General features: G+C 71.3%; 101 protein-coding genes (2 of these 101 cut by a window edge). 55 read left to right on the top strand and 46 right to left on the bottom strand.

Features of this window, described 5'->3' with window-relative positions:
- From ACQPZW_RS10420 to ACQPZW_RS10445, 6 genes are all read left to right on the top strand, one after another.
- Positions 1-82, top strand: partial view of a glycosyltransferase gene (locus ACQPZW_RS10420; RefSeq protein WP_433794624.1) — the final stretch only. Its footprint begins 1,166 nt before the window's first position; only the last 82 of its 1,248 coding nucleotides appear in the window; the start codon falls outside the window, past its left edge; it ends in the stop codon at positions 80-82.
- Entirely contained in the window at positions 79-2,169 is a 2,091-nt protein-coding gene (locus ACQPZW_RS10425; RefSeq protein ID WP_433794625.1) for a galactose oxidase-like domain-containing protein, read from the top strand. The genes ACQPZW_RS10420 and ACQPZW_RS10425 overlap by 4 nt, the downstream gene beginning before the upstream one ends.
- The gene (locus tag ACQPZW_RS10430) at positions 2,166-2,687 is read left to right on the top strand and encodes a hypothetical protein (protein WP_433794626.1); all 522 of its coding nucleotides are present in this window, start codon (positions 2,166-2,168) and stop codon (positions 2,685-2,687) included. The genes ACQPZW_RS10425 and ACQPZW_RS10430 overlap by 4 nt, the downstream gene beginning before the upstream one ends.
- A gap of 77 nt (positions 2,688-2,764) precedes the next feature.
- Entirely contained in the window at positions 2,765-3,334 is a 570-nt protein-coding gene (locus ACQPZW_RS10435) for a GNAT family N-acetyltransferase (protein WP_433794627.1), read from the top strand.
- 54 nt (positions 3,335-3,388) lie between these two features.
- Positions 3,389-3,865: a DUF4265 domain-containing protein gene (locus ACQPZW_RS10440; protein ID WP_433794628.1), complete on the top strand. Its 477-nt coding sequence runs from the start codon at positions 3,389-3,391 to the stop codon at positions 3,863-3,865.
- Positions 3,866-3,958: 93 nt separating this feature from the next.
- Positions 3,959-4,315 carry a hypothetical protein gene (locus ACQPZW_RS10445; protein WP_433794629.1) on the top strand — a complete coding sequence of 119 codons (357 nt, stop codon included), beginning with the start codon at positions 3,959-3,961 and terminating at the stop codon, positions 4,313-4,315.
- Positions 4,316-4,577: 262 nt separating this feature from the next.
- On the opposite strand, the gene ACQPZW_RS10450 is transcribed toward ACQPZW_RS10445, so the two are convergent.
- The gene (locus ACQPZW_RS10450) at positions 4,578-5,384 is read right to left on the bottom strand and encodes an alpha/beta fold hydrolase (RefSeq protein ID WP_433794630.1); all 807 of its coding nucleotides are present in this window, start codon (positions 5,382-5,384) and stop codon (positions 4,578-4,580) included.
- A 56-nt stretch (positions 5,385-5,440) separates the two neighbouring features.
- On the opposite strand from ACQPZW_RS10450, the gene ACQPZW_RS10455 reads away from it, so the two are divergent.
- Entirely contained in the window at positions 5,441-6,079 is a 639-nt protein-coding gene (locus ACQPZW_RS10455; RefSeq protein WP_433794631.1) for a TetR/AcrR family transcriptional regulator, read from the top strand.
- Between the two features lie 161 nt (positions 6,080-6,240).
- Complete coding sequence (locus ACQPZW_RS10460) at positions 6,241-6,474, top strand: hypothetical protein (RefSeq protein WP_433794632.1); 234 nt, start codon at positions 6,241-6,243, stop codon at positions 6,472-6,474.
- Positions 6,475-6,492: 18 nt separating this feature from the next.
- On the opposite strand, the gene ACQPZW_RS10465 is transcribed toward ACQPZW_RS10460, so the two are convergent.
- Positions 6,493-7,962 carry an NAD(P)/FAD-dependent oxidoreductase gene (locus ACQPZW_RS10465; protein WP_433797501.1) on the bottom strand — a complete coding sequence of 490 codons (1,470 nt, stop codon included), beginning with the start codon at positions 7,960-7,962 and terminating at the stop codon, positions 6,493-6,495.
- A gap of 90 nt (positions 7,963-8,052) precedes the next feature.
- On the opposite strand from ACQPZW_RS10465, the gene ACQPZW_RS10470 reads away from it, so the two are divergent.
- A complete protein-coding gene (locus tag ACQPZW_RS10470; protein ID WP_433794633.1) occupies positions 8,053-8,775 on the top strand; it encodes a TetR/AcrR family transcriptional regulator in 723 nt (240 codons plus the stop codon).
- 9 nt (positions 8,776-8,784) lie between these two features.
- Here the strand turns inward: ACQPZW_RS10470 and ACQPZW_RS10475 are convergent, their stop codons facing one another.
- Both ACQPZW_RS10475 and ACQPZW_RS10480 read right to left on the bottom strand, forming a co-directional pair.
- Positions 8,785-9,921 (bottom strand): acyl-CoA dehydrogenase family protein, encoded by a 1,137-nt coding sequence (locus ACQPZW_RS10475; protein ID WP_433794634.1) that lies wholly within the window; start codon positions 9,919-9,921, stop codon positions 8,785-8,787.
- Positions 9,921-10,559 carry a TetR/AcrR family transcriptional regulator gene (locus ACQPZW_RS10480; RefSeq protein ID WP_433794635.1) on the bottom strand — a complete coding sequence of 213 codons (639 nt, stop codon included), beginning with the start codon at positions 10,557-10,559 and terminating at the stop codon, positions 9,921-9,923. Before ACQPZW_RS10480 ends, ACQPZW_RS10475 begins: the two co-directional genes overlap by 1 nt.
- 123 nt (positions 10,560-10,682) lie before the next feature.
- On the opposite strand from ACQPZW_RS10480, the gene ACQPZW_RS10485 reads away from it, so the two are divergent.
- The 5 genes from ACQPZW_RS10485 to ACQPZW_RS10505 all read left to right on the top strand — a co-directional run bounded on the left by ACQPZW_RS10485 (position 10,683) and on the right by ACQPZW_RS10505 (position 18,907).
- A complete protein-coding gene (locus tag ACQPZW_RS10485) occupies positions 10,683-13,718 on the top strand; it encodes a type II toxin-antitoxin system Rv0910 family toxin (RefSeq protein ID WP_433794636.1) in 3,036 nt (1,011 codons plus the stop codon).
- A 3-nt stretch (positions 13,719-13,721) separates the two neighbouring features.
- Positions 13,722-15,335, top strand: coding sequence for an acyl-CoA synthetase (locus ACQPZW_RS10490; RefSeq protein WP_433794637.1), 1,614 nt, complete (start codon positions 13,722-13,724; stop codon positions 15,333-15,335).
- 69 nt (positions 15,336-15,404) lie between these two features.
- On the top strand, positions 15,405-17,492 hold the full coding sequence (locus ACQPZW_RS10495) for a histidine kinase (protein WP_433794638.1): 2,088 nt from the start codon (positions 15,405-15,407) through the stop codon (positions 17,490-17,492).
- Complete coding sequence (locus ACQPZW_RS10500; RefSeq protein WP_433794639.1) at positions 17,492-18,166, top strand: response regulator; 675 nt, start codon at positions 17,492-17,494, stop codon at positions 18,164-18,166. The genes ACQPZW_RS10495 and ACQPZW_RS10500 overlap by 1 nt, the downstream gene beginning before the upstream one ends.
- Before the next feature lie 6 nt (positions 18,167-18,172).
- Entirely contained in the window at positions 18,173-18,907 is a 735-nt protein-coding gene (locus ACQPZW_RS10505) for a LamG-like jellyroll fold domain-containing protein (RefSeq protein WP_433794640.1), read from the top strand.
- Between the two features lie 24 nt (positions 18,908-18,931).
- Here ACQPZW_RS10505 and ACQPZW_RS10510 read toward each other — a convergent pair whose 3' ends face one another.
- Positions 18,932-19,513, bottom strand: coding sequence for a TetR family transcriptional regulator (locus tag ACQPZW_RS10510; RefSeq protein WP_433794641.1), 582 nt, complete (start codon positions 19,511-19,513; stop codon positions 18,932-18,934).
- Positions 19,514-19,640: 127 nt separating this feature from the next.
- Here ACQPZW_RS10510 and ACQPZW_RS10515 point away from each other — a divergent pair, with 127 nt between their 5' ends.
- Entirely contained in the window at positions 19,641-20,846 is a 1,206-nt protein-coding gene (locus ACQPZW_RS10515) for a flippase-like domain-containing protein (protein ID WP_433794642.1), read from the top strand.
- Here the strand turns inward: ACQPZW_RS10515 and ACQPZW_RS10520 are convergent.
- The gene (locus tag ACQPZW_RS10520; RefSeq protein ID WP_433794643.1) at positions 20,843-21,385 is read right to left on the bottom strand and encodes a hypothetical protein; all 543 of its coding nucleotides are present in this window, start codon (positions 21,383-21,385) and stop codon (positions 20,843-20,845) included. The two genes, ACQPZW_RS10515 and ACQPZW_RS10520, sit on opposite strands and share 4 nt — an antisense overlap.
- A gap of 72 nt (positions 21,386-21,457) precedes the next feature.
- Between ACQPZW_RS10520 and ACQPZW_RS10525 the strand changes: the two genes are divergently transcribed.
- Both ACQPZW_RS10525 and ACQPZW_RS10530 read left to right on the top strand, forming a co-directional pair.
- Positions 21,458-22,024, top strand: a complete 567-nt coding sequence (locus ACQPZW_RS10525; protein WP_433794644.1) for an HAD family acid phosphatase — start codon at positions 21,458-21,460, stop codon at positions 22,022-22,024.
- A 66-nt stretch (positions 22,025-22,090) separates the two neighbouring features.
- The gene (locus tag ACQPZW_RS10530; protein WP_433794645.1) at positions 22,091-23,275 is read left to right on the top strand and encodes an MFS transporter; all 1,185 of its coding nucleotides are present in this window, start codon (positions 22,091-22,093) and stop codon (positions 23,273-23,275) included.
- A 1,029-nt stretch (positions 23,276-24,304) separates the two neighbouring features.
- On the opposite strand, the gene ACQPZW_RS10535 is transcribed toward ACQPZW_RS10530, so the two are convergent.
- The 6 genes from ACQPZW_RS10535 to ACQPZW_RS10560 form a co-directional block, all read right to left on the bottom strand.
- Positions 24,305-25,066 (bottom strand): hypothetical protein, encoded by a 762-nt coding sequence (locus ACQPZW_RS10535; protein WP_433794646.1) that lies wholly within the window; start codon positions 25,064-25,066, stop codon positions 24,305-24,307.
- A 134-nt stretch (positions 25,067-25,200) separates the two neighbouring features.
- A complete protein-coding gene (locus tag ACQPZW_RS10540; protein WP_433794647.1) occupies positions 25,201-25,365 on the bottom strand; it encodes a hypothetical protein in 165 nt (54 codons plus the stop codon).
- Positions 25,362-26,069 (bottom strand): hypothetical protein, encoded by a 708-nt coding sequence (locus ACQPZW_RS10545; protein ID WP_433794648.1) that lies wholly within the window; start codon positions 26,067-26,069, stop codon positions 25,362-25,364. The genes ACQPZW_RS10540 and ACQPZW_RS10545 overlap by 4 nt, the downstream gene beginning before the upstream one ends.
- Positions 26,054-26,212: a hypothetical protein gene (locus ACQPZW_RS10550; RefSeq protein ID WP_433794649.1), complete on the bottom strand. Its 159-nt coding sequence runs from the start codon at positions 26,210-26,212 to the stop codon at positions 26,054-26,056. Before ACQPZW_RS10550 ends, ACQPZW_RS10545 begins: the two co-directional genes overlap by 16 nt.
- Complete coding sequence (locus tag ACQPZW_RS10555; RefSeq protein ID WP_433794650.1) at positions 26,209-26,733, bottom strand: SigE family RNA polymerase sigma factor; 525 nt, start codon at positions 26,731-26,733, stop codon at positions 26,209-26,211. The genes ACQPZW_RS10550 and ACQPZW_RS10555 overlap by 4 nt, the downstream gene beginning before the upstream one ends.
- A gap of 103 nt (positions 26,734-26,836) precedes the next feature.
- Positions 26,837-27,421 carry a DUF4232 domain-containing protein gene (locus tag ACQPZW_RS10560; RefSeq protein WP_433794651.1) on the bottom strand — a complete coding sequence of 195 codons (585 nt, stop codon included), beginning with the start codon at positions 27,419-27,421 and terminating at the stop codon, positions 26,837-26,839.
- A 65-nt stretch (positions 27,422-27,486) separates the two neighbouring features.
- On the opposite strand from ACQPZW_RS10560, the gene ACQPZW_RS10565 reads away from it, so the two are divergent.
- Both ACQPZW_RS10565 and ACQPZW_RS10570 read left to right on the top strand, forming a co-directional pair.
- On the top strand, positions 27,487-28,713 hold the full coding sequence (locus ACQPZW_RS10565; RefSeq protein ID WP_433794652.1) for an MFS transporter: 1,227 nt from the start codon (positions 27,487-27,489) through the stop codon (positions 28,711-28,713).
- 84 nt (positions 28,714-28,797) lie between these two features.
- Positions 28,798-29,598: a PepSY domain-containing protein gene (locus ACQPZW_RS10570; RefSeq protein WP_433794653.1), complete on the top strand. Its 801-nt coding sequence runs from the start codon at positions 28,798-28,800 to the stop codon at positions 29,596-29,598.
- A gap of 40 nt (positions 29,599-29,638) precedes the next feature.
- Here the strand turns inward: ACQPZW_RS10570 and ACQPZW_RS10575 are convergent, their stop codons facing one another.
- Together ACQPZW_RS10575 and ACQPZW_RS10580 are read right to left on the bottom strand one after the other, a co-directional pair.
- Positions 29,639-31,330: a HAMP domain-containing protein gene (locus ACQPZW_RS10575; protein ID WP_433794654.1), complete on the bottom strand. Its 1,692-nt coding sequence runs from the start codon at positions 31,328-31,330 to the stop codon at positions 29,639-29,641.
- Complete coding sequence (locus ACQPZW_RS10580; RefSeq protein ID WP_433794655.1) at positions 31,327-32,010, bottom strand: response regulator transcription factor; 684 nt, start codon at positions 32,008-32,010, stop codon at positions 31,327-31,329. The genes ACQPZW_RS10575 and ACQPZW_RS10580 overlap by 4 nt, the downstream gene beginning before the upstream one ends.
- Before the next feature lie 102 nt (positions 32,011-32,112).
- Here ACQPZW_RS10580 and ACQPZW_RS10585 point away from each other — a divergent pair, with 102 nt between their 5' ends.
- Positions 32,113-32,562 (top strand): hypothetical protein, encoded by a 450-nt coding sequence (locus ACQPZW_RS10585; RefSeq protein WP_433794656.1) that lies wholly within the window; start codon positions 32,113-32,115, stop codon positions 32,560-32,562.
- Here the strand turns inward: ACQPZW_RS10585 and ACQPZW_RS10590 are convergent, their stop codons facing one another.
- Together ACQPZW_RS10590 and ACQPZW_RS10595 are read right to left on the bottom strand one after the other, a co-directional pair.
- Complete coding sequence (locus ACQPZW_RS10590; RefSeq protein ID WP_433794657.1) at positions 32,563-33,594, bottom strand: hypothetical protein; 1,032 nt, start codon at positions 33,592-33,594, stop codon at positions 32,563-32,565.
- Positions 33,591-34,088: a sigma-70 family RNA polymerase sigma factor gene (locus tag ACQPZW_RS10595; protein WP_433794658.1), complete on the bottom strand. Its 498-nt coding sequence runs from the start codon at positions 34,086-34,088 to the stop codon at positions 33,591-33,593. The genes ACQPZW_RS10590 and ACQPZW_RS10595 overlap by 4 nt, the downstream gene beginning before the upstream one ends.
- A gap of 121 nt (positions 34,089-34,209) precedes the next feature.
- Between ACQPZW_RS10595 and ACQPZW_RS10600 the strand changes: the two genes are divergently transcribed.
- Positions 34,210-34,815: an MBL fold metallo-hydrolase gene (locus ACQPZW_RS10600; protein ID WP_433794659.1), complete on the top strand. Its 606-nt coding sequence runs from the start codon at positions 34,210-34,212 to the stop codon at positions 34,813-34,815.
- Between the two features lie 239 nt (positions 34,816-35,054).
- Positions 35,055-35,708 carry a DUF3159 domain-containing protein gene (locus ACQPZW_RS10605; RefSeq protein ID WP_433794660.1) on the top strand — a complete coding sequence of 218 codons (654 nt, stop codon included), beginning with the start codon at positions 35,055-35,057 and terminating at the stop codon, positions 35,706-35,708.
- Positions 35,709-35,717: 9 nt separating this feature from the next.
- On the opposite strand, the gene ACQPZW_RS10610 is transcribed toward ACQPZW_RS10605, so the two are convergent.
- Entirely contained in the window at positions 35,718-36,299 is a 582-nt protein-coding gene (locus ACQPZW_RS10610) for a hypothetical protein (RefSeq protein WP_433794661.1), read from the bottom strand.
- Positions 36,296-36,817, bottom strand: coding sequence for an RNA polymerase sigma factor (locus tag ACQPZW_RS10615; RefSeq protein ID WP_433794662.1), 522 nt, complete (start codon positions 36,815-36,817; stop codon positions 36,296-36,298). Before ACQPZW_RS10615 ends, ACQPZW_RS10610 begins: the two co-directional genes overlap by 4 nt.
- A 156-nt stretch (positions 36,818-36,973) precedes the next feature.
- Between ACQPZW_RS10615 and ACQPZW_RS10620 the strand changes: the two genes are divergently transcribed.
- On the top strand, positions 36,974-39,112 hold the full coding sequence (locus tag ACQPZW_RS10620) for a molybdopterin oxidoreductase family protein (RefSeq protein WP_433794663.1): 2,139 nt from the start codon (positions 36,974-36,976) through the stop codon (positions 39,110-39,112).
- A gap of 133 nt (positions 39,113-39,245) precedes the next feature.
- On the opposite strand, the gene ACQPZW_RS10625 is transcribed toward ACQPZW_RS10620, so the two are convergent.
- The 5 genes from ACQPZW_RS10625 to ACQPZW_RS10645 are packed head-to-tail and all read right to left on the bottom strand — an operon-like array spanning position 39,246 to position 44,724.
- Positions 39,246-39,839 carry a response regulator transcription factor gene (locus ACQPZW_RS10625; RefSeq protein WP_433794664.1) on the bottom strand — a complete coding sequence of 198 codons (594 nt, stop codon included), beginning with the start codon at positions 39,837-39,839 and terminating at the stop codon, positions 39,246-39,248.
- Positions 39,836-41,038 (bottom strand): sensor histidine kinase, encoded by a 1,203-nt coding sequence (locus tag ACQPZW_RS10630; protein WP_433794665.1) that lies wholly within the window; start codon positions 41,036-41,038, stop codon positions 39,836-39,838. The genes ACQPZW_RS10625 and ACQPZW_RS10630 overlap by 4 nt, the downstream gene beginning before the upstream one ends.
- A gap of 15 nt (positions 41,039-41,053) precedes the next feature.
- On the bottom strand, positions 41,054-41,791 hold the full coding sequence (locus ACQPZW_RS10635) for an ABC transporter permease (protein ID WP_433794666.1): 738 nt from the start codon (positions 41,789-41,791) through the stop codon (positions 41,054-41,056).
- A complete protein-coding gene (locus ACQPZW_RS10640; protein WP_433794667.1) occupies positions 41,788-42,720 on the bottom strand; it encodes an ABC transporter ATP-binding protein in 933 nt (310 codons plus the stop codon). The genes ACQPZW_RS10635 and ACQPZW_RS10640 overlap by 4 nt, the downstream gene beginning before the upstream one ends.
- Before the next feature lie 45 nt (positions 42,721-42,765).
- Positions 42,766-44,724, bottom strand: a complete 1,959-nt coding sequence (locus ACQPZW_RS10645) for an ATP-binding protein (RefSeq protein ID WP_433794668.1) — start codon at positions 44,722-44,724, stop codon at positions 42,766-42,768.
- A 63-nt stretch (positions 44,725-44,787) separates the two neighbouring features.
- On the opposite strand from ACQPZW_RS10645, the gene ACQPZW_RS10650 reads away from it, so the two are divergent.
- Entirely contained in the window at positions 44,788-53,598 is an 8,811-nt protein-coding gene (locus ACQPZW_RS10650; RefSeq protein WP_433794669.1) for an amino acid adenylation domain-containing protein, read from the top strand.
- A gap of 8 nt (positions 53,599-53,606) precedes the next feature.
- Entirely contained in the window at positions 53,607-56,315 is a 2,709-nt protein-coding gene (locus tag ACQPZW_RS10655) for a condensation domain-containing protein (protein ID WP_433794670.1), read from the top strand.
- Here the strand turns inward: ACQPZW_RS10655 and ACQPZW_RS10660 are convergent.
- Positions 56,277-56,999, bottom strand: coding sequence for a GntR family transcriptional regulator (locus ACQPZW_RS10660; protein ID WP_433794671.1), 723 nt, complete (start codon positions 56,997-56,999; stop codon positions 56,277-56,279). The genes ACQPZW_RS10655 and ACQPZW_RS10660 overlap by 39 nt on opposite strands.
- Positions 57,000-57,067: 68 nt before the next feature.
- Here ACQPZW_RS10660 and deoC point away from each other — a divergent pair, with 68 nt between their 5' ends.
- From deoC to ACQPZW_RS10675, 3 genes are all read left to right on the top strand, one after another.
- Positions 57,068-57,763, top strand: a complete 696-nt coding sequence (gene deoC / locus ACQPZW_RS10665) for a deoxyribose-phosphate aldolase (protein WP_433794673.1) — start codon at positions 57,068-57,070, stop codon at positions 57,761-57,763.
- Positions 57,764-58,101: 338 nt separating this feature from the next.
- A complete protein-coding gene (locus ACQPZW_RS10670) occupies positions 58,102-59,007 on the top strand; it encodes an aminotransferase class IV (RefSeq protein ID WP_433794674.1) in 906 nt (301 codons plus the stop codon).
- Between the two features lie 1,135 nt (positions 59,008-60,142).
- Complete coding sequence (locus ACQPZW_RS10675) at positions 60,143-64,336, top strand: polymorphic toxin-type HINT domain-containing protein (RefSeq protein WP_433794675.1); 4,194 nt, start codon at positions 60,143-60,145, stop codon at positions 64,334-64,336.
- Between the two features lie 56 nt (positions 64,337-64,392).
- On the opposite strand, the gene ACQPZW_RS10680 is transcribed toward ACQPZW_RS10675, so the two are convergent.
- Both ACQPZW_RS10680 and ACQPZW_RS10685 read right to left on the bottom strand, forming a co-directional pair.
- Entirely contained in the window at positions 64,393-64,758 is a 366-nt protein-coding gene (locus ACQPZW_RS10680; protein WP_433794676.1) for an ankyrin repeat domain-containing protein, read from the bottom strand.
- A gap of 69 nt (positions 64,759-64,827) precedes the next feature.
- Positions 64,828-65,286: a hypothetical protein gene (locus ACQPZW_RS10685; protein WP_433794677.1), complete on the bottom strand. Its 459-nt coding sequence runs from the start codon at positions 65,284-65,286 to the stop codon at positions 64,828-64,830.
- Positions 65,287-65,303: 17 nt separating this feature from the next.
- Here ACQPZW_RS10685 and ACQPZW_RS10690 point away from each other — a divergent pair, with 17 nt between their 5' ends.
- Positions 65,304-65,555, top strand: coding sequence for a hypothetical protein (locus tag ACQPZW_RS10690; protein ID WP_433794678.1), 252 nt, complete (start codon positions 65,304-65,306; stop codon positions 65,553-65,555).
- Here the strand turns inward: ACQPZW_RS10690 and ACQPZW_RS10695 are convergent.
- Together ACQPZW_RS10695 and ACQPZW_RS10700 are read right to left on the bottom strand one after the other, a co-directional pair.
- Positions 65,525-66,229, bottom strand: a complete 705-nt coding sequence (locus ACQPZW_RS10695; RefSeq protein ID WP_433794679.1) for an HAD family hydrolase — start codon at positions 66,227-66,229, stop codon at positions 65,525-65,527. The genes ACQPZW_RS10690 and ACQPZW_RS10695 overlap by 31 nt on opposite strands.
- A gap of 69 nt (positions 66,230-66,298) precedes the next feature.
- Complete coding sequence (locus ACQPZW_RS10700; protein WP_433794680.1) at positions 66,299-66,442, bottom strand: hypothetical protein; 144 nt, start codon at positions 66,440-66,442, stop codon at positions 66,299-66,301.
- A 196-nt stretch (positions 66,443-66,638) separates the two neighbouring features.
- Here ACQPZW_RS10700 and ACQPZW_RS10705 point away from each other — a divergent pair, with 196 nt between their 5' ends.
- Positions 66,639-67,151: a flavin reductase family protein gene (locus ACQPZW_RS10705; RefSeq protein ID WP_433794681.1), complete on the top strand. Its 513-nt coding sequence runs from the start codon at positions 66,639-66,641 to the stop codon at positions 67,149-67,151.
- A 216-nt stretch (positions 67,152-67,367) separates the two neighbouring features.
- Here ACQPZW_RS10705 and ACQPZW_RS10710 read toward each other — a convergent pair whose 3' ends face one another.
- The 6 genes from ACQPZW_RS10710 to ACQPZW_RS10735 all read right to left on the bottom strand — a co-directional run bounded on the left by ACQPZW_RS10710 (position 67,368) and on the right by ACQPZW_RS10735 (position 74,380).
- Complete coding sequence (locus tag ACQPZW_RS10710) at positions 67,368-68,126, bottom strand: sulfite exporter TauE/SafE family protein (RefSeq protein ID WP_433794682.1); 759 nt, start codon at positions 68,124-68,126, stop codon at positions 67,368-67,370.
- A 2-nt stretch (positions 68,127-68,128) separates the two neighbouring features.
- Positions 68,129-69,856 (bottom strand): aldehyde dehydrogenase family protein, encoded by a 1,728-nt coding sequence (locus ACQPZW_RS10715; protein ID WP_433794683.1) that lies wholly within the window; start codon positions 69,854-69,856, stop codon positions 68,129-68,131.
- Positions 69,857-70,061: 205 nt separating this feature from the next.
- Positions 70,062-71,189 (bottom strand): L-talarate/galactarate dehydratase, encoded by a 1,128-nt coding sequence (locus ACQPZW_RS10720; protein WP_433794684.1) that lies wholly within the window; start codon positions 71,187-71,189, stop codon positions 70,062-70,064.
- 3 nt (positions 71,190-71,192) lie between these two features.
- Positions 71,193-72,515, bottom strand: a complete 1,323-nt coding sequence (locus ACQPZW_RS10725) for an enolase C-terminal domain-like protein (protein ID WP_433794685.1) — start codon at positions 72,513-72,515, stop codon at positions 71,193-71,195.
- Entirely contained in the window at positions 72,512-73,429 is a 918-nt protein-coding gene (kdgD, locus tag ACQPZW_RS10730; protein ID WP_433794686.1) for a 5-dehydro-4-deoxyglucarate dehydratase, read from the bottom strand. The genes ACQPZW_RS10725 and kdgD overlap by 4 nt, the downstream gene beginning before the upstream one ends.
- A 63-nt stretch (positions 73,430-73,492) precedes the next feature.
- Positions 73,493-74,380: a LysR family transcriptional regulator gene (locus ACQPZW_RS10735; protein WP_433794687.1), complete on the bottom strand. Its 888-nt coding sequence runs from the start codon at positions 74,378-74,380 to the stop codon at positions 73,493-73,495.
- Between the two features lie 104 nt (positions 74,381-74,484).
- On the opposite strand from ACQPZW_RS10735, the gene ACQPZW_RS10740 reads away from it, so the two are divergent.
- From ACQPZW_RS10740 to ACQPZW_RS10755, 4 genes are read left to right on the top strand one after another with little or no spacing between them, the layout of a single operon-like run.
- Positions 74,485-75,474, top strand: a complete 990-nt coding sequence (locus ACQPZW_RS10740) for a tripartite tricarboxylate transporter substrate binding protein (RefSeq protein ID WP_433794688.1) — start codon at positions 74,485-74,487, stop codon at positions 75,472-75,474.
- A complete protein-coding gene (locus ACQPZW_RS10745; protein ID WP_433794689.1) occupies positions 75,471-75,923 on the top strand; it encodes a tripartite tricarboxylate transporter TctB family protein in 453 nt (150 codons plus the stop codon). The genes ACQPZW_RS10740 and ACQPZW_RS10745 overlap by 4 nt, the downstream gene beginning before the upstream one ends.
- A 15-nt stretch (positions 75,924-75,938) precedes the next feature.
- Complete coding sequence (locus tag ACQPZW_RS10750; RefSeq protein WP_433794690.1) at positions 75,939-77,759, top strand: tripartite tricarboxylate transporter permease; 1,821 nt, start codon at positions 75,939-75,941, stop codon at positions 77,757-77,759.
- Positions 77,756-78,154: a universal stress protein gene (locus tag ACQPZW_RS10755; RefSeq protein WP_433794691.1), complete on the top strand. Its 399-nt coding sequence runs from the start codon at positions 77,756-77,758 to the stop codon at positions 78,152-78,154. The genes ACQPZW_RS10750 and ACQPZW_RS10755 overlap by 4 nt, the downstream gene beginning before the upstream one ends.
- Positions 78,155-78,893: 739 nt before the next feature.
- Here the strand turns inward: ACQPZW_RS10755 and rfbD are convergent.
- The gene (gene rfbD, locus ACQPZW_RS10760) at positions 78,894-79,709 is read right to left on the bottom strand and encodes a dTDP-4-dehydrorhamnose reductase (RefSeq protein ID WP_433794692.1); all 816 of its coding nucleotides are present in this window, start codon (positions 79,707-79,709) and stop codon (positions 78,894-78,896) included.
- 13 nt (positions 79,710-79,722) lie between these two features.
- Here rfbD and ACQPZW_RS10765 point away from each other — a divergent pair, with 13 nt between their 5' ends.
- On the top strand, positions 79,723-80,121 hold the full coding sequence (locus ACQPZW_RS10765) for a hypothetical protein (protein ID WP_433794693.1): 399 nt from the start codon (positions 79,723-79,725) through the stop codon (positions 80,119-80,121).
- Here the strand turns inward: ACQPZW_RS10765 and rfbB are convergent.
- Positions 80,099-81,076, bottom strand: a complete 978-nt coding sequence (rfbB, locus tag ACQPZW_RS10770) for a dTDP-glucose 4,6-dehydratase (RefSeq protein WP_433794694.1) — start codon at positions 81,074-81,076, stop codon at positions 80,099-80,101. The genes ACQPZW_RS10765 and rfbB overlap by 23 nt on opposite strands.
- Positions 81,077-81,121: 45 nt before the next feature.
- Here rfbB and rfbA point away from each other — a divergent pair, with 45 nt between their 5' ends.
- The 3 genes from rfbA to ACQPZW_RS10785 all read left to right on the top strand — a co-directional run bounded on the left by rfbA (position 81,122) and on the right by ACQPZW_RS10785 (position 84,333).
- Positions 81,122-81,994 carry a glucose-1-phosphate thymidylyltransferase RfbA gene (rfbA, locus tag ACQPZW_RS10775; RefSeq protein WP_433794695.1) on the top strand — a complete coding sequence of 291 codons (873 nt, stop codon included), beginning with the start codon at positions 81,122-81,124 and terminating at the stop codon, positions 81,992-81,994.
- Entirely contained in the window at positions 81,991-82,602 is a 612-nt protein-coding gene (locus tag ACQPZW_RS10780) for a dTDP-4-dehydrorhamnose 3,5-epimerase family protein (RefSeq protein ID WP_433794696.1), read from the top strand. Before rfbA ends, ACQPZW_RS10780 begins: the two co-directional genes overlap by 4 nt.
- Before the next feature lie 252 nt (positions 82,603-82,854).
- Positions 82,855-84,333 carry a sugar transferase gene (locus tag ACQPZW_RS10785; RefSeq protein ID WP_433794697.1) on the top strand — a complete coding sequence of 493 codons (1,479 nt, stop codon included), beginning with the start codon at positions 82,855-82,857 and terminating at the stop codon, positions 84,331-84,333.
- Positions 84,334-84,721: 388 nt separating this feature from the next.
- Here ACQPZW_RS10785 and ACQPZW_RS10790 read toward each other — a convergent pair whose 3' ends face one another.
- Positions 84,722-89,155, bottom strand: a complete 4,434-nt coding sequence (locus ACQPZW_RS10790; protein WP_433794698.1) for a DUF4082 domain-containing protein — start codon at positions 89,153-89,155, stop codon at positions 84,722-84,724.
- Between the two features lie 9 nt (positions 89,156-89,164).
- Complete coding sequence (locus ACQPZW_RS10795) at positions 89,165-92,347, bottom strand: N,N-dimethylformamidase beta subunit family domain-containing protein (protein WP_433794699.1); 3,183 nt, start codon at positions 92,345-92,347, stop codon at positions 89,165-89,167.
- 381 nt (positions 92,348-92,728) lie between these two features.
- Between ACQPZW_RS10795 and ACQPZW_RS10800 the strand changes: the two genes are divergently transcribed.
- The gene (locus tag ACQPZW_RS10800) at positions 92,729-93,640 is read left to right on the top strand and encodes a glycosyltransferase (protein ID WP_433794700.1); all 912 of its coding nucleotides are present in this window, start codon (positions 92,729-92,731) and stop codon (positions 93,638-93,640) included.
- A 3-nt stretch (positions 93,641-93,643) separates the two neighbouring features.
- On the opposite strand, the gene ACQPZW_RS10805 is transcribed toward ACQPZW_RS10800, so the two are convergent.
- The 3 genes from ACQPZW_RS10805 to ACQPZW_RS10815 are packed head-to-tail and all read right to left on the bottom strand — an operon-like array spanning position 93,644 to position 96,447.
- Complete coding sequence (locus ACQPZW_RS10805) at positions 93,644-94,306, bottom strand: polysaccharide deacetylase family protein (protein ID WP_433794701.1); 663 nt, start codon at positions 94,304-94,306, stop codon at positions 93,644-93,646.
- Positions 94,307-94,312: 6 nt separating this feature from the next.
- The gene (locus tag ACQPZW_RS10810) at positions 94,313-95,179 is read right to left on the bottom strand and encodes a glycosyltransferase (RefSeq protein WP_433794702.1); all 867 of its coding nucleotides are present in this window, start codon (positions 95,177-95,179) and stop codon (positions 94,313-94,315) included.
- Positions 95,176-96,447 (bottom strand): glycosyltransferase family 4 protein, encoded by a 1,272-nt coding sequence (locus tag ACQPZW_RS10815; protein WP_433794703.1) that lies wholly within the window; start codon positions 96,445-96,447, stop codon positions 95,176-95,178. The genes ACQPZW_RS10810 and ACQPZW_RS10815 overlap by 4 nt, the downstream gene beginning before the upstream one ends.
- A 395-nt stretch (positions 96,448-96,842) precedes the next feature.
- Here ACQPZW_RS10815 and ACQPZW_RS10820 point away from each other — a divergent pair, with 395 nt between their 5' ends.
- The 13 genes from ACQPZW_RS10820 to ACQPZW_RS10880 all read left to right on the top strand — a co-directional run bounded on the left by ACQPZW_RS10820 (position 96,843) and on the right by ACQPZW_RS10880 (position 109,679).
- Positions 96,843-97,763, top strand: a complete 921-nt coding sequence (locus ACQPZW_RS10820) for a hypothetical protein (RefSeq protein WP_433794704.1) — start codon at positions 96,843-96,845, stop codon at positions 97,761-97,763.
- Positions 97,760-99,151: an O-antigen ligase family protein gene (locus ACQPZW_RS10825; protein ID WP_433794705.1), complete on the top strand. Its 1,392-nt coding sequence runs from the start codon at positions 97,760-97,762 to the stop codon at positions 99,149-99,151. Before ACQPZW_RS10820 ends, ACQPZW_RS10825 begins: the two co-directional genes overlap by 4 nt.
- 141 nt (positions 99,152-99,292) lie before the next feature.
- Positions 99,293-100,135, top strand: a complete 843-nt coding sequence (locus tag ACQPZW_RS10830; RefSeq protein ID WP_433794706.1) for a hypothetical protein — start codon at positions 99,293-99,295, stop codon at positions 100,133-100,135.
- Positions 100,136-100,168: 33 nt separating this feature from the next.
- Complete coding sequence (locus ACQPZW_RS10835; RefSeq protein ID WP_433794707.1) at positions 100,169-101,719, top strand: acyl-CoA ligase (AMP-forming), exosortase A system-associated; 1,551 nt, start codon at positions 100,169-100,171, stop codon at positions 101,717-101,719.
- Between the two features lie 73 nt (positions 101,720-101,792).
- Positions 101,793-103,004 carry a pyridoxal-dependent decarboxylase, exosortase A system-associated gene (locus tag ACQPZW_RS10840; RefSeq protein WP_433794708.1) on the top strand — a complete coding sequence of 404 codons (1,212 nt, stop codon included), beginning with the start codon at positions 101,793-101,795 and terminating at the stop codon, positions 103,002-103,004.
- 25 nt (positions 103,005-103,029) lie between these two features.
- Entirely contained in the window at positions 103,030-103,290 is a 261-nt protein-coding gene (locus ACQPZW_RS10845) for an acyl carrier protein (protein ID WP_433794709.1), read from the top strand.
- A 12-nt stretch (positions 103,291-103,302) separates the two neighbouring features.
- Positions 103,303-105,075 (top strand): hypothetical protein, encoded by a 1,773-nt coding sequence (locus ACQPZW_RS10850; RefSeq protein ID WP_433794710.1) that lies wholly within the window; start codon positions 103,303-103,305, stop codon positions 105,073-105,075.
- On the top strand, positions 105,072-106,145 hold the full coding sequence (locus ACQPZW_RS10855) for a glycosyltransferase family 2 protein (RefSeq protein ID WP_433794711.1): 1,074 nt from the start codon (positions 105,072-105,074) through the stop codon (positions 106,143-106,145). Before ACQPZW_RS10850 ends, ACQPZW_RS10855 begins: the two co-directional genes overlap by 4 nt.
- Positions 106,142-107,170 carry an oligosaccharide flippase family protein gene (locus ACQPZW_RS10860; protein WP_433794712.1) on the top strand — a complete coding sequence of 343 codons (1,029 nt, stop codon included), beginning with the start codon at positions 106,142-106,144 and terminating at the stop codon, positions 107,168-107,170. Before ACQPZW_RS10855 ends, ACQPZW_RS10860 begins: the two co-directional genes overlap by 4 nt.
- Complete coding sequence (locus ACQPZW_RS10865; RefSeq protein ID WP_433794713.1) at positions 107,167-107,643, top strand: hypothetical protein; 477 nt, start codon at positions 107,167-107,169, stop codon at positions 107,641-107,643. The genes ACQPZW_RS10860 and ACQPZW_RS10865 overlap by 4 nt, the downstream gene beginning before the upstream one ends.
- Positions 107,640-108,752: a glycosyltransferase family 2 protein gene (locus tag ACQPZW_RS10870; protein ID WP_433794714.1), complete on the top strand. Its 1,113-nt coding sequence runs from the start codon at positions 107,640-107,642 to the stop codon at positions 108,750-108,752. Before ACQPZW_RS10865 ends, ACQPZW_RS10870 begins: the two co-directional genes overlap by 4 nt.
- A gap of 299 nt (positions 108,753-109,051) precedes the next feature.
- Positions 109,052-109,354, top strand: coding sequence for a hypothetical protein (locus ACQPZW_RS10875; protein WP_433794715.1), 303 nt, complete (start codon positions 109,052-109,054; stop codon positions 109,352-109,354).
- 52 nt (positions 109,355-109,406) lie between these two features.
- Positions 109,407-109,679, top strand: coding sequence for a hypothetical protein (locus ACQPZW_RS10880; protein WP_433794716.1), 273 nt, complete (start codon positions 109,407-109,409; stop codon positions 109,677-109,679).
- A 17-nt stretch (positions 109,680-109,696) separates the two neighbouring features.
- Here ACQPZW_RS10880 and ACQPZW_RS10885 read toward each other — a convergent pair.
- A protein-coding gene (locus tag ACQPZW_RS10885) for an IS5 family transposase (protein ID WP_433797502.1) occupies positions 109,697-110,541 on the bottom strand; the annotation gives its coding sequence in 2 pieces (ribosomal slippage) (positions 109,697-110,200 and positions 110,203-110,541; 843 coding nt in all).
- Positions 110,542-110,697: 156 nt separating this feature from the next.
- Between ACQPZW_RS10885 and ACQPZW_RS10890 the strand changes: the two genes are divergently transcribed.
- Entirely contained in the window at positions 110,698-110,973 is a 276-nt protein-coding gene (locus ACQPZW_RS10890) for a hypothetical protein (RefSeq protein WP_433794717.1), read from the top strand.
- 104 nt (positions 110,974-111,077) lie between these two features.
- Here the strand turns inward: ACQPZW_RS10890 and ACQPZW_RS10895 are convergent, their stop codons facing one another.
- The 3 genes from ACQPZW_RS10895 to ACQPZW_RS10905 form a co-directional block, all read right to left on the bottom strand.
- Entirely contained in the window at positions 111,078-111,413 is a 336-nt protein-coding gene (locus tag ACQPZW_RS10895) for a hypothetical protein (protein WP_433797503.1), read from the bottom strand.
- Positions 111,414-111,692: 279 nt separating this feature from the next.
- Entirely contained in the window at positions 111,693-111,959 is a 267-nt protein-coding gene (locus tag ACQPZW_RS10900) for a hypothetical protein (RefSeq protein ID WP_433794718.1), read from the bottom strand.
- A 145-nt stretch (positions 111,960-112,104) separates the two neighbouring features.
- The gene (locus ACQPZW_RS10905) at positions 112,105-112,467 is read right to left on the bottom strand and encodes a hypothetical protein (protein WP_433794719.1); all 363 of its coding nucleotides are present in this window, start codon (positions 112,465-112,467) and stop codon (positions 112,105-112,107) included.
- Between the two features lie 235 nt (positions 112,468-112,702).
- On the opposite strand from ACQPZW_RS10905, the gene ACQPZW_RS10910 reads away from it, so the two are divergent.
- Positions 112,703-113,215 (top strand): SUKH-4 family immunity protein, encoded by a 513-nt coding sequence (locus tag ACQPZW_RS10910; protein WP_433797504.1) that lies wholly within the window; start codon positions 112,703-112,705, stop codon positions 113,213-113,215.
- Here ACQPZW_RS10910 and ACQPZW_RS10915 read toward each other — a convergent pair.
- A complete protein-coding gene (locus tag ACQPZW_RS10915) occupies positions 113,188-114,360 on the bottom strand; it encodes a hypothetical protein (protein ID WP_433794720.1) in 1,173 nt (390 codons plus the stop codon). The two genes, ACQPZW_RS10910 and ACQPZW_RS10915, sit on opposite strands and share 28 nt — an antisense overlap.
- A 198-nt stretch (positions 114,361-114,558) precedes the next feature.
- Between ACQPZW_RS10915 and ACQPZW_RS10920 the strand changes: the two genes are divergently transcribed.
- A protein-coding gene (locus ACQPZW_RS10920) for a hypothetical protein (RefSeq protein ID WP_433794721.1) crosses the window boundary here: on the top strand, positions 114,559-114,645 show its beginning. Its footprint extends 387 nt past the window's final position; only the first 87 of its 474 coding nucleotides appear in the window; it begins with the start codon at positions 114,559-114,561; the stop codon falls past the right edge of the window.

Consider the following 114,645-nt stretch of genomic DNA (forward strand, 5'->3'; position numbering starts at 1 on the left):
TCTGCTGACTCTGGTCGCGTCCTTCGTCCTCCGTTTCCTGATCTCCGACAGGCTGATCTACCTCGCCGGGAAGAAGTCATGACCCCGTCACGTCCCCTGATGAGCCGGCGTAACCGGCTCCACCTGGCCCAGCTGCTGGTGCTGTCCCTGCTGCTGTTCCTGGCCCTGCCGGAACGGCCGGCCACGGCCGGCGCCAACCTGATCGCCAACCCGGGTCTGGAGTCGATGGCCCCGGACGGCTTCCCGGTCTGCTGGGAGAAGTCCGGTTACGGCAACAACGGCCACACCTTCGAGATCAGCAGCGACGCGCACAGCGGCGCCCGGTCGATGGCGGTGACCCTGACCAACGCCGGCGAGGGCGACCGCAAGGCGATGATGCTCGAGGACACCTCGTGCGCGCCCAACGTCACGCCGGGCCACCAGTACGACCTGTCGGTCTGGTACAAGACGACCACCCCGAACACGGTGATGACCGTGTTCCGGCACGACGTCGCGCAGGGCTGGGTGTACTGGACCGACCTGGCCACGCTGCCGGTCACCGGCACGTGGACCAGGCAGACCGTGCGGACCCCGCAGATCCCGGCGAACACCGACCAGATCGTCTGGGGCGTCACCGTCTACGGCAACGGCACCCTGAAGACCGACGACTACACCATGGTGGACGCCACCCAGACGGCGCCGGGCACGTCGTGCAGCGCCGGTGACAAGTGCGTCAAGGGCGACTGGCAGGTCATGCCGTTCGAGTCGACGGTCCGCGCCATCCACGCCGTGGTCCTGCGCAACGGCGACGTGCTGCTGATCGCCGGTTCCGGCAACGACCCGGAGGCGTTCGCCGCCAAGTCGTTCAAGACCGCGATCTACCGCCCCGGCTCCGGCACGTTCACCGCCGTGCCCACCCCCGAGGACCTGTTCTGCGCCGGTCACGTGCAGCTCAAGGACGGCCGGATCCTGGTGATGGGCGGCAACAAGGAGTACTCGGCCGCGGACGGCAGCCACGGCTACAAGGGACTGAAGAACTCGTATGTCTTCGATCCGGTCGCACGGTCCTATCAGCGGGTCAACGACATGACGGGCGGCAGCTGGTACCCGTCGGCGACGATCATGGGCAACGGTGACGTGGTCAGTCTCGGCGGCCTCGGTGAGGACTCCAGTGGCACCGTGCTCACCCAGTACTTCGACGAGTCGGAGGGCCGCTGGCTCGGCGTCGGCGAGGCGAAGCAGACCTGGAGCTTCTGGGGCCTCTACCCGTCGATGATCCTGATGCAGGACGGACGGCTCTTCTACACCGGCAGCCACGTCTTCGGCAACGGCCTGTCCGGCTCCGGCGCCTCGATCTACGACTACGACAGCGCGACCATCACGCCGGTCAACGGCCTGCGCAAGAAGGACGAGCGTGACCAGTCGATGAGTGTGCTGTTGCCGCCGGCCCAGGACCAGAAGGTCCTCACCATGGGCGGGGGCAACAACGAGACCAACCCGGACGCCCATCGGCTCACCGACATCATCGACCTCAAGAAGCCGTCGCCGGTCTACACCGCCGGGCCGCAGATCCCGCCGGGCACGATGACCGGCGGCGTCGCCCAGACCGCTGACCAGGGCAAGATGTACGTCTCCGCGGTCCTGCTCCCGGACGGCAAGGTCTTCGAGACCGGCGGCGCGCTGCACAACCGGGCCGACCCCGTCTACGAGGCGTCCATGTACGACCCGGCCACCAACACGTTCACCGCCGGGATGGCCACCGACCCGGTGCCGCGCGGCTATCACTCGTCGGCGTTCCTGCTGCCCGACGGCCGGGTGATGGCGGTCGGCGACAACCCCGGCAACGGCACGTTCGACATGCGGGTGTCGGTCTACTCGCCGCCCTACCTGTTCAAGGGCGCCCGGCCCCAGATCACCGGACTGTCCACGCCGAACTGGGCCTACGGCAGCTCGAACACGATCACCGTCGACGGGCCGGTCCTGAAGGCCGAGCTGATCCGCCCGGCCGCCGTGACCCACTCCAGTGACCCGAACCAGCGGTTCGTCGACCTGCCGATGACGGTCGCCGGCAACTCGATCAGCCTCAACCTGACCAGCAATCCCAATCTGGCGCCCCCTGGCTGGTACATGCTGTTCGTGGTCGGCACCAACGGCGTCCCGTCGGTTGCGAAGTGGGTGAAGGTCGGATGACCCGGACACGTATCGCCGCACTGAGCCTGGCCGCGGTCGCCCTGGTGGGCGGCACCACGTGGGCGCTCACCACGGACGGGGAGCCGGCCCGGTTCGGTGCGACCGAGGTGGTCGCACAGCAGGCGCCGCCGGTCAGCCCGTCCGCTGTCCCGGCCGCGTCCACGGCGGCCGCGGAGAAGAAGGCCCGGGCGCGGCAGACCGAGGCCACGGGCGCGCCCGCCAAGCCCGGCAAGCACGCCACCCCGGCGCCGTTCGTGCAGACCTTCGCCGCCCAGCCGGGCGTCACCCGGCAGAAGGCGAAACGAAAGCCGACGGCTCCGGTCAAGGTGGCCCCGACGGTCGACGGCTGCGACCGCAACTACGGCACCATCGCGCAGTGCATCCCGGTGCGGTTCCCGCGGGGCGTCACCGACAAATGCGCCTGGCTGCGCGAACGCGGCTACGAGAACATCCGGGTCGCCGCCCGGGACCGGCAGGGACTGGACGCCGACCGCAACGGCGTCATCTGCGACGAGTGAGCAGGGTGCGGGGTACGTCGTGCCCCGCACCCCGTTATTGCGTCGCACGTCCCGAGGTGCTGTGTGATCGTGGGCGGATGCCGCAACCCGTCCTGCGTACCGAGCGGATGCTCATGATCCCGCTCGGCGACGAGCACCTGGAACTGGAGGTCGAGCTCGACGCCGACGCCGAGGTGCTGCGATACCTCGACGGCCGGCCCCGTACCCGGGAGGAGGTCACCGAGTTCCACGCCAGGCGGATGGAACTGGGCCGCCGGGTGGACGGCCTCGGCTACTGGGCGGCGTTCGGCGAGGGTGACGACTTCATCGGCATCATGATGCTTCCACCGGCCGCGGGGGAGTCGGTCGCCGAGCTGGGCTACCGTCTGGCGCGGCGGCACTGGCGCCGGGGCTTGGCCACCGAGGCGTCCCGGGAGCTGCTGCGGCACGGCTTCGAGACGGCCGGGCAGAGCCGGATCATCGCACAGACCATGACCGTCAACGCCGGTTCGCGGGCGGTGATGGCCAAGGCCGGGTTGCGGTACCAGCGCACGTTCTTCCCGGACTACCCGCCGATCCCGGGATCCGAGGAGGGTGAGGTGGAGTATGCGATCACCCGCGACGAATGGCTCGCTCTCACCCGTACGCCCGAGGCCGGTGTGGCCTGATCTTCTGGGACACTACGTCTCCGTGTGAACGGGCGAAGTCGGTACGGGGTGGCGATGGCAGCGGTCGAGGTGCATTTCGATCTGCCGCGTGACGGTGACGACTGGCCGCCGGTCGAGGTGGAGAGCCTCTGGGCCGAGACGGTCGGCGACGGCGTGGTGCGGCTGACCAACGTGCCCTGGTTCGTGCGCGGCGTGGCCAGCGGCGACCTGGTCCGGGTCGAGGCCGACGAGAGCGGCGTGCTGTGGGCCGCCGAGCACCTCGAACGGTCCGGCAGTTGCACGATCCGGGTCGTGCCGTCCCGCAGCGGCCCCTTGCACGGATCCCACCAGCGGGTGCTGGACACGTTCGAGCCGTTCGGCGTGACCGGCGAGGGCATCCAGGAGTACGGCCTGGTCGCCCTGGAGGTGCCGCCGGTCGCCGACCTGGCCGGGGTCCAGCGGGTGCTCCGGGCCGGCGCACGTGACGGCTGGTGGGAGTACGAGGAGAGCTGCGTCAGCGAGGCGTGGACCGCTGCCGCCCGGAGCCGATAGTCCGGCAGGCGTCGCGTGGGCTGTCGGCCGCGCTCACAAAACCGGTTCAGTGAATCGGTGTAGGGCAGTCGCATCCAGGGAACCCATGTATGCATGTCGATTGATCGTGAGGACCCGGTGAACTGTCCCGCCCGTGTCACACTCGACGCGGCACAGTTGGCCTTCTTCGATGCGCTGCCGGCCGAGGCGCCGAGCGTGCAGTCCGAGCTGGGCTGCGAGCTGGAGCTGGGCCACGAAGGCTCGCACGCCGCTCTCGGCCAGCAGGTCGACGCGACGATGTGGTGGATCCAGTGGACGCTCAGCGCTTCGGAGGTCAACCCGTACACCTGGTGTCCGGGCCGCCAGGCCGCTGCCGTCGTCAACCGCGACGAACTGGACTGCTCCCTGTTCATGGGGCATCCCGGCGACCACTCGGTCCGGCGCCCCCGGGAGGGCAGCCACGCGTCCTGAAGCGATTCAGTTCAGGACGCCGGCGCTCCGGCGCTGTCCCGCCCGCCGTCACTCGGACGCTGTTCCGGTTGCCGTCGTCGTGCTCTGTCGGGTCGCCGTCGCTCGGCCGCCTTTCGGTGCCCTCGTGACCGCGCTGAGGTCGGCTGACGGGCTCGGCCGTGCCGCAGCGTGGTCATGAGGGCGGGAATCGCGGGCCGGGCGACGGCCGTGCCGCAGTGCGGTCACGAGGCGGGAATCGCGGGCCGAGTCACGGCCGCCGGGGTCAGCGGCGGGCGAAGAACTCGGCGAACGGCTCGACGATGCGCGGGGTCGCCCGGGCCAGGCCGTCGTGCTGGCTGCCCGGGAGCTCCATGGTGCGGGCGTTCGGTATCGCCCCGGCGAGCGCCCGATGGATCTTCGGGTAGTAGGGCGGGCCCTTCGCCCCGCACACCAGCAGCACCTCGGCGGTGATGCCGGCCCACCGGGTGGCCGGGCCGCAGTGCTCGTCGATCGCCGCCGACTCGTCCAGGGTCATGGCCACCAGCTCGCCCATCGTCCGCCCGATCGGCGTGCGCAGGAACATCTTCGTGATCGCCACCTGCATGCGGACCGGCAATCTGCCCGCCGAGGACTGGGTGTTGAGCCCGGCGCCGGTCAGCGCCAGGGCGAGGGCCGTGTCGCCCGCCTGTGCCGCCGCCCGTGCCGCGGGGAGCCAGCCGACCGGGAACAGGCCGTCGACCTGCACCGGCGCGTCGTAGACCGCGAGCCGCTCCATCGGCACCTGCTGCCGGGCCGCCTCGAGCGCGACGACCGCGCCGCCACTGTGCCCGAGCACGTTGACCGCCCCGATGTGCGCCAGCACCTCGCGCAGGTCGTCGACGTCCTCCTGCATCGAGTAGGGCACACTGCGCGGCGGGGCGTCGGCCCGGCCCCGGCGGTTGTAGAGGTGGACGGTGAACCGGTCGGCGAGCCTCGATGCCAGCCGCCGGTAGATGTCGATGGTCACGCCGCCGCCGTGCACCACCACGAGATCCGGCCCGCTGCCGACGGTGTGCAGCGGAATCCTCGCCCCGTCTCTCATCTCGATCATCTCGGTACCCTCCGTCAATAAACCGCGAACACTGTTCGCAGTTTACAGTAGTGCACGTGAGCGACGCACCTCCGATTTGGTCGAGACCGGAACGCGGCAGCCGTGGACCGCAGCCGGGTCACAGCCGCGACGAGATCGTGGCGGCGGCCGTCACACTGGCCGACACCGACGGGCTGCCCGCGGTCTCGATGCGGGCGGTCGCCGGTGCGCTCGGCACCGGCGCGGGCAGCCTCTACCGCTACCTGTCGTCGCGGGACGACCTGCTCGACCTGATGACCGACCGAGTGATCGGCGAGCTGCGGCCCTATCCCGAGCCGCTGACGGACCCGATGGACGCGCTGCTCGAACTGGCCGGCCGGCAACTCGGCCTCTACCGGCGGCACCCCTGGCTGGTCGACCTGCTCACCCGGCCCAGCGGCATCGGGCCGGAGGGACTGGCCTGGTTCGACCACTGCCTGCGCGTCCTCGAGCCGGTCCGGTGCGCGAGCGCCGCCAAGTTCGAGGCGCTCGCGATGATGACCGGGGTCGTGACGCTCTTCGTCCGCCAGGAACGCGCCGCTCCACCTCCGGCCTTCAGCGGGCTCGACCTCACGGCGTACCCCCATCTGATCGCCGCCTTCGCCGACCCGGGCGTGCCCCGCAGCGACCTCTTCGAGCGGGCCCTGCGGGGTCTTCTCGGCGCGCTGCTCGGCTAGGCACTCCCGACGTCAGAGGCATGCCTGTGCCCGGACCCGGTTTCGGGTGCGGCCGGCGCCGCGGTCGCGGGGCGCGTGGGGCCGCTGGGGCGCGGCTCATCCGTTCGGCTGACTGGCGGCTCGGTGCGGAGCGCCGGATACGGGGTCGGTAGGTTGATCCCATGAGTGATCTAGCGGAGGGGCCGGTGACCGCGGCACGCGTGGAGTGGACCGGCGCGCGGTATCGGATACATCTGGTGCGGGGTGGCGGTGGCGGGATCAGCGTCGTCGACGGCGGGGCCCGCCCGGCCGAGGCGATGGCGGCGCTGACCGCCCGCGGTGTGTCGGCGGAGGACGCGGAGCATTGCATCCGCGAGGTGGAGCCGGGCTTCCGGGCCGCCGGGCCGGTCTCGTGAGGACCGGCCCGCGGGGCCTCAGGAGTCGAAGGAGAAGCCGAAGGCGTTCGCTGCCTTCAGGATGAGACCGTCCCGGCCGCCGTTGCGGTCGGAGCGGGCGATCGCGTTGCGGATCACCTGCACGGCCGGGTAGAGGACCGGCTCCGGCGGGATCGGCAGCGGCTTCCTCTTGGCCATCTTCACCCGGGTACGAACGGTGTCCTTCCCGTCCAGCAGGTCCAGCATGACGGTCGCCCCGTAGCGGGTGGCGGCCACGCCCAGCCCGGTGAACCCGCTGCTGTAGGCGACCTTGCCGCCCATGGCCCGGCCCTGGAACGCGGCCAGCTGGGTGCACATGTCGATCATGCCGCCCCAGGCGTGGCTGAACTTCACGTCGCCGAGCTGCGGGAACGTCCGCAGGAAGTGGTCGGCGAGCCGGGTGAACGTCTCCGGGTTCTGGTCGTGCTCGGGCCGGATCGCGCCGCCCTTGTGGTAGACCGCGTCATAGCCGCCCCACAGGATCCTGTTGTCCGAGGTCATCCGGTAGTAATGGAACTGCCGCGAGGTGTCCGAGATGCCGAACCGCCTGGTCCAGCCGATCTCCTCGACCTGCGCGGCGGTCAGCGGCTCGGTCATCAGCACGTAGTCGTAGATCGGCACGGTCAGCAGCCGGTTGCGCTTGAGCAGCGACGGGAAGCCGTTCGTGGCCAGCGCGACCTTACGGGCCCGGACACTCCCGGCCCAGGTCGCCGCCCGTACCGTCGCGCCCTGGTCCTTGATGTCGGTGACCGGGGTGTTCTCGAAGATCCGCACGCCCAGGCGCAGGCAGGCCGCCTTGAGGCCCCAGGCCAGCTTGGCCGGGTGCACCAGCGCGGCGCCCTCGTGCTGCATCAGCCCGGCCCGGTAGAGCGGCGACTTCACCAGCGCGCTCAGCTCGTCGCGCTCGTAGAAGGTGGTGCTTGCGGTGACCGCCTCGCGCAGCTCGTCGACCTGGTGCGGCTCGGTGGCGACGGCGAGGACGCCCTCCTTCTGGAACTCGGCGTCGATGCCGTGCCGGGTCAGCGTGGCCTCGAAGCCGGCGAAGTTCTCCGCGGCCAGCGCGTCCAGGATCGGCAGCTCGTCGGCGAAGTGCCGGCGCCCGTTCTCGGTGCCGTGGGTGAGGCTGGCCTCGACGAAGCCGCCGTTGCGCCCGCTGGCGGCCCACGCGATCTCGTTGCCCTCGACCAGCACCACGTCCAGCGACGGGTCGGCCTCCTTGGCGATCAGTGCCGTCCACAGCCCGCAGTAACCGCCGCCGACGACCAGGAGGTCGGCCTCGGTGGAGCCGTTCAGCGCCGGCTGGGGGGCCGGCCGACCCGGGTCCTCCAGCCAGAACGGGGTACGAGCGGCGCCGTCCAGGGCCTTGCGGATGCGCTGCTCGTCGGTGCGGAGTGCCAGATCGTAAGCGGGGGTGTCGCCGCCATGGTGAGTCCCTTCAACTCTCTCGAGATCTCCCGGGTGTCGGCCGATTGGAGATCTCGTGAACAGATGAAACCGCCCCCCGCATGCTTATGTCAATGCGTTGACATAAGAGGAGTCTAGGGTGGTGGGGTGCCTGGAGTGGAACGTGTGCGCAGCGTGGGGGCCCGACGCCGGAAGACCCGCACCGGTGTCGTGCTGACCGCGGACATGATCGTCGACACAGCCCTGCGCCTGATCGACGCGCCCGGCGGCGACAAGTTGAGCGTCCGCCGCCTCGGTGCCGAGCTGGGCGCCGACCCGACCGCCGTCTACCGCTACTTCCGCGACATGGACGCGTTGCTGCTCGCCCTCGCCGACCGGCTGATCGGTGACGCGTTCGCCGAGTTCGTGCCGCGCGAGCACTGGGCCGACTCGCTGCGCGACCTGGCCGCCTCACTGCGCCGTTCGATGCGGCTGCACCCGAGGCTCGCGCATCTGCGGGCGATCCGTGTCACCGCCGGGCCGCACGAGATGCGGGTCGTCGACACCGGCATCGGGATCATGCTGAGCGCCGGGTTCGCGCCCGCCGACGCGGTCCGCCACTACCGCGACTTCGTCGACACCGTGCTGGCCGTGGCCGCGGTCGACGCCGCCGAGCTCACCGAGGAGCAGGAGGCGGCCGAGCAGGAGGCGTGGTCCCGGGTCTACACCTCGCTGCCCGCCGACGGTTACCCCAACGTCCACCTCGTTCGCGAGCACCTGCCGTCGATGTACAACTCGGCCTTTCCGGGCACTATCGACAAGCTGATCGACGCGTTGATCCAGGCCGCGCCGACCGCTTCCGATCAGCCTTCTGGACCGCATGGCGATGGCCGTCCCTGATCAGGGCGCTCACTGGTAGCCGAACATCTTCGCCGCCAGGTCGGTCATGATCTCGGTGGCGCCCGCGCCGATGCCGAGGATCCGGGTGTCCCGGTAGTTGCGTTCGACCTCGGACTCACGCATGTAGCCCATCCCGCCGTGCAGCTGGACGGCCTCGTCGACGACGTGCTTGCAGGCTTCGACCGCGGCGTTCTTGGCGAGGCAGACCTCGCCGATCATCGCCTCACCGGCCGCGTGGCGCTCGGCCACCCAGCGGGTGTACCTGCGGGAGTGGTCGATCCGCATCCGCATGTCGATCAGCTTGTGCCGGACCACCTGGCGGCTGATCAACGGCCGGCCGAAGGTCTCCCGGGTCCGGGCGTACGCCAGGGTGAGGTCGAGCGAGCGCTGGGCCACCGAGTAGGCGTGCACCGCCGCGATGATCCGCTCCGACACGAACGCCTGGCCGATCAGCGCGAACCCGAAGTTCTCCGGGCCGACCAGGTTGGCCACCGGCACCCGGCAGTCCTCGAACGACAGCTCCGCGGTGTCCGAGCAGAGCCAGCCCATCTTGTCGAGCTTGCGTGACACCGTGAAACCGGGTGTGCCCCTCTCGATCACCAGCATGCTGATGCCGGACGCGCCGGGCCCGCCGGTACGCACCGCGGTGGTGACGAAGTCGGCCCGGACCCCGGAGGTGATGAACATCTTGGCGCCGTTCACCACGTACACGTCGCCGTCGCGCACCGCGGTCGTGCGCAGCGAGCCCACGTCCGACCCGGCCTCCGGCTCGGTGATGCCGAGCGCCCCGATCATCTCCCCGGCCAGGGTCGGCCGGACGAACCGGTCGATCAGGCTCTCGTCGCCGGACGCGATGATGTGCGGCAGCGCGATCCCGTGCGTGAAGATCGAGGCGTGCGCGCCGGACGAGCCGCCCGCCTCCAGGAACGCCTCGGTCGCGATGACCGTGTCGACGCTGTCGCCACCGTCGCCGCCGTGCTCCTCGGCGAACCCGATCCCGTAGAGACCGGCCTTGGCAAGGCGGGCGTGCACGTCACGGGGGATCTCGCCGGCCCGCTCCCAGTCGCCCAGGTGCGGGTGGATCTCGCGGGACACGAACTGCTTCATCGCGTCGGCGAGCGCGAGGCGTTCCGGGGTGTCGGACATCAACTCTCCTTTGAGCGGGCACGTTCGACGAGGGTGGACGGATCGCGGCGGCCGAGGAGGATCGCGGCCGCGCGTTTCCAGCGGCGGATGAGCAGCTCCCGGCGGCCCAGGTCGCCGCTGACGATGCCGGTCATGGCGAGCCCGGTCAGCACCTCGTAGCTGAACTCGACCACGGTCGGCACGCGGGGATCGCCGGGCGAGCTCTCGCTGAGCAGCGTACGGGCCCGGTCGTGCAGGACGGCGAAGATCTCCTTCTCGACCGGCAGCAGCGCGGTGCGCACCTCGGCGTCGGTGCGAGCCGCGTTCCACAACTCCAGCGCCGCCCAGAACAGCGGGGACGAGAAGTGCCGCCAGATGATGTCGATCAGCGCGTCCAGCCGGTCGGCGTCGGGCGGGATCGCCGTGAGCTCGGCGGTGAGCGCCTCGACGCGGCGGCCCGCAACATACTGCACCGCGCCGACCAGCAGATCCGCCTTGGTCGGGAAGTGGTGCAGCAGGGTGCCGCGGGGCACGTCGGCGCGGGCCAGCACCTCGGCCGTGGTGGTTTCGGCGTAGCCGCGCTCGACCAGGCACTGCACGGTGGCCTCCAGGATCCTGCCCCGGGTCGCCTCACTGCGCTGTGCCTGCGTTCGTTTCACGGCACTTACCGTACGGCTTGACTGTTAGTTGCGTCCATACAGGTTGTTCTCAGTGATCGGCAGGCTATTGCCGTGACCCAGGTCACCCCCTTACCGTCACGTCAGACTGTTAGGGGAGCGTCGATGCCCGCTGTTGTCCCACCCCGGCTCCTGGCCGGGCTCGCCGTCGTGCGCGCCGCCGCCGGGAGCCTGCTGAGCCGGGCCCGCCCCGAACCGGCCGCGCCGCCGGCGGCGGTCGAACCACCCCGCCGGTTCGCTCACCCGTGCAGCGTCCAGGTCACCGTCGCGGCCGGGCCGGAGCGGGTGTTCGCGGTGCTCGCCGACCCGGCCCGGATGCCGGACTGGGTGCTCCAGCACGCCGGATGGATCGACGGGCCGCCCGCCGCGTTCGCCGAGGGGGAGCGGTTCCGGCAGCGGATCAGGCTGATGGGGGTGCCGAGCGAGGTCCGCTGGACGGTCGTCGGCGTGGTACCGGGACGGGCCGTCTGGTTCGAGGGCACGGCGCCGATGGGCATCACGGTCGGGTTCTACCTGTCGGTGACGCCGGCCGCCGGCCGGTCGGTGGTGCGGTTCGACGGCGGGCTCGAAGGCGGGTCGGCGGAGGGTCCGCTGGGAGCGATGGTCGCCCGCAATCTCGGGGACGCCATGCGCAAGTCACTGGAGGAGCTCGGACTCGTCGCCGAGGCGGGGGCGTCGTCCGGTCGTGCCACCGCGGGGTCCTCGAGCGCATCGCAGCCCGGCCCCGCGGAGGCCGCGTCCCGGCCCGGCTCCCCGGCGGGCGCGTCGCGCGCCGCCGCCGGTCCACCGCCCGGGCCCAAGCCCGCGCCGATCGTCTTCGGTCGCACCGGCGAGGAGATCGACGCCTGGACGCCGGTGATCGTCGGGGTCGGGCAGGTCTCCGACAGATCCACCGAGCCCGCGGGCGGCGACCCGGTCTCCCTCGCCGTGCGGGCGCTGCGGCTCGCCGCCGACGACAGCAGGACCCCGGAGATCCTTCGAAGAGCAGACCTCGTGGGGTACGTCGCCAGCGTCTCGTGGCAATACCCGGACGGCGCCGCGCTGATCGCGGGGGCGGTCGGCGCCACCCCGAGACGGACCGCGCAGACCACCATCTTCGGCGGCGACGGCTCGCTGCGACTGCTCAACGACGTGGCCGCCACGATCGCTTCCGGTCACGCGTCGATCGCCCTGGTCGGCGGCGCCGAGGCTGCCTCGACCGCGGCGGCCGCCGAGCGGGCCGGCCGGGACCTGGACTGGCCCCGGCAGCCGGACGGCACCGAACCGGGCCGGACCGTCGGCAGCGACGCCCCGGCCAACAACGACCCGGAGACCGCGGCCGGCCTGGTCGCCCCGATCCACCTCTACGCCCTGATCGAGTCGGCGGTCCGCGCGCGGCTCGGGCTCAGCCCGGCCGACCATCGGGAGCGGATCACCCGCCTCTGGGCCGGCTACTCCGAGATCGCCGCGGGCAACCCGCACGCCTGGCAACCGGTCGTGCACACCGCCGCCGAACTGGCCGAGCCGACCGCCGCCAACCGGATGATCTCCGCGCCCTACCCGAAGCTGCTCACCGCGAACGTGCAGGTCAACCAGGGAACCGGCATCATCGTGTGCAGTGCGGCGGCCGCGCAGGAGGCCGGGATCGACCAGGACCGGTGGGTGTTCCTGCACGCCGGTGCGCACGCCACCGACGAGTGGTATGTCACCGAGCGTGCCGATCTCGCCGCCTCTCCCGCGATCAAGGCGATCGGTGCGGCCGTCCTCGGGCATGCCGGGGTCGGGATCGACGACGTCGAGCACATCGACCTGTACGCCTGTTTCCCGTCCGCCGTGCAGATCGCCGCCCTCGAGCTCGGGCTCCCGGTCGACGACCCGGCGCGGCCCCTGACCGTGACCGGCGGGCTGACCTTCGCGGGTGGTCCGGGCAACAACTACTCCAGTCACGCGATCGCCAACCTGGTGCCCCTACTGCGATCCGATCCGGACAGTTTCGGCCTGGCCACCGCCCTCGGCTGGTATCTGACCAAGCACGCCGCGACCGTCCTGTCGGCCCGCCCGCCGCGCTCGGAGTACCGCGACATCGACGTCGACCATCGGCTGTCACGGCCGCCGGCGCGCCGGGCGCTGGGCTCCTGGACCGGGCCGGCGGTCCTGGAGGCCTACACCGTCCCCTACCGCCGCGACGGCACGCCCGAGGCGACGATCATCACCGCGCTCACCCCGGACGGCGACCGCGTCGTGCTCCGCCTCACCGACGACCCCTTCCTCCGCGCCGGCGACGAGGCTGCCCCCGTTCCCGAGATCGCGGACCTGGTGGGTCGCTGGGTGGACCTCGCCGGTACGGCCCTCGTCCTCGCCGACGCCTCCGACGCCTCCCGGGCCGAGCTGCCGGCGCCGCCCGAGCCGCCGCTGATCGTCCAGTGGCACGGGCCGGTCACCGTCCTCCGGCTCAACCGGCCGCGGGTCCGCAACGCGATCGACCTGGCCACCGCTCGTGCTCTGGAGAAGGCGATCGACGCGTTCGAGGCCGACCCGGACGCGCGGGTGGCGATCCTGACCGGCTCGGACACCGTGTTCAGCGCCGGCATGGACCTCAGGGCCGCCGCCCGCGGCGAGTACCCGGTGACCGAGGGCCGCGGCCTGCTCGGCATCACCGCCAAGCCGCCCGCCAAGCCCCTGATCGCCGCCGTCGAGGGTGCCGCCCTGGCAGGCGGGTGCGAGCTGGCGCTGGCCGCCGATCTGATCGTCGCCGCGGAGGACGCCGTCTTCGGTATCCCCGAGGTCAAGCGCGGCCTGGTCGCCGCAGCCGGCGGGGTGCTCCGGCTCGCCCGGAGCCTGCCCCGCAGCACCGCCCTGGAACTGGCCCTGACCGGTGAGCCGATGCCCGCGCGCCGGCTGCACGAACTGGGGCTGATCAACCGCGTCACGTCACCGGGCGCAGCGTTCGACACCGCGCTGCGGCTCGCCCGGGACATCGCCGCGAACGCGCCCCTGGCTGTACTGCTCTCGAAACGCATCGTCGACGAACACCGCGACTGGGGCGCCGCGGAGGCCTTCGACCGTCTCTCCGACATCGCCGGCGAGGTGATCGGCTCCGCGGACGCTCAGGAGGGCATCCGCGCGTACGCCGAGAACCGACCCCCTCAATGGAAGGGCTGAAGTGTGAGCACGCTGCGAGCGGTTCTGCGGATGCACCAGATAGGGATCGTCAACCTCCTGCGCCCGGACCGCCTGATCAAGGCGGCCGGCAACAACGCCAGACTGGGCCCGCAGGCGGCCCTCACCGAGAAGGCCGCCACCGAGCACCCGGGCCGGCCCGCGATCACCGACGAGCGGGGCACCTGGACGTATCTGCAGTACTTCCAGCGTTCCAACGCCCTCGCGCACGCGTTGCGCAAGGTCGACCTTCCCGAGAAGTCGATCATCGGAGTGCTCGCCCGTGACCACCGCGGCCTCGCGCTGGCCATCGCCGGCACCGCCCGCGCCGGGTTGCGGCTGGCGATGCTCAACACCGGCCTCGCCGCGTCCCAGCTGGCCGAGGTGATCAAGCGGGAGAACGTCCGCTTCCTGATGTACGACAGCGAGTTCGCCGACCTGGTCGACGGCCTGCCGGACGACCTGCCCCGTTATCTGAGCTGGGAGGACGACGGCTACCTCCGTCCACCCGGGTTGCTGTCGGTGGAGGAGCTCATCGCCGCCGAGCCGACGTCCGTCCCGCTGCCGATCCCGGAGAAGCCGGGCGGTTTCATCATCCTGACCAGCGGCACCACCGGCCTGCCCAAGGGTGCGCCACGGACCAAGGTGTCGCCGCTGGCCAGCGCCGTGATCGCGGACCGGATCGACTTCCCCCGGCAGGGCACCGCGGTGATCGCGTCCCCGCTCTTCCACGCGACCGGGTTCGGTGCCTGGACTGTCGGGCTGTCCCTGGCCAACCACGCCGTGCTGCTGCGCCGCATCGACGCCGAGCGGATCCTGGCCGCCATCGCGGAGCACCGGGCGCACATGCTGGTCGCCGTCCCGACGATGCTCAACCGGATCCTCGCCCTCGGACCGGACGTCATCGCCAAGTACGACACCTCCTCGCTGAAGACCGTCTTCCTCGCCGGATCCGCGCTCCCGCCCGACCTGTGTGTGCGGTTCCAGGACGCGTTCGGCGACGTGCTCTACAACGTCTACGGCTCCACCGAGGTCGCTGTCGCCTCGGTCGCGCAGCCCCATGAACTGCGCCGATCCCCGGGTACCGTCGGAAGGCCCCCGGTCACGGTTCGTGTCGCTCTCTACGACGCCGACGACAAGCCGATCACCGAGGTGGGGGCCAAGGGCCGCGTCTTCGTCCGTACCGGCATCCCGTTCGAGGGCTACACCGACGGACAGCACAAGCAGGTCATCGACGGCCACATGGCCACCGGCGACCAGGGGCACTTCGACGCCGACGGCCTGCTCTACATCGACGGCCGCGACGACGACATGATCATTTCCGGTGGTGAGAACGTCTACCCGCTCGAGGTGGAGAACCTGCTCGCCGAGCGGGAGGACGTGATGGACGCCGCGGTCATCGGCGTCGACGACGCGGACTTCGGCACCCGGCTGCGCGCCTTCATCGTGCCGAGCGAGGGCTCCACCCGCGATCCGCAGGAGATCCGCGAGTTCGTCCGCGCCAACCTGGCCCGCTACAAGGTGCCGCGGGACGTCGTCTTCGTCGACGATCTGCCCCGCAATCCCACCGGAAAGCTCCTGCGCCGGGAGTTGCCGACCGGCCCGATCGACGGCGCCTGAGACCCGCTCGCACCGGCAGGGGCGGGTCAGGCAACCGGAAGAGGGGCCATCTCGCTACAGTTCCGGGTCATGGCCAGGTGGATGCTTCCCGTGCTGCTCGTCGCGGGCCAGCTCCTCTACTGGCCGGGCCTGCCCCTGCTCGACCACGACGACGTCGGCGTGCCGGCCGCGATCGTGGTGGCCGGCGCATGCCTGCTCGCCGGCGTCGCCCTCGGCTGGCGCCGGGAGCGGCCGCTGTCCGCGCTGACCGCGGTGCTGGCCTGCAACGTGATCGCGGTCCTCGCCGCGCCCGCCGGCCCGCAGTGGATCGAGACCGGCGACGCCACCGTGATCCTCGCGACCTTCTCGTACGTCGCCCTGTTCAGCGTCGCCGTCCACGCCCCGGGCCGGCTGCTGCCCGTGGCCTTCGCCGGTGCGGTCGCCGAGCAGGTCCTCGCCTCCGTGGTGCAGGACGGCGAGCCCGGCGTCGACTGGGCCTATCAGGCGCAGGCGCTGGCCGCCGCGGCCGTCGTCTACGGTCTGGTCGTCCTCTTCGGCCGGCGCCGCCGCCGCTTCCACGCCGAGCGCGCCGCGGCCGCCCGCCGGCTCGACGCCGCACGACAGGCCGGGCTCGGCGCCGCCGACACCGAGCGCCGCCGTCTCGCCCGCGAGCTGCACGACGTCACCGCACACCACCTGACCTCGATCGTGGTGAACTCGTCGGCGGCGGAGATGCTCGGCGACCAGCGTCCGGAGCTGCGGGCCGAGGCGCTGGACTTCGCGGCCCGCACCGGCCGCGAGACGCTGGACGCGCTGCGCCGGCTGGTGGCGATCCTGCCGGCGACCGCGGGACGCGACGACACCCCGTCACTCGGCGACCTGACCGACGGCTTCCGGGCGCTCGGGCAGCGGATCACCGTCGAGCTGCCCGACGGCGATCCGCCACCGGACCGGGCCGCGGCGGTCTACGGCATCGTCCGGGAGGCGCTCACCAACACCCTGCGGTACGCGCCCGGCGGTCACGTGCTGGTCCGGTACACCACGACGGAGCTGCTGGTCGAGGACGACGGCGGCGGCGCGCAGGTCACCGGGCTCGGCGGCGGGCGGGGCGTCGACGGGATGCGGGAGCGGGCGCGGTCACTCGGCGGGGAGTGCACGGCCGGGCCCCGTGACGGCGGCGGCTGGCGGGTGCGGGCCGACCTGCCGGGGGCCGACGGGACCGTGCGGACGGCGTACCCCTGGCTCGGTGGCCCGATGGCGGCCTCCGCCGCGCTGGTCGTCCTCCTGGTGCTGGTGCAGGCGAGCATCATGGCCACCGACGAGGACAGCCTGCCCCGGACGGCGGCCGCGCTGATCCTGCTCGCCCAGATCGCGCACGCCGTGCCGCTGCTGTGGCGGCGGCGGTCGGCCTGGTGGTCGTTCGCGGCCGTCGTGCTGACCGGTCTGCTCGGCCCGCTGCTGGTCCAGCCCGGCCCGGTGCCCGCCCGGTACGGCTACCTGTTCCTCTTCAGCTGGGTCGTCGACCTGGCGGCGGTCCACGCGGTCGCCGTCCGTGGCGCCCGGCCCGGCCTGACCTGGCTCACCGTTCCGGCCGCCGCCGGGTCGATGGGGTTCGTGACCGCCGTACTGCTGGCCCTCGACGACTCCGACCCCGAGCTCACGCTGAATGGGATGGCCGAGCGGATGGCGTTCATCGCCGTCATGACGCCGTTGATCGCGATCCTGTTCGCCATCCCGGCGGTGGCCTGCTGGGGTGTGGGCTTCGCCGGCCGGCGGCGCCGGGACCGGCTGCGGGCGCGCGAGGCGGACGGTCTGGCCAACGAGCTGGAACAGGCCGCCTTCCACGCGCTGCTGGAGCGGCGCCGGATCGCCGCGGGGCTGCACGAGGACGTGCTCCGGCACGCCGCCGAGGTCCCGGACGCGGCAGGGCGCGGCGACCTGGCCGGGGTCCTCGCCGCCGCCCGGCGTGCCCTCACCGCCATGCGGGCGCTGCTGGACGGCCTCGGTGGCCGCCCCGAGACGGCGCCCACCCCGCTCCCCGCCACCACCCCGGCGTCCGTTCCGGCCCCCCGCCCGGCGCCTCTTCCCGGGCCGCTTTCCGCTTCCGGCCCGGGCCCGGGGCCGCTCGAGGTGCGGGATTCCACTGTTCGGGAGGTGCCGTCATCGCGGTCCGAGTGATGGTCGTGGACGACCAGGTGATGGTGCGGGCCGGACTGGCCGCGATCGTCGGCTCGCAGCCGGATCTCGACGTGGTGGGCGAGGCCGGCGACGGGGCGGCCGCGGTCGAGCTGGCCGCCACGCTGCGGCCCGACGTGATCCTGATGGACATCCGGATGCCCGGAGTCGACGGGCTCACCGCGACCGCCCGGCTCACCGCCGGCCCGAACCCGCCGCGGGTGCTGGTGCTCACCACGTTCCACCACGACGCGTACGTCTTCCACGCGCTGCGGGCCGGAGCCTCCGGGTTCCTGCTGAAGGACTCCGAGCCGGCCGAGCTGGTGGCCGCCGTCCGTACCGTCGCGGCCGGTGAGGCCATGCTGAGCCCGGCGGTGACCCGCAGTCTGATCGACGCCTTCGCCGCGGGCACGGTGTCCGCCGCGCCGGAGGCCGACCCGCGCATCGACGCGCTCACCCCACGCGAGCGGGACGTGCTGATCGCGATCGCGCAGGGTCTGTCCAACGCGGAGATCGGCGCCCGGTTCGGCATCACCACCGGCACGGTGAAGGTGCACGTCAACGCCCTGCTCGGCAAGATCGGCGCGCGGGACCGGGTGCAGGCGACCATCGTGGCGTACGACACCGGGCTGGTCAGTCCCGGTCCCCGCCACCAGGGTGGTGGCCCCGGCGTTTGACCGGGTGTGAGGTTCTGCCGCCGGATCCTGGTGATCGTCCTGCTGATCACGCTGCCGACCACCGTCGCGCTGACCGTGCGCCGGTCGGGGCGTACGGCTCCCGCGGTCTGGGTGACGCCGAGCGCGCCGCCGCCCGTGACGATCGCCCGGTACGGCTTCGAGGACCCGAGCCCGTGGGGTGACCTCACCCCGTTCACCGGCAACGACGCCCGGCTCCGGCGTGTGCCGCACGGCGGTGGGCGGGCCGTCCGCTTCCCCGCGCCGTGCGATCGGGAGCCGTGCCCGCGGATGATCCTGCGGGCGCTGAGCCGGCCCGCCCTCAACCCGGGCCGTGCCCTGTTCAGCTTCGGCGCGACGGTGCGCCTGTCCGCGCGGAACACCACCGACGGCCAGAACGTGCTGCAGAAGGGCTATGCGGCCGAGGGCAGCCAGTACAAACTGCAGATCGACGGCGTGGCCGGGCACCCCAGCTGCGTGCTGGTCGGGGAGGACTCGCGGGCCATCCACGTGGTCCTCGCCGACGTGGGGGTGGCCGACGGCGCCTGGCATGCGATCACCTGCCGGCGCGGCCGGGACACCCTGACGATCCTGGTGGACGGGGCGCCCCGGGCCGCCGTCCGGATCCCGGCGGAGCTGCGCATCGACAACGCCATGTCGCTCAACCTGGGTGGCAAGAGCGCCCACGCCGACAACGACCAGTTCCACGGCGCGGTCGACGACGTCTGGATCAGCCGGCCCTGATCGGGGCGGCCGGACCGGTCCCGGTCAGGGTTTCTTGAGCAGCGCGTCGACCAGGTCGCGCAGCGGCGGCACCAGATCCTCGGCGGTGGCCGAGGCCAACGGCTCCAACCCCGATTTGGTACGCAACAGCGCGATCCCGGTGGCGGCGGCCAGCACGATCTGGGCGCGCAGCAGCATGTCCTCGTCGTCCTCGGGCCACCCGGCGGCGACGGCGAGCCTCTGACCGTACGACCGGAGCAGGTCCAGCCGGATCCGGTCGGCGGACTCGTCGCCGGACGAGCGCAGCAGCAGCACGAGGTGGTGGGGGAGGCCCTCGGTGCACGGGCCGGCGATCTGCCGGGCGATCGCCTCCGGGGTGCGGCTCAGCGGGGTGTCGCCGGTGGTCCGCCGGACCTCGTCGACGCTGCTGGTGAGGCAGGCCTCGAAGAGTCCCTCCTTGGACTTGAAGTATCGGCTGATCAGCGCCACGTTGACGCCCGCGTCGTCGGCGATGTCGCGGACCGTGGTCGCGGCATATCCGTCCCGTGTGAACCGCTGCAGGGCCGCCTCCAGCAACAACTGCCGGGTCTTGGTGGCGTCCCTGCGGCGCGGTGAAGTCGCTGCCACAGCCCTCCTTCCGCTCTGTTGTGCCAGCTTATCCGGCATGTCGATGTGACGTAAACGTCCGTTGACCGGATATGCCGTACGCCGGTACGGTTTTTAAGTCAACATCTGTTTACCGCAGGGACCGCGCATGACCACCCTCGTCGAGAAGGCTCCACCGCGCCGGATGCGCCGGGCCGCCGGGGTGACCGTCGCGGCCGTCCTCGGCACCGAGCTCGTCCTCGGCTGGGACTCCCTCGCCGCCGCCGTCGCCCAGCTGCGCGCGCCGCATCTCGGCTGGCTGGCCGCCGCGCTCCTCGTCGAGACCGCCGCCATGCAGGCCTACGCGCGGATGCAGCGCCACCTGCTGCGCTCGGCCGGGGTGCGGGTCCCGCTGCGGCGGCACGTGGCGCTCGCCTACGCCGCCCACTCGCTCAGCGTCACCCTGCCCGGCGGCCCGGCGTTCTCCACCGCCCTCAACTACCGGCAGATGCGCCGCTTCGGGGCCTCACCCGCGGTCGCCTCCTGGTGCATCGCGCTCTCCGGGATCCTGTCCGCGGCCGCGCTCGCCGCCATCACGGCGTTCAGCGCGATCACCGCCAACGGCGCCCCCGACTGGCACACCTTCGCCGCCCTGGCCGTCGCCGCGCTGCTCGCCACCATCGGCGTGCGCCGGCTCACCCGGCGCCCGGGCAGCGTCGCGGTCCTCACCCGGCCGGTGCTGATGCTGGTCAACCGGCTGCGGCACCGGCCCGCCGACCACGGGCAGGACCGCGTCCAGGGTTTCCTGGACCAACTGCGGGCCGCCCGGCTCACCCCCGGCCACGGCGCCGCGGCGGTCGTCTTCGCCCTGCTCAACTGGCTGCTCGACGCGGCCTGCCTGTGGTTCTGCTGCATCGCCGTCGGCGGCGGCACGATCAGCGCCGGGCAGTTGCTGCTCGCCTTCTGCGCGGGCATGGCCGCCGGGACGATCACCATCGTTCCCGGCGGCCTGGGCATCATCGACGGCGCCCTGATCCTCGGCCTGATCGCCGGCGGCATCGGCGCCGAGATCGCCATCGCGGTCGTGGTCCTCTACCGGCTGATCACCCTCGGCTTCATCATCGGCGTCGGCTGGCTGTCCTACCTGGTCATCCGCCCGTCCGAGATCGCCGGCCGGTCCGAGTCTGCCGGTCGGTCCGAAAGCGCCGGTCGGTCCGACCCTGCCGGCCGGTCCGAAAGCGCCGGTCGGTCCGAAAGCGCCGGTCGGTCCGACCCTGCCGGTCGGTCCGACCCTGCCGGTCGGTCCGAGTCTGCCGGTCGGTCCGAGTCTGCCGGCCGGTCCGAGATCGCCGGCCGGGCCGAATCCGTGGGTTAGACGAAGTCGCGGTACTTCAGCTTCGCCCGGCGGCCGTCCGGGTGGTGCCAGACGATGCCCTCCTGCTTCGGGTGCGCGAGCAGCCACGCGCGCAGCCCGGCCAGGTCCCGGGGGACGTCCAGCCGCTCCGCCTCGGCATGGGCGACCAGCGCGTGTCCCCGTACCTCCTCGGGATTGCCGTTGATCTTCTCCCCGATGAGCTCGTAGGTGCCGGGCTGCCGGGCCTGCGGCGACCCGGCGACCGCCTCGGCGTGGTAGCGGGCATAGCTGGACTGCTCGATCGGCTCCCAGCCCACGGTCTTGCCGGTGTTCTCGTCGGTCATCACCGGCCGGTAGCCGGGCGGCCGGGTACGCCCCGGCCGGACCTCGCGCCGCGCCCACCAGATACCGTCGTCGTCGAGCAGCACGCAGGTGCCGTCGTATTTGCGGGTGGCGATCCCCTCGCCGTCGAGGACCCACTGGCAGGCGGGGTTGGCCTCGGGCAGCACGCGCTTGCGGTCGTTCGGGTCGCGCTGGAACAGCGTGGGAATCTTCTGCATGAACGTCATCTTCGCAGCGAGACAAAACGGATTTCAGCTGCCGTTCATCTATGATCATCGATAATGTGGCGCATGCGAACCCTCTCCCTCCGCATTCTGGTGACCACCGTCGCCGCCGCTCTCGTCACCGGTGCCGCCGCCACCCCGGCCGTCGCCGCCGCACTCCCGTCCCGCGCCACCTGGCTCGCCGACGTCCAGGCCGTCACCGACCAGGCCGCCGCCTACCTCGACACGCGGCTCCCGGCCTCCGGCATCCGGGCGGCGATCGTCCTCGACATCGACAACACCGCGTTGCAGAGCAGATACAAGCCGTACGACGCCACGCCCAGCGTCCTCGCGCTCGCCCGCCAGGCCCGCGCCGACGGAGCGGCCGTGTTCTTCGTCACCGCCCGCCCGGAGATCATCGAAGCCGCCACCGAGCTCAACCTGAGTGTCGTCGGATACCGGTGGACCGACCTCTACACCCGGCCCACCTTCGACTTCTCCGACAACCAGACCCTCAAGACCACCGCCCGCACCGACATCGAGAAGCGCGGCTACACCATCGTCGCCAACGTCGGAAACAGCGCCACCGACCTCGGCGGCGGCCACGCCGAGCGCACCTTCAAACTGCCCGACTACGACGGCCAACTCGACTAACCCCCTCAGCTCGGGCCCGGCGGAGGTCCCCCGCCGGGCCCGAGCACCCCCGGTTATCGTGCGCGGATGACCGAGATCCACGGCCAGACGCTGCGCCAGCTCGGCCCCACCGTCTATCTGCCGTCCGCGGTCTACTCCACCGGCATCGGCGCGGTCGCCCCGGTGATCGTCCTGACCGCCACCGGCCTCGGCGCCTCCCCGGCGGCCGCCGCCGTCGTGGCCGGGCTGCTCGGGCTCGGCCAGATCAGCGGCTCCCTCCCGGCCGGTGTGCTGATCTCCCGGGTCGGCGAGCGGCGCACCATGCTCGCCGCGTCCGCGTTCGCCGTACCCGCCCTCCTGGCCTGCATGCTCGCCCCGAACCTGCTGCTCCTGGGCGCCGCCGTGGCGGTCCTCGGCGTGTGCGGTTCGGCGTGGGCGCTGTCCCGGCACGCCTACCTGACCGAGGCGGTCCGCCCCGAGCTCCGCGCCCGCGCCATGTCCACCCTCGGCGGCGTCGGCCGGATCGGCACGTTCACCGGCCCGTTCCTCGGCGCCGGCGCCATGCACGTGGCCGGACTCGACGGCGCCTACCTGGTCGCCATCGCCGGCGTCGGCCTGGCCACCGTGGTCCTGGTCGTGCTGCCCCCGGTCCCACACGACCGCGCCGTGCCGCCCGGCGCCGAACGCCCCAACCTCTGGCAGGTCATCCGCGCCAACCGGCGCACCCTCCGCACCCTCGGCTCCGGCGTCCTGCTGGTCGGCGCCCTCCGCGCCTCCCGCCAGACCATCCTGCCGCTGTGGGGCGTCGCCCTGGGCCTGCCCCCGGCCACGATCGGCCTGATCTACGGCGTCTCCGGCGGCATCGACATGCTGCTGTTCTATCCCGCCGGCAAGCTGATGGACCGCTACGGCCGCCGGGCCGCCGCCGTCCCCGCCATGACCCTCCTCGGCGTGGCCCACGCCCTCCTGCCACTGGCCGGCGGCGTCGTCGGACTGACCCTGGTGGGGCTGCTCATGGGCCTCGGCAACGGCCTCAGCGCCGGCCTGGTGATGACCCTCGGCGCGGACGCGTCACCGTCGTCCGGCCGGGCCGAGTTCCTCGGCGCATGGCGCCTCTGCTCCGACCTCGGCCAGGGCGGCGGCCCGCTGCTGATCGGCGCCATCACGGCCGCCGCAACCCTCTCCGCAGCGGCCATCACCGTCGGCGGTTCCGGTCTCCTGGCCGCCTACCTGTTGCATCGGTGGATCAAACCCCAGCGCTCGTACGGCTAGAGACCTTTCGGGATCAGGGTCTGCGCCGACGTCGGCTGGCCGTAGCTCAGCCAGGTCATGACGTCGCCGGAAGCCCGTTCAGGCCGCGGTTCACGGACTGGTCGCCGAGACGTCCGCTGCCCTTGCCCGGGGGCTGGCCGCCAAGACGTCTCCGGCCCATTGCCCCGAGGGACTGGTCGCCGAGACGTCCGCTGCCCTTGCCCGGGGGACTCGTCACCAGGACGTTCCCTGCCTTCGCCGAGGCCTTCGCCGAGGACGAGCACGACTACCAGCGCACACGTACATCGATCGTGCGCCCCCAGTCACGCCTCCACGACTACCAGCGCACACGAACACCGATCGTGCGACCCCAGCCACGCCACCACGACCACCAGCGCACACGAAACCCCGATCGTGGGCTTTCACCAACGCCAGGGCGACGACCAGCGCACACGCAACCGTTACGTGTGCGCCCATCACCGCCGGCGGCCACGGAGAAGATCGACTACACGGACTACTGACACGCGGGGGCCGGGTCGTCGACGCTGGTACGGACTGCGGGTACGCGTGGGCTGGGTCGTCGACGCCGGTGTCGCGCCGCAGTCGCACCCGAGCAGCGGTTCGGGTGGGCACAAGGCCCATCGCCGGGGCGTCCGGTGCATCCGGTAGGGGACCGGGCTCGGTCACCGACCGTAGACGGCGGCGAGAACACCCGAACCCGGCAGGTAGGCCGGCCGGGGCGGCGGTGACCTGGCACAGACCCTGACCTCGGAAGCTCCCTAGACGCCTCCCACGGCCAGGGTCTGAAGCAAGCCCGTGGGCTGCTTGGCCGGGGCGGGGAGCGCCGACGTCGGGTCGGTGGCGGCATCCGGTCGGTGTTCCGGGTTGGTGGGGCGTTCTCGGCCGGGGCCGATCCGGGGTCGAGTGCGATCCCCGCCTGTAGAGGGGCGAGTCGGACGCCTCCGGATCGATGTAGGCGAGACGGCCCTGAATCCTGTCGAGCCGTGCCTGAGCGGCGATCGGCCCGGATGTGGAGCCGTGACCGAGTCTTCAGGGGGTGATCAGCAGGCCGTCACCGATCAGCCGGACGTCGGGGACACGGTCGTCAGGGGTGTAGGGGACCACCTTGAGCGACGTGGCGCCGTCGACGCGCAACTCCCGGCCCGGGTCGAGGACGTGACCGTCTGCGAGCATCCCGGCCAGCTGGTTGAGGATTCCGGCGGCTTCGCCGATCCGGGCCTCCGGAACGCCCATGATCAGGTCCGGGCGGCCGAACTTGAGCATCCCGCGAGTGTGCACCGCGTGCCCGAATCCGGGGGAGGCGTCGCTCTCGGCCACCACACTGATCTCCCGCAGCACCGTGAACGGGCGGTGCGGGTCGAGGTCGGCGATCGACGGGGCGGGCGACCAGTCGTGGGCGAACACGTCGAGCACCGCGACCGCCCCGGACCGGGCCGCCGCCGCGGCGACCGCCCAGGCCAGCTGCAGGTGGGTCAGGTCGGCCGGGTCGGGCACCCGCACCTGGATCGAGTAGCAGCAGGTCGCCTCGTCGAGCAGGCGCGGGTCGGGCAGTTCACGCTCGGCCAGGTTCCGCAGCGGACCGCTGCGGAACCCGTCGACCCATTCCGGGTTCTCCGAGTGCCGGTGCAGGCGTACGTCCAGGGCGTCCACCGGAGCCGCCGCCGGGACCACGCCGGTCAGGTCGAGCCCGGTCAGCACCTCGTCGGAGGCGTAGGCGACCAGGAGCACGGCCGCTTCCCGGCCGGAGCGACGATGGGCGGGCCGCCGCCAGGGCTCGACACGAAGATCCACCCGCCCATCCTGACAGCCGCCCCCGTCGCCGGCCGCCCCACCCGCGGTCGGCGCCGCTTCCGTCGCCGGTCCCCGTGCCGCCGGCCCCCACCTGCGGTCAGTGCCGGTCCCGTGCCGGGCGGCCCCACTCGCGGTCAGCGCTGGTAGGTGATGCCGCCGGCGAAGCGCAAGGCCTCGTCCCGGCTCAGGCGGAACCGCTGCGGATCCCACGTGACGGTGAGCAGACGGCCGGCGCCCAGATCGACGGCCACAGAACCGGCGTCGAGACGCAGTTCGGCGTCGTGCCCGCCCACGGTCACCCGCTCGCCGTCCCCGCCGGGGTGAACGCCTCCGCGGAGACGAGAACGCACAACCCGTCGGGCTGGCGCTGCTGCGGACGCGTCTCCTCGACCAGGCACACCTGGTCGGGACTCTGATACTGGGTGGTCACGCGGGGTGGCAGGACGCCGAACATGAACGGGGACCGGCTCGCCCCCATGATCGGACCTGTGCCGGGGTCCAGCCCGCGGGCGAATCGCAGCACCTCGGCCTCGGTGTGCCGGCCGAAACTGGTCACCTGCACCCAGTCGCCGGGCGACGGCATCCTCCAGCGGACGGCCACATACCGGTCGCCGGGCTTCGCGCCGTCGTAGCTGTCGGCGGTTCGCACGGTCGCCCGGATGCCGTTCACGTCGGCGGTGTGCTCCTCGGGCGTCTCGACCTCCGAGCCCGGGTCGGCCGTACCGACCTCGGCCGTGAGCACGGCACCGTCCTTCTCGTACCGAAGAAGCTCGTTATGCCCCATCTGGAACACCTCGGGCCTGGTGCCGAGGTCGGCGGGCACCCAGGCCGGCCGTAGGGAGAAGAGCGGGACCGGCGTCCACATCGTGCGCTCCCAGCCGGCCGGGAGCGGGGGAGACACGGCCGGGCGCGGGGGAGACGCGGCCGGGGCCGGTTGCGGTCGCGGTGGGTCGGCGTCGTGACGCATCAGGGGTACGGCCAGAGCCGTCACCAGCACAGCCACGGCCGTCCCGCCGGCCATCGACCTGCGGCGGCGCACGTCACGGCGTACCCCTTGGTCACTTCGGTCAGGAGGTCGTCGGCCGGCGGTGTCGCCGCGGCGGCCCGGTCGTGGAGAGCGACCCGCAGGTCCTCTTCGAGGGTCATGGCCTCACCTCTTCGATCGTGGCCGTCACGAGGTCGGCCCGCAGTCGGGCCAGGGCGCGGGCGGCGTGCACCCGCACCGTGCTGGGCGAGCAGCGGAGCACGTCGCCGATCTGCCGGTCGTCGAGGTCCTCGTAGTAGCGCAGCACCATGACGGCCCGCTGGGTACGGGTGAGCCCGCCGAGCCGGGTCCACAGCTCGTCGCGCAGGGCCTGCCCCTCGGCGAAGTCGTCGGCGGCGGGCTCGTCGGGCACGGTTCCGGGGCGTTCGGAGTTGGAGCGGCGGCGCAGCCACGACACGTGGGAGCGGACCAGCGCCGTGCGGATGTAGCGGTCGGGCTGGCCGGCGTCGATCCGTGACCACCGGCGGTACGCCTTGACCAGCACCTCCTGCACGAGGTCCTCGCCGAGGTGCCGGTCGCCGCAGATCAGATAGGCGAATCGGCGCAGTGAGTCCCCCGGGCCCGCACATAGTCCTCGAAACCGCTGTGCACTGACTCTCCCGCCGCCGGTCGCCTCCGTCACCCATAGGACGCCGCGGCGAGCCGGATCCGCTTACCTACCCGGCCGGTGTGGTCGCCACGGCGTCGCCGAGCTGGGCATGGCCGCCCACGATCGGTCCCTCCGGTCAGGACTGATCGGTCCACGGGCTGATCGCGACCTTGCCCGTGTTGCCGGCGTCCACGTTCAGGGCGAGCACGTGCCGCGGCTGCCCGGTGGTCTCGGCGACGCTCACGAACTCGCCGACCGCCACGGTCTCCGCGTCGGTGGTCAGGTTGCGCCACACCAGCAGGGCGGTGACCGACTCGCCGGGCGCGACCGTCAGCCGTTTCGGCTCGACCTGCCACGGCGGCAGGGCGGTGACCTCGCCGACGCCGTGCAGGACCCGCAGATCGAGCGGCTTCCGGTCCTCGTCGAGGACACCGAGATCCGGATAACCCATGATCTGGTACGGCTTCGTGCCGCAGTTGCGCAGCTGGATCCCCACGGCGCGCAGCCCGGACGCCGCGTCGCCCTCGCCGACGGAGATCTCCCGCCCGTCGACGCACCGCGGAACGGGATCGGGGGCACGGGCCGGGGACGCCGACGGCGCGGGCCGGGCCGCGGTGGACCGGCCGGTCTCCGGAACGGGCACGGTGCCGGGCGCCGCACAACCGCTGAGCAGCATCGACACGATCAACAGCGGCAGGGCACGGGAGAGGGAGATATTCATGGGTACGGGGAGGATAGCCCGGCTAGGGTGTCCGCCGTGGCCCTGAACGACGACGTGGGTGCCGGGTGAGCCAGCAGCGCGTCTACTACCTGTTGACCACGGTCTCCGGCTTCCTGTGGACCTTCGCCTTCACGCTGCTGCTCGTCTTCCACGTGCAGGTGGCGCATCTGTCGCCGGTGCAGCTGGTACTGGTCGGCACCGTCATGGAGATCACCTGCTTCCTCGGTGAGGTGCCTACAGGAGTGCTCGCGGACGCACGGTCGCGGACTCTGTCCGTACAGATCGGGCTGATCCTGATCGGTCTCTCCCTGCTTCTGCAGGGTGGTCTTCCGGTGTTCGGCTGGATCCTCGCGGCGCAGGTCGTCTGGGGGATCGGGTACACGTTCACGTCCGGGGCGATCGAGGCGTGGATCGCCGACGAGGTGGGCGAGGACCGGCTCACCCACGTCCTCCTGCGCGGGCAGCGGTTCGAGCTGGGCGCGATGATCCTCGGGTCGGTCGCCGCCGGAGCGGTGGGCCTGCTCGACCTGCGGCTGCCGATGCTGATCGCCGGCGCCGGGAACATCGTCCTCGCCGTCGTCCTCGTCATGCTGATGCGGGAGCCCCGTTTCACGCCGGCCGCCGCGGGCGGGCGGCTCACGTTCGCGACGATGCGGGCCACCTTCACGGCCGGGGTGCGGCAGGCCCGGCAACGGCCGCTGGTTCGCGCGTTCCTGCTGGTCAGCCTCCTCGTCGGGCTGTCCGGGGAGGCGTTCGACCGGCTGTGGACGGCGCATCTGCTGGACGTCTTCGACCTTCCGCCGGTGCTCGGCGTGACGTCGGCCGCGGTCTGGTTCGCCGGGCTGGCCATCGTCGGCCAGCTGATCGGGCTGGGCGCCAACTACGCGGTCGAACGCGCCGGACTGACCGAATCCGGTCACCTTCCCCGCCTGCTGACGATCCTCACGCTCGTGCAGGTCGCCGGGATGATCGGGTTCGCCGTCGCCGGGGCGCTGTGGGCGGCGTTCGCCGCGCTGTGGGCCCGCAACGCGGCGGGGGCGCTCTCCGGGCCACTGCGGTCCGCCTGGCTGAACCGGGGCATCGACTCGTCGTCGCGGGCCACCGTCCTGTCGGTCGACAGCCAGTTCGACGCGATCGGGCAGGTCGTGGGCGGGCCACCGCTGGGCGCTCTGGCCGGGCGGACCTCCATCCCGGTCGCGTTGCTGGTGTCGGCCGGGCTGCTGGCTCCCGCCGCGTGGATCTTCGCCCGCCTGGGGCGGCGGTCCGCGGACACGACGTTAGCCCGGCCTTAACGTTCGCACAGCGCGCCCATAGTGATCTTCCCGCGATCGTTCCCCCTGTCCGGAACACCGGACGAACCGCCGAAGGGGAGAACGATGAAGATCAAGAAGAACCTGGCCGCCGTGATGCTCACGGCCGGCCTGCTGGCGGCGCTGGGCTTCGGGGGAGCGGCGCTCGCCGACGGTCGCTCCGACGACAACCGGCTGCGAGCGTCGGCGAGCCCGTCCGCCGAGCCCAGCCCGTCCTCGGGTCCGTCCTCGAGTCCGTCCTCGGGTCCGTCCTCGGGTCCGTCCTTGAGTCCGTCCTCGAGTCTGTCCTGGAGCCCGTCCTGGAGCACGGACGATTCGGTGAGTCCCGGTCCGTCTTGGAGTGCGGGCGACTCGGTGGGTCCCGGTCCGTCGGCGAGTGCGGACGACTCGGCGGGCGCCGGTCCGTCGTCGAGTGGCTCGCCGTCGGACAGGAGGGCGGTCTCGGCCGCGCGGGCCGAGGCGATCGCGGTCCGGGCGGCCGGTGGGGGGCGGGTCGAGTCCGTCGAACGGGAGACCGAGCACGGCCGTCTGGTCTGGGACGTCGACGTGATCGTCGACGGCGTCGAGCACGACGTCGACGTCGACGCCGCCACCGGCGAGGTGACCCGCCACCGCACCGACGGCGATCGCGGCCGCGAGGACCGGGGCCGGGGCCGTGACGACAAGAGCAGCGACGACCGGGGCCGTGACGACAAGAGCAGCGACGACCGGGGCCGTGACGACAAGGGCCGTGACGACCGGGGCCGAGGCAGCGATGACAGCGGCCGTGACGAGGGTGGGCGCGACGACGACGGTGGCCACCGTGGGCGCGGCAGCGATGACAAGGGCGGCGACGACAAGGGCGGCAAGCGGGGTCGCAACGACTGACCTATCCCAGGACCCGGGCGGCCGATCCGCGCGGGTGATCTCACATGGCGGTGTCATCGGCGGTCGTCGGCCGGTGCCACCGCCGTATCGCTTGCACGGCCCGGATCGCGTCGGGTCCGTCAGTGGGATTGTTCGGGCGTACCCGAAAGCTCCAGGCGGACGACCGCACCGCCGGACCCGGGCGGGCTGATCTCGAAGGAGCTTGCCACCTGGCGGGCGATGTCCAGACCGAGCCCGGTGGATCCGCCGCCGGAGGTCCCGCGGCGCGCGACGTCGTCGCCGGAGGCCGGCGAGGGGGGTGTGGCGGGCGAGGGGGGTGTGGCGGGCGAGGGGGTGTGGCGGGCAAGGGGGGTGTGGCGGTCCCGGGCGGGGCGGCGGGCAAGGGGGGCGAGGGCGGCGCGGCGGGCGAGGGCGGCGCGGCAGGCAAGGGGGGTGTGGCCGGCGAGGGCGGCGCGGCGGGTGAAGGCGAGGGCGGTGCGGCCGGCGAGGGCGGTGCGGCGGACGGGGAGACAGCGGTGGGTGAGGACAGTGCGGCCGGCGGGGAGAGTGTGGCGGGCGGGGAGAGAGCGGCCGGTGAGGCCGCGGATGGGGCGCCGGTGGCTGACGGGAGAGGCGGCGCGGCCGGGAAACCGGGACCGTCGTCGGCGACGGTGAGGGTGGCGCCGCCGCCCGGATGGGCGGTGAGGGTGACCGACAGGGCCGTCCCGTCCGGTGTGTGGGCGAAGACGTTGCCGAGCAGCGCGTCCAGCGCCGCCGCGAGGTCGTCGGCGGGCACCGTGACCGGGGCCGGGCCGGACGGCAGCTCCTGTAGGAGGGGACGGCCGGTGTCCTCGGCGAGGACCGCCCAGAACGCGACCCGTGCCGCGACCACCGCCGTCGCGTCGCAGCCGGTGGCCGTCGTCGAGGGGGTGCCGGCCCGGCGGGTCTGCTCGATGACCGCTGTGACGGCACGGGCCAGCTGGTCGGCGGCGGCCGCGACCCGGGCCGACTCGTCCGGGTCGCGTAGTGACTCGGCCTCCAGCCGGAGCGCGGTGAGCGGGGTGCGCAGGCGGTGGGAGAGGTCGGCGACGCGTTCGCGTTCGGCGGCGAGCAGGTCCTGGATGCGGCCGGCCAACAGGTTGAGCGCACCGGCGACCTCACGTAGCTCGGCCGGGCCGGACTCCTCGGCGCGGGCGGTGAGCTCGGCACCGGCCAGGCGGTGCGAGACGGCGGACAGCTCGCTGATCGGGCGGATGATGGCGCGGGCCAGACGGTCGGCGACGAACAGGCCGAGCAGCACCAGGGCGACGCCGAGCGCGGCGAGGGTGGCCCGGGCGCGGGTGACGCCGCGGGTCAGCTCGGCCTCGGTGACGAGCGCGCGGATCACCACTGTGGTGCCGCCCGCGCCGACGACCGGCACGACCAGCTCCTGACCGGCGTCGGTGGTGACGGTCAGCGAGCCGTGCCGGGCCGCCGCCAGCCGCACCGCGGGAGTCCGCACGGCGGGGGTGCCGAGGACACCGCCGTCCGGCAGGAAGACCGTGACCGGCACACTCTGCGCCTCCACCGACAGCCGCAGCGCCGTGGTGTCCCCGGTGGCGGCCAGCGGGACGATCGACTGCACCACGTCGTCGGCCCGCCCCAGCGCCCGGTCCTGCGCGACCTGCCGGAGCAGCACCGCGAGCGGCACCAGGAACGCCAGCAGCATGAGCACCGTCGTCGCCGCGACCAGCAGCGTCAGCCGGGCTCTCACGCCGGCCCGCTGAGTTTGACGCCGACACCACGGACGGTGTGCAGATAGCGGGGCGCCTGCGCGGTCTCGCCGAGTTTGCGGCGCAGCCATGACAGGTGCACGTCGACGGTCTTGTCGGCTCCGCCGTACGGCACCTGCCACACCTCGCTGAGCAGTTCCCGTTTGGTGACCACCTGCCCGGCCCGCAGCGCCAGATGATGCAGCAGGTCGAACTCGCGCGGGGTCAGCTCGACCCCGGTCCCGTCCAGGGTGACCGTGCGGGCGGCCGGGTCGATGCGCAGCCCGCCCACCTCCAGGACCGGCGTGACGTCGCGGTCGCCGCCGCCGCGTCGCAGCACCGCCCGGATCCGCGCGTCGAGCTGGGCTGCGGTGAACGGTTTCACCACGTAGTCGTCGGCGCCCGTGTCGAGCAGCCGGACCATCTCGGTCTCCTCGTCGCGGGCGGTCGCCACGATCACCGGGATCCGGCTGACCGCCCGCAACATGCGCAGCAACTCGCGGCCGTCGAGGTCGGGCAGGCCCAGGTCGAGCACGATCAGGTCGGGCCGTTCGGCGAGGGCGGTCTGCAGGCCCTCCATCGCCGCGGCGGCCGCCGCCACGGCGTGCCCGCGTTCCCGTAGTGCGCGCAGCAGGGTGGTACGGATCGCCGGGTCGTCCTCGATGAGCAGGAGTCTCGCCACGGCTGCACGGTAGCCCCCTGGGCGCGGCGGATCCGGCGTTCTTAACCTTCCCTTAGCGGTGTCCGGTGCCCGGCTTAGCGTCCGGCGGCGGATAGTGGCCGGGTGCGACTCATCGACCGGCTGGGCCGGCTACCCCTGGTCATCGTCCTCGGCTGGATCGTCGCGGCGTTCCTCGCGGTGATGGTCGGCGTGGTCGGGATCGGCCTGGTCGGCTCGGGGCTGCTGACGTCCCGGCAGGGCGCCGCGGTCAGCGAGGACGAGGTACGGCAGGCCCTGGAGGAGACGTCCGCGGAACCGCCGGCGTCACCGTCGGCAGCGCCGTCCCGGTCCCCGGCGCAGAGCCCGCCCAGGTCCTTCCCCACGGAGGGCGGGACGGTGGTGGCCGAGTGCGGGCGGATCCTGTCGATGTCGCCGGCTCAGGGGTTCGAGGTGCACGAGCAGGACGACGACGAGGGCGAGTTCCGGGCGGTCCGCGGACGGGACCGGGTCAAGGTGGAGCTGACCGGCTGCGACCAGGGCACGCCGCGGCTGCGGATCCGGCTCGACGACTGATCACCCGTGGGGCAGCCATGAGGTGTCCGGCTCGGGGCCGAGGGCGATCTCGTCGATCATCCGGGTCAGCTCGTCGCGGGTCACGTCGTACCCCCGCCGGATCTTGACCCTGAGCAACCGGCCGTCGTCGAGGTCCACCCTGGCGAAGGCGGAGAAGTCCGGGCACCGTGAGACGGTGTCCGGTAGGTCGGGGCATCCGCTGCCGGGCTCGCCGAGGTAGAGCCAGCCGGGCCGGCCACGCAGGGTCGTCGGTGTTCCCTTCGAGGTGGACACCTCCCGGACCAGCTCGGCCTCGACCACGGCGAGCGGGGCGCCCACCCGCAGGCTCTCCCGCCACCGGCCGGCCGTCCCGCTCAATTCGGCGACCACCGGCCCGGAGAACCGTTCCGGAAGCCGGCCGAACGACAGCGACACCGCCACCACCGCGTCCGGATCCGGCTCGATCGATGCGGCCACCTGCCGCGCCACCTGGCCGTCCGGGTCGGAGCGGGTCACCGACACGCTGACGATCAGGTCGCCGTCCACCTCCACCCAGACCTTTCCCGGGCCCGGAGTGACCCAGGCCGGGCGCCCGCCCAGCGTGGCGGAGCCGAACCCGGCGGGGTCGAACGACGACCGGGGGAGCAGGGACACGATGATCATGTCGTCCGGGCCGGCGCCCCGCCGCCATGATCGCGTCTGCGACACCGGGCCGCTGCCGGGTGCCGTGCCGCTCCGGCTGACCTCGGCGAACCCGGCCGGCAACCAGCCGGGCCGGTAGCTGAGCGGGGTGCGGGCGCCGCCGGGTGGAGGGGCCGTGCCCGAGGGGCGGCCGGCGGGCGGCTCCGGTTCCGGGACGGACGCCGGCGGTCGCGGCCAGGCGGTCACCGCCACACCCACCCCGGTGACCACGGCGGCCGACGTGACCAGCAGCGCGCGGCGCTGCCGGTGAGCCCGGGCCCGCGCCGCGATCCGGGCCGCGACCGGCCCCGGATCGTGGGCCCGGCCGGCGATCGTGGACAGCACGTCCCGCAGCGTCTCGTCGTCGGTCATCGGATCTCGGCCTCCAGCCGCAGCTTGGCCAGGGCGGTCGAGGCCTGTGCCCGTACCGTCGACGCCCGGCTTCCCATCAACTCGGCGATCTCGTCGAACGTGTGGCCCTCGAAATACCGCAGCACGATCACCGCGCGCTGGCGGGCGGGCAGCGCACCCACCCGGCGGACCAGCTCGTCGCGGTCCTGCCGTTCGGTGAGCGGGTCGACGGCGGTGGCCCGGTCGGCCAGCTGCTCGTGGCTCATCGGGACGACCCGCCCCCACCGGCGCCGCAGGGACAGGAACTCGTTCAGGATCATGCGTTTCACGTACGCCTCGGGCTGGTCCATCGCGGCGATCCGCCGCCACCGTGCGGAGACCCGGACCATCACCTCGCCGACGATGTCGTCGGCCTGATGCGGGTCACAGGTGAGCACGGTGGCGTAGCGCAACAGGACGCCCAGCCGTGCCGCGACGAACTCGCCCACCGAACCGTTCTCGACGTGGCGGGGCACGGCCTCCCCTCCGGAGACCGGCAACCTCGCGCCCTCGGGCTCGATGCCAGGTTGGAAACGGTTCGATGCCATGCCCCTACAACGCTCCCGTCGGCCGAAGTGCTTAGCGGACAATCGGAGAATGCTGCGTGTGGATCACGGTGTCGTCTCCGGCACCTTCAGCCTGGACGGCCAGACCTTCGACGTCGACAACAACATCTGGGTGGTCGGCGACGACGATGAATGTGTGGTGATCGACGCCCCGCACGACGTGGACGCGATCCTCGAGGTGGTCGGCGATCGCCGGCTGGTGGCGATCGTCTGCACCCACGCCCACGACGATCACGTCCGGGTGGCGCCGGAGCTGCGGGAGCGGACCGGGGCGCCGATCCTGCTGCACCCGGCGGAGTGGCCGTTGTGGGAGCTGACCCACGGCTCGGGCGTGTGGTGGAACATCGATCTCGCCGACGGGGCCCGGATCGAGGTGGGCGGGTCGGTGCTGGAGGTGCTGCACACGCCGGGTCACGCGCCGGGCGCCGTCTGCCTCTACTCGGCCGAGCTGGGCCGGGTGTTCACCGGTGACACCCTGTTCAACGGCGGTCCGGGCGCGACCGGCCGGTCGTACTCGGACGCCGATCTGATCGTCGACTCGATCCGGAAGCGGCTGTTCCCCCTGCCGCCGTCGACCGTGGTGCACACCGGGCACGGCGACGACACGACCATCGAAGCGGAGGCGTCCCGGCTGTAGCCGACCGATCCCCTACCCGCGACGCGGGCGGTTGGTCCCGCCCGTCACCGCGCCTCACGGGCGAGTGCCGGTGGTCGCGTTTCGGTCGTGAGGCGGGGCCGCGTCGCGGGGCGGCTTCGATCGGGTTCGCGTGGCCGTACCGATGGAAGGGAAGTAAGGGTGAGAGACACGCCCACCTGACGTCGACGGTGCCGGAGCTGCGGGTTAGGCTGCCCTAACCTCTTAAGGGGCGGGTGGACATGGCGCAGCCGGAATCGCTGGCGGAGTTGCTGAACGGGCGGCGGGCCGCGGTCGACGCCTCGCTGCCCGCGATCGGGTTCGTGGCCGGCTGGCTGGCCTTCGGGGAGTCGATCTGGGCCGGCGCGATCGCCGCGGTGATCGCCGCGATCGGGCTGTCGGCCTGGCGGCTCCGCAAAGGCGACAAGCCGCGCGCCGTGCTGATCGGTCTGCTGGTGGTCTGCGTGGCCGCGCTGATCGCCCTCTACACCGGCAAGGCGGAGGACTTCTTCCTGCTGCAGCTGCTCAGCAACGGTGCCAGCGCCCTCGTCTGGATCATCAGCATCGTCGTCCGGTGGCCGCTGCTCGGCATCGTCGTCGGCACGGCCCTCGGCCAGCGGACCCGGTGGCGGCGTGACCCCGCGCTGCTCAAGGCCTACTCGCGGGGCAGCTGGGTGTGGGTCGCGCAGTATGTGATCCGGGTGGCCGTCTTCCTGCCGCTCTACCAGGCCGGATTCCTGGCCGCTCTGGTCACCGCGCGGTTGGTGTTGTCCGGCCCGCTGGTCGCGGCGTGCCTGGCGGTGAGCTGGTGGGTGATCCGCCGCAACCTGCCGGCGGATCACCCGGGCCTGCGTCACCCCGTCGTCGACGAGCCGGCCGGGAAGGCCGCTTCGTAGACGTCCGGGTCAGAAGGCCTTCTCGTAGAGCTCGCGCAGGCCGATCGAGTCCGCCTCGCCGCTGTAACCGCAGATCATCACGCTGCCGTCGGCCGCCGACACCAGGTAGTTCCGGCCGGTCTCGAACCTGCCGCTGCCGAGCATCTGCTCGGACGTCTCGCCCGCCTGGGCCACCGTGACGACGCTGGCCGCCTCGCCCCGGAAGACGTGGGAGACGGTCAAGCGGGCCTGACCGTTCTCGATCTTGTCAACCGTGCCCTCGAAAGCGAAGTCGGCGGACTCGGCGAGAAGCTGCGGCTCCGGCTCCCGGCACTTGGCCTGCACGGCCGTCGCGGTGAGGGCGACGACGCGTCCCGGCACCGGGGCCGGAGTCGACGGCGGGGTGGGCGCGTCTGGCCCCGTGGTGACCGCCCAGGCGGCGCCACCAGCGATCAGCACCAGCGCGGCGGCGACGGGCAGCGCCCACTTCCGGGTGTTGCGGGACATGGCTTCCTCCACGAGATGCGCGACCTGTGCGGGGGACGCCGGCTCCAGCGACGCGGCCGGGTCGGCACGCCGCAGTCGGGCCCGCAGATCGTCGTCGTCGGTCACGGCCGGCTCCCCTCTGTCGACTCCTCATGTCCGGAAGCGGTCATAGTCTTTCGGAGTTTCTCCTTGGCCCGGTGCAGCCGGATCGAGGCGGCGTTCGCGGTGATCCCGAGGGCGACGGCGATCCCGGCCGGAGCCAGGTCCTCCCACGCCCACAGCCGCAGGATCTCGGCCTCCTCCGGCCGGAGCCGGCGCAGCGCCGCGGTCAGGTCGTCGTCGGCCGGACCGGGCCCGTCCATGTGGACCGGCGGTGGGTCGAGCCGGGAGATGCGCGCGAGCAGCCGGAACTGGCGGCGCTGCCCGCGTTCGGCGTTGGCCAGGCAGAGGCGGGCCACGCCGTACGCCCAGGGCAGGAGCTCGGCCGGCATCTCGTCGAACCGGCGCCAGCAGATCAGCAGCGTCTCGGAGAGCACGTCGTCGGCGGTCGCCGGGTCGGTGCGCCGGGCCAGATAGCGCCGAACGGCGTCGATCACCGCCGGCGCCAGGGTCTCGAACCGCGCCCGGCGCGAGTCGACGTTCACGAGGTCCACCCTGTCTCATGTCCGGGAGCGGACGTGTTCTTTCACGGCGAGTGCCCGGCGGTGGGCGTGTTCTTTCACGGCGAGTGTGCGGCAGCGGGATGTTTTTTCACGAGGAGTGCAGGATACTGGCCGGTAACCCAGCGTTGGGAGAGAGTGATGCGGACCGCGTACCGGACATGCCCGTTCTGTGAGGCCGCCTGCGGTCTCGAGCTGACCGTCGACGGCGACCGGGTGACCGCCGCCCGCGGTGACCGTGAGCACGTCTTCAGCCAGGGCTTCGTCTGCCCCAAGGGCGCGACGTTCGCCCAGCTCACCCACGATCCGGACAGGTTGCGGCAGCCGTTGGTCGGCGGCCGCGAGGCCTCCTGGGACGAGGCCTTCGACGCGGTCCGGGCGGGCCTGCGGCCGATCCTGGAGCGGTACGGGCCCCACGCGCTCGCCGTCTACCTGGGCAACCCGAACGCGCACACCATGTCGGGCGGCCTCTACGTCTCCCCGCTGCTGCGTGCGCTCGGCAGCCGCAACGTCTACTCGGCGAGCACCGTCGACCAGATGCCGAAACACGTGTCGTGCGGCTACCTGTTCGGCAATCCGCTGATCATCCCGGTGCCCGACGTGGACCGTACCGATCTCCTGCTGATCCTCGGCGCCAACCCGTGGGAGTCGAACGGCAGCCTGGCCACCGCGGCCGACTTCCCCGGGCGGCTCAAGGCGCTGCAGGCCCGGGGCGGCAGGTTCGTGGTCGTCGACCCGCGGCGTACGGTGACCGCCTCGCACGCCGACGAGCACCTGTTCATCCGGCCCGGCGCCGACGCGTTCCTGCTGTTCGGCATCGTGCACACGCTGTTCGCCGAGGGCCTGACCGACCTGGGCGACGTCGCCGGGCACGTCACCGGGGTCGCGGCCGTGCGTGACCTCGCTGCCGACTTCGCCCCGGAGGCCGTCGCCGACGCGTGCGGGATCCCGGCCGAGCGGATCCGCGGTCTCGCCCGCGAGCTGGCCGCCGCGCCGACCGCCGCCGTCTACGGCCGGATCGGCACGTGCACCGTCGAGTTCGGCACCATCGCGAGCTGGCTCATCGACGTGATCAACATTCTGACCGGCAACCTGGACCGGCCCGGCGGTGTGATGTTCCCGCTCGCCCCGCACCTCGCCGAGCAGGCGAAACGGGGCACCGGCTTCCGGACGGGGCGCTGGCACAGCCGGGTCCGTCACCTGCCCGAGGTGAAGGGCGAGCTTCCGGTCGCCACCCTCGCCGACGAGATCGAGACACCCGGGGACGAGCAGGTCCGGGCGCTGATCACGATCGCCGGCAATCCGGTGCTGTCCACCCCGAACAGCGGGCGCCTGGACCGTGCGCTGGGCGGGCTCGACTTCATGGTCAGCATCGACCCGTACCTCAACGAGACCACCCGGCACGCCGACGTGGTGCTCCCGCCGACCGACGCCGCCCGTAAAGGTCACTACGACTTCTCGTTCCTGGCGCTGGCGGTGCGCAACTTCGCGGCGTACTCCCCGCCGGTGCTGCCGCCCGACCCGGCGGTGCCCGACGAGTGCGACATCCTCGCCCGGCTCACCCTGATGCTCTCCGGGCAGCCCGACACCGATCCGGCGCCGCTGCACGACCTCCTGCTCCAGCAGGCGCTGCGGAAGGCACCCGCCGAGATCCACGACCAGATCACCGGCGACCACCCGGCCGAGCGCCTCCTGGACGTGGCTCTGCGCACCGGGGCGTACGGGCTCAGCCTGCAGCGACTCCTCGACAACCCGCACGGCATCGACCTGGGGCCGTTGCAGCCCCGGATCCCGGCGGTGCTGCGTACCCCGTCCGGCGCCGTCGAGCTGGTCGTGCCGCCGCTGGTCGAGGAGACGGCCCGGCTGCGCGCCGCCCTCACCCGCCGCCACGACGGGATCGTCCTCGTCGGCCGTCGCCATCTGCGCTCCAACAACAGCTGGATGCACAACGTGCCGGCGCTCATCAAGGGCCGGGACCGCTGCACCCTGCAGGTCAGCCCGGCCGACGCCGACCGGCTGTCGCTCGTCGACGGCGGGCCCGCCCAGGTCACCTCCCGGGCCGGGACCCTCACCGTCCCCGTGGAGATCACCGACCGGGTCATGCCCGGCGTCGTCAGCCTCCCGCACGGCTGGGGTCACGACGTGCCCGGCACACGCCTGTCCGTCGCCGCCACCGTGCCGGGCGTCAACTCCAACATCCTCACCGACGAGCTGGTCGTCGACCCGCTCTCCGGCAACAGCGTCCTGAACGGCATCCCGGTCGAGCTGAAACCCGCTTGAAAGGCCGGGCCGGACGCCCGGTTGATGGGCCGGGCCGGACGCCCGGTTGATGGGCCGGGCCGGACGCCCGGTTGAAGGGCCGGGCCGGACGCCCGGTTGAAACGCCGAGCCGGACGCCCGCTGGAGAAGAGGGTCAGATCCAGCCCATGCGCTGCGCCTGGTGGATCGCGGTCAGCCGGTTGGGCGCCCCCAGCTTCGTGATCGCGCTCGACAGGTAGTTGCGGACGGTGCCCTCGGTGAGGTGCAGACGGGTCGCGATGTCGGCCACCGAGGCGCCCGACGCGGCGAGTGAGAGGGCGTCCCGTTCGCGCTCGGTGAGCGGGCTCTCGCCGGCCATCATGGCCGAGGCGGCCAGCTCCGGGTCGAGGTAGCGGCCACCGGCGTGGATCCGGCGGATGGCCTCGGCGAGCTCGGCGCTGGAGGCGTCCTTCGGGATGAACCCGCGGACACCGGCGGCGATGGCGCGGCGCAGATATCCGGGCCGGGCGAACGTGCTGAGGATGAGCATGGCGCGGCCGGGAAGCCGCTCGGCGACGCTGAGACCGTCGAGACCGGGCATCTCGATGTCGAGGACGATCACGTCCGGGTCGTGGACGGTGACGGCCGGCAGCACCTCGTCACCGCGGCCGCACTGGGCGACCACCGTGAGGTCCTCCTCGAAGTCGAGCATCATGGCCAGCGCCTCCCGGATGAGGTGCTGGTCGTCGGCGAGCAGAACGCGGATCATGCGACTTCCCAGGGCGAGGAGGCGGCGGGTGGAACGGCGGCCGGGACCGCGGACGGCCCGACGGCGGGGGCGGTGGCCCGGACCACGAAACGGCCGTCACCGGTGGGCTGCGCGGTGAGGGTGCCACCGACGGCGGCGAGACGCTCGGCGAGCCCGGCCAGCCCGGTGCCGGCCTGGTCGACGGCCGCGGTCGCGCCGTCGTTGACCACTTCGAGCACCGCGGAGCCGTCGACCGCCCACAGGGTCACCGTGCACCAGGTGGCCGTACTGTGCCGCAGGATGTTCGTGGCGCACTCCCGGACCACCCAGGCGAACGGGCCGGCCGCACCCGGGTCGACGGCGCCGTCCGGCATGTCCACCTTGCAGCGGATGCCGCCGGCCTCCAGGATGGCCCGCACGCTGGCGACCTCGGAGGCCAGGTCGAGGATCCGGTATCCGCGGACCGCCGACCGGATCTGCCGCAGGCTGTCCTGGGCCAGGGTCCGCACCTCGGCCATCTGCCCGGCGGCCCGCCCGGCGTCGATGGCCGTGAGCTTGCCGGCCAGTTCGCTCTTCACGGCGATCACCGACAGGCTGTGCCCGACCAGGTCGTGCAGGTCACGGGCGAACCGCAACCGCTCCTCGGTGACGGCCAGCCGGGCTTCGGCGTCCTTGCTGTGGTGCGCCTGCTCGGTCAGGTCGAGGATCCAGATCCAGAGCCTGTTCGCGTACGGCACGGTCAGGCACAGCACGCCGTAGATGACCAGGGTGGCCTCGAGGCTCAGCGGCTGGGCGCCCGGGTTGACCGTGTTGATCGTGGCGCCGCCGGCGACCGTGCCGAGGATCAGCAGGAGCGTCACGAGCCGCCCGGTCCGGACCGTGGCCAGGCTGATCCAGGCGACCGCGATCATGCCCCAGGCAGCCGGGTTGGCGTCCTGCACGAGCAGCACCGTCAGGGCGGCGGCCCCGGAGATCGCGGACTCGATGTGGCTGCGGCGGGCCTGCCGCGGCCAGAACACCGACACCGCCCGGATCAGGCGGACCGCCGACCAGCTGAAGACCACCAGCGCCACCACGGCGACGGCCAGCCGTGGCGGCGACTCCCGGTTCTCGGAGACGGCGATGCCGACGCCGCTCGCGAACCCGAACCAGGCCAGGAGCAGGCTGAAGCCGAGGCTCCACATGGTGATCCGCTGGGCCCGCTGGACAGCGCCGGTCATGCCGTCACCCTACTTTCAGCCGCGCCGCGGGTCCCAGCGGAAGAACCGCCGGGCCAGCAGCGCCGCCACGGCCACCCACGCCGCCAGCAGGCCCAGGGACGACCAGTCGAAGGCGGCGCCGTATCCGGCCCGGACCAGGTCGGCGACCGCTGTCAGCGGCAGATAGTCGGCGACCTGCTGGAGCCGCTCGGGGAAGGCGCCGGGCGGCACGATCACGGGGGAGAGGACCAGGCAGACCAGCATCACCGGTACGGTCGCCAACTGCGCCAGCTCACCGGACGAGCTGACCCCGGAGATCGCCATCGACAGCAGCGCGAACACCGCGGCCCCGCCGAGCGCCGCGATCAGCACGAGCAGCGGATTGCCGGGCAGCCCGAAGCCCATGACCGCGGTCGCGACCCCGACGGCGAGCGCCTGGAGCAGGTAGACCGCGGTGGCGCCGGCCGCGCTGCCACCGAGGATCGCGGTCGCCGACGCGGGCCCGCCGAGCAGCCGCTTCAGCACGAGCTCCTCCCGGCGGCTGGTGTAGAAGCCGGCCAGGTTCACCAGTGGCGCGAACATCAGCAGCCCGGCGATCTGGCCGGTCAGCACGAACTCGACGTTGTCCCGCCCGCCCTGATCGGCGGTGAACACCAGGAACGCGGCGACGGCCAGGGGCATGAGGACGGCGTTGGTCAGCGCCGACCGGTTGCGGAAGATCAGGGCCAGGTCGAGCCGGGCCAGCCGGTAGATGTGCGCGAGGTCGGTCTTCACCGGGACTCCACGATGCTCAGGAAAACGTCTTCGAGGGATGCGGGGCGGACCGACAGCCGGTCCAGGACGACGTCGCGCTCGGCCGCCCAGGCCAGCAGCGCCGCGACCGAGCGGTGGGCGCGGCCGTCCGGGTCGCCGCCGCCGACCGTCCAGCGGGCGGTGGGGAAGCCGTCGGTGACGGCCATCTCCGGCGGCAGCCCGTCGAGCAGGGGCAGGGCGTCGATCGGGGTGTGCGCCGGCACGCGGAAGGCGATCCGGTCGCCGTGACCGGAGACCACCTCGGGTACGGTCCCCGCGATCCGGATCTCCCCCCGATGCATGATCGCGATCCGGTCGGCGAGCCGCTCCGCCTCCTCCAGGTAGTGGGTGGTGAGCAGCACCGTCGTGCCGCCCGCCACCAGCTCCTGGATCAGCCGCCACGTGCCGATCCGGGCCTCCGGGTCCATGCCGGTGGTCGGCTCGTCGAGGAAGAGCACCTCGGGCCGGCCGATGATCGCGAGCGCCAGGTCGAGGCGGCGCTTCTGCCCGCCGGACAGCTGCCGTACCGCCGTGCCCGACCTGTCGGTCAGATCGACCTTCTTCAGAGCCTCGTCCGCCGGCAGCGGATCGGTGTGCAGGTCGCGCCAGAGCCCGACGGTCTCGGCCACCGTGAGATCACCGATCAGGCCGCTCTCCTGCAGCATGATCCCCACTCGGGGCCGCAGCGCCCGCCGGTCCCGGTACGGATCCGCGCCCAGCAGCCGCACACTCCCCGAAGCCGCCGGCCGGAACCCCTCGAGGACCTCCATCGTGGTGGTCTTGCCGGCTCCGTTCGTGCCGAGCAGAGCGAACAACTGACCGCCGCCGACGCTGAAGTCGATGCCCCGGACGGCCTCGAAATCCCCGTACCGCTGGCGGAGGCCGTCGACCTCGATCGTCTGTGTGCTCATGCGTCAATGGTTCGCGTTCGCGGCCCCGGCGGGCAGTCGCCGTAGTCAGCGATCATCCATGACAGATGTCATGTGCATGGTGGCGGCGACCTTGTGCAGCAGATCGCCGCCGGTGAACGGCTTCTCGATGAACGCGATCTCCTCGTCGAGCACGTGTGTCGTGCCGAGCAGCCCGTTGCTGTAGCCGGACATGAACAGCACCGGCGTGTCCGGTCGCTCCCGGCGGGCCAGCTCGGCCAGCTTCGGCCCCGTCATCTCCGGCATGATCACGTCGGTGAGCAGCAGATCGCAGCCGTGCTCCTGGAAGACCCGCAGCCCCTCGGCCCCGTTGTTCGCGGTCCGGACCCGATAGCCGCCGTTGGTCAGGATCCGGGTGATGATGCGGGCCAGCGCCAGCTCGTCCTCGACCACGAGCACGGTCTGCCCGTCCCCGTGCGGCGGGCTGCCCGCCGAGGCCACCGCCGGTGCCGGCCCGGTGGCCGCCGAGATCGGCAGGTAGATCCGGAACGTGGTGCCCACACCCAGCTCGGAGTAGACGTTGATGCTGCCGCCCGCCTCGGCGACGATCCCGTAGACGGTGGCCAGGCCCAGACCGGTGCCGCGGCCTCGCGGTTTCGTGGTGAAGAACGGCTCGAAGATCCGGGCCGCGGTCTCCGGCGCCATGCCCTCACCGGTGTCGCTGACCAGCAGCCGCGCGTAGGTCCCGGCGGGCAGCGGCGGCTGCATGTTCAGCTCGTCGCCGCCCAGGGTGGCCACGTTCGCCTCGAGCACCACGGTGCCGCCGTCCGGCATCGCGTCCCGCGCGTTGATGGCCAGGTTGAGCAGGATCTGATGCACCTGACCGGGGTCGGCGTGCACGCGCACCGGCTCCGGCGCCGGCACCGCGATCAGCGTGATGTGCTCGCCGATCGTGCGGTCCAGCACGGCGTGCACCTCGGCGATCGACGCGTTCAGGTCGACGTCGCGCAGCTGGACGGCGTCGCCGCGGGTGAACGTGAGCAACTGCCGGGTCAGGCTGGTGGCCCGGTCCACCGCGGTCCGTACGTGGGCCAGGTCGGCCTGCACGTGCGGCAGTTCCCGGGTCTCCTCGATCACGAAGTCCGTGTAGTTGGCGATGATCGCCAGGATGTTGTTGAAGTCGTGCGCCACCCCACCGGCCAGGTTTCCCAGACTCTCCATCCGCTTCGCCTGGTCACTGCGCTCCTGCACGACCCGCTGACGTTCCGCGGCCTCCTTCTCGGCCGACACGTCACGGGCGATCACCGACACCCCGAGCACACCGCCCGCCGGATCGGTGACCGGGGTGACGGTGAACGCCACGTCGACCGGGCTGCCGTCCTTGCGGAGGCGGCGTCCCTCGTACGAGAAGCTGCCCTCCCCGGCCCGCATCCGCGCCAGCATGTCCGCCTGCTGCCCGGCGCCGTCCGCACCGGCGAGGAGCGAGGCCGGGCGTGCCAGAGCCTCCGCGGCCGGCCAGCCGAAGATCCGCTCCGCGCCGCCGTTCCACGCGTTGATCGTGCCGTCCGGAGTGAGCCCGATGATCGCGTCGGCGCTGTCCTCGACGATCGTGGCGAGCGTCGCCCGGTGCGCCTCGGCCAGATCCCGGGCCGCCCGCTCCCGCGCGTCCGCCTCGTCCAGCCGCCGCTGCCCCCACGGATCGATGTAGATCGCGCCCTTCTGGAGCAGCACCCCGTACCCCCGCCGCAGTGACCAGTAGTAGATGCCGACCGCCGCCGTGCACGCGTCCCAGACCGCCGACGCCGACGACCATCCCGGTCCGGTGCCGTGCGCGTGCACCCGGTCCAGCGCCATCAGCATCTGCCAGGCCATCACCGCATGGAAGCCGTGCCCCACGGCGCAACTGAAGAAGATCATCGCGGTCGCGGTGGCCAGCTTGTTCGATCCCAGTTGTCCGGCCCGGTGTACAGGCACCACGATCGACACCATGATCGCTGCGTAGGCGACCATGATGACGAGGTTGGCCAGCAGGAACAATTGCGGCACGTCCTCACGATCGGACACTCGCCAGACGAACTGAGGGTTGCATCCGTCGATAGGCTCATGATCATGACGCTGACCGATCTGCTGCTCCGAGCCGCGACCGTCGTACCAGGTCAGGGCATCGTTCACGCGGACCGTTTCGTCAGCTACGCCGAGCTTCTCGCCGACGCGCTGCGCATCGGCGGCGGCCTGCGCGAGGCGGGACTCGCACCCGGCGATCCCCTCCCGATCGTGGCCGACGACGGCGGGGACTTCCTCGGGCTCTTCTGGGGCGCGGTCGTGGCGGGCGCCGTACCCGTGCCCCTGCCGCCGGAGCCGCACCGCCTCGCCGCCGTCTGGCGTCACCTCGACGGCCCGCCCCTGGCGGGCGACACCGCGACGCCCGGCGGCACCCTGCTGTCCGTTCGCGACCTGCGGTCCGCGCTGCCGTTGACGACCCCTCATCCGGTACGGCCGGACGACCTCGCCTTCCTGCAGTTCTCCTCCGGCAGCACCGGAACCCCGAAAGGGGTGGAGCTGACACACGCCAACGTCGTGGCCAACCTCTCCCAGGCCGCCGAGGCCGGTGCCCTGAGCAGCGACGACGTGATCGTGACGTGGATGCCCTACTTCCACGACATGGGCCTGATCGGCACGCACCTAGCCCCGTTGTACGCCCACTGCCGCCAGGTCCGGATCAGCCCCCTGGCCTTCGCCAAACGCCCCGAACTGTGGCTACGCGCCGCCGCCGAGCACCGGGCCACCGTCCTGTCCGCCGCCAACTTCGCCCTGGCCCTGGTCAATCGCCGTGTCCCCGAGGATGTCCTGGACTCCCTGGACCTGACGAGCGTCCGCCTGCTGATGGTCGGCGCCGAGCCCATCTCCCCCTCGGTCTGGCAGACCTTCGCGGCCCGGCTCCGGTCCACCGGCCTGCGACCGGGCGCGATGCAGCCGGTCTACGGCCTGGCCGAGGCGACCGTCGCCGTGGCCTGCCCACCCCTCGGCGAACCCGCCACCCCGGTCACGCTGAGCCGGGCCGCCCTGGCCCGGGGCGTCGCCCTCCCCGCGCCCCGTCCCGTCGACGCGGCCGCCCCGGGCGACCCGCGGGCGGTCCTGCTGATGGACGTCGGCCATCCGGTTCCCGGCTGCGAGCTGCGCATCGTCGACGACGAGGGAACCGTGCTGGAGGACGGCCTCGTCGGCCACGTCCAGGTCCGGGGCCCGAACGTCACCCGCGGCTACCACCGGGACCCGGCGGCGACGGCCGCGGCCTTCGACGGCGAATGGCTCCGGACCGGCGACATCGGCTTCCTCCGCGAGGGCCGCCTGGTGATCACCGGGCGGCACAAGGACGTCCTGTTCATCAACGGCCGCAACTTCCACGCCGCCGACCTGGAGGAGGTGGCCGCGGCGACCACCGGTCTCGGCCCCGGCCCGGTGGCGGTGGTCGGCGCCACCGACCCGGCCACCGGCCACGAGCGGGTCGCCGTCTTCCTCTCCACGCGGGCGGTCCGTCACGCCCCCGCGCAGCTCTCCGCCCTGGTCCGAGCCCGCGTCGCCGAGGCCCTGGCCCACGACGACGTCCACGTCGAGATCGTCCCGACCACCGCCTTCACCCGGACCACCAGCGGCAAACTGCGCCGCCACCCCCTGCGCGAGCGCCTGCTGACGGCCCTCACCGCACCTGAAGCGCCCGCCGGCCCTGCCTCCCCGGAGCCCGCCTCACCGTCGGGGCCTTCTTCCAGCGGTGTGGTGCCGGGGGCTTCGGGAGGCGTGGTGCCGGGGGCTTCCAGCGGTGTGGTGCCGGGCACGAGAGCGCCGATGCGGCGAGCCGCCGTGGAAGGGACCGTGCGGGAGATCTGGGCGCGGGTGCTCCAGACACCCGCCGACACGATCGGACCGGAGGACCGTTTCCTGGCGATCGGCGGATCCTCACTGAAGGCCATGGAGGTGCTGGCGGATCTGGAGGACACGTTCGGCCGTACCCTCGATCCGGCGATGCTCCGGGACTGCGCAACCGTCCCGGCCCTCGCGGACCGGCTGCTGGAGACCGTCCAGGATCAGCACGGCGCGCAATCCTCGACCGGCACGGCGGAGCCGACTGGCAGAGCGGATCCAGCCGGCACGGCCAAGCCGACCGGCGTAGTGAACACGGGTGGCAGCGGGCCGGGGGTGCTGGCGGTCGTCGGGATGGCGTGTCGATTTCCCGGAGCGGACACGCCGGAGGAGTTCTGGGCCGACCTCGTGGCCGGGCGGGACAGCGTCACCCGGGTGAGCCGGTGGCCCGGCGGCGGGCACGGGTCCTTCCTGGACGATCCGGCCGCCTTCGACGCCGGATACTTCGGAATCGGGGACGACGAGGCGCGCCTGATCGACCCGCATGCACGGATCTTCCTGGAGCTGGCCCACGAGGCGCTGGAACGCGCCGGCTACGCCGGGCCCCGTCGCAGGACCCGCAAGATCGGTGTCTTCGCAGCGGTCGGGGAGAGCGGCTACCCCGAGATCGTGGCGGGAACCGGCGCGGAGGCCCCCACCCGGGCAGCGGGCTCGATCCCGTCGCAGGCGGGCGCCGCCGCGCTCACCGGCGGCCTGCGGAACCTGATCGCGGCCCGCGTGGCACATCTCCTGGACCTGCGGGGACCCGCGATCGCCGTGGACACCGCCTGCTCGTCGGCGCTGGTCGCGTTGCATCTGGCCCGGCGCAGCCTCGCCGCGGGGGACTGCGACGTCGCCGTCGTCGGCGGGGTCAACCTCAACCTGACCGCCACCGGGGAGACCCTGCTCACCGCCGCCCGGGCGCTGTCCCCGACCGGCCGGTGCCGGGCGTTCGACGCCGACGCGGACGGGTTCGTGCCCGGTGAGGGCGGGGCGGCGCTGGTCCTCACCCGGCTGGCCGATGCCGGCGACGACCGGGTGCTCGCGGTGGTACGCGGCAGCGCCGTCAACAACGACGGCCGCTCGTTGAGCCTGATGGCGCCGAATCCGCTGCTCCAGCGTGAGGTTATCGCCGACGCGTACCGGGAATGCGGTGTCGATCCGGCCGACGTCACCTATGTGGAGGCGCACGGCACCGGAACGGCGGTCGGCGACCCGATCGAGGCGCGATCCCTGGCGTACGCGTTCCCGCCCCGCGCCGACGGCCGTGCCCGGATGCTCGGTTCGGTGAAGACGAACATCGGCCACCTGCTCAACGTGGCCGGCCTTCCCGCGCTGGTGAAGGTGATCCTGGCCCTGCAGCACCGGGAGCTGCCGCCGTCCCTGCACCACGACCGCCCGTCGCCGCGGTTCGACCTGGCGGCGGCCGGGTTCGAGGTGGTCACCACACGACGCCCGTGGCTCGGCCCGCTGGTCGCCGGCGTCAACGGTTTCGGCTTCGGCGGAACCAACGCCCACGTGATCCTCACGGCCGCCGACCCCTCCGCCGAGTCCGCTGCCGACGGGGTCGCCGGCCATCCCGCCGATCCGGTCTCGGACACGGCCCCGGAGCGGGACGGGCCGCATCTGTTGACGCTGTCGGCGCGTTCCGGGGCCGGGCTCCGGGCTGCGGCCGCTCAACTGGCCCGCCACCTGCGCGAGCATCCCGGGCTGCCACCGGCCGACGTGTGTGCGACCGCGTCGACCGCGCGCGACGACGGCCCGTACCGCCTGACCGTGGTGACCCACGACGATCTGGCCGAACGTCTGGCCACCGCCGAACCGCGACCGGTCCCGCCGCGCCCCGCGCGCGTGGTGTTCCTCTTCGGCGGTCAGGGTTCGCAGCGCCCCGGCCAGGGCGCTCGCCTGTACGCCACCGCCCCTGTCTTCCGCACCGTCCTCGACGAGGTGTCCGCCGCGATCGGCCCGGTGGCCGGCCGTTCCCTGGTGGCGTGGTGCACCGACCCGGACGTCCCGGTGTCCGAGCTGGCCCGTACCGAGGTCACCCAGCCGCTCGTGGTCGCCTTCGGGGTGGCGCAGGCCGCCCAGCTCATGGCCTGCGGAGTCCACCCGGCCGCGGTCGCCGGGCACAGCATCGGGGAGTTGGCGGCCGCCGCCACGGCGGGCCGGTTGACCGCGGTCGACGCCGTCCGGCTTGCCGCCGAACGGGGTCGCCGGACCGCCGCTCTCGCCGCACCGGGCGCCATGCTCGCGGTGACGGCCTCCGCCGCGCAGATCGACGCGGACCGCCACGCCCTGGACGGTGTCGTCGTCGCCGCGGTGAACGCGCCGAACCGGGTGGTCCTCGCCGGTTCGCACGAGGCGATCGACCGGGCGGAGGCGCACCTGGCACGGAACGGCCACGCCACCCGGCGGCTCGCGGTGTCGCACGCCTTCCACTCCCCGGCGATGGCGCCGGTCGCCGAGGCGCTGGCCGGGTCGACACCTCCCCGGGCCGCCGGCTCGATTCCGCAGCTCAGCACGGTGACGACGGAGTGGGATCCGCCGTTCGACGGCGCCTACCTGGCGGCGCACGCGGTCGGTCCGGTCCGTTTCGCCGACGCCGTAGCCCGGCTGCGCGCGGACGGCTTCGACACGATGGTCGAGGTCGGCGCGACGGTCACCCTGGCTCCTCTGGTACGCGACACGACCGTCCTGTCCGCGGGTGACGACGCCGCCGCGATTCTGGAGACGGTCGGGGCGTTGTGGCTCCGGGGCGCCCCGCTGGACCGTACCCACCTGGACGCCGGCACCCGCCGCATGGAGCTGCCGACCTACCCCTTCCAGCGCCGGCGGTACTGGGTGACCGACCCGCCCCGGCCGGTGCTGTCCACGCCCACCTGGGTCCCGTGCCCCCTGCCGGCGCCGTCGTCCGCGACCGGCACGACGGTGGTGATCGCCGGCTCGCCGGATCCCGGCGACGCCTTGACAGCGATCACCGCCACGCCCCGGGACGGCTTCCTGCTGCTGGTCACCCGTGACCTCTTCGCCGTCGGCGACGACCGGCCGAACCCCCGGCACGCGATCTGGTCCGGCTTGGCGATGGCTTTCGCCGACGAGAACCCCCATGCCAGGGTACGAATCCTCGACCTCGGCTCCGCCGACTCGCAAGAGGCCCACCGGGCAGCCGTGGAAGAGGAGGCCGCCCACCCACCGGCCCCCGGCCCCGCCGAGATCGTCGCGCGCCGCGACACCCGCCGCCTGACCCGCACCTTCACTCCTCTCGCAGCGCCCCCCACCCCGGACGGCCAGGCAGTCGACGCGACCGCGGAGGTCGTGCCGGTGGGTGCTCTCGCGGCGGCGAACCCGGTTCCGGGTGGCCCGTCCGGTGCGGTGGTCGGGGCTCCGCCGGAGGGTGGCTCCGCGGTGGGTGGCCCGGCTGCGGGAGCCCCGGGGGCCGTCGGGGTGCCGGCGGACGGCAGTTATCTGATCGTCGGCGGCGCCGGGGCGATCGGCGCGGAGATCGCCCGGCATCTGGCCCGTCGTGGCCGTCCTCGGCTGCTGCTCGCCGGGCGCTCCACCGTACCGGCCGCCCTCCTGGCCGAGCTTCGTGCCCTGGGCGCGACCGTGGACTACCGGGTCGCCGACGTGACCGTCGAGGAGGACGTCGCCGCCCTGCTGGCGGGCCACGACTTCGATGTCGTGATCCAGGCCGCCGGGGTCGCCCGCCCGGGAAGCCTGCGTGCCAAGTCGGCGGCGGAGATCACCGCGGGCCTGGCCGCGAAGGTGCGGGGAACGACCCTGCTCAGCCGGGCACTGCGCGCACGGCCCCCGCTGGTGATCGCGCTGTCCTCGATCTCCTCGGTCGTCCCCGGCTTGGCAGGTGCGGTCGGCGACTACGTCGCGGGCAACGCGTTCCTGGACGCGTTCGCAGCCGCGGAACGATCCGCCGGCCGCCCGTTCGTAGCGGTCAACCTGCCCGCGATCACCGGCGGCGGCCTCGCCACAGCGCACGGTCTCACCCCGGCAGGCGGAGCCCTGCCGGTCGGGCAGGTCCCGGAGGCGCTGTGGGCGGCGGCCGCCCTCGGCGTCGCGCAGGTGCTGGTCACCCCTGCGGCGCCCGCTGTCGGTGCCGCCCAGGTGGCGGTTGCTCCCGTGGCGCCCGCTGTCGACGCCGCCCAGGTGGCGGTCATCCCCGCGGCGCCCGCTGTCGGTGCTGGCCGGGTGGCGGTTTCTCCCGTGGTGCCCGCTGTCGGTGCTGGCCGGGTGGGGCGGGACCGGCTGGTGGCCACAGTGCGGGAGCTGCTGGCCGGGCCGCTCGGGCGGGAAGCCGGGAGCATCGGGGTCGACGAGCCGTTCCTGGCTTTGGGGCTCGACTCCCTCACCGCCGTGGACCTGGTCAAAGAGCTGGAGAAACGGCTCGGCCGGACGCTGTCGACGACGTTGTTCTTCGAGTACCGGACGATCGGTGAGCTGGCCGGTCACCTCACGGGTCCGGTGGAGTTCCCGTTCAGTCCGGTGCAGCGGGCGTTCGTGACCACCGGGCGGCTCCATCCCGAGGCGCCGGCCTACGTGTACGTGCGGCAGACCCTGGCCGGGCCGGTCGACGCCGAGCGGCTGGCCCAGGCGTTCGCCGAGCTGGAACGGCGCCACCCGATGCTGCGGGTCCGGTTCGGGCCGGACGGCCAGCACTTCGCCGACCCGGGCAGTGACCGGCCGGCCTGGTTCAGTGTCGTAGCGGAGGATCGGGCGGCTCCCGGATCCGGCTTCGGCAGCCCGGGACGGCAGCGGGAGCCGGCCGGGGAGATGGAGCTGCGGAACCGGCCCTTCGACCTGGGACGGGAGGGGCCGATCCGGGCGGTGCTGGTGACCGGGCAGGGGCATGCGCGGCTGATCGTGGTGGCGCATCACGCGGCGGTCGACGGCTACAGCCTTGCGGTGCTCGGCGACGAACTGTGGGCGCTCTACGGCGGTGGGCGGTTGTCTCCCGCTCCGGTGGCCACGTTCGCCGAGCATGAGGCGATCCGAACGGAACCCCTTGCGACCGATATTGATTACTGGCGTACGGAGCTCTCAGGGTTCCCGCGCCTGGCTCTGCCGTTCGACGGGAATGCCTTGGAGGAGCCACGGGGGCCGTACGCCGTACATCAGAAAGCTCTTGATCCGGAAGTGACCCGGCAGTTGACCGCGGCCGCGAGGGACGCCGGGGTTTCGCTCTTCCATCTCCTGCTCGCTGGATATGTTCGCTGCCTGGCGCGTTGGAGTGGACAGGACGCCGTGCCCGTGACGGTGGCGCGGGCGGGCCGTCAGGCGCGGCTGGCCGGTGTCGACCGGATGGTCGGGCCGTTCGCCGACACGCTGCCGGTGCTCGTGGAGATCCGGCCGGGGGAGTCGGCCGCCGCGCTGGCCGGGCGAATCCGGGAGCTGTGGCTGACGGCGGAGCAGCATGGCTCGGTGTCCACTATTGATCTGGCTCGAGCGCTTGCCGCGGACGGCACCGGGCCACGGACGGCGAGCCCGGCGAGTTTCAGTTTCGCCCGTTTCCCGAGCGCCGGGGCGACCGCAGCGGGTGTCCTCGCCACGACCGCGGGCACGGCGTCCGCGGCGACCCGGCTCGGCCTGGTGTGCTTCGAGGCGCACGGCACGCTGCACTTCTCGTGGAATCATCCGGTGGCGCTGTTCAGCGAGGCGACCGTGGCCCGGTTCGCCGAGGAGCACCTCGCCGAGATCGCCGCCCTCGCCGAGCCTGATGCCGGGGTGGTGGAGCGGATCCGTGAGCAGTGTCGCCGCACCCCCGACGGGGTCGCCGTCCTGACCGACGGCGTGCCGCTCACCTATCGCGAGCTCGACGCGGCGTCGGACCGTCTCGCCGCGCGCCTCGCGGCCGGCGGATCATCCCGGATCGGTCTGCTGACCAGCCCGGGAGCGAGCACCGTGATCGGTGTCGTCGGCATCCTCAAGGCCGGTGCCGCGTGGGTGCCGATGGACGCCGCGCATCCGCCGGCCCGGCTGACGAGCCTGCTCACCCGGTCGGGCGTGTCGGAGGTCGTCCACGACGCCGGCACGCGGTCGGCCGCGGCGGCGCTCGGGCCGGGATTCACCCCCGTGGACGCCGACGCACCCGGCGGGCACCCGACGGTGGACGCCGACGCGCGGGGCGACTGCCCGCCGGAGAACACCGGGGCGGGCGGTACGGCGTACGTCATCTTCACGTCGGGGTCGACCGGGCGGCCGAAGGGCGTCGCTGTCGGTCACCGTGCGATGGCCGGCTATCTGGATTGGGCGATCACCACCTTCGGTTACCGGCCCGGCGATCGGCTCGCGCAGACCGCGTCGATTTGTTTCGATGCATCGGTACGCCAGATCCTGGCCCCGCTACTGGCCGGAGCAACCGTCGTGTCCTGGGATCGGGACACGGTTCGCGATCCGGAGCTGTTGGTCGAGCGTCTTGTCCGTGACCGGGTGACGGTGTGGAGCTCGGTGCCGACCCTGTGGGAGCGTCTGCTGACGGCCGCCGAGAAGAGCCGCGCCGACCTGTCCCGGTTACGCTGGGTGCACGTCGGTGGGGAGGAGTTGTCCCCGGCGCACGTGCGGCGATGGTTCGATCTGCTCGGCCCCGGCCAGCGGATCACCAACCTGTACGGGCCCACCGAGACCACGATCAACGCGACCTGGCATCTGATCACCGAGCGTCCCGCCGACGACGTGAGCCGCCTGCCGATCGGCCGCCCGGTCGGCGGGGCCGTGATCGACATCGTGGGCCCGGAAGGGGAGATCTGGATCGGTGGAGCCGGGCTCGCCGACGGTTACCTCGACGACCCGGAGCAGACCGCGGCGGCGTTCGTGGAGCGGAACGGGCAGCGCTGGTATCGCAGCGGCGACCGGGGCGAGCGGGACACCGACGGGGTCCTGTGGTTCCGTGGGCGCCTCGACGATCAGGTGAAGCTGCACGGGCATCGGATCGAGCCGGGAGAGATCGAGGCGGTGCTGCGGGGACATCCGGCGGTGGAACGGGTCGCCGTCGTCCTCGACGGGGACGGCTGACCGCCCGGGTGCAGTCGTCCTCGGTGGACGGGGCGGCGCTGCGGGCGTACTTGCGGGAGCGGCTGCCGGACTACCTGGTGCCGGCCCGGTTCGAGGTGGTGGGTGAGTTGCCGCTGACCGTGACCGGGAAGATCGACCGGTCGCGGGCGGTGGCCGATGACACCGAGCGGCTGCTGGCGCGGCTGTGGTCGCGGGTGCTCGGGGTGGAGTCGGTCGGCCCGGAGGACGACTTCTTCGCCCTCGGCGGGGACTCGATCGGGGTACTGGAGTTGTTCACCGCTCTCGCCCCGCATCGGGCCGCGCTGCCCCGCCCGACGGTCCTCTACCGGCACCGGACGCTGGCCGAGCTGGCCGCCGTGATCGACGCGACCCCGCAACCCGCGATCCCGGCCGACTCCGCCGCATCCGATCCGAGGGCGTCCGATTTTTCGGCGGCCGGGGCTGGGGCGTCCGGCGCTGGGGCATCCGGCTCCGCGGGGCCGGGTTTCGTTGCGCCGGTTCTCCCGGCGACGGGGGACTTCCCGGTGACGCTCACCCAGCGGGGGTTCTTGCTGGCCGACGCGATCGGCGTCCCGTCGACCTGGCTGGCCGCCCCGCGACTGCACGGCCCGCTGGATCTCGGCCGGTTCCGCCGGGCGGTCGGCCTCCTGGTCGCCCGGCATCCGATGCTGCGGACCGTCTTTCCCCGCGATGCGCGTCCGCCGGTGCAGCGGGAGATCCCGTCGGTGACGCCGGAGGTCGGGTACGAGCCGGCGCCGCGACCACTCGACCAGGAGCTGGCCGCCGAACGGGAGCACCGGTTCGACCCGGCGGTGTGGCCGCTCGTGCGCTTGCGCCTGCTTCGCTACGGGCCGGACGAGCACGTCCTCCTGATCCACGCACACCACCTGGTCGGCGACGGCTACAGCGTGGCGTTGCTGATGCGAGAGTTGTCGGCTGTCCACGACGGCGCCGTATTGGAGCCACTTCGGGCGACATTCCGGGAGTATGTGTCCCACCTGGAGGGCATCCCCACGGAGATCGCCTCACCTGACGGCGGCCCGATACGCCTCGGTGGGGCTATCGCCACGGCCGGGTTCACGGTGGGCGCGGCGGCCGCCACCGCGCTGCGGGAACGAGCCATGGCCGCTGGGACGACGCCGTTCGCGCCGGTGCTGGCCGCCTACCACTCGGCGCTCGCGTCGGTGACCGGCCGTCCCGACCCGATGATCGGCGTCGCGGTGACCGGTCGTGATCACTCCATGCCCGGCCTGGGGCGGATCTTCGGGCCCTGCGCGACCGCCGTGGCCGTCCGTCCCGGGCCCGGCGCCGGCGCGGCCGAGGTGGCCGCGGCCGTCACCGAGGCCCGCACCAGGTCTTTCACGGCGCCGCAGGGCTGGCGGCACTTCTTCACCTACCTGGACTTCGGCGCGCCGGCCGCCCCGGACGGCGCGACGCTGCGGCTGTCCTGGGACGACGCGGACGCCGAACTGGCCGTCCCGCCGGGCACCGAGGTCCTGCTGGCGGTCCGCCCGGTCGACGACGGACTCCGGCTCACCCTGCGGACCCGGCTTCCGCAGCCGGTCGCCGATCGCCTGGCCGCCGCCCTCGCGGACGCCCTCCACGGCGGGCCGTCCCGCTCGGCGCTGACCGCCGCGCTCGTCGGGTACCTTCCGGCTCCGGAGCATCTGGCCGCACTCGCCGGGGCGCTGCCGGACGAGGTCCGGCGGCTGGCGACCGGACTCGACCGGGAGACGATCCGCCGGATCGTCTTCCCGGACGGCGGGCCGCGACTGCTGGAGATCGCGGACACCCCACTCGGCCGTTCCGGTTTCATCGCCGTGCCGCGCTTCGCAGACGAGCTGAGCCGGTCCGCGACCGGCCGGCTGTCGGAAGGGCGAAGCCTGGCCGAGGACGTGGCCGCGGCGGTCGACCTGGCCGCGGAGCACGGCGCGCGAACGGTCTCCCTGGCGGGGATGATCCCGGCGAACACGGGTTACGGGGCGGCCGTTCGCCCGTACCGGAGAAGCGACGCCCACCTGACCACCGGCCATGCGGTGACCGCCGCCGCGGTGGTCCGCACCGTGATGGCGGCCCTGGCCGCCCGTGACCGCAAGCTGCCGGACTGCGTCGTGGCCGTCCTCGGGGTGGGTTCGATCGGCACGGCGTCGCTGAGCCTGCTGCTGGCCCGGGCGGAGGCCCCGGCGAGCGTGATCCTCTGTGATCTGCCGGCCGCCGCGTCCCGGCTGCTGACGCTGGCCGCGTCCCTGGACGTCCCGGCCGAGGTGGCGACCGGCGTGGACGCGATCTATCGCGCGGACGTGATCGTGGCCGCCACCAGCAGCGGCCCCCGGACCCTGGACGTGGACCGCCTGCGCCCCGGCACGATCCTGGTCGACGACTCGTTCCCGCACTGTTTCGACGTCTCCCGCGCCCTGGCCCGGATGCGCGCCGACGGCGACGTCCTGATCGCCGGCGGGGGCCTGCTGGACTGCGGCGAGACGGTGCACGAGTCCGCGGCCGGCCTGCCCGCGTTCGAGCATCACCTGCCGGGGTCGATGGCGTCCTGCCGGCTGGAGTCGCTGCTGCACGCCGCCGTGCCCGGGTTGCCGCTGGTGGGCGGGCCGGTGACGCCGGAGCAGGCGGCCGCCTACTGGGATGCGCTGGACACCGCGGGGATCGGGGCGGCGCCCCTGCACCTATTGAACGAGCGGCTCGACACCGAACGCGACGTCTAACCGGTAGCGGTCACCGGCATACCGGGACTCGCTCAGCTCGAGGGGCCGCTCGTTCTGGTCGAGGATCAGTCGCTCCTCGATGAGCAGCGCCGAGCCGGCGGGGACGCCCAGCTCGTGGGCGTCCTCCTCGGTGGCGGCCTCGGCGCGGATCGTCGACGTGCCGTGCACCGGGGTGTGCCCGAGCTTGACGAGCGCCTCGTGCACCGACCGGGACAGGTCGGCGGTGAGCAGGTCGCCGACGGTCGCGGGATACATGGCCCGCTCGAAGGCGATCGGCTCGTCGTCGGCGAACCGGACCCGGTGGATCGCGAACACGTCGCCCTTGCGCAGGCGCAGCCGGGTGGCCTCGATGGCGGTGGGGGGTCGCAGCTCGGCGACGACCACTTTGGCCCATGGTCGTTTGCCCTGCTTGCGGATCTCTTCGCTGAGCCGGATCAGATGGTCGGCGCGGCGCGGCCCGCTGGGCACGGCGACGAACGTGCCGCGGCCGGGTGCCCGGTAGACGAGACCGTCGTTGACCAGCTGTGTCACGGCCGCGCGGGCGGTCATCCGGCTGACGCCGTGCTCGCGGGCGAGCTCCGGTTCGGACGGCAGCGGGTCGTGTGGCCGGGACGTCGCGATCTGTGCGCGCAGCGCCTGCTCGATGCGGAAGTAGCGCGGTGCGAAATCGGGATCCCCGGACATGTGGCACACCCTACCGAGTCCCCTGGACTGTCTAGACAACCACCTGTCTATACAGCTACCGTCCTGCCATGAACTTCACCGTGCCGCAGATCGCGAAGATGATCGACCACTCCATCCTCCGGCCCGAGTTCACCCTGGAAGACCTGCGCGAAGGCTGCGCGATCGCCAAGAAGTACGACGTGGCCTCGGTCTGCGTCCGCCCCTGTGACGTGACGGTCGCGGTCGATCTGCTGCGCGGCACCAACGTCATGGTCGGCACGGTCGTCGGCTTCCCGCACGGCGACACCCCCACCTCGGTCAAGATCGCGGAGACCGAGCTGGCGGTGCACCAGGGCGCCAAGGAGATCGACATGGTGCTCAACATCGGCTGGCTCCGCTCCGGCGACATCGCCGCCGTCGAGCACGAGATCGGCCTCATCGTGAAGGCCGCCGGCAGCGCGCACGTGAAGGTCATCCTCGAGACGGCATACCTCACCGACGAGCAGAAGCTCGCCGCCTGCTGGGCCGCCGAGCGAGCCGGCGCCGCGTTCGTCAAGACGTCCACCGGCTTCGCCCCCAAGGGCGCCACCATCGACGACCTCGCGCTGATGCGCTCAGCCGTCTCCCCGAAGGTGCAGGTCAAGGCCTCCGGCGGGGTGCGGAGCCTGGACGCGATGATCGCGATGGCCGGCGTCGGCGTCACGCGCTTCGGCACGTCCGCCACGAGCGAGATCCTGCAGGACCTGGCCCGCCGCCAGGTCTCGGTCCCCGGCGGCCGGGCCTAATTCCTTCAGGGGTACGGCTACCGCGCCCCTTTCCACGCAAGAGGCAGCCGCGCAGTCCCGCCTATCACGCAGCGTCCACCCGGCCCCGCCGTCTTCGCCGGCCCGCGCGCTCTTCGCCGGCCTGCGCCGTCTTCGCTGGTCCGCGCGGTCTTCGTCCGTCCGCGCGGTTCGCTGGTCCGCGCGGTCTTCGCCGGTCCGCGCCGTCTTCGCTGGTCCGTGCGGTGTTCGCTGGTCCGCGCGGTCTTCGCTCGCCCGCGCCGTCTTCAGCGGGATACACGCTGGGCCGGTCCCGCCCGGTGCCGGGCCGGCCCGGCATCCTCCGCCGGTAGGCTGAGCCGATGCTTCAGCGGTACGACGAGCGCAACGCCGGCATCCAGTACTGGGTCAACGGGAGTCTGCTGCACCGTGACCAGCCCGGCCTCTCCCCGTTCGACTCGGTGGTCCAGGGCGGTGACGCGGTCTGGGAGGGCCTGCGTCTCTACCGTGGGGCGATCTTCGGGCTGACCGAGCACCTGGCCCGGCTGCGGCGTTCCGCGCGGGCGCTGGGGTTCACCGACATCCCGGCCGACGACACGATCATCGAGGCGATCACCGCCACGCTGCGAGCCAACGAGATGGTCGACGGGGTGCACATCCGGCTCACCCTGACCCGCGGGGTGAAGGTGACCAGCGGCATGGACCCGCGGCTCAACCGGGCCGGCCCGACGCTGATCGTGCTGGCCGAGCACAAGCCCCCGGTCTACGACACCGGCGGCCTCACCCTGGCCACGTCAAGCATCCGCCGCCCGTCACCGGACGTGCTGGACCCGAAGATCCACCACAACAACCTGATCAACTCGATCCTCGCGAAGATCGAGGCGAACGCCTCCGGCGCCGACGACGCCCTCATGCTCGACCAGCGCGGTTTCGTCGCCGAGACCAACGCCACCCACCTGTTCGCGGTGATCGACGGCGGCCTTGTCACCCCCACGACGGCCGCCTGCCCCGAGGGCATCACCCGCCAGACGGTCCTCGACCTGGCCGCCCGCCACGACATCCCGGCCGTGGTCCGCGACGTGTCGCTCACCGAGATGTACGCGTCCGACGAAGTCTTCTGCACCGGCACGATGGGCGAGATCGCCGCGGTGACGGCGATCGACGGCCGCCGCATCGGCGACGGTTCGGTGGGCCCGCTGACCGCCCGGGTCGCCAAGATCTACCAGGAGCACGCGGCCGCGAACGGCGTCCGCCTACTCGACGCCTGACGGTCGCCTCACCGCCGCCGGTGGCGAGGCCCCTCCACGGCCCCGGTTGTGATGCCTTTCCATGGGCCCGGTTGCGAGGCCTTTCCACGGGCCCGCTGGCGCCGGTCAGCACCCGGGGCGGTGTGCATCCCGGGCCGGGAACGTGTCGTTGCGGGCGGGCATCACCCACCCGATGTCCCGCCGTTCGTGGCGGCCCCGCGGCCCCGCGGCCCCGTGTTGCGCCCGCGGCACCGTGTTGCGCCCGCGGCACCGTGTTGCGCCCGGGCCCCACGGCCCCGGGGCTCCGTGTTGCGCCCAGGCCCCGCGGCCCCAGGCCGCGTGTTTTGCCAGAACGCCTCGTCGGCGGTGAATCGAGGCGGACGGTGCTCCCGCCGCGACGGCCCGCTCGATCAACGGACGGCCCTGCCGCGGGTCGGTAGCGGACTGCACCTCCTCGGGCGTGGCCGGTGTCATCGGCGATCGCCGAGATGGTCGGCCGGGTGGCCGCGAAGGCCGTCACGAGCCGGGTGCGGATCCCGGCACATGCTGTAATTCCCCGCACATCACGCGAAGCCCACCCGACCCGGGTCGCCCGCCGATACCGGCGTCGGCGGCGCGCTGGAACGCCGTACCGGATGGAAGATCGCTGCGCATGCCGTCCGACGTGTACCGATCGCGGTGCGGCGGCCGCTGCACTCGAGACGTCGCCCGCCACGCCGCGGCCCGGCCCCCACGGGGCGCTGGGGAGGCGCGCGACGAGGATCTTCGATACGGTGCCTCTCGCATCGATGATGACGGGGGAACGATCGATGGTGATTTCAGCAGGTGGACCGTGCCCGGAGCCGTGGTGCCGATGCCCGGGCGACCGGCATCGTGACCGCCGGCGACGGCCCACGGCCTGCCGGGACGTGCCCGCCTCCGGTGTCGCGGTGACCCGCGGGCGGAGGACCTTCGCGCCGGCCGGGCGCGATCCGGACCGGCTCCTGACCCACCCCACCTGACCGGCGCTCCCGAAGGCCACCCCCCGCTATCCGACCGGCGCGCGGCTCACCGGCCGCGTCGCTGTGCCCTGCCCACCTCGCCGTCCGGCGGATAGATCACCGGCCGACGCGTCCACCTTCGACGAAGGACTGCTGTGACAGGAAGACAACAACCCGTGCGCCGGCGGCTGGCGATCGCCGTCGGTGCCACCCTGGCGCTGTTCGCGCCACTGGTCTACCCGGGCAGCCCGGCGCTGGCCGTCGACGTCCTGGAGTACCGCGACACCGCCGTCGAGGACCTGATCGACGGTGGTCCCTCGGTGCGCCGCGCCGCCGAAGCCGCCCTCGTCGGATCCGACAACGCCGTGCGCGAGTACGTCGATTCCGGCCGGGCGGCTGCCCAGGCGGCCGACGAGCGCGCAGCGGCGCAGGTGCTCGCCGGCATGGACGGCCCGGCCATGCACAACGCTGCCGTGCAGGCCATGAGCGGGTCCCGCGCGGACGTGCAGGCCTTCGTCAACGGCGGCTGGCAGTCGTCATGGGACGCCGACGAGCGTCTGCGTGTCTACCGCACGTCCGAGTCGAGCGGCGCGACGGTCAAGGCAGCCGCCGCGGCGGCCCTGAACGGCGGCACCGCCGCCATCGATCAGTTCCTCTCCACCGGGCTGGAGTCCGCACAGCTGGCCGACGACCGGCTGGCCGCCACCCGGATGCTGACCGGAGGCCCCAACAGCAGCGGTCCGGTGCTGAACGCGGCGGCGGCGGACGCCCTGGCCGGCAGTTCCGAGCAGCTGCGGGAGTTCCTGGCGTACGGCCAGCGGGTCGCCCGGGCCCGGGATCAGGAGCTGGCGTCCATCGGCAGCCTCACCGAACAGGCCAAGCAGGCCGGCGATCTGGCCGCGCGGGAGACCCTCGCGGCGACGCAGGCCTCCACCCGTGCCGTCAACGCCGCGGCCGAGGCCAAGAAGGCGGCCGAGAAGGCCGCGGAGGAGTCCCGCCTGGCCGGGGGATCGGCGGCGAAGGCCTCGGCCGCCGCGGGTCGTGCCGCCGACGCGGCGAAGGGTGCGGCGGACGCCGCACGCGACGCGATCGGTGCTTCCAACGCCGCCCAGCGTGCCGCCCGCATCGCCTCGGACGCGGCGCGCAAGGCCACTGCCGCCGCCTCACTGACCGCGCAGGCCGCGTCACGGGCACAGCAGGCCGCCGCCGCCGCGCGTACCGATGCGGGGAAGGCCTCGGCCGCCCGCCAGGCCGCCGAGGCTGCCCGGGATGCCGCCCGCAGCATTCGCGAGCTCGACCAGGTCAAGGCCGAGCGGGATCGGGCACTGGCCGAGGCGGAGCAGGCCGCCGGCGCCGCCAAGAGCGCGAGCGGTAACGCGGACGCCGCCGCCGCGGCGGCCGAGGAGGCAGCCGGGCACTCCGGTGTCTCGGCCGCCGAGGCCGCGCGCGCCCGCAAGGCCGCCGAGCGGGCCCGGCAGCAGGCCGCGATCGCGGCCCGTGCCGCCGATCGTGCCCTCAAACTGGCACGGGCCGCCGCCAAGGCCTCGGACGAGGCGTTCACCTTCGCCGCGCAGGCCGCCACGCACGCCGAGCGTGCCGCGGCCGCGGCCATCGAGGCCGCGGACGCGGCCGGCCGGGCCGAGACCGCCGCGGTCGAGTCGACCCGGCACGCGGCCGCGGCCGTCGAGGCCGCGAACACCGCGGTGGCCGCCTCGAACAAGGCCATCGAACTGGAGGCCCTGGCCCGTCAGGAGGACATCGACCGGCTCGACGAGGCCACCGCCCAGGGTGTGCTGGCCGCGCGGGAGGCCGCGGCGACCGAGGCGGAGGCCAAGGCCGCGGGTGGCGAGATCGCCGCCTGGAACCGCAAGCTGACCCGGGACACGGCCGAGGAGGACCGCGTCGACGCGGGCACCCGGCAGCTCCTGGACGAGGCCGCCGCCTCGACCGCCACCACCGAGGTCGTTCTCGATCGGGGCCGCCGGGCGGCCGCCGCACTCGTGGTGACCGGCGGTGACTGGACCAAGCTGCAAGCGCAGGAAGCGCTGGCCGGCGACGAGACCCAGTTGCGGGCCTGGCTGACCGACGGGCGACTGCGGGCGGTGGGCCAGGACGACCGGGCCCGGGTCTGGCTGCTCGTCGACACATTGCCGGACGGACCCGAGAAGACCGCGGCGAAGAACGCACTCAACGGAGCCGACGCGGCGGTCGCGACCTTCCTGCGGACGCGTAGCTACTCCGGCAAGGTGGCCACCGACAGGCGTGCGATCTACAGCATCCTGGCCGCGCCGGGAATCGGCCCGAACCTGACCAACGCCGCCAACGCGGCGCTCGGCGGCTCCGGTGCCGACATGCACCGCTTCCTGACCGTCGGCCAGCACTCCGCCCGGACGGCGGACGAGCGGCTCGAGGTCTACCGCACCATGGAGTCCGGTGGCGCGGAGGTGAAGGCGGCCGGCACTGTCGCGCTGGCCGGCCCGCCGTCGTACATCTCGTACTTCCTGACCGCCGGTCGCTATCAGGCCGCCCAGCGTGACGCGGAGCAGGCCGCGCACGTCGCCAAGGTGCACGCCCTGATCCAGGAGTCCCAGGGGTACGCCGAACGGGCCGTGGCCGACTCGGCCGAGGCCAACCGGGTCGCCGCGGTGGCGCGCAAAGCCTCGGCCGAGGCCACCACCTGGGCCAACAAGGCCACCGCCTCGGCGCAGAAGGCGACCGAGTACGCCAACCAGGCCCGTCAGTCGGCGGCACAGGCCAAGGCGTCCGCCGACCAGGCCGCCCAGTCCGCCGCCACCGCCCGCAATGCCGCGAACACCGCCCAGAAGGCGGCCGAGGACGCGGCCCGGTCGGCCACGGTGGCGACGTCCGCGTCACGCCGGGCGGCGGCTGCCGCGGCCAACGCGGCGGAGTACGCCTCCGAGGCCCGCGAGTCGGCGAAGGCCGCGGGTCAGGACGCGCGGGCGGCCGAGAGCGCGGCCAAGGAAGCCTCCGACATCTACGACACCAAGCTCAAGGAGTTCGAGGAGGCGCAGCGCAACGCGGCGGCGGGCAGTGGCCCCGGCGGCACCGGGACGGCTCTGGAGAACCACAAGGGCTGGAACTGTCTCTCCGACGCGTCGGCGATCTCCAAGGAGTGCCTGTCGGTCTACAAGGACTTCGCCGGGGCCCTGATCGATCCGGCGAAGTGCAGCACGCCCGCGAACAGCGGGACCTCCGGCTGCGCCATGCTGTCCGAGCTCAAGCAGTTCGTCGACCAGAACCCCGACCTGATCATGGACATGCTGCAGCTCGTCCTGGGCATGTGCGGTCTGATCCCCGGTGTCGGCGAGGCCTGCGACGCGGTGGACGCCGCGATCTCCTTCAAGCGGGGCGACTGGGTCGGTGGCCTGCTGTCGGTGGGCGCGTCGGTGCCGGTCATCGGCTGGCTGGGCAGCGCTGCCAAGGGGCTGAAGAACTCCGACAAGCTGCGCAACATCAAGAACATCGTCCAGAAGCTGATCAAGGGCGGTTGCCCCAACAGTTTCGCGGCGGACACCGAGGTCCTGCTGGCCGACGGCGGTCGCAAGCCGATCGACCGGATCCGTCCGGCCGACCGGGTGCTGGCCACCGATCCGCTCACCGGTCGCACCGGGGGACGGCCAGTCGCCGGGGTGATCGTGGGATCCGGCCTCAAGTCACTGGTGGACGTCACCGTCGACGGTGATCACGGCGGTACGGTCACGGCCACCGCCGAGCACCCGTTCTGGCTCGCGAAGGAGCGGGTCTGGGCGGACGCGGAGGTGCTGCAACCCGGCCAGTGGCTGCGTACGTCGGCGGGCACCTGGGCGCAGATCGACGCGGTCGAGGCCCGGTCCGCGGAGCAGCGGGTCTACAACCTCAGCGTCGCCGATTTCCGGACCTTCTACGTCGTCGCGGGCGACACGCCGGTTCTGGTCCACAACTGCCCCACCGGTGAGGACCTCGCCAAGACCTACCGCGACAACGCGAACAACGGAGTCGGCGCCAAGCGCAACGTGGCGGTGACCCAGTACGAGCTCAACGGCACCAAGGGCACCGACTACAACGTCAGCGGCGAGCACCGTAACCCGGGGACCATCAAGAAGCCGACGTCACGTCAGTTCACCGGGGCCAACAACTACCGGCCCTGGGACAGCGAGACCGTCATCCTGGAGAACTACGCGTCGCAGCTGACGCCGACGTCGACCGGAAAGATCGACCTGTACACGGAGATGAAGCCCTGCACCGGCTGTGGCAACGTCATCGACCAGTTCCGGACCAAGTTCCCCAACGTGGAGCTCAACGTCAAGTGGACCTGGGAGACGGTCGACGACATGATCGCGGCGAAGAAGCCCAACCCGCCCCAGCCCTGACAGCAGGGTGAGCAGACGCCCCGCGGCATCCCCGCCGCGGGGCGTCCTGTTGTCTCTCAGGCAGACCGGGACACCTGCCATGCCTCGATCAGCTCTATCGCGAGCCAGTGGCCGTACTCGCGGGCCAGGTCGAGCGGGGTGGCACCGCGGTCGTTCCGCGCGTGCGGGTCGGCGCCGCGCAGCAGCAGCAACGCCGTGACGTCGACATGGGCCTGCGACCCGGACTGCAACGCGCCGTCGCCCTCGATGTCGACCGCGTGGTGCAGCAGCGTCATGCCCTCGGCGTCCGGGTCGTCGACGTCCGCCCCTCCGTCGAGCAGTTCCCGCAACCGTTGCAGATCCTCCGCCTCGACCGCCAGGTGCGCAGGCGACGGCACAGTGTCCGGGGTGGTCCACGAGGATCCGGATGGCATGGTGGTCATCGTCGGATGGTAATCGGCGGACGCGCCCGTCATCTGATGCCCGCCGTCAGTCTTCGCTGGCGCCCGCTGTCAGCCTTCGCTGATGCCCAGGGCGGCCAGCAGCCCGGCGAAGGTCTCCTCGGCGAAGGTGTTCTCGGCGTTCAGCGCGGCTCGGACCGTCTCCGGGTCCGCGTCGAGACCGGCCTCCGCGGACCAGGCCACGGCCAGGTCGACCATCTCGTCCAGCGAGTGCGGCAGCGCCGGGGCGCCGAATGCCTCCGCATTGTCGGGGTGCAGGTAGGCAGCCCAGGCGACACCGGCCGGACTGAGCGCCTGGACGTGCGCCATGTCGCTGTCCAGCACCACGGCCATCAGCGCGGGCGCCCCGGTGGCGGTCACCACCTCCGGCAGGGTGGAACTCTCCGGGAAACCGTCGAGCTGTAGTTCGTACCAGCCGTCGGGAAAGCTCTTCTCCCAGAGAACCGTCAGTTCGCTCAGTGCCGTCGGCCGCTCGGCCTTCGCCACGTAGATGCCCCCGCTGTAGCCCATGCTCGTCTCCTCGATCGATGGATGCGGAATCATCGCACAGCGAGATCGCCGGCCCGGCCGGAATGTGGGGCGGGTTCGCCGGCCCGGCCGGAATGTGGGGCGGGTTCGCCGGCCCGGCCGGAATGTGGGGCGGGTTCGCCGGCCCGGCCGGAATGTGGGGCGGGTTCGCCGGCCCGGCCGGAATGTGGGGCGGGTTCGCCGGCCCGGCCGGGAACGCGGGAGGGGAGAGCCCGGCAGGCTACAGGCGGTGGGCGGCGAGCTCGTCGTAGTAGGGGCGGGCGGCCTCGACGAGTGGGCGGAGGCGGTCCGGGACCTCGGCGGGGGCCGGGGCGTAAGGTGCGAAACCCGTCGAGGCGTGCACCGCGGCGTACCAATGCGGCGCCCACACGCCGTCCTCCGGTCGCGGGCCCGGCGCCCAGGAGAGCATCGCCGGGTCGAAGGCGAAGCCGAGGCCCTCGCAAAGGAGCCGCAGCGTGCGCCGCGGGTCGCGGAGCACGTCGGCGGAGTCGACGACCGGCCCGCCGAAGGTGCGGAAGATCTCCACCTGCTGCGGGTAGCCGAGGTCGTCGAGGGTCGGCTCGCCGCGCACCTTCGCATACGACGCCACCACGTGCGAGGGGTCGCGGATCAGGAACGCGTGGGTGAGTTTGCCCAGCCAGTCCCGCCCGATCCGGGGGAGCAGATGGTGGGTCATGTGCTTCTGGTAGAAGACGGCCGGGTCGCCGGGGACCGGCCCGGTCAGCGTGTCGGCGACGTCCTCCCACCGCTGTGGCTGGGCGGCGAGGATCTCGTCACGGCCGGGATGGTCGAGGCCGGTGGCTGCCAGGTAGTGCGCATACAGCGGCTCGTCGGACACGACGGTGTCGGCGCGCGAGCCGAAGCTGCGCATCATCGCCGTGGAGATGTTGCGGGGACCTGACCACATCGCGACCCGAATCGTCATGCCCCCATGGTCACACCTGTTACAGGTGTTGTGACTCCGATGAGCCGATCGCCCCGGGGCCGGCCCACTTCAGGTCGTAGATGCCTCCCGGGTGGTGCCGGAGATCACCACGACGGGCTCGTTTCTCCGGGTACGGGCTCTCCTCTCGGCGGAGCTCAGCACCCGGGCGGCGACGTGAGGCGACCGCTGATGGAACGGATGGTGCTCGCTCATGCCCGCATCTTGAGTCGTCAACCCCGTACATGTCAATGAGATCCTATCGGTTTACTAGGATATGGGAAGGCGGTTGACGCGCAGGTCATGGGGGAGCAACGTCGGTGGTGCCGACTCGGCGGTGCGTGACCTCGGGCATCACGCGGCCGGTGCAGTCGGCGCGCCGAACGATGAAGCGACACCCAGGAGGCCCGTCATGACCCTGCAAGCCGTCCCCGCCGCCACTGTGGACCCCGACCTCTTCCGGCAGCTACTGAGACAGCACGCTGCGGCCGTCGTGGTGATCACCGCTCCCGGCGAACCGGCCACCGGTTTCACCGCGACCTCCTTCACATCGGTCTCGCTGGACCCGCCGCTGGTCTCCTTCTGCCTGGCCAAGTCGGCCTCGGCCTGGCCCGCCGTGGAAGCCGCCGACACTGTTGCGGTGCACGTGCTCGGACAGGAGCAGGAGCACGTCGCGCGTACCTTCTCGACCCGGGGGATCGACCGGCTGGCCGAGCACGGTGACTGGCAGCCCGGCCCCGACGGGGTGCCGCTGCTCGGCGGCGTGCTGGCCCGCCTGGTCTGCCGGGTGGTCGACCGGGTCGTGGCCGGCGACCACACGATCGTCCTGGCCAGCCCGCTCACCGGTGAGCACGGCCTGGGCGAGGCGTCCGCCCCGCTCGTCTATCACTCCGGCCGCTACGTGGCCCTCAATCAGGCCGAATGACGCGATCATGACGAACAGTGCCGGTCAGGATCTCGCCGGCGCGGTGGCCACGCCGTCGACCGAGACCCGGCGGGGCCGAGCAGCAGCGCCAAGTCGATCCTGCCGTCCTGGAGTGTGGTCCGTAGCCGGGCGCCCCGCCCGATCCGGAAAGCGGATGCATCGGTGATACCTCCAAGTCGTCTTCAAGGACTGGGAAACCCTGGGTCCGAAGGGTGTTCAGGGGGTGCCGGCGTCGTGCCATAGATAGGCGGCGAGGCCGAGGGCGGCCAGGGCGATGACGATTCGCAGCGGGCGTTCCGGGGTGCGGCGGACCAGGGCCGGGCCGATCCAGCTGCCGATCAGGCAACCGACGCCGAGCAGAGCGGCGGCGGCCCAGTGAACCGGGGCGACAACGGCGTACAGGACCGCGGCAGCGGCGTTCGATGCGGCCAGGACCACGCTTTTCACGGCGTTGGTCACCGCCAGCGGCTCGACCATCGACATCGACATGACCGCCAGCATCAGCACTCCGGCGGCCGCCCCGAAGTAGCCGCCGTAGATGCCGATCAGGAAGATCGCCAGGCCGAGCGGTGGCTGCGCGAACCGTCCCTTCGGCCGGGTGTACCAGCCTCGTAACCGGTCGCGCATCAACAGGACCACCGCGGCCAGGGCGATCAGCACCGGCACGATCCGCTCGAACACCGCCGATGTCGTGTTCAGCAGCAGGATCGCGCCGGTGGTGCCGCCGATCAGTGCGAACACGCTCTGCCGGAGGATTCGCGGACCCTGTCCCCGCAGTTCCAGTCGCGACCCGGCAGCCGAACCGGCGCCGCTCGCCAGCAGGCCGACCGAGTTCGTCACGTTGGCGGCGATCGGCGGAAGACCGACGGCGAGCAACGTCGGATAGCTGATGAGCGAGGCCAGTCCCGCCATCGAACCGGTCAGCCCGGATCCGATACCCCCGGCCACGAGCAGAGCGGCTTGATCGAATTGCACCTTCAGAGTCTCGTGCGTAACACCCCGTCGATCCGCCGCGGGATGCTGTCGAATTCGTCACGCAGCTCCGCCGGGAGTAGCTCGGCCGGAGCGTTCTGCCAGGTCACCGGGCGGAGGAACCGGCGGATCGCGGTGGTGCCGACCGACGTGTGCTGCGTGTTGGTGGCCGGCCAGGGCCCGCCGTGCTGTTGAGCCCAGGCGACCGCGACCCCGGTGGGATAGCCGTCGTAGACGAGCCGCCCGGCCCGCGCCCGGAACCGCCGGGTCAACTCGGCCGGCAGGCCCGTCTCGCCGGGCCCCCGGTGCAGGGTCGCCGTCAGCGACGGTGGCAGCCGGTCGAGCGCCGCGAACAACTCCTCCTCGTCGGCCCAACGGGCCACGACCGTGACCGGCCCGAAGCATTCCTCGGTGGCCTCGGGCGGCAGCGCCGAGGCGGACGCCGTGAAAACCGATGGCGTGGCCCTCGTCGGTGACGCCGCCGAAGTGGGCGCCGCGGGGTCCGATGGGGTGGGCGCCGCGGGGTCCGATGGGGTGGTTGTCGTGGATGGCAGCGCGGAGGTGGGCGCTGCGGGGTCCGATGGGGTGGTTGTCGTGGATGGCAGCGCGGAGGTGGGCGCTGCGGGGTCCGATGGGGTGGCTGTCGTGGACGGCAGCGCGGAGGTGGGCGCTGCGGGGTCCGATGGGGTGGCCGTCGTCGGCTCGTCCCCGGTCGTGGTCGGCGTGCCGGTTGCCGTCCGAAGTGCGGACGTGCCGCGCTGGTAGGCGTCGGCGATGCCGGCGTTGAGCATCACCATCGGGTCGAGGTCGGCGACAGCCTGCTGGACGGCGGTGACGAGGCGGTCGCCGGCCGGGCCGGTGGGGACGAACAGCAGGCCGGGCTTGGTGCAGAACTGGCCGGCCCCGAGAGTGAACGACGCTGCGAACTCGGCACCGATCTTCTCGGCGCGGTCGGCGGCGGCCGAGGGCGTGACGACGACCGGGTTGAGACTGCTGAGCTCGCCGTAGAACGGAATCGGCTCGGGGCGCCCCTCGATGATCGCGAGCAGGGCCCGGCCGCCGGTGAGCGACCCGGTGAAGCCGACCGCGCGGATCGCCGGATGGGCGACCAGATCGCCGCCGGCCCGCAGACCGTGCACGATGCCGAACGTGCCGTCGGGAGCGCCCGCCTTGCGCGCCGCCTCGGCGAGGACCTCGTAGCAGAGCTGCGACGTCGCCGGATGAGAATGGTGGGCCTTGACCACGACCGGGCTGCCCGCGGCGATGGCCGACGCGGTGTCACCGCCGGGGACCGAGAAGGCGAGCGGGAAGTTGCCGGCTCCGAACACGGCGACCGGCCCGATCGGCACGAGCATCCGCCGTAGGTCGGGGCGTGGCCCCATCGGGGTGTCTCCCGGGCGGTCGATGGTGGCTTCCAGATAACCGCCGTCGCGCAGCACCTCGCCGAAGAGCCGCAGCTGGTAGCAGGTCCGGCCGAGTTCTCCGGTGAGCCGAACCGTACCGAGGGCGGTCTCCCGATCGGCGACCTCGACGATGCGGTCGCGGTGCGCCTCGAGCGCCGCCGCCAACTCGTCGAGCAGAGCGGCCCGCCCGTCGCGGCCCAGGTCCTCGAGCGGTCCGGCAGCGGCGAGCGCGGCCGCGCAGATCGCATCCACCTGCTCGGTCGTGGTCTCCTCGGCGACGATCTCCACGGTGGCGCCGCTGCGCGGATCGATGCTGGGAACGCCGGTCATGCTGTGCCCTCCACGGGATCGCAGTCGCCGGGCCGGTGGCCCGGACACATCGGAGTTTCCGTAGTGCATCCCAGCACCGTCGGGATGCACCGCCGTGCGGTGAGCGAACGTCTCATCATCGCTCGTCGAGGGCGGCAGCGCCGGTCAGCCGGGCGATACGCGCTCGCGGACCGCCCCACGCCGTGCGGGATCTCCACCGCGGCGGTCACGCGGCGGCTCCCAGGTCGGCCCGGTCGACCGTCCACTTGCGGGCCTGGTCGCTGATGGTGACGCCGAGGCCGGGGCGGTCGGAGAGGTGGATACGGCCGTCGCGGATCTCCAAGCGCTCGTCGAAGAGGGGGTGCAACCAGTCGAAGTGCTCGATCCACGGCTCGTGCGGGTAGGCCGCCGCCAGATGGGCGTGGATCTCCATGGCGAAGTGCGGTGCCATGATCAGGTTGGCGTGCTCGGCCAGGCCGGCCAACCGCAGGAACTGGGTGATGCCCCCGATCCGGGGCGCGTCGGGCTGGATGATGTCGACGGCGCCGTGCCGGATCAGCTCGTGGTGTTCGGCCACGCTGGTCAGCATCTCACCGGAGGCGATCGCCGTGTCCAGGCTGCGGGCGAGCGCCGCATGGCCCTCCGCGTCATACGCATCCAGGGGCTCCTCGATCCAGACGAGCCCGAACTCCTCCAGAGCCCGCCCGATCCGCTGGGCAGTCGGCCGGTCCCACTGCTGATTGGCGTCGACCATGAGCGGCGTCTCGTCGCCGATGTGCTCGCGAACCGCCCGCACCCGGCCCAGATCGACGGCCGCCGACGGATGCCCGACCTTGATCTTGATGCCGCCGATCCCCGACTCGAGGGACGCCGTGGCGTTTGCCAGCACCTGCTCGATCGGCTCGTGCAGGAACCCACCGGACGTGTCATAGCACCGCACCGATCCGCGATGGGCGCCGAGGAGCTTGGCCAGCGGCAACCCGGCCCGTTTCGCCTTGAGGTCCCACAACGCCACGTCGATCGCCGCGATCGCCTGGGTGGACGCCCCGCTGCGGCCGACCGAGGCGCCGGCCCACACGAGTTTGGTCCACAGGCGCTGGATGTCGTTGGGGTCCTCGCCGATCAGATCGGGCGCCACCTCACGCGCATGCGCGAACTGCGCCAGCCCGCCGGCCCGCTTGCTGTAGCTGAAGCCCACACCCTCCAGGCCGGATTCGGTACGGATCTCGGCGAACAGGAACGCCACCTCGGTCATGGGCCGTTGCCGTCCGGTGAGCACCTTGGCATCGCTGATCGCATGTTTCAGCGGCAGCGTGACGGAGGAGAGCGTGATGCCAGTGATTCGGTCGGTCATGGGTCACCGCACCAGACAGGGGCGCTTGGGGTCGAAGCGCCAACCGGGTAGGAGGTACTGCATGGCCGTGGCGTCGTCGCGCCCGCCGGGACCGTGCTCGCGATAGAGCTCGTGCGCGGCGGCGAGGGCGTCACGGTCCAGCTCGACACCGAGGCCGGGCGCGGACGGCACGCTGATGGCGCCGTCGCGGATCGGGAGGGGCTCACGGGTGAGCCGCTGACCGTCCTGCCAGATCCAGTGGGTGTCCAGCGCGGTGATCTCGCCGGGAGCGGCCGCTCCGACGTGCGTGAACATCGCCAGGGAGATGTCGAAGTGGTTGTTGGAGTGCGAGCCCCAGGTGAGCCCGAAGTCGTGGCAGAGCTGCGCGACGCGAACCGAACCCCGCATGGTCCAGAAGTGCGGGTCGGCGAGGGGGATGTCGACGGCGTGCGCGCGCACCGCGTGGGCCATCTGCCGCCAGTCGGTGGCGATCATGTTGGTCGCCGTCCGTAACCCGGTGGCGCGCCGGAACTCGGCCATCGTCTCCCTCCCGGACAGGTCGCCCTCGGCGCCGACCGGGTCCTCGGCGTAGGCCAGCACGCCGTGCAGGTCACGGCAGAGCGCGACGGCGTCCTTCAGGAGCCAGCCACCGTTCGGGTCGAGGGTGATCCGGGCGTCGGGGAACCGCTCGGCCAGGGCGTGCACCGCCTCGATCTCCGACTCGCCGGCGAACACGCCGCCCTTGAGCTTGAAGTCGTGGAACCCATATCGGGACTGCGCGGCCTCGGCCAGCGCGACGATCGACGACGGGGTCAGAGCGGGCGCGCGGCGCAGCCGCTCCCAGTCGTCGGCCGGGCCGCTCTCGTGCCGGTAGGGCAGGTCGGTGCGGGAGGTGTCGCCGACGTAGAAGAGGTATCCGAGCACGGGCACGCTGTCTCGCTGCATGCCCTCGCCGAGCAACTCCGCGACCGGCACCCCGAGATGCTGGCCGAGCAGGTCGAGCAGCGCCGACTCCAGAGCGGTCACCGCGTGGACCGTGACGCGCAGATCGTACGTCTGAAGGCCCCGGCCCCCGGAGTCCTGGCCGGCGTGGATCTCGGCGAAGCTGCGCAGCAGCGAGGCGAACTCGGCGACCGGCCGGCCGAGCAGCACCTCACCGGCGGTCTCGAGAGTGCGGCGGATCGCCTCGCTCCCGGGCGCCTCGCCGAGGCCGGTGCGGCCCTCGCTGTCGGTGAGGACCACGACGGTACGGCTGAAGAACGGCCCATGAGCACCGCTGAGGTTGAGCAGCATGCTGTCGTGACCGGCGACCGGCACCACCTCGATGCGCTCGACGGTGGGCTTCATGACCGGACCTTGTCGATCAACCGCCCGAGATCGGATCGCTCGTCCGCGGTGAGGTCTGTCAGGGGTGGCCGCACCCGGCCGCCGTCACGCCCGACCGCTGTCAGCCCGGCCTTGATGATCGACACGGCGTAGCCGCGTGCCCGGTCGCGGATGTCGAGGTAAGGGATCACGAAGTCGTTGAGCATTCCGTAGACGGCGACCCGGTCCTGGGCGCGCACCGCCGCGTAGAAACGCAGCGCGAACTCGGGCAGGAAGTTGTAGAGCGCCGACGAATAGGTGTTGACCCCGAGTTGCAGCAGCGGCAGCGCGAACGTCTCGGCCGTCGGCAGCCCGCCGATGTAGGTAAGCCGGTCACCGACCTTGGCGTAGGTGCGGGTCATCCGCTCGATGTCACCGACACCGTCCTTGAGGCCGATGAGCGTCGGATTGCGGTCGGCGAGCTCGGCGACGGTGACGTCCTCGAGGACGGCGTTGGCCCGGCTGTAGACGATCACCCCCAGCCCGGTGGCGCGGCAGACCGCCTCCACGTGCGCGATCAGGCCCGCTTGGCTGGCCTCGGTCAGGTAGGGCGGGAACAGCAGCAGTCCCGCGGCGCCGGCTGCCTCGGCGGCCCGCGCGTGGGCGACCGCCTGCGCGGTGCTGCCGGTGGCCGGGGCTATCACCGGCACACGCGACCCGACCTCGTCCACCGCGGCCCGGACCACGGAGTCGATCTCGGCGCTGGTCAGGGAGAAGCCCTCGCCGGTGCCGCCGGCGGCGAACAGGCCGGCGATGCCGAAGCTCGCCTGCCACGCCAGGTGTTCGCGGTAGCGGGTCTCGTCGAAGGCGAGGCGGTCGTCGAAGTGGGTGACGGGGAACGACAGCAGGCCCGAAGCCAGCCGGGCGGCCAGGTCGAGAGGGGGAATCGCGTTCACGAAGCAACCGTAGGAAGCGACGACGATGCCTGTCCAAGAGTGTTTCGGCATCGATTGATACTGTCAGTGCATCATGAAGCTGAGGGCTGAGATCGCTCTCGGCAACGCCGGGTTGTCGGACTTCCGCGGCCAGAGCACGTGCAGCTCGACCGGCTCGGGGATGGGTGTGTCGATCCGCAGGTACTCGACGTTCGGCACCCCGATCATGCCCGCGGACTCGGGCACGAACGCCACGCCCCGGCCACGGGACACCAGCCACAGCATGGTCATCACCTGGCTCACGGTGTGGATGATCCGCTCCTGGGCCAGCGGCACCATGCTGACGACCAGGTCGTAGAAGTACCGCGCCTTCTGCTGGGAGTGGAAGATCAGCGGCTCACGGACCAGGTCGGCCGGAACCACGGCACGGCGCAGATCGGCCAGAGGGTGATCCGTGTGCACGGCCAGGAGCAGAGCCTCCCGATGCAGCAGCCGGGACTCGAAGAGCTCCGGGTCGAACGGGGGCCGGGCCAGCCCGAGGTCGATGTCGCCGGCGGTCAGCGCGTCGATCTGCTCCCGGGTGACCATCTCGAACAGCTCGATGTGCACCTCCGGTAGCTCCAGATTCAGATAGTCGAGGATCCGGCCCAGATGACCGAACGTCGAGGCCGAGGTGAAGCCCATCTTGATCACGCCGCGCATGCCCGACGAGACGCGCTGGGCCAGGGCGGGAGCCGCCTCGGCGATCGTGAGGATGCGCCGGGCCTCGTTGAGGAACACATGGCCGGCCGGGGTGAGCCGGACCCGCCGGTTGTCCCGCTCCAGGAGCTGAACCCCGACCGCGGCCTCCAATTTCTGAATCTGCCTGCTCAGAGGTGGCTGGGTCATCCGCAGCCGGATTGCGGCGCGACCGAAGTGGAGCTCCTCGGCGACCGCGATGAAACCCCGGAGTTGCTCGAGGGAGTAAGTCATGCCGTCAAGGTATCAATCGATGCACTAATTGGCTTGGACATGCATTACTGCACGGTCATAGGCTCGCGGCACCAGTGACCCCCCTCACAAGCGGGAGATTCCCGATGAAAATAACGCTCCCCGTGCTCGGCCTAACCGGCCTGCTCGTCCTCGCCGGCTGCGGCGGCAACCTCGGCTCCGACGGCGACAGCGGCTCCACCGCCGCCTACCCCGAACGTGCCGTCACCCTGCTCATCGGCCAGGACGCCGGCGGCAGCACCGACCTCATCGGCCGCGCCCTGGCCGACCCCGCGAGCAAGGACCTCGGGCAGGCCGTCACCGTCCAGAACAGGCCCGGCGCCAACGGCGCGGTCGCGGCGAAGGAGTTGGCCGCCGCCAAACCCGACGGCTACACGGTCATGGTCTTCGTCGGCTCACTCGCCTACATCACGCCCCTGGCCGTGCCCGCCGACCAGGCCGTCGACGTCAACAACTACGAGGTCGTCACCGGCATCTCGCAGGACGACTTCGTGCTCATCGCCAACCCGCAGACCGGCTTCAAGACCGTCCAGGACATCGTCGCCGCCAAGCGTCCGGTCAAGTTCGCCACCACCGGTGTCGGCACCGGCAGCCAGCTCACCCAGACCCTGCTCTTCGCCCAGGCCGGCGTGGACGCCACCGCCGTGCCGTTCAACGGCGGCGCGCCGGCCCTGACCGCGGTTCTCGGCGGGCAGGTCGACGTCGCGGCGGTGCAACTCGGCGAGGCCAAGGAGCAGATCGAAGCGGGCAAGGCGGTTCCGCTCGTCACCTTCGCCACCCAGAGGCCCAGCTACATGCCGGACACGCCGACCGCCACCGAAGCCGGCTTCAACGTGCCGGTCCAGCAGTCCCGGGCGATCGTCGCGCCGAAGGGCACCCCCAAGGAGGTGGTGGACCGGCTGCGGACCGCCTTCCAGAAGGGCTTCGCGGATCAGGCGTACAAGGACTTCAACGCCAAGCGGCTGCTGACCGCGAACGAGGTGGACGGGACCGCCCTGCTCCAGCAATGGAACGGCTCGCTCCAGACATATCGCGACCTGGTGGCCCAGCACAAGGTCGATCTGAGCGCCAAATGACCACCGAGCCCGCTGACGACCGGCCGCCCGCAGCCCGTCCGTCCGCCAACCTGATCGCTGCCGTCGCCGTGCTGGCCCTCGGCGGCGCGGCGGTCGCCGGAGCCGCCGGCCTCGGCCCCGGTCCCGGCACCTGGCCGATGGTCGTCGGTGTCGCGCTCGTCGTCCTCGGCCTGGTCCTCGCCGTGCAGGCCCGCCGGGCCGAGCCACCAGAGCAGTTCACCCGCAGCAGCCTCCTTGTCGTCGCCGCCGTGGCCAGCATGATCGCCTACGTCGCGGTCATCGCCACCGTCGGTTTCGAGATCCCGACCGCGCTGCTCGCCTTCGTCTGGCTGCGGTTCCTCGGCCGGGAGAGCTGGCGGACGTCCATCGCCGTCAGCGTCGGCATCGTCGTCGTCTTCTACGCGCTGTTCGTCGGTGCGCTCGACGTCACCATCCCCCACCTGTTCTGATCCCCTGGAGGACCGTTGTCCTCGGTCATCGACGGCTTCGCGGTCGTCCTCGAACCGGCGAACCTGCTCTACTGCCTCGTCGGCGTCGTCATCGGCATGCTCATCGGCGTCCTGCCCGGCCTCGGCCCGGCCGCCACCATCGCGATCCTGCTCCCCGTCACCTTCGGCCTGGAACCGGTCACGGCTGTGATCATGCTGGCCGGCATCTTCTACGGCGCCCAGTACGGCGGCACCATCACCTCGGTCCTCCTCCGCCTACCCGGTGAGGCGTCCTCCGTCGTCACCGTCTTCGACGGCCACGCCCTCGCCCGCCAGGGCCGAGCCGGCGCCGCTCTCGGCATCGCCGCCATCGGGTCGTTCGTCGGCGGCACCCTCTCGATCGTCGCCCTCACGTTCGTCGCCCCGGTCGTCGCCGGGTTCGCCCTCGACTTCGGCCCACCCGAGTACACGGTGCTCGCGCTGCTCGGCATCATGCTGGTCAGCACGATCAGCACCGGTGGCCGGATCCGGGCGCTCACCGCCGCCGCGATCGGCCTGCTGCTCGCCACGGTCGGCCGCGACGACTTCACCAGCGCGGAGCGCTTCACCTTCGGCAACCTGTCCCTGGCCGACGGCATCGACTTCGTACCCATCGCGATGGGCCTCTTCGGTCTCGGCGAGATCCTCTACAACCTCGAGGAGCGCCATCGCGCCGTGCAGGCGCCCACCAAGGTCACCAACGTCTGGCCGAGCCGCGCCGACCTCAGGCAGTCGTCCGGCGCGATCGGGCGCGGCTCGATCATCGGTTTCGTCCTCGGCATCCTTCCCGGCGGTGGCGCCGTCCTCTCCTCAATGGCCGCCTACGCGCTGGAGAAGCGCCGCGCCAAACACCCGGAGCGCTTCGGTCGGGGCGCCATCGAGGGCGTCGCCGCGCCGGAGACCGCCAACAACGCGGCAGCCACCTCGTCGTTCATCCCGTTGCTGTCGCTCGGCATCCCGGCCAACGCGACCATGGCGGTGATCTTCGGGGCGCTGCTCATCCAGGGTGTCACTCCCGGCCCGCAGCTGGTCACCGAGCACCCGGAGCTCTTCTGGGGCGTGGTCAACTCGATGTACCTCGGCAACGTCCTGCTGCTGATCATGAGCATCCCGCTGCTCGGCGTCTTCGTCCGCATCCTGCGGGTCCGCGCCGCCGTCCTGGCGCCGATCACCGTGCTGATCACGCTGGTCGGGGCGTACACGGTCAACAACAGTGTCTTCGACATCGGTCTGGTGATCGGGTTCGGCGTCCTCGGCTACCTGATGAAGAAGGCCGGCTTCGACCCCGGGCCGATGGTGCTGGCCTTCGTGCTGGGCAGCCTGCTGGAGACGTCACTGCGCCGCTCACTGCTCCTCTTCGACGGCAACCTCACCGGCTTCCTGACCCGGCCGATCTCGGGCGTGCTCGCCGCCGCGTTCCTCGCCGTGATCCTGCTCCCGGCGGCACGGGCGCTCCTTCGGCGGCGCCACCCCGGCACCGCCCTGCCCTCGGTGCCGGCCGGCGACCATGCGCCGGCTGCAGGCCGTGATGGAGAAGAGTCGGTCGCCGCAGAGCCGTCGTATGCCGTCCACGCGGGGCACGACGCCCCGAAGACGGCGGCCGCCGGTGAGTCGGACGGTGATTTCGCGGGTCACGGCTCCGCGAGGACGGCGGTTGCCGGTGAGCCGGACGATGACTTCGCGAGGCGCGCCACCCCAAGAAGGGCGGGCGCCGCAGACCCGGACGCGACGGACCTCGCGAAAGGCAGGCCGGGGCGTGCCGGTGGACCCGTCACACAGCCCGTCTGCCGTGATGTCAACAATGAGGAGCCGGAATGACCGTCCTGGTGGGATATCTCCCTACGCCGGAAGGGAGGGCCGCGTTCGATGCCGCCCTCGATGAGGCGGCCCGCCGAGCCGAGACGATCCTCCTGATCAACTCCCCACGCGGCGGTGCGCCGATCAGTGCCGACGTTGCCGCTCCCGACGACCTCGCCGCGCTGCGGGCCAAGGCTGCCGACGCCGGAGTGCGCCTGGAGATCCGCCAGACCGCGCACACCGGTGAGCTCTCCGAGGCTCTGCTGGCCACCGCCGACGATGCCGGAGCCTCGGTGATCGTCATCGGCCTCCGTCGGCGAAGCCCGGTGGGCAAGTTGTTCCTCGGCAGCACGGCGCAAAAGATTCTGCTCGACGCCGATCGGCCGGTGCTGGCGGTCAAGCCACCACATCGCTGATCGCTTGGTCCCATCAGGATCGGACAAGAAGCATGCACCCGAGACGGCACACCCACATTTGATCCGGTACGGCAAAGAGATGTCACCGACCGCGAGCAGCCCGCTTGCGGTGCCGGGATGCTCGTGAAGTTCAGCATGCGTCGATGTGATCGTCGCGCCGGACGCGGCATGGGAAATCGGGCGTCGGTACACGGTCGTCGTGAACGCATTACGAAAACTGGTCCGTCACATCGGAACCGAAGCGATTAAGCCGATGTGAACAATGGAGAGACGGTCAATATCGATAGGGATAGAGGCACTTCTCGAAGCCGTACGAGGGGCTGCCATGGGTTGAGCAGCCAGAAACACGGGGACCGCATCTTGCCGCGATTCGGTGCGGGAACGGGTGACGGACGGCTCTTTCGAGAGCACTGGAACGTTCCCCGAGCGTTCGGATGGCCGACGGGAGAGTCAGCACTCGGACGCGCCGAATGAAGGGTTGCCGCAAGACGTCATAGGAGCCGACGAAGAGAGCCACCGAGGGCGGATTGGCGAAGGGAGGGCTCACGAGGGGTGGGTTGGTGAGGGAGAGGGCCACCGAGGGTGGGTTGGTGAGGGAGGGCTGGTGTGGGAGGGCTGACGAAGGGTGGATCGGTGAGGGAGAGCTGAGAAAGGGTGGGTTGGCGATGGGAGGTTGGCGAAGAGGGGGCTGAGAAAGCCCGCCCGACGGTGCCGGACGGGCTCTCGATGACGGCTGTCGTCAGGGGAGGAACAGGGGCATCGCCTTGGTGAGCATGCCGCGCCAGTCCTGGAGGGGCGCCACACCGGTGCCGGCCCAGCGTGAGTGGCCGAGCACGCTGTAGGCGGGACGCCGAGCGGGCCGCGGGAACCGGTCGCTCGTGGTGGGGCGGACACGGTCCGGGTCGAGGCCGGCTTCGAGGAAAACGGCGCGGGCCAGGCCGAACCAGCTGGTCGAGCCGGCCGCGGTGCCATGGTAGGCGCCCGGGGCGGCCCGTCCGGACAGCGATGCGTGCGACAGGTCGACCAGCAACTGGGCCAGCGCGTAGGACCACGTGGGTGGGCCCACCTGGTCGTCGACGACGTCGAGAGTCTCGCGGTCCTCGGCCAGTCGCAGCATGGTGCGGACGAAGTTCGGGCCGTGTTCGCCGTAGAGCCAGGCGGTGCGGACGATGTAGCCGCCCGTGGACAGGACGGCCTGTTCGCCGAGCGCCTTGCCGCGGCCGTAGGCGTTGAGGGGGGCGTGCGGGGTGTCCTCGGGGTACGGCGTGGTCGCGGTTCCGTCGAAGACGTAATCGGTGGAGACGTGGATCAGGCGGCTGCCCGCCTCGGTGGCGAGCAGGCGCACGGCTTCGCCGTTGATGGCGGTGGCCGCCTCCTCATCGGTCTCGGCGCCGTCGACGTTCGTCCAGGCGGCGGCGTTCAGGACGATGTCGGCGCCGGCGACCGCGTCCCGGACCTGTGACGGCGAGGTGATGTCGAGGTCGCTGTGGGTGGCGGCGACCACGTTCGTCTCACCGTGCTCGGCGAGGACCCGTTGCAGGTCCCGGCCCAGCATGCCGCCGGCCCCCGTGATGAGCCAGCGCAGCTTCCCGCCCGCCGACGAGAAGGAAGCAGCGCCGACGACGGACGAAACCGGCGGCGAGGAACCCGACAGGGAGGAGGCGGCGGGAAGGGAATCCGACGGCGAGGCAGCCGACGATGAGGCGGGTGATGGCGAGGCGGGTGATGGCGAGGAACCCGACAGGGAGGAGGCAGCGGGAAGGGAATCCGACGGCGAGGCGGGCGAAGGGGACAAGGCCGATGAAGAGGAATCCGACGGCGAGGCGGGAGGGGAGGCCGACGGAAGGGAAGGCGACAGGGAAAGGGCCGACGGAGGGGACGGCGACAGGGGAGAGGCCGACGGAGAGGAAGGCGCGGGGGAGGTAGACGGCGAGGGGGAGGCCATCAGAGGCCGGCCCGGGACTTGAGCGGCTCCCACCAGGCGCGGTTGTCGCGGTACCACGCGACGGTGGACGCGAGGCCCTCTTCGAGGGTGACCTGCGGCGCGTACCCGAGCTCCTCGCTGATCTTGGTGATGTCGAGCGAGTAGCGGCGATCGTGGCCCTTGCGGTCGGTGACCGGACGCACCATGTCCCAGCCGGCGCCGCACGCTTCGAGGAGGCGTTCGGTCAAGGAACGGTTGGTGAGCTCGGTCCCGCCGCCGATGTTGTAGACCTCGCCGGCCCGGCCCTTCTCGAGGACCGCCTGGATGCCGCGGCAGTGGTCGGACACGTGCAGCCAGTCACGGATGTTGCCGCCGTCGCCGTAGAGCGGGATCTGCTTGCCGTCCATCAGGTTCGTCACGAAGAGGGGGATCACCTTCTCCGGGAACTGGTACGGACCGTAGTTGTTGGAGCACCGGGTGACGACGACGTCCATGCCGTGGGTGCGGTGCGCGGCCAGCGCCATCAGGTCGGAGCCGGCCTTGGAGGCGGCGTACGGCGAGTTCGGCGCGAGGGGCCACGTCTCGGTCCACGAGCCCTCGTCGATGGAGCCGTACACCTCGTCGGTGGAGACGTGCACGAACCGTCCGACACCGGCGGAGCGGGACGCGTCGAGGAGCGCCTGGGTGCCCAGGACATTCGTTGTGACGAACGGCATAGCGCCCGAAATAGACCGGTCCACGTGTGATTCGGCCGCGAAATGCACCACGACGTCGTGTCCGGGAAGTAGTTCCCGCAACAGGTCGGAATCGGAAATGTCGCCCTGCACGAATCGTAGTCGGGGATCGGACACCGGGAGGTTGTCGCGATTCCCTGAATAGGACAACAGATCCAGAACGGTCACCGATGCACCCACCGCACCTGCGTACTCGTCCTGCAAGAGGGCCCTGACGTAGGCCGATCCGATGAAGCCGGCACCACCGGTTACGAAAATCTGCACGGGTGGCGAGTGTAGACGTAGGCGGCGACTGTTTAGGGTCAGCCGGTGCGCGGAATTCTGCTCGCCGGTGGTACCGGTTCAAGGCTCTGGCCGATCACCATGGCCATGTCCAAACAGCTCATGCCCATCTTCGACAAGCCCATGGTCTACTACCCGTTGACCACGCTGGTGTCCGCCGGGATCAGGGAGATCCTGGTGATCACGACACCCGAGGATCAACCTCACTTCGAGCGACTGCTCGGTGACGGAAGCCGGTTCGGGCTAGATCTTCAGTACGCGGTGCAGCCTAAACCGGACGGAATCGCCCAGGCGTTCCAGATCGGCGCCGACTTCATCGGTGATGAGCCTGTTGCCCTGATCCTCGGCGACAACATCTTCCACGGGGTGGGTCTGGGCCGGCAGCTCGCGCGGTTCGGCGACCTGGACGGCGGGCGGGTGTTCGCGTACCCGGTGGCCGACCCGGAGCGGTACGGCGTCGTCGAATTCGACGAATCGGGCAAAGTGCTCTCGATCGAGGAGAAGCCGGAGCATCCCAAGTCGACGTACGTGGTCCCCGGTCTGTACTTCTATGATGCCGACGTGGTGAAGATCGCCGAGAATCTCGAGCCCAGCGCTCGCGGCGAACTGGAGATCACCGCGGTGAACGAGGAGTATCGACGCCAGGGACGGCTCGAGGTGACGGTTCTCGACCGGGGAACCGTCTGGCTGGACACCGGGACCTTCCAGTCCATGGTCCAGGCCTCGGAGTACGTCCGGGTGATCGAGGAGCGGCAGGGTTTGAAGATCGGATGTGTGGAGGAAGCGGCCTGGCGGCTCGGCTTCATCTCCGACGACGAGTTGCGCGAGGTGGCGCAGCCGTTGTTGAAGAGCGGTTACGGGCAGTATCTGGTTCGGCTGCTGGACGGTGGTCTCCGGTGAAGATCCGTCCGCTGAGCATCGAGGGCGCCTTCGAGGTGACCCCGGTGCAGCACGGTGACAGCCGGGGCCGGTTCCTGGAGTGGTACAGGTTCGACGCCCTGGCCGAGGCGGTCGGGCACAGGCTCGACCTGGCGCAGGCCAACCTGTCGACGTCGGCCAAGGGCGTGGTGCGGGGCATTCATTTCGCCGACGTTCCGCCGGGGCAGGCCAAGTACGTGACATGTGTCTCGGGCGCGGTGCTCGACGTGATCGTGGACCTCCGGGTCGGCTCGGCCACGTTCGGCACGTGGGAGGCGGTGCGCCTGGACGACGAGGACCGCAGGGCCGTCTACCTGGCCGAAGGGCTGGGGCACGGGTTCTGTGCTCTGACCGAGGGCGCGACCGTGGCGTACCTCTGCTCCTCGACCTATCGACCCGGTCATGAACACGGAGTGCATCCGCTCGACCCCGAACTCGGCATTGCATGGCCGGTATCAGACCCCGTACTGTCCGGCAAGGATGCCGAGGCCCCGAGCCTCGCCGACGCCGGCGCTAAAGGTTTGCTGCCGCGTTACGACGCTGTTCACAGCTTTGTTAAATCGCTGCGTCAGATTGGCGACAGTCGATAAAGCGGGTGCCCCGGCGGTCCTACTTGGACACTCTCGCGATCCTGGTTCCGGCATCATCCGAATCGCCATGGCTGTCGAACGGAAAGATGTAGCGCGATCGGGGTCGTATTGACAGTCTGTCTTCTGTGTCCCGGTGGTTTCCGGCATGGGGCGTTCGTGGTCGGGTGTGTCCGAGCACACCATAGATCTGGATCATCATGAGTCGGTCGCAGCCGATGTTGTTGGGGGCGTGGCGTGCAGACAATTGAATCCGTGGAGACCGTTGACCTGGCGGCGACGGCCGCGCAGCTCAAGGCGCGCTCCCGGGCGACGAAGGCGCGAGCGGGCTGGCAGAGCCGCTATGCGCTGACGCTCTATCTTCTAGACTTCGTGGTCGCTCTCAGTGCCGCCTCGTGGGCGCTGCTGATCCGGTTCGGCAGCGAGGGCATCGCGCCGTACCAGCGTGACTACCTTCTGCTCACCGTGCTGTTGCCGATCGCCTGGATCGCCTGCCTCGCGTTCAACCGAGCGTATGAGCCTCGTCACCTCTTCGTGGGCACCGAGGAGTACGCGCGCGTATTCCGTGCCGGATTGGCGCTGACCGCGGCCATCGCCATCGTCTCGTTCGCCTTCGACCTGCGTCTGGCCCGCGGTTACGTCAGTATCGCGATGCCGCTGGCGATCGCCGTCGACCTCGGCGCGCGCTTCTTCTACCGGCAGCGACTGCACCGTGCCTGGGCCCGGGGGCAGCGCCTGCACCGGGTGGTCCTGGTCGGTCACGAGCGGGCCGTCCTCGACATGACCCGCCGGCTCAGCCGTGAGCGCTACCACGGCCTCGGGGTCATCGGCGCGTGCCTGCCGCCCGGCATGGTCCGCAGCCACGCCGTCACCGGCATGCCACCGATCTACGGCACCTTCGACGACGTGGCCACCGCGGTCGCCCGCTCCGACGCCGACACCGTGATCGTGCTCTCCTGCCCGGAGATCGACGGCCCGGCCGTGCGCCGCCTGGCCTGGCAGCTCGAACGCGACGACATCGACCTGATCGTGGCGAGCACCCTGGTCGACGTGGCGGGCGACCGCACCACCATCCGCCCGGTCGACGGCCTGCCGATGCTGCACGTCGAGCACCCGAAACTCAAGGGCAGCGCCCGCGTGGTCAAGGAGATCTTCGACCGGGTCGGTGCGATCCTGCTCATCCTGCTCATGTCGCCGCTGCTCGCGGTGGTCGCGCTGCTGGTCAGGTTCGGCAAGGGCGGCCGCGGTCCGGCGATCTTCACGCAGGAGCGGGTCGGCCGGGACGGCAAGCCGTTCACGCTCTACAAGTTCCGGACCATGGCGGTCGACGCCGAAGCCCGGCTCTTCGAGCTCGGCAAGCTCAACGAGACCGACGGCGCGCTGTTCAAGATGCGCGAGGACCCGCGGATCACCCCGGTCGGCAAGTGGCTGCGCCGCCTCAGCATCGACGAGCTTCCCCAGCTCATCAACGTGGTCAAGGGCGACATGTCGCTGGTCGGCCCGCGCCCGCCGCTGGCCAAGGAGGTCGCCGACTACCCGGCCGACATGCTGCGCCGGCTGGTCGTCAAGCCGGGCCTGACCGGTCTGTGGCAGGTCTCCGGCCGCTCCGACCTGTCCTGGGAGGAGTCGATCCGCCTCGACCTCACCTACGTCGAGAACTGGTCACTCGCCATGGACCTGGCCATCCTCTTCCGCACGGTCAGCGCCGTCGTCCGCAGCTCGGGCGCCTACTGACCCTCCTTCTCACCGGTGACCCAGGGACGTCTCCCCGGGTCACCGTTCGTTTTCCGCTTCCTCTTCGAACCTTGCTTCGGTACGGCCACTCCTTCCCACTCGACCGGGAGCGGGCCGGCCGCTCGAATACTCGCCACAGCCCCCCAGCTCGCCCGTTCGAGTGCCACCATCGGCGCCCACGGAGGGGTCCTGAGAAGTTCCCGCAAGACAATCTGTGGGGCGCTCACCGCTGTTTTGAGAACCCACCGGTCCCGGCCCGGCGGCGGGGAGACGGAACCGGCCCGGCACCCGCGGGGAGACGGAACCGGCCCGGCACCCGCGGGGAGACGGAACCGGCCCGGCACCCGCGGGGAGCGGGGCCGGGCCGGTGAGGGGGACGGTGCGTCTACTACTTCTCGGTCGGGTGGTGCAGTGAACGGCCGTCCGAGGTGATGCCCACACCCCGCAGGACCGGGCTGTCACCGCCGGAGGCGCGGGTCAGCTCGGCGCGGTACTGGACGTAGCGGGAACCGCCCGGCACCTTGCCGTTCTGGGTGACCGCGGTCCACGCGGACCAGGTGCCGTCCGGCGTGGCGGTGCTGCCGGTCCGCACGTACACCTTGAGCGTCGCCCCCGAGGGCACACCACTCTGGTAGGTGAGCCGGTCCCAGCGGACCATCTGCTGGGCGTCCATCACCCGGGAGACCAGGTTGCCGCTGCGGGCGGTGCCGGTGAGCCGGACCCCGTCGTCGGTGACGGTGACCCCGGACTCCACACCGGTCCGCTGCTGCGGCGCGGTGTAGTCGGCGACACCGACCGCGGACGACACGAACGTCGCCGCCGGCCGGTTCAGCGCCGGCCAGGTGGAGACGTTGCCTGCCGCGTCGACACTGCGTACCCGGTAGTAGTAGGTGGTCCGGGGCTCCAGGCCCGTCACGACGGCGCTGAGCCGGGTTCCGTCCTGGGTTCCGGGCCACTTCGCCAGCGAGTTCGCCGAGGTTCCGACGAGCAGGGTGGCGTCCGTGGACTCGGCGGCCTTCCACGTCACCTGGGCGGTGCCGTCCGGGCGTGCGGTGACCGTGACCCCGGAGGTGGCGGGCCCGGTGCGGTCCAGCGCGCGGGTGGTGACCTTCTGCAGCGGGCCGGTGGTGGTCCGGCCGTCCGGGGTGGTGACCTTCGCCCGGTACCAGTACGTGGTGGCGGGCGCGAGTCCGGACAGTGTGACGGTCCGCCTACTGGCCTGCGAGCCGTCGACCGCCTTTTGCGTGAGCTCGGTCGGTTGTGGCCCGTACTCGATGATGGTCTTTGCGGCGCTGCTCGTCGCGACCGTGACCGATGCGCTGGTCCCACCGGCCTCGGCCGCGGCCGACGTGGTGAGCGTCGCGGTGGCCGCGGTCCCGTATCCGGCCGTGTAGGCCCCGGAGGCGGCCGTGAACATCGCGTACTCGACGCCCTTGATCGTGGTCCGGGTGAACGGGACCGCGGTCCCGGCCCGGGTCAGGGTGGACAGCGTCCGCCCGCCCGGTCCGGCGGTCGGCACCATGCCGGTGAGGCCGTTCGCGCCGGTGCCGACGTTGACCGAGAAGGTCAGGTCGTTCCCGGTCCAGGCGATGTTCGAGTACGACGAGGCGTTGCGCCCGTCCAGCCAGGTGAGCAGCTGGTGCCCGCTGATGACCGGTACGTTGTGCCGCTGCGCCGACGCCAGCACCTGGTCGCTGTCGTAGGTGGTCGCCTGGTCGGTGTGCATGTTGGCGGTGAACGCCCCGTAGTAGCCCAGCGACCCGAGAGCCGCATTGAGCAGCGTGTCCGGGGTGTACGGGTAGCTCTGCCCCGACTCGTCGGTCATCTGGGTGGCCGCCTGGTAGATGTCGATGAGCCCGCCACCGGTGTCGGCGAACCGCATCGGCATGCCGGAGCCGGTCATGAAGCCCGGCCGGTCGGCGACCCACACGTCCGGCCAGTAGTAGTAGTTGGTGTCGAGCCGGATCCCGTTGGCGGTCTGCAGGCTGGCCTGCGTCGACCAGTCGGACCAGACGATGCAGTGGGTCCGGTTGGTGTCCGGGGCGCGCACCGAGCCGTACTTGGCGCGGAACGCCGCGAGCTGGTCGGTGAGGTTGGCACCGAGCGACGTCGGGGTCCAGTCGGTGCACCCGGTGTTCAGGTGCAGCCCGACCTCGAACCCACGGTTCTGGTAGGTGCTCGCCTGGCTGTTGGTCAACGGCGTGTTCGGGAAGATGTACGAGGTGAACCGCGGGCACTGCCAGTCGTCCACCACACATCCGGTGGGGCTGTTGGCCAGGTACTGGTCGAAGCGTCCCGCGGTGCCGCCGGTGGCGTGGTCGTCACCGGTGGCGACGACGACCGCCTTGAGGCTGCGCGGGAAATACCAGAACCTCGGCAGCGGCTTGCGGTCGGCGTTCATCGCCCCGATCAGGTTGGCGAGCAGGCGCTGCTGCTCGTCGGCCTGCGGGACGGCGACCTTGGTGAGATCGACCCAGTCGGTGGCGCCGCCGCCGAAGTACAGGTCGTCGGAGCGGATCGGCGCGCGGCCGTCCCGGTCCTGCTTCTCCCAGGCCGGGTTGCCCTGCCGGGTGTAGACCAGCGACCGCGGCAGGTCGAAGGTGAACGCGGCCGCCTGACCGCCGGCCGTGCCGACGTCGGCGAGCGACACCGCCGGGTTGACGGTGGCCGTGGTGCCGGAGGAGTACAACGCCGCCACCGAGCGCGCGCCGGAGAGCGTGTAGCGGTCGGCGGTGCTGTGGTACTGGATGGTCTGCCCGGTGATGCCGGCGCCCGGCGACGTCGACGTGTCGACGCGCAGGTAGCCCTCGGACAGGGTGCCGGTGGTGGCGGTCAGGCCGAGCAGGCTCGCGAGCTGCTTGTCCGGCCGGAACGCGATCAGGTTGCCACCGCCGGTGACCCAGGTGGTGAACGTGCCGACCTGCGCCGCGGTGAGCGGGGTGGAGCCGAGCAGGACCACGTCGTACTGGGCGAGCAGCGCCGGGGTGACGGCGGACAGGTCCACGGTGGCGAACTCGTTGAGGCCCTCGGCGCGCAGCACCTCGGCCGCGAACGACGTGAACCCGCTGGCGCCGGAGACCGCCGACTTCACCACCAGGACCGGACCGCCGGGGCCCTGGTCCGGCGGCGGCGGAGGCGGCGCCGACGTGGTGAACGACCAGGTCACCGGCGTCATCAGGTTGCCCGCCGCGTCCCGGGCCCCGCTCACCGTGGCGGTGTACGAGGTGGAGTGGGCGAGCGCCGCGGACGGGGTGAGGATCGCCGTGGCGGTGGTCGTGTCGTAGGTGGTGGCGCCGGCGACGGTCCCGGACGGGCCGGTCAGCACGATCGAGGCCGCGGTGACCGGCTCGGTGAACGCCGCGGTGACGGCGGTCGTGGCGGCCACACCGGACGCTCCGGGTGCCGGGGCGCGACTGCTCAGGGCCGGGGCGAGGGTGTCGGCCGCGGTGGTGTCGAAGACGACGTCGACCCAGTAGTTGGTGGCCTGGTAGGTGCTGTTGGGGAAGCCGCTCGCGCCGTACCGGTAGACGCCGTTGCCGCCCTCGGCGCCGTTGGCCAGGGCGGTCAGCGGGCCCCGGCTGACCGCCGAGGAGAGCCCGTTGCCCGTCACCGAGTAATAGCCGATGTCGGTGTGGTACGACGCCACGTAGGTGGTGTTGGCGCTGACCGCGACCGGAGCCGCGAGCGTGACGGTCTGCCAGCCGAACGTGCTCTCGCCGGTGAAGGTCACGTTCGCGAGCCGGGTGCCGGTGCTCGACCAGAGCGAGCCGGAGTGGGTGCCGGTGTTCTGGCTGCCCTTGTAGAACTTGAGCCCGGTGATGTAGCCGGCCGATGTGCTGCGGAACTTCACCCCCAGCTCGACGGACGAGTTGTCGTTGACCGTGCCGGTGGCCGGCGCGGCGGTGGTGGGCCAGATCGAGCAGGGACACCCGGATCCGCCCGCGGCCGCGGTGGTGAACGACCAGGAGAACGGGCTCATCAGGTTTCCCGCAGTGTCCCGTGCCCCGGAGACGGTGGCCGTGTAGCTAGTGGACGCGGCGAGCGCCCCCGGCGTGAACGTCACCGTCCGGGTGGAGGCGTTGTAGGCGGTCGTGCCGGTGACCCCGGCGACGGTGAGGGCCGGGGTGCCGGTCTGCACCGCCTCGCTGAGGACCGCGGCGACCGTCGAGGTGGTGGCCACCCCGGTCGCGCCGGCGGCCGGGCTGGTGCTGGTCACCGTCGGCGGCGTGGTGTCGGTGACGCCGGTGGTGAAGACGACGTCGACCCAGTAGTTCGCGCCCTGCCAGGTGCTGTTCGGGAAGCCGCCGCCGGTGCCGTACCGGTAGACGCCGTTGCCGCCGTCCTGGCCGTCACGCAGCGCGTGCAGCGGCGCGTTGTCGACGCCGGCCGACAGGGCGCCGCTGTCGCCGGCGTACCGGCCGTTCGGTGCGTAGTAGGAGGCGACGTACGTGGTGTCGGCGTTGATCGTGATCGGGCTGGCGAACGTGGCGGTCTGCCAGCCGGACGCGGTCTCGTTGGTGAAGGTGACGGTGCCCAGGTTGCCGCCGGAGGCGCTCCACAGGTTGCCGACGTGTGTCCCGGTGTTCGCGGTGCCCTTGTAGAAGCGGACGCCGGTGATCTGCCCGGCGACGTCGGACCGGAACTTGACTCCCACCTCGACCGCGTTCGGGTCGGAGTCGGACGCGGTGCCCGGTGTCGCCGTCGCGGCGAAGATGGAACACGGACAGGTCGCGGCCGCGGCCGGAGCCGCGGGCGCGACGATGAGCGCGGTCGCCGCCAGTGCCAGGCACAGGAGGAACGACCGGAGTCTCGGTAAGGTCAAAACGCGCTCCTAGCTTGCCGGGGTGAACACGACGTCCACCCAGTAGTTGCTCGACTGCCAGCTGTCGGTGGGGAAGACCCCGCCGGTCCCGTAGCGGTAGACGCCGTTGAGCCCGTCCACGCCGTTGCGCAGCGCGTGCAGTGGGCCGTTGTCGACACCGGCCGACGCGAAGAACCCGCCGTCGAAGGCGTACCGGCCGTTCGGTGCGTGGTACGACACGACGTATGTCGTGCCCGCGCTGATCGTGACCGGGGTGGCGAGCGTGGCCTGCTGCCAGCCGGTCGCGGACTCGCCGCCGAAGGTCACGCTGCCCAGCAGGGTCCCGGTCGACGACCAGAGCCGTCCGACGTGGGTGCCGCTGTTGCCGCTGCCCTTGTAGAACCGGATCCCGGTGACCTGCCCGGCGACGTCCGAGCGGAACTTCATGCCCAGCTCGACCGCGGCGGTCTCCGAGTCGGCGGGCGAGCCGGGTGTCGCCGAGGCCGGCCACACCGAGCACGGGCAGTTCGGCCCGGTCGGCGCCGCGGCCGTGGTGAATGTCCACGACGTGCCGGTCATGGTGTTGCCGGCGGCGTCGCGGGCCCCGCTGACCGTGGCGGTGTAGGTGGTCGACGCGGCCAGGGCGGCCGACGGGGTGAAGGTCACGCTGCTCGAACCGGCGGCGGTGCTGCCGGCCACCGCACCGGACGGGCCGGTCACGGTGACGGCGGCCGACGTGACGGCCTCGCTGAACGTCGCCGACACCGTGGTCGCGGCGGCCACCCCGGTCGCCCCGGAGGCGGGGGAGCGGGTGGTGACGGTCGGCGCCGTGGTGTCCGGGCCGGTGGCGTCGGGGGTGAAGACGACGTCGACCCAGTAGTTGGCGGACTCCCACGACAGCGTCGGGAACCCGGCGCCGAAGCGGTAGACGCCGTTGGCGCCCTCGACCCCGTCCCGCAGCGCGTGCAGCGGGCCGCTGTCCACGCCGGTGTCGGCGAAGTAGCCGACGTCCCCGGCGTACCGGCCGTTCGGGGCGTAGTAGGAGGCGATGTAGGTGGCACCGGCGGTCAGCGAGACCGGGGTGGCGAAGGTGGCGGTCTGCCAGCCGGTGCTGGTCTCGCCGGTGAAGGTGACCGAGCCGAGCTGGGTGCCGGACGCGGTCCAGAGCTTGCCGACGTGCGTACCGCTGTTGCCGGCGCCCTTGTAGAAGCGGATGGCGCTGACCTTGCCGGCCACGTCGGCGCGGAACTTCACGCCGATCTCGGTGGCGCTGCCGTCCGGGTCGCTCGGGGTGGCCGGCACGTCGTCGAGGGTCCACAGACTGCACGGGCAGGCCCGTTGGCCGACCGTGATGGACCGGCTGACGGCGGCGCCGATCCGGCCGCTGTCGTCGATCGCCCGGGCCCGGATGTCGACCGTGCCCGCGCCGGTGGTGGTGAACGCGTACGTCCAGGCGCCCCGTCCGGTCGCCGGTTTCCAGCTGGTGCCGCCGTCGACGGAGACCTCGACGCCGCCGACCACACCGCCGGTGTCGGTGGCGGTGCCGGAGACGGTGACCCGGGTGCCGGCCGGGACCGTGGTGCCCGCGGCGGGCGCGGTGATGACCGCGGCCGGGGCGACGGTGTCGGTGGAGGCGGTGGCCGCGGTCAAGCCGGACTGGATGGTGGCCGGCTGCGCGCCCATGTCGGCGAACAGGTTGACGGTGGCCTGCTTCATCGGCGTGCTGGCCGCGCCCGAACCGCGGTCGTGGTTGCTGTCCAGGCCCCACGACCACTGCACGGTGCCGGCGCCGAAGACCAGCGCGCCACCGGCCGTCCGGTACATGGTCAGGTTGTGGGTGGCTGTTCCGGAGGTGTAGCTGGAGCCCTGGTCGGTGAGGATCTCGACGCCGCTCGCGGTGGTGCTGGAGAGCCGGATGAGCCCCTGCGGGCGGGCCGCGTTGACCAGGTCCTCGTCCCACTCGTACCCGACGGTGCCGGTGCCGAGGGTGGCGGTGGCGTTGGACGCCTGGGCGGCCACGGTGGTGCCACGCCACAGCCGCATCTTCCCGTCGGCCGCCGGGACCTGGAGGTTGACCGTGCCCGAGTTGACCTCGAAGGAGGTGCCGGTGAGGTTGTTCTCCGGGCGGCCGCCGTTCTTCGGCGGGCTGAACCGTGGGTCACGCCACGTGCCGGTCCACTCGGAGGTCGGGTCGATGGCCGCGTTGGCGTGCGTCTCCTTGTAGCAGACCAGGGTGCGGTACGGCGTGCCCGAGCCGTCCACGCTGGTCTCCCAGCGGGTCTTCCAGAACACCTCGTTGCCGCTGAAGAACGCCAGGTGCAGGCCGGCGTCGCGGGCCGACTCGATGTTGGCGCGCTGCTGCCCGGACCAGTACTCGTCGTGCCCGACCGACAGGAACGCCTTGTGGTTGCGCAGCAGCGAGCCGCGCCGGTCGGTGTCGATGCCGGAGATGTAGCTGACGTCGTACCCGTTGGCCTCCAGGAAGCGGACCATCGGGTACTCGGCGTTGAAGACGAAGTCCTCGGCCCCGGTGCCGCGCGTGGTGATCGGCCGGTTGTAGGACACCTTGTACGCGCGCCCGGCCGGCGACCCGACGTAGAAGCTGTTGCCCCCGTACGTGTTGTACGCCTGCCACGTCGTGTCGGAGGTCTGGAAGACCAGGTCGGAGCGGCCGGCGTCGTCGCGGACCACGAACATGACGTGGCTGGCCCCGGCCGTGCCGTCGGTGCGCACGAGCCGCGCGAAGTAGATGCCGGACACCGCGGTCGCCGGCACCGGCCAGGACGCGGAGACCGCCCAGTTGCCGCAGTCGACGAGCCCGGTGGCGGGCGCCGAGATGCAGGACGGCTGGGTCTGCCGCCCGACCGGGTTCACCGTGGTGATGAACCGGGCGCCGTTGCCGCCGTAGTAGCCCATCCGGTAGATGTCGAGCCGGTACGACGTGGCCGTGGAATTGATCTTGAAGTTGACCGTCTCACCGACGTTGACACTCATCTCGGTGGTGAAGCCCTGCAGCGCCGCGCTGCCGGACCCGCTGACGTCCCACGTGGCCTTCGGGGTGCCGGCCCTGGTGTTCTCACAGGCGATCGGATTGACCACCGGAGCGCACGGGTCGGCCGCGTTCGCCGGGCCGGCGGACGGCAGGAACAGTGCCGCCGCGACGAGGGTGAGGACCAGCAGCGCCCGCTGCCGGAAGAGTCTGGGATATCGCAAAGGGAATCGCCTCCCCGCCGCGCGCCCTGCGCTACGGCCGTCGACAAAAAGAGCCGGCCCCGGCCGGCGGAGCTTGGAGTTGATCCTCTAGATAGAGGGCTGAACATATCTATCGATTTGCCGACACCGAAGGGCCAGGAGGCGCAATCGATCCTGTCGGCGGATGACCTCCAGCACCTACCTGTTTCGACTGCTCACCGAACGGGTCGAAGGGTCCGGCCATTTGGGCAGAGGGGTCCGGCCGGGGCGTACCGGGATGACGGATTCCGACACTCGCGATGGCCGACCGGCGGTACCGGCGTTTTCGCCCGGACGGCAGGATGATCGGCGTCCGGAAGACCTGGGGAGGACAAGTTGGACAGCACGCCCGAATCTGTGGCGGTGGTTGCGGTCACGTACAACAGCGAGCGATTGATCCCTGATCTGATCGCCTCGCTCGGACCGGGCCTGGAGGGCGTCGACTGGCAGTTGATCGTCGCGGACAACGCGTCCGCGGACGACTCGGTGGGCACGGTGCGGCGGCTCGCGCCGGACGCCACCGTGGTCGAGATGGGACGTAACGCGGGCTATGCCGCGGGCATCAACGCGGCCGTGGCCAAGGCCGGGCCGTTCACCGCGGTCCTGGTGCTCAACCCGGACGTGCGGCTCACCCCCGGCTGTGTGCGCACCCTGCTCGGGGTGCTGCGTACCGAGGGGACCGGCATCGCGGTGCCGCTGCTGGAGGACGGTGACGGCGAGCTCATCCACACGATGCGCCGTGAGCCGTCGGTCCGGCGGGTCATCGGGGACGCGCTGATGGGCGCGGTCCGGGCCGGCCGCTACCCGGCGTTCGGCGAGATGGTGACCGACGAGCGGCTCTACACCGCCGAGCGGGTCGCCGACTGGGCCGAGGGCTCGACCGTTCTGATCAGCGCCGAGTGCTGGGACCGGATCGCGCCGTGGGACGAGTCGTTCTTCCTCTACTCGGAGGAGACCGACTTCGCGCTGCGGGCCGGTGACGCGGGCCTGGCAACCCGGTTCACACCGGCGGCCAAGGCGGTGCACCTGGAGGGCGACTCGAAGGTGTCACCGGCGTTGTGGACGCTGCTCACGCTGAACAAGGTGCGGCTCTACCGGCGGCGGCACAACGCGCTGCTCGGGGCCGCGTTCTGGGCGGCGCTGGTGGCGCGGGAGGGCAGCCGGGCCGTGCTCGGCAAGGGTCCGAGCAAGCTCGCGGTGCGGGCCCTGCTCAGCCCGTCGAGGCTGCGGGAGACGCCGGGGCCGGACACCGTCCGGCGCGACGCCTCCCGCTGAGCCTCAGCGGATTCGCTTGACGACTCCGACCGCCTCCAGCTTGAGGCGGGTCAGCGCGCCGGGGCCCACCAGGGCCTCGGCGCGCAGTCCGTCCACGGTGTCCTCGCGGCGCAGGCTGTAGCGGGGCTGCAGCCAGTCCTCGGACCGGGCCCGGCGGCGGTCGCTGGTGAAGACCCGCCGGTAGCCGAGTTTGCGCATCCGGGAGAGCAGCTGGCGGTCGTACCGGCCGAGCGGGCAGGCCGCCTGGTCCACCGGCACGCCGACGGCCTCGGCGATCCGCTGCCGGGCCGTCTCCAGCTCGTCCCGGCTCGTCTCGGCGTCCATGCCGCGCCACGGCCGGTGCCACATGCCGTGCGTGCCGATCGTCATGCCCGCGCCGTGCAGCTTGCGGACGTCGGACTCGCTGAGACTGCCGGGCTTTCCGAACCGGGCCGCCAGCACGTAGAACTCCGCGGTCAGGCCGCGCTCGAGCAGCGCCGGCAGCCCGATCTCCAGGTCCGAGGCGTTGCCGTCGTCGAAGCTGATCCGGACCGACGGCCAGGTGCGGATCTCGTCGAGCACCGCGTGGAACAGCTCGACGCTGATCCAGTAGCGGTCCTCGCCGAGCTCCAGCTCACGCTGCGGCGTGCCGATGCCGTGGAAGCAGATGTTGATGACGTCGCTCATGACTTCCTATCGCTGTGCCGCGGACTCGTTGTCGGCGATCCGGGATGACTCGTCGCGTCCCCAGGCGGCGCCGCCGTCGCCGGCCCGTCTGGCGGCCAGCGCGGCCCACACGGTGATGCCGACGTAGCAGGCCGCCGCGGGGGCCAGCCACGGCCGGGGGAGGACCACGTCCCGCAGCCAGGAGCTGCGGGCGGCCGGGCGTACCGGAACGGTGACCTCGCCACGGGCCGCGGCGGCCCGCATGGCGGCGTTGCCGCCGCGGACCCGGATCAGGCGGCGGATCAGGTCACCGGTGCGCCGTGGGGTGGCGACCTTCGCGGCGTACGCGTTCACGTGCGCCTTCTCCTCGGCGGCGAACTGCGAGTCGAGGAACAGGTCGTCGGCGACCAGCTCGGGGAACCGCCCGAACCGCGCCCGCCCCTCTTCCGACAGCGCCACCACGCCCCGCCCGAACAACCCGTCGCGCATCACCGGCAGTCGCCCGTGCACCGCGAAGTAGGCCCGGACCAGCAGCGGCCGCCCGGTGACGTCGAGCTCGCGCCCGACCGTCGCCGACGGCGTCCCGGACTCCAGCACCTCGGTGAGGGCCCGGACCGCCGCGGTGCTCAGCACGATGTCGGCGTCCAGATAGATGCGCGGAAAACCCACCGCGGCGTCGTCACCCGCGTTGAGGGCGCCGGATTTGCCCGGCGTGGGCAGATCCAGCACGCGTACGCCCGGACGCGCCCCGGCGACCTGGACGGTGTCGTCGGTGCACCCGTTGGCGACCACCGTCACGTCGAGCTCACCGGGCCGCGCGTCGGCGAGCAGTGCGTCGAGGCACCGCCCGATGACCGCGGCCTCGTTGTGGGCCGCGATGACGATGCTGGTCACGGCTGGTCCACCCGGGTAGCCGAGTCGGAACCGGTCCGCTGGCGGGGGATGAAGGGCGTCTGCGGGGGCAGGCGCTTGGCCAGCAGTCGCTGGAAGACCGAGGCGTACGGCCCGGCCTGGTGCTCCCAGGAGAGCATGCTCAGGAACCGGTCGCGGCCCAGCTTGCGCATCTGCTGCCGCCGCGCCGGGTCGTCGAGCAGCTCGTCGATGACCGCGGCGAACTCCTCCGGGGCGCCGGTCGGCACGTAGGCGCCGGCCTCGTCCAGGGTGCGCCGGGTCTCGATGCCGTCGGCGGCGACGACCGGCAGGCCCCGGCCCACGTACTCGACCGTCTTGGCCATCGTGGACAGCTGGTTCATCCGGGTCGGCAGGTCGGGCTGGATCGCGATGGTGGCCGAGCGCAGCACCTCGTCGACCTGTGCGCCGTTGAGCCAGCCGGTGAGCTCCACCACGTCCCCGAGGTTCTTCTCGGCGACCAGGGCGCGAACCGACGGCATGCTCTCGCCGTCGCCGGCCAGCACGATCTTCCAGCCGTCGCGCCCACGCCGCTTGATCAGCTCGTCGGCGGCGTGGACCACGCCCTCGACGTTGTCCTGCGGGCCGAAGACGCCGAGGTAGACGATCCGGTGCAGGCCGTCGGCCGCGACCGGCTCCTGCGGGTCGCCGTCGACCGCGATCTCCTTGAGGGACGGGCCGTTGCGGACCACGGTCACCTTCTCCGGGCGGACGCCCTTGCGGACCGCGTTGTCCTTGAACGACTGGTTGGTGGCGACCACCTCGGTGGCGGTGCGCAGGGTCAGCCACTCGAGGGCGTTGAGCACGCGCAGCACCCACTTGTTGGGTTCGCCGTCGCCGCGGGAGATGTAGACCTCGGGGCACAGGTCGTGGTGGTCGAAGACCCACGGCCGGCCGATGGCGCGCAGCAGCAGGGCGAGCGGCCAGTACACGTCGGGCGGGTTGCAGACCTGCACGGCGTGGGCGCGGCCGGCGAGGATCTCGCCGATCAGGCGGATCGCGATGCAGAGGAAGGACCAGCCGAACTCGACCGCGAAGGTGAGCAGGCCACTGCCGTAGACCTTGACGGGGTACGGCTTGAGCCGGGTGTTGCGGCTGCCGGGGAGGATCTTCAGGGTCTTGTCGCCTCGCGGCGCGATGACCGTGACCTCGAAGCCCTTCTCCTCCAGCGTGAGGCATTCCCGGATGACGCGGCGGTCACGCTCGGCCGGCAAGTTGGCGATGAGGATGGTGACATGGGTGTTACGGGCCATCGTTGCGGTCCGTCTCCTTCGGTTACTCCGGACCGTGAAGACACTGTCGGATGACATGACCTGACAGCAACCGGCCATTAGGGCACCGTAAGGGTCATCCGTTCAATCCAGAGCCGTAAATGTGATGAATACGTGATAGATGGCGTTTGACGCATTCACCCGCATCGAGAGGTATGTCCGGGCAAGTTGAGGTGATCTTGGGCCTATAGTCCATTTTGTTCTTCCGATAGAACGGACACGCACCCGGGCGGAACTGCATGTCGGTTTTATGACAGGCTCTGCGAAGCCACGCGATTCTGTCCGGACGGCCGGATGCCTAAGATCGATGGCGGATGGACGGCTCGCGACGAGTCGTGAAGGGTCGTGCACCGACCCGTTTCAACGAGAGGGAAATCGTGGATCTCTGGGACCTGACCAGGCTGCTTCTGCGCCGGTGGTACTTCGCCGTGCCGATGCTGGTGGCCACGGTTGCGGTCGTGTTCCTGGCGGCTCAGTCGGTGTCCCCCGACTACAAGGCCATGGGATACGTCCAGATGATCCCCGCTCCGAGTTCCGGCAAGGTCCCGGAGCCGAACGCCAAGCCCCGCCCGCAGAACCCGTGGCTGGACCTCGGCTACTCCGCTCTGGGTAACGCGGTCTCCCTGACCGTGACCGAGCCCACCGCTCTGGAGAAGCTGGCCGCCCAGGGCTACTCGGACAGCGTCGTGGTGCTGCTCAACGAGCGCACCCCGCTCTTCGAGATCGAGGTCGTCGGCGACACCAGGGAGCAGGCCTCGAGCACCGTGAAGAAGGTGATCGAGCTGCTCAAGGCCGACATGGCCGCCAAGCAGGAGCAGTACGGTCCGCAGAAGCAGGACATCATCACCACGTTCGTGATCAACGACGGCAGCAACCCGGTGCAGGACGGCGGCACCCGTAAGCGGGTCCTGATCGTCGCCGGCGGCCTGGGTGTGCTGCTCACCACGGCGTGCACGATCGCCCTCGACTACTGGCTGCGCCGCCGGGCCCGGCTCAAGGACGGCGGCGACGACAAGCCCTCCGGCAAGGCGGCCGGCTCGGCGGTGCCCGGCCTGGTCCCGTCGGCGATGCCCGACCCGACCGAGCAGACGCAGGTGCTGCGCCCGCAGCCGACGTCGCCGGCGGCCAACGGCAAGTCCTACAACGGTGACGGCAACCGCCGGCCCGACCAGCCGCAGGACCGCCGCACCCGGCCGGTGAGCGGCGCGTCGCCCCGTGGTGACGCCCCGGTCGACGCCACCGTCGTGCTGCCGTCGCCCAACTTCCAGACGCGCCGCCCGCAGGGCCGATCGCAATGACCTCGCCGGCGTCCTCGCCGGTGCATCCGGTCGATCTCGAACCGTCGCTGATCGCGCCGCAGACGTACGCCACCCGACGGACCAACCTCCGCCTCGATGTCGCCCTGGTGGTCGGCATCATGATCTGCCTGCTCTACATGCTGCCGGCCCGGCTGATCGTGCCGAACATGACGTTCGCCGGGCGGCCCGCGCTGCTCGTCGCGTTCGGGCTGTTCGCCTGGTGGCTGGTGGCCCGGCTCAGCCCGCGGCTGCTGGTGGTCGGCCCGCAGCCGCTGCGCTGGGCCTGCCTGTTCTACCTGCTCTCGATCATCGGCTCCTACCTCGCGGGGATGCTGCGCGGCCTGCCGTCGATGGAGGCCAACCAGCAGAACTTCACGGTGCTGATCACGTTCCAGTTCCTGGGTGTGATCCTGATGACCGCGGACGGCCTGGCCAACTGGGAGCGCGTGCGCTGGGTGCTGCGGGTCTTCGTGGTGGCGGCCGGGTTCATGGCGATCGTCGGCCTGATCCAGTCGACCTTCAAGTACGACATCGCCCGCCTGCTGGTGATCCCCGGCCTGGAGCTGAAGATCGACCTGGCCGACTTCCAGCCGCGCGGTGAGGGCGGCCTGTTCCGGGTGCCGTCCACGGCGGTGCACTACATCGAGTTCAGCACGGTCATGGCGATGGCGGTGCCGTACGCGCTGCACCTGGCCAGGTATTGCTCCACCACGAACCGCCGGTTCTTCTTCGGGATCCTGACCGCGCTGATCGCGGCCTCGGTCCCGGTGGCCATCTCGCGGACCGGCGTGCTCGCCCTGGCGATCGTCTTCATCTCCATGTTCATCTTCGGGTGGAACTGGCGGACCCGCTTCAACCTCGCCATTCTCGGTGTCGGGCTGACCGCCCTGCTGGTGGTGGCGCGGCCCGGCCTGATCGGCACGCTGAGCGCGATGTTCCTGAGTGTCAACGAGGACACCAGCATCTCCGGCCGGACCGACGACTACGAGATCGTCGAAGCATGGTTCTCGCAGCGCCCGTGGCTCGGCCGCGGCCCGGGAACCCTGATTCCCGATCTCTACATCATCCTCGACAACCAGTGGCTGCTGACGCTGGTCACCGGCGGGATCATCGGTGTCCTGGCCCTCGCGGCACTGCACATCACCACCATCGTGCTGGGCTGGACGGCGATGCGCCGGGCCGCGACCGAGGAGGACCGGCACCTGTGCGCGGCGTTGTTGTCGTCACAGTTCGTCGCGATTGTGGTGGCCGGCACATTCGATTCCTTCAGCTTCACGACATTCTCGTTCACGTTGGCGTTGACTATGGGACTCGCGGGCGCCGCATGGCGTTTGACACATCCGTCCCGAGTCATTCGGACGTCCACCGTCAACCGGCTGTTTGAATGAATCCCGATCGACATATCGCCGTTCTTCGCCACCCGGCCGGAGCGGCATCATGGACGTCAATGGGGGTTGTTGGCGCGTTTCTTCCACAAGAGTGGCAGAGGTTGCCAGTGCCCTGTGAGCTTGCGGAAGGAACCCGCCCCAGTGACTCTCCACGTCGCGCCCATCACGACGGCCGACATCCCGGCGGTGGCCCGGTTCCTGCACGAGCATCTGAACGACCGGGTCACGGCTGAGGCCTGGGAGCGGGCGGTGCAGGTCCCGTGGAAGGTGTCCGCGCCCAATCACGGCTTCCTGCTCCGGGACGCCGAGACCGGTGCGGTGGCCGGGGCGTACCTCGCGTTCTACTCCGAGCGCGACGGCCGCCGGTTCTGCAACCTGGGCGCCTGGTGCGTGCTCCCGCAGCACCGGTTCCACAGCCTGAAGCTGCTCAAGGCACTTCTCGCGCAAGAGGGACACATCTTCACCGACCTCTCGCCGAGTGGCAACGTGGTGCCGATGAACACCCGGCTCGGTTTCGAGTTCCTGGACACCTCCGCCGTCGTCGCGCCGAACCTGCCCTGGCTGCCCGTGCGGGGCAGGCTCAGCGTCGACCCGGCGGTGCTGGAGAGCACCCTGCGCGGCGACGACCTGCAGATCTACCGCGATCACGCGAGCACCGCGGCGGCACAGCACGTGCTGCTGCGCCGCGGCGACCGGTACTCCTACGTGATCTACCGGACCGACCGCCGCAAGGGCCTGCCGATCTTCGCCTCGCTGCTGTATGTCAGCGACCCGGAGCTGTTCCGCGTGATGCGGCGCCGCTTCCAGAGCCATCTGCTGCTGCGGCACGGCATCCTCGCGCTGCTGACCGAGATACGGGTGGCCGGCCACCGGCCACGGCTGTCGCGGATGCTGCCGGACACGCGCCGCAAGATGTACCGCGGCGACGTGGCCGCACAGGACGTCGACTACCTCTACAGCGAGCTGACCTGCCTGAGCTGGTGACCGTTGTTCGATACCGGAAGAGGTTCCACCGAAATGCGCATCCGACTGCACGACCTGCTGGCCGGGGCGGCCGGCCGGGCAGGCGACTCACCGGCTCTCACCTTTCGTGACGACACCGTCTCCTACGGGGAGCTGTGGCGTGACGTCCAGGCCAAGGGCGCCGGCCTGCGGAAGCTGATCTCCCGCGGCGAGCGGGTCGCCGTCTACCTGGACAAGCGGATCGAAACGGTCTCCGCGATCTTCGCGACCTCGGCCGCCGGCGGCGCGTTCGTGCCGGTCAACCCGGTGCTGCGGGCCAAGCAGGTGGCCTACATCCTGGCCGACTGCGACGTCCGGGTGCTGGTCACCACGGCCGAGCGGCTCGAATCGCTCCAGGAGGAGCTGGAGCAGGTCAAGTCGCTGCGCCACGTCGTCCTGGTCGGCGGCGGTACCGCCGAGTCGACGTCGTTCGAGGTCAGCTCCTGGGCGAGCCTGGACGAGGCCGGGCCGCTGCCGGCAGGCCCCGGCATCGACGTCGACATGGCCGCGATCCTCTACACCTCGGGCAGCACCGGCAAGCCCAAGGGTGTGGTCCTGTCGCACCGCAATCTGCTGACCGGTGCCGAGAGCGTCAGCACCTACCTGGAGATGACGGCCGAGGACGTCGTCCTGGCGGCCCTGCCGCTCAGCTTCGACGCCGGGTTCAGCCAGCTCACCACGTCGTTCGCGGTCGGCGCGCACGTCGTGCTGGTCAATTACCTGCTGCCGCGCGACGTGGTCAAGCTCTGCACCAGGCACGGCGTCACCGGCCTGACCTGCGTGCCACCGCTGTGGCTGCAGATCGCCGACCAGACCTGGCCGGAGGAGACCGGGCGCAAGCTGCGCTATTTCGCCAACACCGGCGGGCGCATGCCCAAGACCACCCTGGACCGGTTGCGGTCGATCTTCCCCGATGCCAAGCCCTTCCTGATGTACGGGCTGACCGAGGCGTTCCGGTCGACCTACCTCGACCCGTCCCAGGTCGACGCGCGTCCCGACTCGATCGGCAAGGCCATCCCGAACGCGGAGATCCTGGTGGTCCGCCCGGACGGCAGTGTCTGCGACGCCGGCGAGGAGGGCGAGCTGGTGCACCGGGGCGCCCTGGTGGCCCTGGGCTACTGGAACGACCCGGCCCGTACCGCCGAGCGCTTCAAACCGCTGCCCGGCGCCGAGGGCGCGCTCAACCCGGAGCTGGCCGTCTGGTCCGGTGACTCGGTGGTCCGTGACGAGGAGGGCTTCCTCTACTTCGTGGGCCGCACCGACGACATGATCAAGACCTCGGGGTACCGGGTGAGCCCGACCGAGATCGAGGAGATCGTCTACGGCACCGGCCTGGTCCGCGACGCGGTCGCGCTCGGCCTGCCCGACCCCAAGCTGGGCCAGAAGATCGTGCTGATCGTCAGCCCGGCCGGCGACGAGCTCGACGTCGACGCCCTGCGTGCGGCGCTCAAGAAGGACCTGCCGCTCTACATGCTGCCCAAGGACGTGCTGGTGCGGCCGGAGCTGCCGCGCTCGCCGAACGGCAAGTTCGACCGCAACCTGATCCGCCAGGAGGTGTCCGCATGAGCGAGCTCGCGAGCGAATCATCAAGCAACGTCTGTAGGTCATGCCGACGCCGGAGCGCAGCGGAGGTAGCGGCATGAGCCGCGGTTTCGATCAGATCGACGGTCAGCTCGCCGTCGGCGGCGTTCCGGTCGGGCGGCTCACCGAGCGGGTCGGTAGTACCCCGTACTTCGCCTACGACCGGCGGCTGCTCACCGAGCGGGTCGCCCTGCTCCGGCGGCACCTGCCCGAGGACCTCCAGCTCAGCTACGCGATCAAGGCGAACCCGATGCCGGCGCTCGTGCAGCACATGAGCGGCCTGGTCGACTCGTTCGACGTGGCGTCGGCACTGGAGATGCGCACCGCGCTGGACACCACGATGCCGGCGAACCGGATGAGCTTCGCCGGGCCCGGCAAGACCGACGCCGAGCTGCGGCAGGCGGTCGCGGCCGGCGTGACGATCGAGCTCGAGTCGGACAACGAGGCGGCCCGGGTCGCCGGCATCGGGTCGGCGCTGGGCATCCGGCCCCGCGTCGCGGTGCGGGTCAACCCGGACTTCTCGGTCAAGGGCTCGGGCATGCGGATGGGCGGTGGCCCACAGCAGTTCGGGGTCGACGCGGAGAAGGTGCCGGCGCTGCTCAAGGAACTGGCCGCCACCGATCTGGAGGTGCTCGGCTTCCACTGCTTCGCAGGGTCGCAGAACCTCAAGGCGGACATCATCGCCGAGGCGCAACAGCGCACCGTCGAGCTGCTGCTACGGCTCGCCGAGGACGCGACGGCACCGGTCCGATACCTCAACCTCGGTGGTGGGTTCGGTATCCCGTACACCGAGAAGGACGTCGCTCTTGATCTTGAACTGATCGGCGCTAACCTCAGCTCGCTGATGCGCGACGAGGTCCGCCCCCGCCTGCCGGAGGCGCGGGTGGTGATCGAGCTTGGCCGGTTCCTCGTCGGCGAGGCCGGGGTGTATGTGACCCGCGTGGTCGACCGTAAGGAGTCGCGCGGCAAGACCTACCTGGTCGTCGACGGCGGCATGCACCACCAGCTGGCCGCCTCCGGCAACCTCGGCCAGGTGATCCGCCGCAACTATCCGATCGCCGTCGCCAACCGGATCGCCGGCGAGCCGTCCGAGCAGGTCACCGTGGTCGGCAGCCTGTGCACCCCGCTCGATCTGCTGGGCGACAACGTCACGCTGCCCCAGGCCGGTGTCGGGGATCTGATCGTGCTCTTCCAGGCCGGCGCATACGGTCTGACGGCCAGTCCCACCGCATTCCTCAGCCACCCGGCGCCCGCCGAGGTGCTGTTGTGAACCACCATGTCAGGAAGGTAAGTCCATGGCTCTGACCGGTACGACCATCGACGACGTCAAGGCGGTGCTGGTGTCCACTCTGGGCATCCAGGACCGGGCGGCGACGATCGACGCCGACACCCAGCTCCTCGGCAACCTGCCGGAGCTGGACTCGATGGCGGTGCTGGAGCTGATCGCCGCGATCGAGGAGAAGTTCGGCATCAGCGTCGACGACGACGAGGTCACCGCGGAGGTCTTCGACACTCTCGGGACCCTCGCCGCTCTGGTCGACAGCAAGCGTTCCTGAGGTAAAGGGTCGATGAGGGGTTTTGTTGCGCTGTCCCGGGCGCCGGGTCGTGAGACCGGGCGCCGGGATCCGGACCCGCACGTTCTGGCCTGTCTGGACGCCCCCGGCGGGATCCGGACACAGATCGACGAGAACGGGTGGGTGGCCGTCGCGGCGGACCGAGCCGACGAGGTCGTGCCGCCGCTGACCGGAGCGTTCACCGTGCCCCTCGGCCGGATGGCGCGCACCCGCCAGGGTGACGTCAGCCCGGAGACGCTGGGCGGCATGATCGAGCGCCGCGAGGATCTCGCGGCGCTCCTGCCGCCGTTCGCGGCGCTGCACCGGGGCGGTCCCGGCGAGCCGCTGGCCGTGGCCGGCGACTGGCTGGGCTTCCACCAGCTCTTCTGGTGGCGGGGCGACGGTGTCGCCGCCGTCTCGACCAGCGCCCGCGCCCTCGCCGCGCTCGCCGGTGAGGGGCTCGACGCGGTCGGCGTGGGCGTGCTCGGCCTGGTCGGCTGGCAGATCGGCGACACCACGCCGTTCCGCTCGGTGCGGGCGGTCCCGCCCGGCACCGTCGCCGTCCTGCGCGGCGGTGGGGTGACCCTGGAGCGGTACACGTCGGACGCCGCCGCTCCCGCGCCCGCGCAGCCGCCGGCCCTGGACGACGCGGTCGCCGAGATGGCCGACATCCTGCGCGCCTGGCAGACCGGCTACATGGAGGACCACCCGGACACGGTCATCCAGCTCACCGGGGGCCACGACTCCCGGATCCTGCTGGCCGCCGTCCCGGACAAGCTGAAAGCGGGCATGCGCGCCCTGACGCTCGGCGAGCCGTCCGCTCCCGACGTCGTCATCGCGGCCCGGCTCGCCGCCCGCTACGGCATGAAGCACGAGGTCTACCGGACCGACCTGCAGACCGACCCGACCCCGGAACGGGCGTGGCAGCTGACCCTCCAGGCCGCCCGCGAGCTGGAGTGCCAGGCCAGCCCGCTCGCCCTGGCCCCGCTGCTGGTGGCCGAGGGCGAGCTGGAGCAGGGTCACCGGCTGGGCGGTCTCGGCGGCGAGGTGGCCCGCGGCTTCTACTACGCCGGACAGACGGGCGCCGCGAACACCTCGGCCGAGCTGGTGCACCGGCTGGCCCGGTGGCGGCTGTTCAGCAACGAGGCGGTCGAGGCCGACGCGGTGGACCCGGAGTTCCTGCAGACCGCCCGCGACGAGACGCTGGCTCTGCTGGAGGGCCTCTTCCCGGCCGGCGACTGGCTGCGCGCCACCGACGACTTCTACCTGTGGCACCGCATGCACCGGTGGGCCGGCTCGCACGGCACCGTCGCCGCGGTCAAACGTCACTACGTGAACCCGATGTTCGACCAGCGGTTCGTGCAGCTGGCCCTGGCCGTCGCACCCGACGACAAGCGTGACTCGCTGCTGCTCGGGCGTCTGATGACCAGGCTCGACCCCGGTCTGGCGGCGATTCCGCTCGACTCCGGCCTCACCCCGGCCCGTCTGGCGAACCGCTCGTTCGGCACGCGGCTGGCCGCCAAGAGCGTGATCGCCCGCAAGGCGGTCCGCAAGGTCCGCCAGCGGGTCGCCGGCGGCCGCCGCCCCCAGTTGGGCGCCGGCGGGATGAGCCAGTTGGTGCTCACCCACTGGCGGGCCCACCCGGACGTGGTCGCGGGACTCCGCGACCTGCCCCAGGTCCGTCGCGAATGGCTCGACGGCGTGCTGTCCGGCGAGCGCACGGCCGAACCGACGACCATCGCCTTCCTGGTCAATCTGCTGGTCGCCAGCGGAAAGGAACAGTCGTGAGCGCCCGTGTCACCCCCCGGCCGCTCACCACGCGGCCGACGGTGTCGGTCTTCATCCCCTGCTACAACTACGGCCACTTCCTGCGGCAGTGCGTCGGCAGCGTCCTCTCCCAGGAGGGCGTCGACGTCGACGTGCTGATCATCGACGACGCCTCGCCGGACGGCAGCGTCGCGGTGGCCCGCGAGCTGGCCGCCGAGGACTCCCGGGTACGGGTGATCGAGAACGAGGTCAACAAGGGGCACATCGCCACCTACAACCTCGGTCTCGGCGCGGCCACCGGCGACTACCTGGTGCTGCTCTCCGCCGACGACCTGCTCGCCCCCGGTTCACTGGGCCGGGCGTGCGCGCTGCTGGAGGCGCACCCCGAGGTGTCGTTCGTCTACGGCTACGTCCCCGATTTCAACACCGAGCCGCCGCCGGCGAAGACCGAGGTGCGCGACTGGTCGGTCTGGACCGGGCCGGAGTGGCTGGAGCTGATCGGCCGGCGCGCCCACAACGTGGTGTCCTGCCCCGAGGTGGTGATGCGCACGTCGGTCTACCGCGACCTGGGCAGCTACGAGCCGCGGCTGCCGCACTCGGCCGACTTCTACCTCTGGATGGCCGCCGCCACGCGCGGCTCGGTGGGCCGGATCAACGGTGCCGACCAGGCGTTCTACCGGGTGCACGGCAACAACATGCACCTGGAGAAGTTCGCCGGGGTCTACACCGACCTGCGGGAGCGGCGTAAGGCGTACGAGCTGCTCTTCGCCGAGCACGGCGACCGGATGCCGGACCCGGCCGGGCTGGAGGCGCTGGTGCGCCGGTCGATGGCCAGAGACGCGCTGCAGCTGACCTGCCGCGCCTACGACCGGTCGGACGAGGCGCTGCTCTCCCGGGCCACCGAGCTGATGGAGTTCGCCGCCGAGACCGACCCGACGGTCCGCGACACCCCGCTGTGGCGGGCCTGCGCGGAGCGGGTCGACCGGTACAAGAACGGGCAGCGTCCCGGCTCACGGCACCGTGCCGTGGCGGTCGCGGACGACCTGCGGGGCCGGGTGCGGTGGCGCCGGTGGAGGCGGACCGGAATATGAGTGACACCACGGCCACCAGTGGCCTCGGCCGGAAACTGGCGGGCGCCGCGTTCTGGAGCGCGGCCAACACCGCCCTGCTGCGCCTCGGCCAGCTCGGCATCAGCATCGTCATCGCGCGCCTGGTCGCGCCCGACGAGTTCGGCACGTTCGTGGTGGCGCTGGTCGCGTACCAGATCATCATCAGCGTCAGCGAGATCGGCGTCAGCAGCGCGCTGGTCCGGGAGGTCGACAACGCCGACCGGATCGCGCCGACCGTCGCCACCATCGCGATCGCCAGCAGCAGCGTCCTGGCACTGCTGATGTTCCTGGCCGCGCCGGCGTTCGCGTCGGCACTCGGCGCCCCGGCGGCGACCGACGCGGTCCGGGTGCTGGCCATCCCGCTGCTGCTCGCCGGCCCGACCGCGGTGCCGGCCGCCCTGCTGACCCGGGACTTCAAACAGGGCCGGAAGATGATCACCGACGTCAGCAGCTTCGTCGTCGCGAACGGCCTGCTGCTGGTACTGGCCCTGCAGGGGCACGGCGTGATGGCGCTGGCCTGGTCGCGGGTCGCCGGTCAGGTGGTCTCCGCGATCATGATCTTCATCGTCTCCACGCACCGCTACCGGCCCGGCTTCGACCGGCGCGAGGCCAAGCGCCTGCTGCGTTTCGGCATGCCGCTGGCCGGCGCCAACGTCGCCGGCTTCACCCTCAACGACCTGGACTTCATGGTGGTCGGCAAGCTGGCCGGGGCGACCCAGCTCGGCTACTACAACTTGGCCTTCACCGTCTCCAGCTGGCCGCCGAACATCTTCACGGTGATCCTCTACAGCGTCACCCTGCCGGCGCTGTCCCGGGTCACCGGCGGTGTGAAGGAGATGGTCCGGCACATCTCGGCGGCCCTGTCGGCGGTCTGTTCGGCCTCGTTCCCGATCACCACCGCCTGTGTCGTGCTGTCCACGCCGCTCGTCACGTTCGTCTACGGCGAGCGCTGGGCCCCGCCGCGGCGATCCTGGCCATCCTGGCCGTCTTCGGATCGGTCAAGGTGATCATCTCGCTCTTCTCCGACGTGCTGGTCGCCCTGGGCATGACCAAACGCCTGTTCCAGCTGCAGCTGCTCTGGCTGGGCCTGCTCATCCCGGCGATGATCGGCGGCGTGCACTGGAACAACGGCATCGGCGCGGGCGTGGCCCACGTCGCCGTGGCGCTGCTGGGCGTGGTCCCGATCTACCTCACGGTGCTGGTCCGCCAGGCCGGTTTCCCGCTCGCGCCGCTGGTCCGGCCGGCCGTGACCCCGCTGCTGGCGGCGGTTGTCGCGGGCATCGCCGCGCACTACGCCGCGGCCACTGTCGACGGGGCGCTGCCGCAGCTCGCCGTCGGCCTGGCCACCCTGATGGTCGTATATCTACTGGTCCTCGGTCGTTCGCTGCTGCGCCTCAAAGCGGAGCTGGTCGGCCTGTACGGACGTCGCCCGGAGCCCACCGAGGAACCGGCTGCCGAGAAGGAGAAGGAGTTGCTGTGACCAACAACCGGCTGGTACCCATGTCGGTGGTGACCGCACCGGTGCCGACGCCTCCCGCGGACCGCCGCCCCCTGGTGTCGGTGATCATCCCCTGCTACAACTACGCCCGGTTCCTGCCGGAGAGCGTCGGCAGCAGCCTGTCGCAGCAGGACGTCGACGTCGAGGTGATCGTCGTCGACGACGCGTCGAAGGACGACTCGGCCGAGGTGGCGTCCGCCTTCGCCGCCCGGGACTCCCGGGTGCGGCTGGTACGGCACACCACCAACACCGGGCACGTGGTGGCCTTCAACGACGGGTACGCCGAGGCGACCGGCGAGTTCATCGTCCGCCTCGACGCCGACGACCTGCTCACGCCGGGCTCCCTGTCGCGGGCCGTGGCCCTGTTCGACGCCTACCCGTCGGTCGGTCTCGTCTACGGCCACCCGAACCACTTCGAGACCGAGACGCCCCCCGAGCCGACGCTCGACCTGCGCGGCTGGACGATCTGGTCCGGTGCCGACTGGATCGCCGAGCGCTGCCGCAAGGGGTTCAACTGCATCACCACGCCGGAGGCGATCATCCGCGGCTCGGTGATGAAGAGCATCGGCGGCCTGGACACCCGGCTGCGGTTCGCGCAGGACATGGAGATGTGGCTGCGGACCGCGGCCGTGTCGGACGTCGGTCACGTCGACGGGCCCGACCAGGCCCTGCACCGCGATCACGCGACGAGCATGAGCGTCACCGACGGCGCCGGCGAGCTGACCGACATGACCGAGCGGCGAACGGTGTTCGAGGTGCTCTTCGAGGGGCCCGGCGGCAAGCTGCCCGGTGCCGCGCACATGCTGGAGACGGTCCGCAAGCAGATCGCGAGCGAGGCCATCACCCGGGCATACCACGCGTACGACCGGGGGCAGGCGCAGCAGCGGGAGAAGGACATCGAGATCTTCATCGCGTTCGCGCGGGAGACCTACGCCAAGGTGGAGGAGCTGCCGGCGTGGCGGGCCCTGCAGTGGCGGCAGCGGGTGGGGCCGCGGCTGTCCCCGCTGACGCCGCCGTTCGTGGCCAGCGCGGTGCTGCGCCGCCTGAAGCGCGACGCCGACTACCGCGACTGGGTCCGTACCGGAGTCTGATCCGGAAAGGGCGGGCCACCGTGAGGTGGCCTCCGTCGGCGCATCCCCGACGTAGATGCTCGCCCCGGCATGATCTCCGTTGATCATGTCGGGGCGTCGCTGCCTCCGAGGGGCCTGTGTGAGGTCCCGGAACCGGCTGCCCGGACCGCGTTCCCGTCCGGGACTGCCGCGATGCGGGTACGGGACCCTCCTGGGCCCGACCGAGCTCTTCCCCTTCGCGGGGCAGACCGGCGCTACGCGGATCACGGAGAGTCGACGAGAACGGGTTCCCGTGGATGCCTTCGGCAAACCGTTGCCCGGTGGACCAGCTGCTGCTCGATGACGCCCCTTACCTGCGCGAAGCCCTCTGTGTCACCTACGCCAGCGGCTTGGACGTGCCGGGCCTGATCCGGGCGTTCGGCGGTGATCCGACAGCGACCATGTCGAGGCACGACCTCGGCGACCTCCTCCGCCGGTACCACCACACCGAGGTCCCGGTTGCACTTCTGATCGCCGAGATCGGCACCTGGCAGATCGGGTTCGAGGTGAACGGCTACCAGGGCAGCCGGACCGAGGTGCTCCGGCGGGCCGCTGCCGGCGGAAAGGCGCTGAGCGTCCATTGAACGTCAACGCCCTGAGGTACGCGGTCGGCGGCCGTACGCGTTTGGGCTCGACATGCTGCGACCCGAGGACAGAAGCGGTCCTGATGCTGCCGACATCGACGCCTACCTCGCGGGTTTGCCATTGGGGCACGGGCACGGGCACGCCGGCGACACTGATTGGCGCGCGGCTGGACTCGCGTTGGCCGAGCGCGTCACCGGGGTACGCCTGCCGGCCGGCTTCCCTGCCTGGGACATGCCGGGCGTCCTGCTCGACGAGGTACCCGAAGACCTCATACCGGAGAGCAGCGAAGACGACGCGGCGCTACACGACACCTTCATCCACTAGGCCGTGTCGCCAAAGGGTCATAGCCACTGCAGCAGTGCGGCGATGGTGACGGTGGCCTGGAAAGAGGTGCTGGTCTTGTCATAGCGGGTGGCCACCGATCGGCATTGCTTGAGCCTGTTGAAGCAACGTTCCACGACGTTGCGGTGCCGGTAGATCAGCTTGTTGAAGGTCGGTGGGCGGCCGCCGCGAGGCCCGCGGTTGCGGCGGTGTTTCTGCTGGTCCGAGCGTTCCGGGATGGTGTGAGCGATGCCGCGGCGGCGCAGGTAGCGGCGGATCGCGCGGCTGCTGTAACCCTTGTCGGCGATGACGTGATCGGGGCGTGTGCGTGGCCTGCCCGGCCCGATCCGGTCGACGCGGATGGCGTTCATGACCTGCTCGAAGCGGGTGCAGTCGTTGACGTTGCCGCCGGAGAGCACGAAGGCCAGGACCCGGCCGGCGCCGTCGCACGCCAGGTGGATCTTGGTGGTCAGCCCGCCACGGGATCGTCCGAGGGCGTGATCCGGTTTGCCCGTTTCCGGCTGCCCCTTTTTGCGCCCGCCGCGTGCTGATGGGCGCGCACGATGGTGGAGTCGACCGAGACCAGCCAGTCGATGTCGGCGTTCGCGTCCGCTGCGGCCTGGGCGGCGGCGAGCATCTTGGCGAGCGTGCCGTTCAACGCCCACCTGCGGAAACGGGTGTAGATCGATTTCCAGGAGCCGTATCGGGCGGGCACGTCGCGCCAGGGTGCGCCGGAGCGGATCTTCCACACGATGCCGTTGAGTACCCGGCGGTCGTCCTCGCGCGGACGGCCGCCGGTGATCACCGATGGCAGGTGTGGTGACAGCGATTCCCACTCGGCGTCGGTCAGCTCATAGCGGCGGATCACGCCGTACATCATCCATGGTCATGATCCTTTGAAGACACGGCCTAGGTCGTCGCCGCCCCGACTCTCGACAAGATCCCTGCCATCGCCGCATTCCAAGCCAAGCTCATCGCTCAGGATGCCGACCTCGCCGAAGAGCCGGTGGTCAGGGAGGCGATGGATTCTCTGGCCCTCGGGCAGCTGCCCGACCTTCGCGCCGACCTGACGGCTCTCCGCGACAACTATTCCCAGCGAAGCGGGACGATGGCGGGCCGGCCCAGCGCGGACCTGTTCCGACGAGGGCACGCCGTCAACGACTTCATCGACGCCGCATTCAACCGGGCCACCTCTCGCGGCGGCTACCTTTTCCGAAATGCAAATCTCGAACGACAGGCCGACGTGCTGAGCCGATACGCGTCCCGCGCGGCGAGCGACGCGCGACAACGCTCCTGATCGCGCCCCAAGAGCATTCTTGATGCCGACACACGACGTCGTACTCATCCGCCGAAGAGAGTGCGGCAAGTGATTTACCGTGAGCAGCCATCCCGGTCGTCGCATCAGTTGCTACTCGTAGACTCGGGCTGTGAACTAACGGTCCCATATCCCGCCACCGCTACTGCCACCGCGGAGAGAGTCTCATCGCGTATGGGTCCCTGCACCTTCATCGCGATCCGCTCCGCCGCTAGAAAGCGTGAAAATTCCAGAGGCTGTAAGAAATAAGATCTCAGATGAGCGGAAGAATTTTCCTGCGTCCGGATAAAGGTGCCCGCAATATAGGCAGTCGCCACGCCCACAACTCCGGATAGTGTGCCAGCGATGATTCCTCCAGCGCCGCGTTCAGCGGTCACGCCAAACCAGGCAAGAGCAAGCACGATGACGAATCCAATAATCATTGCTGTCTGCGCCCTAGCGAAGCTGGTCTCCGCTTGAGTGGTTGCCAGGTTATGATAGTAGTCGAGTCGGCGTTGGGTTAAGCTCCAGAGCGACTCCAACGTGGGCGACTCGTTAGAAGGTTCTCCTTGCTCGGCCTCGGCCTTTTGTAGTGCGGCCCGCTGAGCCTCAACCAAGCGCCGGTCACGGAACAACCCTCGATACAGTGAGGCGCGTTGACGCCAAAAGCGATAAATCAAGAAATAAGTTAGACCAAGAGAAATCGAGATGAAAAAGTAAGCCTACATCCAGGAGAATTCGTCAATCTCGCGGGTGCAACACCCGTCAATTTGTTCGGCTAACCACGGTGCTACGCGCCACATTGCCATATAGAGAGAAAGCGCGGCGACGCCGAGAATCGTCACTCCCTCACGATTTAGCGCTCTTCGTTCGGCGGAGCGTTGCCACTCGATCCTCCCCTCAGCGATTTGAACATCGTCAGGTTGGCGCGATTCAGATTTGGAAGAATTTTCGCCACCTTGGCTTTTATTAGGAAGTTCGGAGCGCATCGCGACATTTTGACAGAGCGACCCAACTTTGGCAATGCGCATAAGCCTTCCCGTATCGCAGATTTTACGGTTAGTGTCAGGATATGACGCGCACCGAACTGTTTTTGGTCATCTTACTAACATGCCGCGATCCGGTGCGTGAGGCTCAATCCGTAGAGTTGTACGACCAGGCGATGGCGACATCCGGCTTCATCTGTAACCAGAGCGTCGAGGCCGGCGAGCTGTCTGGAAAATCGACCCTCAGCAACTCGCGGCCTTTGAGGTGCTCGGCGCTGGCGGTACGCACGCCTTGAAGATCCAGGTCGATCACCTTGATGCCGGCGGCATGGAGTCGTAGGCGTACGAGCTGATGGCCCGGCTCGATGTCCAGTTCGATGTCGTACCCGGCTCGCGTGGTGCGGAACGGGGCCGACGTATAGGCCCATGGTTCGCCGTCATGACGCCGAACCGGCTCGCTCTCAAACAAGCAGACCAGATCGTCGTAGCTCGGCACGGGCTCCATGACCATCCGAACATGATCACACGCGTATCCCAAGTCACCTCGGCATCCTCATCGTAGCCGCGATCCGCGCTCGGCCGGCGCCACGATCACGGCCGGTGGTCGACGGTGCGGACCGGCGTCTTGTCGTGCCGAATTGAGTGCGAATATGCCGACGGCCCTCGCGGGCGCATAGCGCCCCGGATCTAGGATCATTCATGTGGTGAGGATTCTTGGTAAGGCCGTCCCTGACTGGCGCACCGAAATGGCACGTTGGTCGACCGATGGTGTCGTCGAGCCGCTCAATGACGCCACTATAAGTAACTGGCAGGTGAGTGCCGAATCTCGAGTGCTCCTCTCGGAAGTTGGCCTGCCAGCATTCGGAGCTATCTTCACTCGTTGTCCTCAAGATTCAGGGGAGCCTTTAGCTCCTCCCTACTACATCCTGGGGGTGGAAGCTGTCGGAAAGCATCCGCACATGCTCTCCACGGACGCTGCTTGTGGGTGTGGATACTTCGGAGTCAGTGCCGCTGATGGCAGCGTCTCTCAACTTTTCCCTGACGGCCAGATACTTCCGGTAAACTCGAATCTGCCCCTTTTTTACTATTTTCTTCATAAAGTGGGCGGGTCCTGGCCCCGAAGCGATAGCGAGATCCCCGAGCGAATCGCTGTACGGCGGGCCGAGGCGGTAATGCGACGCCTAGTCAAAAGAGATCCCATACTGACGAGCGGGGTTGACTCCTTCTGGGGTTATCTTTTTGAGCGCCCGTGGGGTTGAGTGAGCCTCAGCAACGTACTGATTTGCCGCGTTGCGTGAGCTGAACAGGTGGGGCGCTCAGCGAACGCCGGTGCGGCTGTGTGGTGCCAACTCGCGGAATGCCATCCGAGGGTCGGAGGCGAACCAGACCGGTGGCGCTGCCGGTCCGAAGCAGTGCTTCGCCAGCACGTCCAGAAGGGCGCGCTGGTTCTTGCTGAGCGCCTCGGGAACCGGCATGCCGTCCGGGAATGCTTTCGTGCGCAGACACGTCCCCCAGTCGCCGGCATAGGTGCCTTCAGGCGGAGCCGCCAGAATCGTTTCGAGTGCCGAAGCAGCTCGTCCAAGGCCGACCGGTCGATTGCTGTGGGTAGCAGCTTGAACGGGAAGATTCGCCCGAAGTGCGGGAAGACCTGCTGGCACCATGCGGCATCGGCCGGCGACGCTAGCACCTCAAGTAACGCGCTGGTGGCTTCCGGGTCGGTCGCGTGTGCTGGGGACAAGGCGGCAGCTGCCCGAACCACTCGATCCGGGTCACGCAAAGCTGTCGTGCTGTCGTGGCCCCAGCACGACAGCATCAGAGCCGCGAGAACCCGTATCCGCCGGTCAGACAGGGACATCGCATGGTTATTCAGCCATGCGGCGACGGGGGACCGGAAATGCTGTAGCTCCGGGGCATCAAGTACGCAGGCAATCGTGCCGAGCGAAGCCGAAACCACCGCCGAATCGGGATCGGCCAGCATGCCGTGCGCTGCCAGATAGACCTGCCCTCTTGCTGCTCGGCACGCTTCAACGTCGACGGGCTCCCCGGAGAGTTCGCCTCGGGCGGACTCGGCTGCGGCTTCCATGACGGAGGTCAGCCAGTTCAGCAACGCGGCACGCAAGGGTTCTTCACCCGGACTGTCGAAGCCTCTCGGCACGGGAGTAAGTGTGCGTGGGTCATCGAGTATCTCGACAACGTAGCGCACCGCCGGTGGCGTCGCGCTGTAGATGGTGTCCTGGTGGTGAACGACGCCGTACAGATCTCCGAGGGCCTCGGCCTGGAGTGCGGCCTCTTCGCTCAACAACGCCTTGAGAATTTCCGGGGTCTTTCGCACATCGGCCGATCGGGCATAGGCATGCTCAACAGCCGACCAGTCGACCAGGGCCAGGATATCTTCGTGTGGCACTCCGAAAGTATGGTTCAACGCAATCATCCTGTGACAGCGACAGAGCCGCCCGCGCCCGCTGCGGCGCAGGATCTGACCGCACTGTCATGCCGCCGACAGCGCGTTGCTTCAAACCGTGGAGCGACTGCCGGTTGACGGGCTGAACAGAGGATGAGGTCGGTAGCTCGCCCTTGAACCGGCTCAGGGCAGAATGCTCACATGGACATGGGCGGATTCGGCATGGATTGGAAGATCGTCGGTACCGGATCAGCCAACCTCACTTGGGCCGTTGGCGAGGAGCTGCTG

It is taken from the genome of Actinoplanes sp. CA-252034 (assembly GCF_050956125.1).
In the GTDB taxonomy this organism is placed as follows: domain Bacteria; phylum Actinomycetota; class Actinomycetes; order Mycobacteriales; family Micromonosporaceae; genus Actinoplanes.

What these genes read in the sequence shown, in the direction of transcription:
- ACQPZW_RS10425 (WP_433794625.1), top strand. Translation starts at nt 79, where the DNA reads ATGACCCCGTCACGTCCCCTGATGAGCCGGCGTAACCGGCTCCACCTG.
- ACQPZW_RS10430 (WP_433794626.1), top strand. Translation starts at nt 2,166, where the DNA reads ATGACCCGGACACGTATCGCCGCACTGAGCCTGGCCGCGGTCGCCCTG.
- ACQPZW_RS10435 (WP_433794627.1), top strand. Translation starts at nt 2,765, where the DNA reads ATGCCGCAACCCGTCCTGCGTACCGAGCGGATGCTCATGATCCCGCTC.
- ACQPZW_RS10440 (WP_433794628.1), top strand. Translation starts at nt 3,389, where the DNA reads ATGGCAGCGGTCGAGGTGCATTTCGATCTGCCGCGTGACGGTGACGAC.
- ACQPZW_RS10445 (WP_433794629.1), top strand. Translation starts at nt 3,959, where the DNA reads ATGTCGATTGATCGTGAGGACCCGGTGAACTGTCCCGCCCGTGTCACA.
- ACQPZW_RS10450 (WP_433794630.1), bottom strand. Translation starts at nt 5,384, where the DNA reads ATGATCGAGATGAGAGACGGGGCGAGGATTCCGCTGCACACCGTCGGC.
- ACQPZW_RS10460 (WP_433794632.1), top strand. Translation starts at nt 6,241, where the DNA reads ATGAGTGATCTAGCGGAGGGGCCGGTGACCGCGGCACGCGTGGAGTGG.
- ACQPZW_RS10475 (WP_433794634.1), bottom strand. Translation starts at nt 9,921, where the DNA reads ATGTCCGACACCCCGGAACGCCTCGCGCTCGCCGACGCGATGAAGCAG.
- ACQPZW_RS10485 (WP_433794636.1), top strand. Translation starts at nt 10,683, where the DNA reads ATGCCCGCTGTTGTCCCACCCCGGCTCCTGGCCGGGCTCGCCGTCGTG.
- ACQPZW_RS10495 (WP_433794638.1), top strand. Translation starts at nt 15,405, where the DNA reads ATGGCCAGGTGGATGCTTCCCGTGCTGCTCGTCGCGGGCCAGCTCCTC.
- ACQPZW_RS10500 (WP_433794639.1), top strand. Translation starts at nt 17,492, where the DNA reads ATGGTCGTGGACGACCAGGTGATGGTGCGGGCCGGACTGGCCGCGATC.
- ACQPZW_RS10515 (WP_433794642.1), top strand. Translation starts at nt 19,641, where the DNA reads ATGACCACCCTCGTCGAGAAGGCTCCACCGCGCCGGATGCGCCGGGCC.
- ACQPZW_RS10520 (WP_433794643.1), bottom strand. Translation starts at nt 21,385, where the DNA reads ATGCAGAAGATTCCCACGCTGTTCCAGCGCGACCCGAACGACCGCAAG.
- ACQPZW_RS10525 (WP_433794644.1), top strand. Translation starts at nt 21,458, where the DNA reads ATGCGAACCCTCTCCCTCCGCATTCTGGTGACCACCGTCGCCGCCGCT.
- ACQPZW_RS10530 (WP_433794645.1), top strand. Translation starts at nt 22,091, where the DNA reads ATGACCGAGATCCACGGCCAGACGCTGCGCCAGCTCGGCCCCACCGTC.
- ACQPZW_RS10550 (WP_433794649.1), bottom strand. Translation starts at nt 26,212, where the DNA reads ATGACCCTCGAAGAGGACCTGCGGGTCGCTCTCCACGACCGGGCCGCC.
- ACQPZW_RS10560 (WP_433794651.1), bottom strand. Translation starts at nt 27,421, where the DNA reads ATGAATATCTCCCTCTCCCGTGCCCTGCCGCTGTTGATCGTGTCGATG.
- ACQPZW_RS10570 (WP_433794653.1), top strand. Translation starts at nt 28,798, where the DNA reads ATGAAGATCAAGAAGAACCTGGCCGCCGTGATGCTCACGGCCGGCCTG.
- ACQPZW_RS10590 (WP_433794657.1), bottom strand. Translation starts at nt 33,594, where the DNA reads ATGACCGACGACGAGACGCTGCGGGACGTGCTGTCCACGATCGCCGGC.
- ACQPZW_RS10600 (WP_433794659.1), top strand. Translation starts at nt 34,210, where the DNA reads ATGCTGCGTGTGGATCACGGTGTCGTCTCCGGCACCTTCAGCCTGGAC.
- ACQPZW_RS10605 (WP_433794660.1), top strand. Translation starts at nt 35,055, where the DNA reads ATGGCGCAGCCGGAATCGCTGGCGGAGTTGCTGAACGGGCGGCGGGCC.
- ACQPZW_RS10620 (WP_433794663.1), top strand. Translation starts at nt 36,974, where the DNA reads ATGCGGACCGCGTACCGGACATGCCCGTTCTGTGAGGCCGCCTGCGGT.
- ACQPZW_RS10625 (WP_433794664.1), bottom strand. Translation starts at nt 39,839, where the DNA reads ATGATCCGCGTTCTGCTCGCCGACGACCAGCACCTCATCCGGGAGGCG.
- ACQPZW_RS10630 (WP_433794665.1), bottom strand. Translation starts at nt 41,038, where the DNA reads ATGACCGGCGCTGTCCAGCGGGCCCAGCGGATCACCATGTGGAGCCTC.
- ACQPZW_RS10640 (WP_433794667.1), bottom strand. Translation starts at nt 42,720, where the DNA reads ATGAGCACACAGACGATCGAGGTCGACGGCCTCCGCCAGCGGTACGGG.
- ACQPZW_RS10650 (WP_433794669.1), top strand. Translation starts at nt 44,788, where the DNA reads ATGACGCTGACCGATCTGCTGCTCCGAGCCGCGACCGTCGTACCAGGT.
- ACQPZW_RS10660 (WP_433794671.1), bottom strand. Translation starts at nt 56,999, where the DNA reads ATGTCCGGGGATCCCGATTTCGCACCGCGCTACTTCCGCATCGAGCAG.
- deoC (WP_433794673.1), top strand. Translation starts at nt 57,068, where the DNA reads ATGAACTTCACCGTGCCGCAGATCGCGAAGATGATCGACCACTCCATC.
- ACQPZW_RS10670 (WP_433794674.1), top strand. Translation starts at nt 58,102, where the DNA reads ATGCTTCAGCGGTACGACGAGCGCAACGCCGGCATCCAGTACTGGGTC.
- ACQPZW_RS10680 (WP_433794676.1), bottom strand. Translation starts at nt 64,758, where the DNA reads ATGACCACCATGCCATCCGGATCCTCGTGGACCACCCCGGACACTGTG.
- ACQPZW_RS10685 (WP_433794677.1), bottom strand. Translation starts at nt 65,286, where the DNA reads ATGGGCTACAGCGGGGGCATCTACGTGGCGAAGGCCGAGCGGCCGACG.
- ACQPZW_RS10690 (WP_433794678.1), top strand. Translation starts at nt 65,304, where the DNA reads ATGGATGCGGAATCATCGCACAGCGAGATCGCCGGCCCGGCCGGAATG.
- ACQPZW_RS10695 (WP_433794679.1), bottom strand. Translation starts at nt 66,229, where the DNA reads ATGACGATTCGGGTCGCGATGTGGTCAGGTCCCCGCAACATCTCCACG.
- ACQPZW_RS10700 (WP_433794680.1), bottom strand. Translation starts at nt 66,442, where the DNA reads ATGAGCGAGCACCATCCGTTCCATCAGCGGTCGCCTCACGTCGCCGCC.
- ACQPZW_RS10705 (WP_433794681.1), top strand. Translation starts at nt 66,639, where the DNA reads ATGACCCTGCAAGCCGTCCCCGCCGCCACTGTGGACCCCGACCTCTTC.
- ACQPZW_RS10715 (WP_433794683.1), bottom strand. Translation starts at nt 69,856, where the DNA reads ATGACCGGCGTTCCCAGCATCGATCCGCGCAGCGGCGCCACCGTGGAG.
- ACQPZW_RS10720 (WP_433794684.1), bottom strand. Translation starts at nt 71,189, where the DNA reads ATGACCGACCGAATCACTGGCATCACGCTCTCCTCCGTCACGCTGCCG.
- ACQPZW_RS10725 (WP_433794685.1), bottom strand. Translation starts at nt 72,515, where the DNA reads ATGAAGCCCACCGTCGAGCGCATCGAGGTGGTGCCGGTCGCCGGTCAC.
- ACQPZW_RS10735 (WP_433794687.1), bottom strand. Translation starts at nt 74,380, where the DNA reads ATGACTTACTCCCTCGAGCAACTCCGGGGTTTCATCGCGGTCGCCGAG.
- ACQPZW_RS10740 (WP_433794688.1), top strand. Translation starts at nt 74,485, where the DNA reads ATGAAAATAACGCTCCCCGTGCTCGGCCTAACCGGCCTGCTCGTCCTC.
- ACQPZW_RS10745 (WP_433794689.1), top strand. Translation starts at nt 75,471, where the DNA reads ATGACCACCGAGCCCGCTGACGACCGGCCGCCCGCAGCCCGTCCGTCC.
- ACQPZW_RS10755 (WP_433794691.1), top strand. Translation starts at nt 77,756, where the DNA reads ATGACCGTCCTGGTGGGATATCTCCCTACGCCGGAAGGGAGGGCCGCG.
- rfbD (WP_433794692.1), bottom strand. Translation starts at nt 79,709, where the DNA reads ATGCTGGGCCGGGACCTGCAACGGGTCCTCGCCGAGCACGGTGAGACG.
- ACQPZW_RS10805 (WP_433794701.1), bottom strand. Translation starts at nt 94,306, where the DNA reads ATGAGCGACGTCATCAACATCTGCTTCCACGGCATCGGCACGCCGCAG.
- ACQPZW_RS10815 (WP_433794703.1), bottom strand. Translation starts at nt 96,447, where the DNA reads ATGGCCCGTAACACCCATGTCACCATCCTCATCGCCAACTTGCCGGCC.
- ACQPZW_RS10825 (WP_433794705.1), top strand. Translation starts at nt 97,760, where the DNA reads ATGACCTCGCCGGCGTCCTCGCCGGTGCATCCGGTCGATCTCGAACCG.
- ACQPZW_RS10835 (WP_433794707.1), top strand. Translation starts at nt 100,169, where the DNA reads ATGCGCATCCGACTGCACGACCTGCTGGCCGGGGCGGCCGGCCGGGCA.
- ACQPZW_RS10840 (WP_433794708.1), top strand. Translation starts at nt 101,793, where the DNA reads ATGAGCCGCGGTTTCGATCAGATCGACGGTCAGCTCGCCGTCGGCGGC.
- ACQPZW_RS10845 (WP_433794709.1), top strand. Translation starts at nt 103,030, where the DNA reads ATGGCTCTGACCGGTACGACCATCGACGACGTCAAGGCGGTGCTGGTG.
- ACQPZW_RS10850 (WP_433794710.1), top strand. Translation starts at nt 103,303, where the DNA reads ATGAGGGGTTTTGTTGCGCTGTCCCGGGCGCCGGGTCGTGAGACCGGG.
- ACQPZW_RS10860 (WP_433794712.1), top strand. Translation starts at nt 106,142, where the DNA reads ATGAGTGACACCACGGCCACCAGTGGCCTCGGCCGGAAACTGGCGGGC.
- ACQPZW_RS10880 (WP_433794716.1), top strand. Translation starts at nt 109,407, where the DNA reads ATGCTGCGACCCGAGGACAGAAGCGGTCCTGATGCTGCCGACATCGAC.
- ACQPZW_RS10890 (WP_433794717.1), top strand. Translation starts at nt 110,698, where the DNA reads ATGGATTCTCTGGCCCTCGGGCAGCTGCCCGACCTTCGCGCCGACCTG.
- ACQPZW_RS10895 (WP_433797503.1), bottom strand. Translation starts at nt 111,413, where the DNA reads ATGATTATTGGATTCGTCATCGTGCTTGCTCTTGCCTGGTTTGGCGTG.
- ACQPZW_RS10900 (WP_433794718.1), bottom strand. Translation starts at nt 111,959, where the DNA reads ATGCGCTCCGAACTTCCTAATAAAAGCCAAGGTGGCGAAAATTCTTCC.
- ACQPZW_RS10905 (WP_433794719.1), bottom strand. Translation starts at nt 112,467, where the DNA reads ATGGTCATGGAGCCCGTGCCGAGCTACGACGATCTGGTCTGCTTGTTT.
- ACQPZW_RS10910 (WP_433797504.1), top strand. Translation starts at nt 112,703, where the DNA reads ATGGCACGTTGGTCGACCGATGGTGTCGTCGAGCCGCTCAATGACGCC.